A 115,343-nucleotide genomic window follows, 5' to 3' on the forward strand; every position below is an offset into this window, starting at 1 on the left:
GAGTTGTTCGGCATGCGCAACCGCTAATTTCAATAAAAACAACCGTTCGCTGCATTCCACAGCAAAACCCCGTCTTATACCCACTTACACACAAGGTTATCCACATCCTGACGGGTAAATGAATTTAGTCGAGCATCGCGCAAACGTTTTCGCTACAATGCCCCGCGACGTCAAGGATGCCCCTTTTGGGGCGTTACCTGAAGCAAGCTGCTTCTTCTATATAGAAGAGAAACGCTAAGCTTGATGTAACGCTCTTATTTACGCGAAACAAAGCCAAGGGATAAAACCACCATGCAACAACGTCGTCCTGTACGCCGCGCTCTGCTGAGTGTCTCAGACAAAGCCGGTATCCTCGAATTTGCTCAGGCACTCTCCAGCCGTGGTGTTGAGCTGCTCTCCACAGGTGGTACTGCTCGCCTGCTGGCAGATGCGGGCCTGCCGGTCACTGAAGTGTCTGACTACACCGGTTTTCCGGAAATGATGGATGGACGCGTCAAAACGCTGCACCCGAAAGTGCATGGCGGCATTCTCGGTCGTCGCGGCCAGGATGATGCCATCATGGCGCAGCACGCCATCAACCCCATCGACATGGTGGTCGTTAACCTCTACCCCTTTGCCCAGACGGTCGCAAAACCGGGTTGTACGCTGGAAGATGCGGTGGAAAACATCGATATCGGCGGCCCGACCATGGTGCGCTCTGCCGCGAAGAACCACAAAGACGTCGCCATTGTGGTGAAGAGCAGCGACTACAGCGCCATCATTGCGGAGCTGGATGCCAATGAAAACTCCCTGACGCTGGCAACCCGTTTCGATCTGGCGATCAAAGCCTTCGAACACACCGCCGCCTACGACAGCATGATTGCCAACTACTTCGGTAGCCTGGTACCGGCTTATCATGGCGAGAGCAAAGAACCAGCAGGCCGCTTCCCACGTACCCTAAACCTTAACTTCATTAAGAAACAGGATATGCGTTATGGCGAGAACAGCCATCAGGACGCAGCTTTCTATATAGAAGAAAACGTCGCAGAAGCCTCAGTGGCGACGGCACAGCAGGTACAGGGTAAAGCGCTCTCCTATAACAACATCGCCGATACTGATGCCGCGCTGGAATGTGTGAAAGAGTTCAGCGAAGCTGCCTGCGTGATTGTGAAACATGCCAACCCCTGTGGTGTAGCTGTAGGCGATTCCATTCTGGATGCCTACGAGCGTGCTTATAAAACCGATCCGACTTCTGCGTTTGGCGGCATCATTGCCTTCAACCGTGAGCTGGACGAAGCGACGGCTCAGGCCATCATCAGCCGCCAGTTTGTCGAAGTGATCATTGCCCCCTCAGCCACCGAATCCGCGCTGAAAGTGACCGCCAGCAAACAGAACGTTCGCGTGCTGGTGTGTGGTCAGTGGCAGAGCCGCGTTGCCGGGCTGGATTTCAAACGCGTTAACGGCGGTTTACTGGTGCAGGATCGCGATCTCGGCATGGTCGACGCCAGCCAGCTGCGCGTCGTAAGCAAACGTCAGCCAACCGAACAGGAACTGCGTGATGCGCTGTTCTGCTGGAAAGTGGCGAAGTTCGTTAAATCCAACGCCATCGTCTATGCGCGTGACAACATGACCATCGGGATAGGCGCGGGTCAGATGAGCCGCGTCTACTCGGCAAAAATCGCCGGGATCAAAGCCGGTGATGAAGGTCTGGAAGTGAAAGGGTCGGCGATGGCCTCTGACGCCTTCTTCCCGTTCCGCGATGGTATTGATGCTGCTGCTGCCGTCGGCGTCACCTGCGTAATCCAGCCGGGCGGTTCGATTCGCGATGATGAAGTGATTGCCGCCGCCGATGAGCACGGCATCGCCATGATCTTTACCGACATGCGTCATTTCCGCCATTAATCGTTTGGAGCGTTACAGATGAAAATTTTAGTGATTGGTAACGGCGGACGTGAACACGCCCTGGCGTGGAAGGCTGCGCAGTCTCCGCTGGTAGAGACCGTATTTGTGGCACCGGGCAATGCTGGCACCGCGCTGGAACCAGCATTGCAGAATGTGGCGATCAGTGCCACTGATGTCCCTGCGCTGCTGGCGTTTGCCCAGCAGGAAAACATCGACCTGACCATCGTCGGCCCGGAAGCGCCGCTGGTGATTGGGGTGGTGGATGCGTTCCGCGCGGCCGGTCTGAAAATTTTTGGCCCAACGCAGGCGGCAGCGCAGCTGGAAGGTTCTAAAGCCTTCACCAAAGATTTCCTTGCCCGCCAGCAGATTCCAACCGCTGAGTATCAGAACTTTACCGAGGTTGAGCCCGCGCTGGCGTACCTGCGCGAGAAAGGCGCACCGATCGTGATCAAAGCAGACGGTCTCGCTGCCGGTAAAGGCGTCATCGTGGCGATGACACTGAAAGAAGCCGAAGATGCCGTGCAGGATATGCTGGCAGGCAACGCTTTCGGCGACGCGGGCCATCGCATCGTGATCGAAGAGTTTCTGGATGGTGAAGAAGCCAGCTTTATCGTGATGGTGGATGGCAACAACGTACTGCCCATGGCCACCAGCCAGGACCATAAACGTGTCGGTGATGGCGATACTGGCCCGAATACCGGCGGTATGGGCGCTTACTCACCGGCTCCGGTGGTGACTGATGAGATCCACCAGCGCGTGATGGATCAGATCATCTGGCCAACCGTGAATGGCATGAAAGCCGAAGGCAACACTTACACCGGCTTCCTGTATGCCGGGCTGATGATCGACAAAGCCGGTCAGCCGAAAGTGATCGAATTCAACTGCCGCTTTGGCGATCCGGAAACCCAGCCGATCATGCTGCGTTTGCAGTCCGATCTGGTGGCGCTGTGCCTGGCGGCCTGTGACGGTAAACTGGATCAGCAGACCTCACAATGGGATCCACGTCCATCGCTGGGTGTGGTGCTGGCGGCTGGCGGTTATCCGGGTGACTACAACACCGGCGACCAGATTCATGGCCTGCCGCTGGAAGAAGTTGCAGATGGTAAGGTTTTCCACGCAGGTACCACCCTCAAAGATGATCTGGTGGTCACCAATGGCGGACGCGTACTGTGCGTCACCGCGCTGGGTGAAGATGTCGCTGCCGCGCAGCAGCGTGCTTATGCGCTGGCTAAGCCTATCTCGTGGGATGGCAGTTTCTGTCGCTACGATATCGGCTATCGCGCCATCAACCGCAAATAATCACAAGGGGCACTCAGTGCCCCTTCTTCATTCCCGTCAGAAATCGCTCTCTTTTGGTTGCCAGCTGCATTCATCCGTTGGGGTGATATGGAGCAACTGTACCCCTTCCGGCGCTTCCAGCCATGCCACCATCAATGACACCGAGGGATCGCGCTGCTGTTGCTGGGTCAGGGCTGCCACCATGCTGCTATCGAAAGGCGCATTAATGACTTTACCTTCACAGGTTCGTACCTGAATCCCGCCCAGCCAGTGCCCCTGGCTCAGCAACACACGTCCATCCAGCAACGCATTGCTCTGCTGTAGCATCCGCTGTGCATCGAAGCGGTACAGTTCCACGCTGTCGCTGCTGACGGCTTCACGTCGCCCGGCCAGTTGCCGCTGCATAAAATTGAGATTGCCTTGCTGATCGAAACGCAACGTGACGGTATCCGGTTGTTTGCCCGCGACCTGTCGTTCCACGTTGGTGAGATTGTTGTTCAGCCAGCTGTAATCGGTGGTCTCCATCGCATCACCATCAAAGGGAATGAAGACGGTACGCATATGAATTGACTGATGGTCGCTGTTTTTGCGCCAGATACGCACTACGCCACGGTCGGCAAGGTAGCCGCTGGCAGTAAAGGCAGGAAGATCAGGAGTGGAGCTGCACCCTACCAGAAGGGCACCACATAACAGAGCGCAGACGCGCTGATGTAAAAGGTTCAGCATGGCAGGCTCCGGCAACAAAAAGGGGCGATGCCGCCCCTCTTTTAAAGCTATACCGCGTCGCGGAAACTTATTTAACAGCGTCTTTCAGCGCTTTACCAGAGACGAACGCCGGTACGTTTGCCGCAGCGATTTTGATCTCTTTGCCAGTCTGCGGGTTGCGACCGGTACGCTCAGCGCGGTGGTTCACTTTAAAAGTACCAAAACCAACCAGTTGTACAGCATCACCATCTTTCAGAGACTCAGTGATCGCAGCCAGAGTAGATTCCAGTGCAGTTTTAGCCTGGGTTTTTGACAGGTCTGCTTTTTCCGCGATCACATCAATCAGTTGAGTCTTGTTCATAAGTTATCCTTAAAGTGTATTTATCGCTTGCTAAGCAACGAGTGCGAGGGAAAAGCCATATTCTGGCACTCTTCAGCCTGCACGCACCGATAGCCACAATTTTCAGCCCCCCAAATGTAGACCAGACAGGGGGCTGATGTGAAGCCTCCAGGCGCGCTAATTCGGGCCTGAAGTCACGTTTTCTCGCCTTATTGCTGAAAAATTATACCGATGTTACTGATTCCCGCTTCGCGCAGGTCAGAACGTAACCCTTTAATTAGTTCAAGGTCGCGCTCTTCGCACTCTGCCAGCAGGCGAAAAATCTCCCACTGCAGATCCCATTCGTCAATAATTGCCTGGTTTTCGCGCAGCTCTTCATCGCTCATTTCGCGCCCAGCCTGGGTCATTTCGAGAATCGCCACGGTAGTGATCGACGTCCGGCTGACCTCAATGGCATGCTCAAGGGTTTCCCCACTCAGCTGCGCATGCAGTACTTCGCTCAATGCCACACAGGCATCAATCGCCGGATGCACACCGTAGATGTCGAAATCATCACCATTAGGGATTGCCGCTTCCAGTTTCTCCAGCTGGCTGTCGAAATTGATTTTGGCGTCTTTGACCGTCAGGCTTTCCCAGACGAGATCGAGCATGCGGCGATAAAGCTGCGGATCTGCGAATTCGGTCTGCTGACAGAAGGCCCAGTAGTTGGGGAACATGCGTTCACACAGACAGGCCATAAAGGTGACGTGCTGCCAGCTTTCCAGCTTCGCCAGACGTAAATGGACGGGGTTCTGTAACATCAAACTTGCTCTCAATAATTTAGCTGGCGGCAGTGTACCGCAAAAGCCGCGCGCAAACAGCGTCAACACGCATTTTGCCTGCGCAGAAAGGCCGGACGACCGGAAGCAACCGCATCCGCCCAGCGCGTCGGCTCAGGTAAACGATAGCCTGCGGTACAGTTTTCCACCCATTGCAGGGCGCTATCGGTGCTGACGCGATGGCCGGTGGAGATAAACAGCGGATTGCAGCGCGCCTTGCTACGCCACACCCAGCCAATCTGCTCATCCTTATCCATCAATGGCTGACGGCTGCCTGGAGCCTCTTCCAGCGCCTCAACATGCCCGCATAAACGCCGCTTCGCCACGCCGATGGTGGGCACATCCACCAGCAAGCCGAAATGCGCGGCAACGCCGAGCCGACGCGGATGCGAGATACCGTGACCATCGACAAATAACAGATCGGGCTGATGAGTGAGTTGCTGCCAGGCCGCCAGCAGGGCGGGCACTTCGCGAAAGGAGAGAAAACCGGGGATATACGGCATGGTGGTACTGATGCGGGCAATCTGATGCTCCACCAGCTGTAACGAGGGGTACTCCAGAATCACCAGCGCGGCGCGTGTGACCTCACCGCCCTGTTCAAAGCCCACATCGGCACCGGCAATCCAGCGGGGCGGCAGCACCTCAAAATCGTCCTGCCGCACCACATCAGCCGCACGCTGTTGCTGTTCCCTGCGTAGCGCCGCTAAATCCATGGTTAACCCTGATGGTAAGGACGGGACAGACGATGCACCGCCTCAACAAAGGCACCGGCGTGCTCCGGTGGCACATCCTGATGGATACCGTGGCCCAGGTTGAAGACGTGGCCTTCCCCGGCACCAAATCCTTCAAGAATGCCCGCTACTTCCTGCTCAATTCGGGCCGGAGGCGCATACAGCATGGACGGATCCATATTGCCTTGCAACGCCACTTTATGACCAACGCGACGACGCGCATCAGCAATATCCGTGGTCCAGTCCAGCCCCAGCGCATCGCAACCGGTTTCTGCCATCGCTTCCAGCCACTGCCCGCCACCTTTGGTGAACAGGGTGATTGGCACGCGGCGGCCTTCGTTTTCATGAAGCACGCTATCGACAATCTTGTGCATGTAGTAAAGCGAGAATTCACGGTAGTCACGGCCGGTCAGCACGCCACCCCAGGTGTCGAATACCATGATCGACTGGGCACCCGCTTTGATCTGCGCGTTCAGATAGAGGATCACGCTGTCTGCCAGTTTATCCAGCAACATATGCAGCGTCTGCGGCTCGGCGTACATCATCTTTTTGATTTTGGTAAACGCCTTGCTGCTGCCGCCTTCGACCATATAGGTCGCCAGCGTCCACGGGCTACCGGAAAAGCCGATCAACGGGACTTCGCCTTTCAGGTTGTGGCGGATGGTACGCACAGCGTTCATCACGTAACCCAGCTCCTGCTCCGGATCGGGCACCGGCAGTTTATCGACATCCGCCCGGCAGGTAATGGGGTGAGAGAAACGCGGGCCTTCACCGGTTTCAAAATACAGGCCCAGCCCCATCGCATCGGGGATGGTGAGGATATCGCTGAAGAGGATGGCCGCATCCAGCGCGTAACGACGCAGCGGTTGCAACGTGACTTCGCACGCCAGCTCAGCATTTTTACACAGCGACATAAAATCACCGGCCTCAGCACGAGTGGCTTTATACTCCGGCAGATAACGCCCGGCTTGTCGCATCATCCATACCGGGGTGATATCCACCGGCTGACGTAACAGGGCACGCAGATAACGATCGTTCTTCAGTTCACTCATAATTGGCTCTCTCACTTGCAGGGCGCCAGTGTAGCATTTTCACATCGCGCTGGCGCGACACTGGGCAACGGTATCTTCAATCAAACGTCGCGCAACGGTGCCGGGCGGGGGTAATAATGGCAGGGCATCGTAGCGGAACCAGCCCGCATCCAGCAGCTCTTTGCCGTCATGTTGCAAATCACCGCCGTCATATTCCGCCATATACGCCATCATCAGCGAATGGGGGAACGGCCACGGTTGTGAGGTCACATAACGCACGTTTTTCACCCGTACATTACTTTCTTCCATCACTTCACGAGCCACCGCCTGTTCGAGGGTTTCACCCACTTCGACAAATCCGGCCAGCACGGTATAAACGTTGTTGCGATGCTTCGCATGGTTTGCCAGCAAAATCTCATCACCACGGCGGATGGCGACAATGATGCAGGGGGCGATTTGCGGGTAATAGCGCTCGCGACAATGGCCGCACAGGCAGGCGAATTCACGTTTGCTTAAATGCATCTCGTGGCCGCAATAGCCGCACCAGCGATGGGAACGATAGAACTCCGCCAGTTGTACGCCGCGCCCGGCAAGCTGGAACAGGCCAACGTCCTCATCAATCAGCTGGCGAACTGACCCCATGTTATCGGGTCGTGATTCACGCACCAGCCAGACATTTTCGCCCTGCCATTCGCCAATCACCATACCGCTGCTGCCCGCCAGGCCAAATTGTTGCGCCGTGCCATGCGGCAACTCCCCCTGCGGTAGCCAAAGTTTTTGTTCATGGCTGACAATCCACCAGCCAGCGTCTACGCTTGAGATCTCACGTTGCATTTAAATCGTCATCCTTAGCGTCTATTCGCAGAATGAACAACTATAACCCACATGGAGCCTCGTATGCTTACTCAGTTAGATGACCTGACCGAGCGTGTAGGCAGCGGTAACGAACTTGTCGATTCATGGTTACGCGCACGTCGTCAGCTGTTGGTTAACTATTATCAGTTGATTGGCATGAAGCCAAAAAAAGACGCGTTAAGCGCCCTCGATGAGCAGGCGCTGGATGCGTTTTGCCACAACCTGGTGGATTATCTTTCGGTTGGTCACTTCAGTATTTATGAGAGGATTATCAATGAGATGCATGGCGACAGCCCCCTGATTGCCGCCGCACAGATTTACCCGTTACTGGAGGCGAATACCGAACGAATGATGCAGCTGTATGATGGTCATCTGCAACAGGCCATCACTGACGACAACTGTGTCACTTTCCAGCAGGCGCTGTCTGAAGTAGGAGAAGTGCTGGAGTCGCGTTTCACGCTGGAAGACAAGCTGGTGCGTCTGGCGTGGGATAATCAGCTGGCACGCCCACGGGTAGCGAATGACAGCCCTGTCGCCCGCCCGGCTTAAATCGCCACTTGTAAAAAACTTGTTATTCGCAAAAAGCCCTTCTATGCTGAGTGGGCTTTTTTGTTTTGCGGTTTACCACACCAGCCGCAAATATTTTCTTGTCGGAGTGCCCATTGGGGCTGAGACCGTTAATTCGGGATCCGCGGAACCTGATCAGGTTAGTACCTGCGAAGGGAACAAGAGTAAACATCATCAGTACGATGCGTGCATCGTTTCTGTTACTCCTTCCGGACTCCGGACAAGCAACTTCCATCATTTACAGGAAAATTGCTATGTCTGTTGCAAAAACTTCTCGCCGTGAACAACGCGCCCAGGCGCAGGAATTTATCGATTCACTGCAAGGCACCGCTTTTCCCAACTCTCAACGTATCTGGATCACCGGCAACCGTGATGACATTCGTGTACCGATGCGCGAAATCCAGCTCAGCCCTACCCTGATCGGCGGCAGCAAAGATAACCCGCAGTATGAACCGAACGAACCGGTGCCGGTGTATGACACCGCCGGTGCCTATGGTGATCCATCGGCGACCATTGATGTACATCAGGGGCTGGCAAAACTGCGCGCGGGCTGGATTGCCGAGCGTGGTGACAGTGAAACCATCGAACAGCTGAGTTCCAGCTACACTCAACAACGGCTGGCGGATGAAGGGCTGGATCATCTGCGGTTTGAACATCTGCCACAACCACGTCGTGCCAAAGCCGGCCATTGCGTGACCCAGTTACACTACGCACGCCAGGGCATCATTACACCGGAAATGGAGTTTATTGCGTTACGCGAAAACATGGGACGGGAGCGTATCCGGGGTGAGGTATTGTTGCAACAGCATCCGGGGTACAGCTTTGGGGCGCATCTGCCTGCCAATATCACCGCTGAATTTGTGCGTCAGGAAGTCGCTGAAGGGCGAGCCATCATTCCCTCCAATATCAACCATCCCGAATCCGAACCGATGATCATTGGCCGTAACTTTCTGGTGAAGGTGAATGCGAACATCGGCAACTCGGCCGTCAGTTCCTCGATTGAAGAAGAGGTGGAGAAGCTGGTGTGGTCAACCCGCTGGGGTGCCGACACCGTGATGGATCTCTCCACTGGCCGTTATATTCATGAAACGCGTGAATGGATTCTGCGCAACAGCCCGGTGCCGATTGGCACTGTACCGATTTATCAGGCGCTGGAGAAAGTGAACGGCGTGGCGGAGGATCTGAACTGGGAAATTTTCCGCGATACGTTGCTGGAACAGGCTGAACAGGGCGTAGACTACTTCACCATCCACGCTGGCGTGCTGCTGCGTTATGTCCCGATGACGGCGAAGCGTCTGACCGGCATCGTTTCGCGTGGCGGTTCGATCATGGCGAAGTGGTGCCTGTCGCATCACCAGGAAAGCTTCCTGTATCTGCACTTCCGCGAGATTTGTGAAATCTGTGCCGCTTATGATGTTGCGCTGTCGCTGGGCGATGGCTTGCGTCCGGGTTCGATTCAGGATGCCAACGATGAAGCGCAATTCGCTGAGCTGCACACCCTGGGCGAGCTGACGAAAATCGCCTGGGAATATGACGTGCAGGTGATGATCGAAGGCCCGGGCCACGTGCCGATGCAAATGATTCGTCGCAATATGACCGAGCAGCTGGAACATTGCCACGAAGCCCCATTCTACACGCTCGGCCCACTGACCACCGATATCGCCCCCGGTTATGACCATTTCACCTCTGGTATTGGTGCTGCGATGATTGGCTGGTTTGGCTGCGCGATGCTGTGCTACGTGACCCCGAAAGAGCATCTGGGATTACCGAATAAAGAAGATGTAAAACAAGGGCTGATTACTTATAAGATCGCCGCCCATGCGGCCGATCTGGCCAAAGGCCATCCAGGTGCCCAGATCCGTGATAACGCCATGTCCAAAGCACGGTTCGAGTTCCGTTGGGAAGATCAGTTCAACCTGGCGCTGGATCCGCACACTGCCCGCGCTTATCACGATGAAACGCTGCCGCAGGAATCGGGCAAAGTGGCACATTTCTGTTCCATGTGTGGTCCAAAATTCTGTTCGATGAAAATCACTCAGGAAGTGCGTGATTTTGCCGCCCGTCAGCAGGCGGAAGCCCAGCCGATTGAAGTGGGTATGGCACAGATGTCAGACGCCTTCCGTAGCCGTGGCGGCGAGCTGTATCATGCTGCCGATGCTTTGAAAGAGGAAAAAGTATGACCACCCCATTTCCCAGTACCGCTCCGCGTTTAGGGCTTTATCCGGTTGTGGACAGTGTTGAGTGGATTGCCCGTTTACTGGAAGCGGGTGTACGCACCATTCAGCTACGAATTAAGGATTGCGAGGATCACGAAGTTGAGGACGCGGTGCGCGATGCCATCGCGCTCGGTAAACAATATCGCGCCCGGTTATTTATCAATGATTACTGGAGATTGGCGATTCGCTATAACGCCTATGGCGTGCATCTGGGTCAGGAGGACCTGGATGTGGCCGATCTGGATGCTATTCGCCAGGCGGGTTTACGACTTGGCTTATCCACCCATGACGATGCCGAGCTGGATCGGGCGCTGGCTGTACGTCCCTCTTATATCGCGCTGGGACATATCTTCCCAACGCAGACCAAAGAGATGCCGTCTGAGCCGCAAGGCATTACCGAGCTGAAACGTCATCTGGCGAGGCTGGAAGGCATTTCAACCGTGGCGATTGGCGGCATCTCGCTGGCACGCGCGCCTGAAGTGCTGGCTACGGGCGTGGGGAGCATCGCGGTCGTCAGTGCCATCACCCAGGCACAAGACTGGCGAGCCGCCACGCGTGAGTTGCTTGCTCTGGCGGGGGTCCAGCCCACAGAATGATTGAGGCTGTAGCGGCGCGATTTATCGCGCCGCTACGAAAAGGTGATGTCGTCAATCCGCCAGCATTTCGGCACTACAGGCCAGTATCGCATGTTCCACCGCGGCCCCCACCAGCGCGATCGCCTGCTCAGTCGCCTCATTGATTGGCAATGCATAATTCAGACGCAGGCAGTTGCGATACTTACCTGAGGCCGAAAACAATGAACCCACCGCCACCTGAATTTTTGACTCTCGAAGTTCAGCATTCAGGCGTACGGCATCAAAGGCTTCAGGTAGTTCGATCCACATCAGGAAACTCCCCTGGGGGCGCGATACGCAAATGCCACAGGGAAAATAGTGGCGGACCCAGCAGCTCAACGTCTCGTAATTGCGTTGATACACCTGACGCATGCGGCGCAGGTGCGGCAAGTAATGCCCCTGGCGAATAAACTCTGCCACCACATGCTGCGTCACGGTGGCCGATGAACCGGTACTGATATATTTCATATGCAGTACGCGTTCACGGTAGCGCCCTGGCGCAACCCAGCCGACACGCAGGCCTGGTGACAATGTTTTGGAAAATGAACTACATAACAGCACGCGCCCATCCATATCCAGCGATTTAATGCTGATGGGACGGGGATATTCCCACGCCAGCTCACCATACACATCGTCTTCAATAATTGCGGCATCAAAGCGTTGTGCCAGCGTCAGCAGCGCACGTTTACGCGCTTCCGGCATGATAAAACCCAGTGGGTTATTACAATTGGGCACCACCACTACGGCTTTGATCGGCCACTGTTCAAACGCCAGTTCCAGCGCTTCGAGGCTGATGCCGGTCACCGAGTCGGTAGGGATCTCAATCACGCGGATGCCAAAACCACGCAATGTCTGCATGGTGCCGTGGAAAGTCGGTGATTCCACCGCAATGATGTCACCAGGCTGGCAAACGGCACGGATAGATACCGACAACGCTTCATGGCAGCCGGTGGTGATCACGATATCGTCAGCGGTAAGCTGGCAGCCGCTATCGATCGTCAGACGGGCGACCTGCTCGCGCAGCGCTGCGATGCCCAACAGGGAGTCATAATTCAGCAGGTTAATATCCTGCTTCTGCGCCATGCGAGCATGAATCTTCCATAACGGTTTAAGGGTGGGCTGTGTCAGATCCGGGATACCGCTGCCTAACTGAATGACGTCGCCCTCAATGCGGCTACTGAGCAGTTCCAGTACCGATTCCCACTGGGTGATTTCTACCGGCCGCTGGGCGGGGCGCGTGATTGCAGGAACAGGCGGCGTGGCTTTGCGGGTAGCAACGAAATAACCGGAACGCGGCTGCGGCACAATCAACTGCTTCTCCTCCAGCACATGGTAGGCCTGCTGAACGGTACTGATGCTGACGCCGTGTTCAATGCTTAGCGTACGCACCGACGGCAGTCGCTCACCGCTACGATACAGCCCCTGCTCAATGCGGTCAGAAAGCAGGCAAGCCAGATGCTGGTAACGCGTCATCGTATGCCTCACATGATTTTAATCTGGAAGAAACCAGTACAGATGAGGATAATTTTTACCATTCAGATCCATCACAATGCAATCTGTATGTTGAATAAATGTGTTTTTTGAATCTGTATTGAAACGATCGAAAACCGGACAATGCTTCTCAGACATCATACCGAGGGCAGGATAATGGAATTCGATCAAAACCGTGCGGCAAGACCTTTCAATATAACGTTGCTGGATATGTTGCGTGCACTGCGGCAACTGGTGAAGTCCTGGCGTTTACGCCGGGAAACCCGACGCATACTGTCGCACCTGAGCGATACGCAGCTGCGCGATATCGGCTTAACGCGCGGTGACATAGACCGCCGGAACTGAGAATACAGACGAAAAAAAACCCTGCCGAGGCAGGGTTTTTTATTAGCGAATCGAGTGATTACTCGTCGTCGCTACCGCCGAGACCGGCGTTCAGCAGTTCAGCCAGGCTTGCAGAGGCTTCATCCGCAGTAACCTGCGGTGCAACCTGCACTTCGCCTACCTGACGGCGACGCATACGATCCTGATGGTATGCGTAACCGGTACCGGCCGGGATCAGACGACCCACGATAACGTTCTCTTTCAGGCCACGCAGTTCGTCGCGTTTGCCCGCTACCGCAGCTTCGGTCAGGACACGTGTGGTCTCCTGGAACGATGCAGCAGAGATGAACGACTCGGTTGCCAGAGACGCTTTGGTGATACCCAGCAGGTCACGCATGTAGGTGGCGCCCAGTTTGCCATTCGCTTCCAGATCACGGTTAGAGATCTTGATGCGAGACACTTCGGCCTGCTCACCTTCCAGGAAGTCGGTGCTTCCTGCGCTGACGATGGTCGCTTTACGCAGCATCTGACGCACGATGACTTCAATGTGCTTATCGTTAATCTTAACGCCTTGCAGACGGTAAACTTCCTGCACTTCGTTAGTGATGTAACGGGTCACAGCATGAACGCCACGCAGACGCAGAATGTCGTGCGGAGATTCCGGACCGTCCGAAACCACGTCACCACGTTCTACGCGCTCACCTTCAAACACGTTGAGCTGACGCCATTTCGGAATCATCTCTTCGTACGGATCGCTGCCATCAACCGGGGTAATTACCAGACGACGCTTACCTTTGGTCTCTTTACCGAAGGAGATGATACCGCTGATCTCCGCCAGGATTGCTGGCTCTTTCGGACGACGCGCTTCGAACAGATCCGCAACGCGTGGCAGACCACCGGTGATGTCCTTGGTACCGCCAGATTCCTGCGGTACACGCGACAGGGTGTCACCCGCGCTGATCTTCACGCCATCTTCCAGCTGAACAATCGCTTTACCCGGCAGGAAGTACTGAGCCGGCATGTCGGTGCCCGGGATCAGAACGTCGTCGCCATTGGCATCAACGATTTTCAGTGCCGGACGCAGGTCTTTACCACCCGCAGTACGCTCAGCAGAGTCCAGGATCACCAGCGAAGACAGACCGGTTAACTCGTCAGTCTGACGGGTAATGGTCTGGCCGTCGATCATGTCGGTGAAGCGGATGAAACCGTTCACTTCGGTGATAACCGGCATGGTATGCGGATCCCAGTTCGCCACGGTTTCGCCCGCGTTGACCTGCTCACCATCACCTTTCGCCATCACAGCACCGTAAGGTACTTTATAGCTTTCTTTGGTACGACCGAACTCGTCGATCATTTTCAGCTCAACGTTACGCGAAACGATGACCAGCTTACCAGTGGAGTTGGTAACGGTTTTCGCGTTGGTCAGCTTGATAGTACCTTTGTTCTTCACCTGAATGCTGGATTCAGCAGCCGCACGAGATGCCGCACCACCGATGTGGAACGTACGCATCGTCAGCTGAGTACCCGGCTCACCGATGGACTGTGCTGCGATAACGCCGATGGCCTCACCTTTGTTGATGATGTGACCACGTGCCAGATCGCGACCGTAGCAGTGTGCACACACACCGAAGTCGGTTTCACAGCTTACGACTGAACGCACTTTGATGGAGTCAACAGAGTTCTGTTCAACCACATCACACCAGTGCTCATCGAGCAGGGTGTTACGCGGGATCAGAATGTCTGCGGTGCCCGGCTTGAGCACGTCTTCTGCGGTCACACGACCCAGTACACGCTCACGCAGCGGCTCTTTAACATCACCACCCTCGATAACCGGCGTCATCATGATACCTTCGAAGGTACCACAATCGTCTTCGGTCACGACCAGGTCCTGCGCCACGTCAACCAGACGACGGGTCAGATAACCGGAGTTCGCGGTTTTCAGTGCGGTATCCGCCAGACCTTTACGCGCACCGTGCGTTGAAATGAAGTACTGGAGTACGTTCAGACCTTCACGGAAGTTCGCGGTGATCGGCGTTTCGATGATGGAGCCATCCGGCTTCGCCATCAGACCACGCATACCTGCCAACTGACGAATCTGTGCCGCAGAACCACGCGCACCGGAGTCGGCCATCATGTAGATGCTGTTAAAGGAAACCTGCTTCTCTTCTTCGCCGTGACGGTTGATCACGGTTTCGGTCTGCAGGTTGTCCATCATCGCTTTAGAGACGCGTTCGTTCGCTGCGGCCCAGATATCGATGACTTTGTTGTAACGTTCGCCAGCGGTTACCAGACCAGACTGGAACTGTTCCTGAATCTCAGCAACTTCAGCTTCCGCTTCTGCGATGATCTCAGCTTTCTTCGCCGGGATAACCATGTCGTCGATACCTACAGAAGCACCTGAACGGGCTGCATAGGCAAAACCGGTGTACATGGTCTGGTCAGCAAAGATAACGGTCGGCTTCAGGCCCAGAATGCGGTAACAGGTGTTCAGCATTTTGGAGATAGCTTTTTTACCCAGCGCCTGGTTGACGATGGAGTAAGGCAGACCTTTCGGCACGATCATCCACAGGATCGCACGACCAATGGTAGTGTCGATCAGGCTGGTTTTCGCAACGAATTCATCCTGTTCGTTTTTGCTGAACTCGGTGATACGCACTTTTACGCGGGCATGCAGCTCGGCCAGGCCAGCGCGGTAAACACGCTCAGCTTCTTTCGGGCCAGTCAGCACCATGCCTTCGCCTTTGGCGTTCACTTTGTCACGGGTCATGTAGTACAGACCCAGAACAACGTCCTGAGACGGAACGATGATTGGCTCGCCGTTCGCCGGTGACAGGATGTTGTTGGTAGACATCATCAGCGCACGCGCTTCCAGCTGGGCTTCCAGCGTCAGCGGTACGTGAACGGCCATCTGGTCACCATCGAAGTCGGCGTTATATGCCGCACAAACCAGCGGGTGCAGCTGGATCGCTTTACCTTCGATCAGAACCGGTTCAAACGCCTGAATACCCAGACGGTGCAGGGTTGGCGCACGGTTCAGCAGTACCGGGTGTTCACGAATAACTTCGTCCAGGATATCCCAAACGACGGCTTCTTCGCGCTCAACCATTTTCTTCGCGGCTTTGATGGTGGTGGCGAGGCCACGCAGTTCCAGCTTGCCGTAGATGAACGGTTTGAACAGCTCCAGTGCCATTTTCTTCGGCAGACCACACTGGTGCAGACGCAGGTATGGACCCACGGTGATAACCGAACGACCAGAGTAGTCGACACGTTTACCCAGCAGGTTCTGACGGAAACGACCCTGCTTACCTTTGATCATGTCGGCCAGTGATTTCAGCGGACGCTTGTTGGAGCCAGTGATGGCGCGACCACGACGGCCGTTATCCAGCAATGCATCAACCGCTTCCTGCAACATACGTTTTTCGTTACGTACGATGATATCTGGCGCAGCCAGATCCAGCAGACGTTTCAGACGGTTGTTACGGTTGATCACGCGACGATACAGATCGTTCAGATCCGAGGTAGCGAAACGACCACCATCCAACGGAACCAGCGGACGCAGATCCGGCGGCAGTACCGGCAGCACGGTCAGGATCATCCACTCCGGCTTGTTGCCAGACTGCACGAACGCTTCCAGCAGCTTGATACGCTTGGTCAGCTTCTTACGCTTGGTTTCGGAGTTGGTTTCGTTCAGCTCTTCACGCAGCTGTTCGCATTCCTGCTCCAGATCCATGTTTTTCAACAGAGCCTGAATTGCTTCCGCACCCATCTTCGCGTCGAATTCGTCACCGAATTCTTCCAGCGCGTCGAGGTACTGCTCTTCAGTCAGGATCTGACGTTTTTCGAGGTTGGTCATGCCACCTTCGACAACCACATAGGATTCGAAGTACAGCACGCGCTCGATGTCACGCAACGGCATATCCAGCAGCAAACCGATGCGGGACGGCAGTGATTTCAGGAACCAAATGTGGGCAGTCGGAGAAGCCAGTTCGATATGGCCCATACGCTCACGACGCACTTTGGTCTGTGTGACTTCAACGCCACACTTCTCACAAATCACGCCACGGTGTTTCAGGCGCTTGTACTTACCGCACAGGCACTCGTAATCTTTTACTGGTCCGAAAATACGGGCACAGAAAAGACCGTCACGCTCCGGCTTGAAGGTACGGTAGTTAATGGTTTCCGGCTTTTTCACTTCACCAAAAGACCAGGAACGGATCATGTCTGGCGAAGCCAGAGCAATTTTGATCGCATCAAACTCTTCGGTTTTAGTTTGCGCTTTCAGAAACTTAAGTAAGTCTTTCACGGATTAGCTCCCGTCGGAGTGAGACTCTCAGGGATGTTCGACATCAGCCGAACATCCCATAACCAGTACAAATGCGAGTGCTTACTCGTCTTCCAGCTCGATGTTGATACCCAGCGAGCGAATCTCTTTCAACAGGACGTTGAAGGATTCCGGCATGCCCGGTTCCATCTGATGGTTGCCATCGACGATGTTTTTATACATCTTCGTACGGCCATTCACGTCATCAGACTTAACGGTCAGCATTTCCTGCAGGGTATAAGCGGCACCGTATGCTTCCAGTGCCCACACTTCCATCTCACCGAAGCGCTGGCCACCGAACTGTGCTTTACCACCCAGCGGCTGCTGAGTCACCAGGCTGTAAGAACCGGTGGAACGGGCGTGCATCTTGTCGTCGACCAGGTGGTTCAGTTTCAGCATGTACATGTAGCCAACGGTAACCTGACGCTCGAACTGCTCGCCGGTACGGCCGTCAAACAGGGTAATCTGGCCGGAAGAAGGCAGACCGCCGAGCTGCAGCAGCTCTTTGATTTCGCTTTCTTTCGCGCCGTCAAACACTGGTGTTGCGATCGGCATACCTTTTTTCAGGTTCTCTGCCAGACGCAGCACTTCATCATCGCTGAAAGTGTTCAGGTCAACTTTCTGACGCACGTCAGTGCCCAGATCGTAAGCACGCTGGATAAACTCACGCAGTTTGGCAACTTCTTCCTGCTTCTTCAGCATGGCATTGATTTTCTCACCAATACCTTTCGCTGCCATACCCAGGTGGGTTTCCAGGATCTGACCGATGTTCATACGTGACGGTACGCCCAGCGGGTTCAGAACGATATCGACCGGCGTGCCGTTCTCATCGTAAGGCATATCTTCGATCGGGTTGATCTTGGAGATAACACCTTTGTTCCCGTGACGACCTGCCATCTTGTCACCAGGCTGGATTTGACGTTTAACCGCCAGATACACCTTAACGATTTTCAGCACGCCCGGTGCCAGGTCATCGCCCTGGGTGATCTTGCGACGCTTCGCTTCGAGTTTCTTCTCAAACTCGTGCTTCAGCTCGTCATACTGCTCAGCCAGCTGCTCCAGTGCGTTCTGTTTCTCTTCGTCGGTCAGGCCCAGTTCCAGCCAGCGCTCGCGCGGCAGCTTGTCCAGCTTCTCAGCCTCAACACCACCAGAGATCAGTACCGCCTGGATACGACCAAACAGGCCAGCTTCGAGGATCTGCAGTTCTTCAGACAGGTCTTTCTTCGCCTGCTTCAGCTGCATTTCTTCGATTTCCAGCGCGCGCTTGTCTTTTTCCACGCCATCGCGGGTGAAGACCTGCACGTCAATAACAGTACCGGAAACGCCGTTCGGCACGCGCAGTGACGAATCTTTCACATCAGAGGCTTTTTCACCGAAGATCGCACGCAGCAGTTTCTCTTCTGGCGTCAGCTGGGTTTCACCTTTCGGTGTAACTTTACCAACCAGAATGTCACCACCGGTCACTTCAGCACCGATGTAAACAATGCCGGATTCATCCAGTTTGGAGAGCGCAGCTTCACCCACGTTCGGGATGTCAGCAGTGATCTCTTCTGGCCCCAGTTTGGTGTCACGAGACACACAAGCCAGTTCCTGAATATGGATGGTAGTGAAACGGTCTTCCTGTACTACACGCTCAGAAACAAGGATGGAGTCTTCGAAGTTGTAACCGTTCCACGGCATGAACGCTACGCGCATGTTCTGGCCCAGCGCCAGTTCACCGAGGTCGGTAGACGGGCCATCTGCCAGCACGTCGCCGCGCTCAATCGGTTCGCCCAGAGAAACACACGGCATCTGGTTGATACAGGTGTTCTGGTTCGAACGGGTATATTTGGTCAGGTTGTAGATGTCGATGCCGGCTTCGCCCGGGTACATCTCATCTTCGTTAACCTTGATCACGATACGTGATGCATCAACGTACTGGATAGTACCGCCACGTTTGGCTACGGCGGTTACACCGGAGTCAACAGCAACAGCACGTTCCATACCGGTACCAACCAGCGGCTTATCAGCACGCAGAGTCGGAACCGCCTGACGTTGCATGTTTGCACCCATCAATGCACGGTTGGCGTCATCGTGTTCCAGGAACGGGATCAGTGACGCACCAACAGAAACCACCTGCTGGGTCGAAACGTCCATATAGTCAACCTGGTCGCGGCTGAACAGGCTCGATTCGCCTTTGCTACGGCAGGTAACCAGATCGTCAACGAATGAACCGTCGTCGTTCAGGTTGGTGTTCGCCTGAGCGATAACGAAGTTACCTTCTTCAATTGCAGAGAGGTAATGGATTTCGTCGCTCACTTTACCGTCAACAACGCGACGATAAGGCGTTTCCAGGAAGCCATACTCGTTGGTCTGTGCGTACACAGACAGCGAGTTGATCAGACCGATGTTCGGACCTTCCGGCGTTTCGATTGGACATACGCGACCGTAGTGAGTCGGGTGTACGTCACGTACTTCGAAGCCAGCACGTTCACGGGTCAGACCGCCTGGGCCGAGGGCAGAAATACGACGCTTATGCGTGATTTCAGACAGCGGATTGTTCTGGTCCATAAACTGAGACAGCTGGCTGGAACCAAAGAACTCTTTCACTGCCGCAGAAATCGGCTTGGCGTTGATCATATCCTGAGGCATCAGAGTGTCGAGATCGCCCAGGGAAAGACGCTCTTTCACCGCACGCTCTACACGCACCAGGCCAACACGGAACTGGTTTTCTGCCATTTCGCCGACGGAACGGATACGACGGTTGCCGAGGTGGTCGATATCGTCCACTTCGCCTTTACCGTTACGGATATCGATGAGCTTCTTCATCACTTCAATGATGTCGGACTTTGCTCAGGATACCGGAACCTTCGATCTCGTCACGCAGCAGAGAACGGTTGAACTTCATGCGGCCAACCGCAGACAGATCGTAACGATCTTCAGAGAAGAACAGGTTCTCGAACAGGTTTTCCGCAGCTTCACGCGTCGGCGGCTCGCCAGGACGCATCATGCGGTAGATCTCAACCAGCGCGCTCAGGCGATCGTTGGTTGGGTCAACACGCAGTGTTTCGGAAATATACGGACCATGATCCAGATCGTTGGTGAACAGGGTCTCAATGCGCTTATGACCGGACTGGCTCAGTTTCGCCAGCAGATCCAGAGACAGTTCCATGTTCGCTGCAACAATCAGCTCACCGGTGTTTTCGTCAATGTAGTCTTTTGCCACCACTTTACCGGCAATGTATTCAACCGGTACTTCGATGTGCTGGATATTGTCTTTTTCCAGCTGGCGGATGTGGCGGGCAGTGATACGACGAGCTTTCTCAACGTAGACCGTACCGTTGGCTTCGATATCGAAGGAGGCGGTTTCACCACGCAGGCGCTCAGGCACCAGTTCCATCTGCAGTTTGTTGTCGCGGATTTCGAACACCACTTTCTCAAAGAACAGATCAAGAATCTGCTCCGTGGTGTAATGCAGCGCGCGCAGAATGATACTGGCCGGCAGCTTACGGCGACGGTCAATACGGACGAACAGGTTGTCTTTCGGGTCAAACTCGAAGTCGAGCCATGAACCGCGGTAAGGGATGATACGTGCGTTATACAGCACTTTACCGGAAGAGTGCGTTTTACCCTTATCGCTGTCAAAGAAAACGCCAGGACTACGATGCAGCTGAGAAACGATAACACGCTCAGTACCGTTGATAACAAAAGTACCGTTTTCGGTCATGAGCGGAATTTCGCCCATGTAAACTTCTTGTTCTTTAATGTCTTTGACTGTGCCTTCCGGCGCTTCGCGCTCGTAGATCACCAGACGCAGTTTGACGCGCAGCGGTGCAGAAAACGTCACGCCACGGATCTGACATTCTTTTACGTCAAAGACAGGTTCACCCAGACGGTAGCTAACATACTGCAACTCGGAGTTGCCGCTGTAGCTCGCGATCGGGAATACGGAACGGAATGCTGCTTCCAGTCCGTACTGACCTTCTGGATCTTGCTCGATAAACTTCTGGAACGAGTCAAGCTGGATAGAAAGGAGATAAGGTATGTCCAGCACTTGCGGACGTTTACCAAAATCCTTACGAATACGTTTTTTCTCGGTATAGGAGTAAACCATAGGGTTCCTCAGCTAGCTGACAAGTCGACCCACGCTGTCCGTCCTGAAGGACAGTTCATGCAACACTATTTTGTTTCTCATGCGATGCGAGGCATCACATGCAATACATCTTTCTATCACTCTTAAATCATTTCATTGCTTCAGCATGGGCAGGGAACCCGCGCAGGAAAACAGTATATTAAGTCGTCGATAGAAAAAGATATTGAAGAGCACCAATGGACAAATAATGCGAAACCCCATTGAGGCTCTGTAGCGCAAAAAGGCTGGTGACCAAAAAGTCACCAGCCATCAGCCTGAAACTACTCAGACTGCAACCCGAAGGTTGTCTTACTTAACTTCAACTTCAGCGCCAGCTTCTTTCAGCAGTGCTTCGAGAGCAGCAGCGTCATCTTTGCTGATGCCTTCTTTGATCACGCCAGTAGCTTCAACCAGATCTTTGGCTTCTTTCAGGCCCAGACCAGTTGCGGTACGTACAGCTTTGATTACTGCAACTTTGTTCGCACCAGCAGCTTTCAGGTGAACGTCGAATTCAGTTTTCTCTTCAACAGCTTCAGCCGGGCCAGCAGCAACAGCTACAGCAGCAGCAGCAGAAACGCCGAATTTTTCTTCCATAGCAGAAACCAGCTCAACTACTTCCATTACGGACATAGCTGCAACAGCTTCCAGAATTTGGTCTTTAGTGATAGACATAACAATTGTTCCTAAGAATCAGTATAAGTTTATGCGTTAAAGTACGAAGGAAAAGAGCTGGCCTTAAGCCGCTTCTTTTGCATCGCGAACAGCAGCCAGAGTGCGGACCAGTTTGCCAGCAGCGGCTTCTTTCATGGTCGACATCAGACGTGCCAGTGCTTCTTCGTAAGTCGGCAGAGTTGCCAGACGGTCAATATTGGCCGCCGTGATCAGCTCACCTTCAAAGGCTGCAGCTTTGACCTCGAATTTTGCATTCGCTTTCGCGAACTCTTTGAACAGACGAGCAGCAGCGCCCGGGTGTTCCATAGAGTATGCAATCAGGGTCGGACCAACAAACGTGTCTTTCAGGCACTCGAAAGGAGTACCTTCAACGACGCGGCGCAGCAGGGTGTTACGAACAACACGCATGTAAACGCCAGCTTCACGACCTGCTTTACGCAGTTCGGTCATTTTATCAACGGTCACGCCGCGGGAATCCGCAACAACCGCTGACAGCGCGCCTTTGGCTACTTCGCTGACTTCAGCAACAATCGCTTGTTTGTCTTGAAGATTTAATGCCATTAGCTTTTGCTCCTGGATTTGACCAGGGAAGGATTTCCCTGGAACTCACTTCACCTATTTACCCGAAGGCAATAAGCGCTATTACACGGTGAGCAGAATCCAGTGAAGAAAAAAATTCTTTTTGGTTCTGTCACCGTCTACGCAGGGGATTAAGCGTTTCATCCGAAGATGTTGCGCTCCTGCGGTCTTGGACGGAGGCCAGGATAAGGCCTGGCTCCAACCTTAGTGACTGAATTACAAAGGGGTTAACCTTTACTCTCCATTCACTATGAATCTGGGTTCTGAATTGAACGATCAACCAGAACAACGGGCGTAAGATTCTAGATGAATTTTTCGCCCGTTACAAGCAGCAATTAGTTTGCTACTGCGTTCAGACCAGCCTGGTCGATGGCAACGCCAGCGCCCATGGTGGTGGACAGGCTAACTTTCTTGATGTACACGCCTTTCGCCTGAGCAGGTTTTGCTTTTTTCAGCGCAACCAGCAGAGATTCCAGGTTTTCTTTCAGTTTGTCAGTGTCGAAGTCCACTTTACCGATGGTGGTGTGAATGATGCCGTTTTTGTCGTTACGATAACGAACCTGACCCGCTTTAGCATTTTTAACCGCTTCAGCAACGTTCGGGGTTACAGTACCCACTTTCGGGTTTGGCATCAGACCACGCGGGCCCAGAACCTGGCCGAGTTGGCCAACAACGCGCATTGCATCCGGAGAAGCAATAACAACGTCAAAGTTCATTTCGCCTTTTTTGATCTGGTCAGCCAGATCTTCCATACCTACCAGCTCTGCGCCAGCTGCTTTAGCAGCTTCAGCGTTTGCGCCCTGGGTAAATACGGCAACGCGTACTGAACGACCAGTACCGTGCGGCAGTACAGTTGCACCACGTACGTTCTGATCAGATTTACGAGCATCGATGCCGAGGTTAACAGCAACGTCTACGCTCTCTACAAACTTAGCAGTAGCCAGTTCTTTCAGCAGAGCAACAGCTTCGTTGATGTCATACTGTTTTGTCACATCAACTTTGTCACGGATCACGCGCATGCGCTTGGTCAGCTTAGCCATTTCTTAGTCCTCCACTACCAGGCCCATGGAACGAGCAGTACCTTCGATAGAGCGAGTCATCGCTTCTACGTCAGCACCAGTCATGTCCGCAGCTTTGGTTTCTGCGATTTCACGTACCTGAGCACGGGTTACTTTACCGACTTTGTCTTTGTTCGGCTTACCAGAACCAGACTTGATGCCCGCTGCTTTTTTCAGCAGTACGGCAGCCGGAGGTGTTTTGGTAACGAAGGTGAAAGAACGGTCGCTGTATACGGTGATAACAACAGGAGTCGGCAGACCTTTTTCCAGAGATTCGGTCTTCGCGTTAAACGCTTTACAGAATTCCATGATGTTAACGCCCTGCTGACCCAGAGCTGGACCAACCGGTGGGCTCGGGTTAGCCATACCAGCTGCAACCTGCAGCTTGACATAGGCTTGTACTTTCTTAGCCATGATATTTCCTCAATTGGGTTATAGCGCCTGAAAAACAGGCTCCCCGTGATGACAATTCATACGCTGTCGCCAGCGCATAAAAACAAAAGGCGCGAAATTGTAGATAAATTCCGCGCCTGCTGCAACTATAAAAATGTATAAGGTGTTAGCCTTTTTCCACCTGGCTGAAGTCCAGCTCAACAGGTGTAGCACGACCGAAGATGGAAACAGAGACTTTCAGGCGGCTTTTCTCGTAATCCACCTCTTCCACCACGCCGTTGAAGTCGGCAAATGGGCCGTCGTTGACGCGTACCATCTCGCCTGGCTCGAACAGTGTTTTTGGACGCGGCTTATCACCCACCTGCTGCAGGCGGTTCATGATCGCATCCACTTCTTTATCGCTGATCGGTGCCGGACGGTCTGATGTACCACCAATGAAGCCCATAACACGCGGTACGCTACGCACCAGATGCCAGCTGGCATCGTTCATAACCATCTGAACCAGTACGTAACCCGGGAAGAATTTACGCTCGCTTTTGCGACGCTGGCCACCACGGATTTCTACGACTTCTTCAGTCGGCACCATGACTTCGCCAAACAACTCTTCCATATTGTGCAATTTGATGTGCTCACGCAGCGACTGGGCTACGCGGCCTTCGAAACCGGAAAACGCCTGCACGACGTACCAGCGTTTTTTTGGAGCTTCAGACATCTCAGAACCTCAGGCCAGTGATAAACGATACAAGGCGGACAAGAATACCATCCAGTCCCCACAAAATCAGTGACATCACGGCAGTTACCGCGGCAACGATTAACGTGGTGTGCAGCGTTTCCTGGCGAGTCGGCCAAATGACCTTACGCATCTCGGTTCTTGCTTCACGCGCAAACGCAACTGTCGCTTTGCCTTTCGTGGTCAGCAACGCTACGCCGCCTGCCACTGCAATCAGAACCACTACAGCCAGCGCACGCAACGGAAGTGTCACATCGCGGTAGTAGTAATTACCAACAATAGCGACAACCAGTAATACGGCAACAGCCAGCCATTTTACTGTTTCCAGGCCGCGTCCGCTCCCTTGAGCTTCGGTATTCGCACTCATAAACCAACCTGCCACTATAATTCAGAAACTGTTGTGCCCCGCATGGCGAGGCATCCAAACCGAATGAGCTTTTAGAGCGTAACTCGGTATCCTGCACCGCTTAACAGAGCCTGTCTCAGCAATGATTATGACCGAAAATCACTGATGAGCCAGGTTCTATACAACAGCGTGCAAAAAGGGCATCAAATGATGCCCTTTCCGTGTGCATTGCGTCAAATATTATCGAGATTAAGCGATAACTTTAGCAACAACGCCCGCACCAACGGTACGGCCGCCTTCGCGGATTGCGAAGCGCAGACCTTCGTCCATCGCGATCGGGTGAATCAGGGTGACAACCATTTTGATGTTGTCGCCCGGCATTACCATCTCTACGCCTTCCGGCAGTTCGATGGTGCCGGTCACGTCAGTTGTACGGAAGTAGAACTGCGGACGGTAGCCTTTGAAGAACGGAGTATGACGGCCGCCTTCGTCTTTGGACAGGATATACACTTCAGATTCGAATTTGGTGTGCGGCTTGATTGAACCCGGCTTCGCCAGTACCTGACCACGTTCGATTTCTTCACGTTTGATACCACGCAGCAGAACACCAACGTTCTCACCAGCACGGCCTTCGTCCAGCAGTTTGCGGAACATTTCAACGCCGGTACAGGTTGATTTCGCGGTAGGTTTGATACCGACGATTTCAACTTCTTCACCCACTTTAACCATACCGCGCTCTACACGACCGGTTACCACGGTACCACGGCCGGAGATGGAGAATACGTCTTCGATAGGCAGCAGGAACGGCTTGTCAATCGCACGTTCTGGTTCCGGGATGTAAGTATCCAGGTGACCAGCCAGTTCGATGATTTTTGCTTCCCACTCTGCGTCGCCTTCCAGCGCTTTCAGGGCGGAACCGCGGATTACCGGAGTGTCGTCGCCCGGGAAGTCGTACTGTGACAGCAGGTCACGAACTTCCATCTCAACCAGTTCCAGCAGCTCTTCGTCATCAACCATGTCACACTTGTTCAGGAACACGATGATGTAAGGAACGCCAACCTGACGACCCAGCAGGATGTGCTCACGGGTCTGCGGCATCGGGCCGTCAGTCGCAGCAACAACCAGGATTGCGCCATCCATCTGAGCAGCACCGGTGATCATGTTTTTCACGTAGTCGGCGTGGCCCGGGCAGTCAACGTGCGCGTAGTGGCGAGTCGGGGTTTCGTACTCAACGTGTGAAGTGTTGATGGTGATACCACGAGCCTTCTCTTCCGGCGCGTTGTCGATCTGGTCAAATGCACGAGCCTGGCCGCCGTAGGTTTTAGCCAGAACGGTGGTGATCGCAGCAGTCAGAGTGGTTTTACCGTGGTCAACGTGACCGATGGTGCCCACGTTTACGTGCAGTTTGTTACGTTGAAATTGCTCTTTAGCCATCGCTTGTCCCTCTAAGACACGGATATATCAAAGATATCGTCACATCAACCAGGCTATGCCTGACTGTTAGTTTTACAGAGAGAGAATCAGGAGAGAGATAAAGGAAGTGGTGCTGATACCCAGAGTCGAACTGGGGACCTCACCCTTACCAAGGGTGCGCTCTACCAACTGAGCCATATCAGCACATCTGGAGCGGGCAGCGGGAATCGAACCCGCATCATCAGCTTGGAAGGCTGAGGTAATAGCCATTATACGATGCCCGCATCCTGGAACTCGGCTACCTGTTCTTTCTGTAGCTTATGAATAATAAAAGAAGACCTTCTATTATTCGAGTCAGTCAGTGTTTCCGACTAACACTTTGACTGCGCCAATGCTCAGTCTGAATTCGAAGGTGAGAGAGTTTAACTCACCCATCAGACGGTGACTTCATCTGACGCTCAACCAAGAGGTTGAGATGGTGGTGGGAGAAGGATTCGAACCTTCGAAGTCTGTGACGGCAGATTTACAGTCTGCTCCCTTTGGCCGCTCGGGAATCCCACCTACTTGATGGTGCCGGCTACCGGAATCGAACTGGTGACCTACTGATTACAAGTCAGTTGCTCTACCAACTGAGCTAAGCCGGCATCAAGTGACGCGCATTCTAGGAAGAGCCGATGCAGGATGCAACAAAAAAATTGCCAAAATTGCACTATCGCTTACTATTTGTGCAAATCCTCGCAAATCAATCATAAAATGCAGAAATTTTGTCCAGTGGTGCTGTTTTTTTACCCACGCCTCGCCTCAACTTTTGCATGCCTCTTCTCATAATGGCTCGACAGTTCTGAGACGAGTGCCCTTCCATCATATTATTTTACTCAATGCCACCACCTTACTCCGTTAACACCTGGTGCTTAAACAAATTCATATGCCTGCCAGTCAGCTCCCCATAAACTGCTGTGACAACCTACTGAGCGACAAGAAAAATGCGGGCGCGATTACGAAAGCGTGCTTGCGTTTATCATTTTACTTCTTTTTAAAGTCACACTGGTGTTACCCTCCTGCCCATTGTTCTCGTTAAATTACCCCTGTGACGTGCAACTGAGTTCGACACATCGCTGTATGCCTGATGCTGCAAGGTGTAGATGAGCCAGAATTTGCGGTCAGATGCATGCTTATGAGTAAAAAAACGACGCCACTCACAACACCCTATTTGCAGTTCAACCGTCAGCAATGGGCAGCCTTGCGTGACTCTGTGCCAATGACGCTGGCTGAGGGTGAAATTGACCGATTGCGCGGCATTAACGAAGACCTTTCGCTGGAAGAGGTCGCCGAGATTTATTTGCCGCTGTCGCGCCTGTTGAATTTCTACATCAGTTCTAATCTGCGACGTCAGGCCGTACTCGAGCAATTTCTTGGGACTAATGCCCAAAAAATTCCTTACATCATCAGTATCGCGGGTAGTGTGGCAGTAGGAAAAAGTACCACTGCACGTGTACTGCAGGCGTTACTCAGCCGCTGGCCTGAGCATCGCAAAGTAGAGTTGATCACCACCGATGGCTTTCTGCATCCCAATGCGGTGTTAAAAGAACGTGGGTTGATGAAGAAGAAAGGCTTCCCGCAGTCCTATGACATGCACCGTCTGGTCAATTTTGTTTCCGACCTAAAATCCGGAGCCAGCCAGGTTACAGCACCGGTTTACTCACATCTGATTTATGATGTTATTCCGGATGGTGATAAAGTTGTGCAGCAACCTGATATCCTGATTCTCGAAGGTTTAAACGTGCTGCAAAGTGGTATGGATTATCCACACGACCCTCATCACGTCTTTGTTTCAGATTTTGTCGACTTTTCTATATATGTCGATGCGCCCGAAGACCTGCTTGAAAGCTGGTATATCAACCGCTTCCTGAAATTCAGAGAAGGGGCATTCAGCGATCCTGATTCTTATTTCCATCATTATTCGCAACTTCCAGAAGAAGAAGCTGTGAATATTGCGCGCGGGCTGTGGAAAGAAATCAACTGGCTGAATTTAAAAGAAAATATATTGCCGACACGTGAGCGTGCCAGCCTGATTATGACCAAGTCAGCCGATCATGCCGTGCAACATGTACGTTTAAGGAAATAAATAATAAACATTACTGCCCTGAATTTTTCAGGGCAGTAATATTGTAAATGAAAAAATCACAGCCATATATTAGTCTGGTGGTTAATTATCTGGTCGTAATGAAATTTCCCCACCAACCCATGCCTTAGTTTCACCATCCTGCTCCAGCAGCAAGCCGCCTTGCTTATCCACGCCACGCGCAATGCCATAAACTTCACGGTCACCAATTAACAATTTGACCGGACGATTAATGAAGTTATCGAGCATATCCCAACGTTCAATAAAGGGAGCCAGGCCGTCACGTTCAAACAATGGTAAAGCTTCGCGTAAACGATTAATCAATGTTGCGGCCAGCTGATTACGATCGATGTCGATCCCCGCTTCCTGCAAATTAATCCAACCCTGGTTAATTTGTGACGCGCCTTCGGAACGCATCGCGAGGTTAATTCCTGCGCCAATTACAATCTGGGCTGCATCGCCGGTTTTACCAGTAAGTTCAACCAGGATACCAGCCAGCTTTCGATCGTGCAGATAGAGATCGTTAGGCCATTTAACCCGTACATCTTTCGCGCCAAGGGACTGAATAACTTCCGCCATCACGATACCGATGACCAGGCTCAACCCCATTGCAGCGGCTGGTCCCTGCTCCAGACGCCAGTACATCGACATATACAGGTTGGCACCAAAGGGTGAAAACCATTGTCTGCCACGACGCCCACGTCCTGCCTGTTGATACTCCGCAATACAAGCATCACCCGATACCAACTGATCCATACGCTCAAGCAGATATTGGTTCGTCGAATCAATTACAGGGATCACAGACAAATTAGGTTGATTCAGCCGCGATACAATTTCTTCTTCATTCAGCAACTGAATGGGGGCTGGCAGGCTGTATCCTTTACCCGTAACGGTATAAACATCCAGTCCCCAGCTCTTCAACGTTTGAACATGTTTGTTGATTGCGGCCCGGCTCATACCCAGGACTTCGCCCAGTTGCTCCCCCGAATGAAATTCTCCATCTGCGAGTAAAGCGACTAATTTTAGCGGTACACTATGGTCTTTCATGAAATCACCTCTACGGCGTTACGTTCGCCCTGCGCATCGATAAAGCGAACTTCCGGCTCCAGCCAGACATTGAATTTCTCACCGACGTGGTTTCTCACCTCGCGTGCCAACTGAACAATATCCTGAGGTGTTGCCTGATTTTCATTAATCAGCACCAGTGCCTGCTGGCGATGCACTGCAGCACCGCCCACCTGATGCCCCTTCAGCTGACATTGATCGATCAGCCAACCGGCAGCAAGTTTCACTTCACCTTCAGGTTGGGGATAGAGCGGGATCGTTGGCCATTGAGTACACAATGCTGCGGCCTGAGTGGCGGTGATCAGTGGATTTTTAAAGAAACTGCCCACATTTCCTGTTATCCGGGGATCAGGAAGCTTGCTCTGACGCATCTGACAGACAGCATTAAATACATCCCACGCGCTGGCTGTTGCCGGATTAAGCCGTGCCAAATCACCATAACTCAGCACTGGCTGCCATTGCTTAGGCAGACGTAATCCTACTGCGACGATGACATAGTCATTCTTCATCGCATGTTTGAAAATACTGTCACGATAGCCAAACTCGCACTCTTCGCGATACAGCCGAACCGTCTGGCGGGTGGGTAGATGTATAGCTTCAACATAGTGGCAGATATCTTTAAATTCGATACCGTACGCACCAATATTTTGAATTGGAGCCGAGCCAGCCATACCCGGTATCAAGGCGAGATTCTCCAGACCAGGAATGCCTTTCTTTAAAGTTTGCTCAACCAGTTCATGCCAGTTTTCTCCCGCTCCAACATGCAGTTGCCATGCTTCGGGATGTTCTTCTATGGCTATGCCTTTGATTGTATTGATCACCACAGTACCGTTGAAGTCTTCGAGAAACAGTACATTGCTGCCGCCACCAAGTATCATAAAAGGCTGTTTCTGAGCGGTACTGCCTTGCCAGGCGTCAATGATGGCTTCTGCAGTATTGGCAATAACGATATTTCTCGCACTGACCTCAAGGCCAAGTGTATTGAAAGCTTTAAGAGAAGTGTTGGGGCTGGACATTTCACGGCCTTAACTGATTAATCTGGCCGTAGTTTACCTGATCAGATTGTTACGAGTGGGATGTTTTCGTGTTTTTCACTGCTCAGAGGCTGATCTGCGGACGTAAAAAAGCCCTGAACTTTCGTTCAGGGCTTCTTCACTTGATTGATGCCTGGCAGTTCCCTACTCTCGCATGGGGAGACCCCACACTACCATCGGCGCTACGGCGTTTCACTTCTGAGTTCGGCATGGGGTCAGGTGGGACCACCGCGCTAGTGCCGCCAGGCAAATTCTGTCTATCCGCACCGCCCTCTCAGGCCGCACGAATCTATCCGGATGAATCAAGCTGAAAATCTTCTCTGGTCTCTCAACCAAAACGCCTCTGGCGTTGTAAGGTTAAGCCTCACGGGTCATTAGTACCGGTTAGCTCAATGCATCGCTGCGCTTACACACCCGGCCTATCAACGTCATCGTCTTTAACGTCCCTTCAGGTGACTCAAGGTCACAGGGAAGACTCATCTCGAGGCAAGTTTCCCGCTTAGATGCTTTCAGCGGTTATCTCTTCCGCACGTAGCTACCGGGCAATGCCATTGGCATGACAACCCGAACACCAGTGGTGCGTCCACTCCGGTCCTCTCGTACTAGGAGCAACCCCCTCAATCTTCCAACGCCCACGGCAGATAGGGACCGAACTGTCTCACGACGTTCTAAACCCAGCTCGCGTACCACTTTAAACGGCGAACAGCCGTACCCTTGGGACCTACTTCAGCCCCAGGATGTGATGAGCCGACATCGAGGTGCCAAACACCGCCGTCGATATGAACTCTTGGGCGGTATCAGCCTGTTATCCCCGGAGTACCTTTTATCCGTTGAGCGATGGCCCTTCCATTCAGAACCACCGGATCACTATGACCTGCTTTCGCACCTGCTCGAGCCGTCACTCTCGCAGTCAAGCTGGCTTATGCCTTTGCACTAACCTCACGATGTCCGACCGTGATTAGCTAACCTTCGTGCTCCTCCGTTACTCTTTAGGAGGAGACCGCCCCAGTCAAACTACCCACCAGACACTGTCCTCGACCCCGATTAGGGGCCGGAGTTAGAACATCAAACATTAAAGGGTGGTATTTCAAGGTTGGCTCCATGCGGACTGGCGTCCACACTTCAAAGCCTCCCACCTATCCTACACATCAAGGCTCAATGTTCAGTGTCAAGCTATAGTAAAGGTTCACGGGGTCTTTCCGTCTTGCCGCGGGTACACTGCATCTTCACAGCGAGTTCAATTTCACTGAGTCTCGGGTGGAGACAGCCTGGCCATCATTACGCCATTCGTGCAGGTCGGAACTTACCCGACAAGGAATTTCGCTACCTTAGGACCGTTATAGTTACGGCCGCCGTTTACCGGGGCTTCGATCAAGAGCTTCTCCTTACGGATAACCCCATCAATTAACCTTCCGGCACCGGGCAGGCGTCACACCGTATACGTCCACTTTCGTGTTTGCACAGTGCTGTGTTTTTAATAAACAGTTGCAGCCAGCTGGTATCTGCGACTGGCTTCGGCTCGGGAAGCAAGTCCCTCCACCTAACGCCAGCGTGCCTTCTCCCGAAGTTACGGCACCATTTTGCCTAGTTCCTTCACCCGAGTTCTCTCAAGCGCCTCGGTATTCTCTACCTGACCACCTGTGTCGGTTTGGGGTACGATTCGATGTGACCTGGTGCTTAGAGGCTTTTCCTGGAAGCGTAGCATCAACCCCTTCACCACCGTAGTGGCTCGTCATCACGCCTCAGTGTTATAAGAGAACGGATTTTCCTGTCCTCTCCACCTGCACGCTTGAACCGGGACAACCGTCGCCCGGCCGGTCTAGCTTTCTCCGTCCCCCCTTCGCAGTCACACCCAGTACAGGAATATTAACCTGTTTCCCATCGACTACGCCTTTCGGCCTCGCCTTAGGGGTCGACTCACCCTGCTCCGATTAACGTTGAACAGGAACCCTTGGTCTTCCGGCGAGCGGGCTTTTCACCCGCTTTATCGTTACTTATGTCAGCATTCGCACTTCTGATACCTCCAGCAACCCTCACAGGCCACCTTCTCAGGCTTACAGAACGCTCCCCTACCCAACGGACATATCCTTAAAATACTTGTGTCGCTGCCGCGGCTTCGGTGCATGGTTTAGCCCCGTTACATCTTCCGCGCAGGCCGACTCGACCAGTGAGCTATTACGCTTTCTTTAAATGATGGCTGCTTCTAAGCCAACATCCTGGCTGTCTGTGCCTTCCCACATCGTTTCCCACTTAACCATGACTTTGGGACCTTAGCTGGCGGTCTGGGTTGTTTCCCTCTTCACGACGGACGTTAGCACCCGCCGTGTGTCTCCCGTGATAACATTCTTCGGTATTCGCAGTTTGCATCGGGTTGGTAATCCGGGGTGGACCCCTAGCCGAAACAGTGCTCTACCCCCGAAGATGAATTCACGAGGCGCTACCTAAATAGCTTTCGGGGAGAACCAGCTATCTCCCGGTTTGATTGGCCTTTCACCCCCAGCCACAAGTCATCCGCTAATTTTTCAACATTAGTCGGTTCGGTCCTCCAGTTAGTGTTACCCAACCTTCAACCTGCCCATGGCTAGATCACCGGGTTTCGGGTCTATACCCTGCAACTAACGCCCAGTTAAGACTCGGTTTCCCTACGGCTCCCCTATTCGGTTAACCTTGCTACAGAATATAAGTCGCTGACCCATTATACAAAAGGTACGCAGTCACCCTGATTTCTCAAGGGGCTCCCACTGCTTGTACGTACACGGTTTCAGGTTCTGTTTCACTCCCCTCGCCGGGGTTCTTTTCGCCTTTCCCTCACGGTACTGGTTCACTATCGGTCAGTCAGGAGTATTTAGCCTTGGAGGATGGTCCCCCCATCTTCAGACAGGATATCACGTGTCCCGCCCTACTCATCGAACCCACAACTCTGCACCTTCGGATACGGGGCTATCACCCTCTGTCGCCGGACTTTCCAGACCGTTCTCCTGATGCAAAAGCTGATGGTGGTTCTGGGCTGTTCCCCGTTCGCTCGCCGCTACTGGGGGAATCTCGGTTGATTTCTTTTCCTCGGGGTACTGAGATGTTTCAGTTCCCCCGGTTCGCCTCGTTACGCTATGGATTCACGTAACGATAGTGCAACGAATTGCACTGGGTTTCCCCATTCGGACATCGCCGGCTGATAACGCTTCATATCAGCTTACCGGCGCTTTTCGCAGATTAGCACGCCCTTCATCGCCTCTGACTGCCTAGGCATCCACCGTGTACGCTTAGTCACTTAACCTCACAACCCTAAGGTGTTTTGCAACGGCTGCACGAATCGCAAGCTTTTGCTCCGAGACTCATGGACACACCGTCCACTCCGGTTTCTCCGTGCCGGGCGCCTTGCCCTGCCGCCGTTCGCTCAGTATTCTTCAGCTATGTCAACATCATGGGGGATTGTTATCGACATAACAGCTACTTAGGTTTGCTTACTTTGAGAGACTCGCATACTGATTTTGCTCAGCATGTTATTTCAAATTTTCAGCTTGTTCCGGATTGTTAAAGAGCAGTATTTCGCAGCGCACTCTTTCAAATGCGCTCTGAAATTATCAGACAATATGGTTATTTGGCGTCCCCTAGGGGGTTCGAACCCCTGTTACCGCCGTGAAAGGGCAGTGTCCTAGGCCACTAGACGAAGGGGACAAAAATACGTTTGCGAAGCGCTGCTTCAGCGGAATCTGGTAAGCCTGAGTGCACTATGAACCACCGACCTCACCCTTATCAGGGGTGCGCTCTAACCACCTGAGCTACAAGCCTATAGAAGGTTTTTCTTGCTCATTACAGTTATCAGACAATCTGTGTGGACACGTCACAATACGTATCTTTCGGTAAGGAGGTGATCCAACCGCAGGTTCCCCTACGGTTACCTTGTTACGACTTCACCCCAGTCATGAATCACAAAGTGGTAAGCGCCCTCCCGAAGGTTAAGCTACCTACTTCTTTTGCAACCCACTCCCATGGTGTGACGGGCGGTGTGTACAAGGCCCGGGAACGTATTCACCGTGGCATTCTGATCCACGATTACTAGCGATTCCGACTTCATGGAGTCGAGTTGCAGACTCCAATCCGGACTACGACGCACTTTGTGAGGTCCGCTTGCTCTCGCGAGGTCGCTTCTCTTTGTATGCGCCATTGTAGCACGTGTGTAGCCCTACTCGTAAGGGCCATGATGACTTGACGTCATCCCCACCTTCCTCCGGTTTGTCACCGGCAGTCTCCTTTGAGTTCCCACCATTACGTGCTGGCAACAAAGGATAAGGGTTGCGCTCGTTGCGGGACTTAACCCAACATTTCACAACACGAGCTGACGACAGCCATGCAGCACCTGTCTCAGAGTTCCCGAAGGCACAACTCCATCTCTGGAAGTCTTCTCTGGATGTCAAGAGTAGGTAAGGTTCTTCGCGTTGCATCGAATTAAACCACATGCTCCACCGCTTGTGCGGGCCCCCGTCAATTCATTTGAGTTTTAACCTTGCGGCCGTACTCCCCAGGCGGTCGATTTAACGCGTTAGCTCCGAAAGCCACGGCTCAAGGCCACAACCTTCAAATCGACATCGTTTACAGCGTGGACTACCAGGGTATCTAATCCTGTTTGCTCCCCACGCTTTCGTACCTGAGCGTCAGTCTTCGTCCAGGGGGCCGCCTTCGCCACCGGTATTCCTCCAGATCTCTACGCATTTCACCGCTACACCTGGAATTCTACCCCCCTCTACGAGACTCTAGCCTGCCAGTTTCAAATGCAGTTCCCGGGTTAAGCCCGGGGATTTCACATCTGACTTAACAAACCGCCTGCGTACGCTTTACGCCCAGTAATTCCGATTAACGCTCGCACCCTCCGTATTACCGCGGCTGCTGGCACGGAGTTAGCCGGTGCTTCTTCTGCGGGTAACGTCAATGAACGATGCTATTAACATCACCCCTTCCTCCCCGCTGAAAGTGCTTTACAACCCGAAGGCCTTCTTCACACACGCGGCATGGCTGCATCAGGCTTGCGCCCATTGTGCAATATTCCCCACTGCTGCCTCCCGTAGGAGTCTGGACCGTGTCTCAGTTCCAGTGTGGCTGGTCATCCTCTCAGACCAGCTAGGGATCGTCGCCTAGGTGAGCCGTTACCCCACCTACTAGCTAATCCCATCTGGGTTCATCCGATGGTGTGAGGCCCTAAGGTCCCCCACTTTGGTCTTGCGACGTTATGCGGTATTAGCTACCGTTTCCAGTAGTTATCCCCCTCCATCGGGCAGATCCCCAGACATTACTCACCCGTCCGCCGCTCGCCGGCAAAGTAGCAAGCTACTTCCCGCTGCCGCTCGACTTGCATGTGTTAGGCCTGCCGCCAGCGTTCAATCTGAGCCATGATCAAACTCTTCAATTAAAAGCTTGATGCTCAAAGATTGTCATACTGTTAATCTTATGAATTAACTGTTTGTCACTCTTCAAGACTTGGTATTTTTGTGTTTCGATACGGTCTTGTGAGTGCCCACACAGATTGTCTGATAAATTGTTAAAGAGCAGTGGCCGGGGAGGACTAAAATCTCACCTGGCGCGGGTTGCGTATATTACGTTTTCCCGCTGAAGAGTCAAGCTTTTATTTGCTTTTACGAAGCGCTTTTCCCTTCCCGACCCGGTCCGTCGCAGCGGTTAATCCCGGTCAGTGGAGGCGCATTATAGGGACTAATTCTGAGTGACAAGCGTTTATTGCAAAAAAATTATCGTTCGGCCTAAATTTCACCAAAACGCTTTATTTCACAACGTTTTGCATGGTAATTGCGCAAAATCCCGGGCAAAAAGAGCGACTTTCTGCCAGTCGGTATACTCCACTTCTTTCGATGTATCGGTTTCACCACCCGTCATACGCATAATCAACTGAATCATCACGCGATCGAACCAGCGATAGTGCGGATAACGTAGTGCCCCGGCAAACACCGCACAGCAATCGGGTTGCCAGGGTGACTGTGTCAGAAACTTGTAGGTATAGACATTGGTTTCCGGCGTGCATTTATCCGCTTTACGCGCCGTCAGGTTCACACTGAAGAAACCACTGGCACGCTGTTGCAGCTGCGTCAGATGCGTCGTGACAAATTTCATTAAAGCAGGATGGAAATGACCATAGCGGATTGATGCACCGATCAGCACGCGATCATACTGCGCCCAGTCGAGGGAAGTGCTCTGCTGCACATCAATCACATCACACAGCTGCTGGGGGGCCAGGGTTTGCGCAATGCGTCCGGCAATTTTTTGGGTTTGCCCGTCACGGCTGGAGTAAACAATCAACGCTTTCATCACACAATCCTGCTTTATCATTCGCGCCAGAAGGTTGGGGTAAAGAGAACCAATAAGGTAAACACCTCAAGACGACCAAATAACATCGTCGAAATCAAAATCCACTTCGCCACATCATTCATAGAAGCAAAGTTATCGGCCACCACGCCAAGGCCCGGTCCGAGGTTGTTGAGGGTTGCGGCGACAGCAGCAAAGGCGGAAAAGTCATCCACGCCGGTTGCTATAATCGCCAGCATGCTGACAAGGAACACCAGCGCATAAGCGGAGAAGAATCCCCATACGGCTTCCAGAATACGTTCCGGCAGAGCACGGTTACCTAGCTTAATAGTGTAAACCGCATTCGGATGGACGAGGCGCTTCAGCTCACGCGAACCTTGTTTACATAACAGAAGAATACGAATGACCTTCAGACCGCCGCCGGTAGAACCCGCGCAGCCACCAATAAAGGCGGAACACAGCAGCAGTACCGGCAGGAATAACGGCCAGCGGGCAATGCTATCGGTAGTAAACCCGGCAGTGGTCGCCATGGAGACCACCTGGAAAAAGGCCTGATTCAGCGTTTGTAGGCCACTGGAATAGACATCATGGAACCACAATACCACCGTGCAGATCACCACCAGCGTCAGTTGCACGCCGATAAACATCCGGAACTCCGGATCACGCCAGTACACTTTCAGGCTACGCCCGCTCAGTAAAGAGAAGTGCAAGCCATAGTTACAGCCGGAGATCAGCAGGAATACTGCGATGATGGTATTAATGGTCGGGCTATTGAAGTAACCGATGCTGGCATCATGGGTAGAGAAGCCCCCGATAGCGATGGTGGAAAAACTATGGCCGATGGCATCAAACACCGGCATTCCCGCCAGCCACAACGCGACGGCACAGGCTACAGTGAGTAACACATAGATCAGCCACAATGTTTTGGCCGTTTCCGCGATGCGTGGGCGCATTTTATTATCTTTCAGCGGTCCCGGCATTTCAGCGCGGTACAGCTGCATCCCCCCTACCCCAAGAATTGGCAGGATCGCCACCGCCAGCACGATAATCCCCATCCCCCCGAGCCATTGCAGCATCTGACGATAGAAAAGAATCGCTTTAGGCAGTGAATCCAATCCCACCAGCGTTGTCGCTCCGGTGGTGGTTAATCCTGAAAAGGATTCGAAGAAGGCATCGGTCACCGACAAATGCGGCTGCTCGGCAAACATAAACGGCATCGCCCCCACGCTGCCCAGCACGGTCCAGAACAGCACCACGATCAGAAACCCTTCGCGTGGCTTCAGTTCCGTTTTCTGCTTGCGATTGGGCCACCACAACAATGAGCCAATCACCAGCGCCATCATAAAGGTCTGACTGAACGCCCGTCCGGCACCGTCACGATAAATCAGGGCCACCAGACCGGGCACGATCATGGTCACTGAGAACAGAATCACCAGCAGGCCCACAATGCGGGTAATGGCACGAAAATGCATTCAGCCGTTTCCTTTCAAAGAGATATTCTTAGTTTTCCAGCGGGATGAGCGTCAGCACGCCCCGACTGTAGTCAGAGAGGTTTTGCCGAAAGCCTTCGATCTGGCTATGCGGTAATGCCAGTTGCAGTGTAATGCGATCCAGATAATGGCTCGCTTCCACTCTGCCGTCAAAGCGCTGCAGCAGACGTTCAATATCACTGAACTGTGCATATTCGCATTGCAGAGTAAAAGATTGCATCGGTACTTTACGGCAACGTGTCAGCTGCTTTAACCCCTGCTGGACACCGCCGCCATAGGCTTTCACCAGCCCACCCGTACCAAGCATAATGCCGCCATAGTAACGCACCACAACAGCGGTAATTTCACCGACACCGCTCCCCATCAGCTGCGCCAGCATCGGTTTTCCCGCCGTACCCGAGGGTTCACCATCATCAGAAAAGCCAAGCTGCTGTGAATCATCCGGCGCACCGGCTACCCATGCCCAGCAGTGATGGCGGGCCGTGGGATGTTCAGCTTTAATATGCTGCACAAAAGCACGCGCCGCTTCTACGCCGTCGGTATGCGCCAGCAGCGTAATAAAGCGGCTTTTCTTGATGGTTTCCTCGCTGAGACTCACAGCCTCAGCGGGAATGTCATAAGCATTCATCAGGCCAGATGCAGATCGCGCGTCATGTTTTCAATCCGATTGGCATGGATCACCACATTATCCTCAATGCGAATCCCGCCATAAGGTTTCAACGCATCAATCGCCTGCCAGTCAAAGTGCTGGCTATATTTGCCGCTGCGCAGCGACGACAGCAGGGAATCGATAATGTAGAAACCCGGTTCGATGGTCATCACCATGCCCGGCTCCAGTACTCTGGTGCAACGCAGATACGGATATTGCGCCGGAGCAGCCAGATGCGTGCCGTTATCATCCTGCATAAAGCCAGCAACGTCGTGTACCTGCAGACCGAGCGGGTGACCCAGACCATGCGGCATGAACGGACCGGTTAAATCTTCCGCCACCAGCGTTTCTTCACTCAGCCCTTTCACCAGGTCAAACCTCAGCAGCATGCGCGCAATGCGCTGATGCATCTGCAGATGGTAATCGGTATAGCGTACGCCAGCCTTGAGGGTCGCGATCAGCGCCAGTTCCTCTTTATTCATTGCCTCAACCATTTCGGCATAGCGCGATTTCGCCTGTGCGGCATAGCTGCGGGTCAAATCGGCCGCATAGCCCAGATATTCCGCTCCGGCATCGATCAAAAAGCTATAACGTTTCGCCGGTGGTTGATGATCCAGTTTGGTGTAATGCAACACAGCGGCATGTTCATTCAGCGCGATGATGTTGCCGTAAGGCACGTCGATATCGCGATGTCCGGTGGCGCTCAGGTAGGCAATGTTGATATCAAACTCGCTCATGCCAGAGAAAAAGGCTTCTTTGGCGGCGCGATGCCCGGCCACTGCCAGCTTTTGTGCTTCACGCATGCAGGCCAGTTCATAATCGGTTTTGATGCTGCGGTGGTAATGCAGGAAATCGATCACCCCTTTGGGGTTGATGCTGTCGGCTTTGATACCCAGCTGCGTGGCACGCGCTGGCACCGGCCCGATGTAAGCCACATTATCGCGCTGAGCTGGCAGCAGTTGCCCTATCTCATCGGCGTTTTTCAGGCCGATAACGTCAACGTCCCCGGTCCAGAAGCTATTGGGCAGCAGCTCCACGTTGTGCCAGTAATCCACCGGCGAATAAAACCACAGCTTCGGTTTATTCACGCCGTCGATCCATAACCAGCAGTTCGGCACCTGCGTGACCGGCACCCAGGCTTTGAATTGCGGATTCACTTTGAACGGATAGTCATGATCGTCGAGAAACACGGTCAGCAACTCGCCAGAATGAATCAGCATGGCATCAAGTTTAAAACGCGCCAGCACCTGCTGCGCACGCTGTTGCAGCGTGTTGATATGCGCGTGATACAGGGTCTTCAGTGAATCCATGGACTTGTCTCCGATATCGCGAAAATGGCCGCAGTGTAGCATAGCCGTGTCCTTGTTGCCGTGCCCCCACACGCTGTGATCGCTGTATCAAATAAGCAAACTCTCGTTTGCAAAAAATTAACATGACACCCACACTCACCATCATCTGGTATGACCAGATCAACTTTCGCGGTTTCAGGAGACGGATATGCTCTACCAAGGCGATACCCTTTCTGTTCGCTGGCTTGACGATGGCATCGCCGAGCTGGTTTTTGACGCACCCGGTTCGGTGAATAAACTCGATACCAAAACCGTTGCCTCCCTGGGTGAGGCACTGGGTGTACTGGAACAACAGCCTGCACTGCGCGGCCTGCTGCTCTCTTCGGCGAAACCAGCGTTTATCGTTGGTGCCGACATCACCGAATTTCTTTCCCTGTTCGATGCCCCGGTTGAAAAGCTGAGCCAGTGGCTGGCCTTTGCCAACAGCATCTTTAATCGTCTGGAAGATCTGCCGGTACCCACCGTTGCCGCGATCGACGGCTATGCACTGGGCGGTGGCTGCGAGTGCGTACTCGCCACCGACTTCCGTATCGCCACCGCACAAACCCGCATTGGTCTGCCGGAAACTAAACTGGGCATCATGCCCGGTTTTGGCGGCAGCGTCCGCCTGCCGCGTTTGCTCGGTGCCGACAGCGCACTGGAGATTATCGCCGCTGGCAAAGATGTCGATGGCATCAGCGCGCTGAAACTGGGCCTGGTCGATGCGGTCGTGAGTAGCGATAAACTGCGCAGCGCCGCATTAATCGTACTCCAGGACGCCATCATCCAGGGCAGCTGGCAGGCACGTCGCACACCGAAGCTGGCACCGCTGAAACTCAGCCCGATCGAAGCCGCCATGAGCTTCACCATCGCCAAAAGCATGGTGCTGCAAACCGCAGGCAAACATTATCCAGCCCCCATCACGGCGGTAAAAACCATTGAAGCCGCCGCTGGCCTCGGCCGTGATGACGCATTAAAACTGGAAACCGCTGCCTTTGTGCCACTGGCGCAAAGTGACGTAGCACGCGCGCTGGTCGGCATCTTCCTTAACGATCAATACGTCAAAGGATTAGCCAAAAAGCGGGGGAATGCCACCAGCACCCCGGCGCAGGCGGCGGTGCTCGGTGCGGGCATTATGGGAGGCGGGATTGCGTATCAGTCAGCATGGAAAGGCGTGCCGGTGCAGATGAAAGATATCAATCCACAGGCACTGGCGCTCGGTATGAAAGAGGCCAGCAAACTGCTGAATAAGCAGCTGGAGCGCGGCAAAATTGATGGTGCGAAACTCGCCAGCGTACTGACCACTATCCAGCCCACACTGGACTACGCCGGATTTGAACGCGCCGATGTGGTAGTTGAAGCGGTGGTGGAAAACCCGCAAATCAAAGCCAAAGTGCTGGCCGAGACCGAGCAGCATCTGCGTGATGACGCCATTCTGGCGTCGAACACCTCGACGATTCCGATTAGCCAGCTGGCGCAGGCGCTGCAACGACCTGAAAACTTCTGCGGCATGCATTTCTTCAATCCAGTGCCGCGCATGCCGCTGGTTGAAGTGATTCGTGGGGAAAAAACCTCTGAGGAGACACTTGGTAAAGTCGTCGCCTGGGCCAGCAAAATGGGCAAGACGCCCATCGTGGTCAATGACTGTCCCGGCTTCTTTGTTAACCGCGTGCTATTCCCGTACTTTGCCGCCTTCAGTCTGCTGCTGCGCGACGGTGCCGATTTCCGTCAGATCGACAAAGTGATGGAAAAACAGTTTGGCTGGCCGATGGGCCCGGCGTGGCTGCTGGATGTGGTCGGCATTGATACTGCCCATCACGCCCAGCAGGTGATGGCACAGGGCTTCCCGTCACGGATGCAGAAAGATTATCGCGACGCCATCGACGTACTTTACGAGGCCGGGCGCTACGGTCAGAAAAACGGTCTGGGTTTCTGGCGCTGGACAGAGGACAAAAAGGGCAAGGCACAGAAACAAGCCGATGCCGAGGTCGATACCCTGTTGCAGCACGTGTGCCAGCCGAAACGCGTCTTCAGCGATGAAGAGATTACCAACCGCATGATGTTGCCGATGCTGCATGAAGTAGTGCGCTGCCTGGAAGAGAAGATTATCGCCTCTCCCGCCGAAGCAGACATGGCGCTGGTCTATGGTCTCGGCTTCCCGCCGTTCCGCGGTGGTGCCTTCCGTTATATGGATACGCTGGGGAACAGCACAGTGGTGGATCAGGCGAAACGTTATACCGCACTCGGCCCGCTGTATGCGCTGCCGGAGTTACTGGTACATATGGCCCATCAGCATCAAAGCTGGTATCCCGCAGCTCTTCCGATTGATGAAGCCGCGCTGCAAACTGCCTGAGGATTTTACAATGGAAAATGTCGTTATTATCGATGCCGCCCGCACACCGATGGGCCGTTCCAAAGGCGGTGCGTTTCGTCAGGTACGCGCAGAGGATCTCTCAGCACATCTGATGCGTGAATTACTCAGCCGCAACCCAGCGCTCGACCCCGCCACGCTGGATGACATCATCTGGGGCTGCGTACAGCAAACGCTGGAGCAGGGTTTTAACATTGCCCGTAATGCGGCGCTGCTGGCAGAGATCCCGCATCGCGTACCCGCCAGCACCGTGAACCGCTTATGTGGGTCGTCGATGCAGGCACTGCACGATGCGGCGCGCGCCATTATGGTAGGCGATGCGCAAAGTTGCCTGATTGGCGGTGTCGAACATATGGGCCACGTGCCGATGAGCCACGGTGTAGATTTCCACCCTGGCCTGAGCCGTACGGTGGCGAAAGCCGCAGGGATGATGGGGCTGACTGCCGAAATGCTGGCGCGTATGCATCATATCAGCCGCGAACAACAGGATGCCTTTGCGTTGCGCTCACATCAGCGTGCCTGGCAGGCCACCCAGCGCGGCGATTTTAAGCGTGAAATTATCCCGACCTATGGTCATGATGTTGATGGCGTACTGAAACGCTATGACGCCGATGAAGTAATCCGCGAAGATGCCAGCCTGGAAGGATTAGCCGCGCTGAAACCGGCATTTGACCCGGTCAACGGTACCGTCACTGCCGGTACTTCCTCGGCCCTTTCCGACGGTGCGGCCGCAATGTTGATTATGGGCGAAAGCCGGGCGCGCGAACTGGGCCTGACACCCCGCGCACGCATTCGCAGCATGGCGGTGGTCGGCTGCGATCCTTCCATTATGGGCTATGGCCCGGTGCCAGCCAGTAAGCTGGCGCTGAAGCGCGCCGGTCTGACAGTGCAGGATATTGGCCTGTTCGAACTCAACGAGGCCTTCGCCGCCCAGACACTACCCTGCCTGAAGGATTTAGGCCTGCTGGAACAGATAGATGAGAAGGTGAATCTGAATGGCGGCGCAATTGCACTCGGTCATCCGCTGGGATGTTCCGGTGCGCGTATCAGCACCACATTGCTGCATCTGATGGAAAAACGCGATGTGCAGTTTGGTCTGGCGACCATGTGTATTGGGTTAGGTCAGGGCATCGCAACCGTATTCGAACGTCTGTAATACGTTGACCACTGCATGATTTCCCGCCCTCTCGGGCGGGCTTTTTACCCGATCAGATAAACGCAAAAGCATCGCCGAACATCTGTGCTTCCAGCGCACCACGTTCCGCACAAAAGCGTTCACGCGCAATCTTCGCCATTTCGAACCGGCCAGCAATATAAATATCGTGCCCGCCTAATGAAGCGTAGTCCTGCATCACCGCCGTCAGTACCGTACCGGTACGTCCCTGCCAGCTCGCTTCCGGCTGTTCAACCACCGGGATCACCTGCAAATTGGGATGCTTAACCGCCAGCGCATTCAGTTCATCGAGATCGTAGAGATGGGTCAGTTCACGACCGCCCCAGTAAATCGCGATATCACGATCGGGCTGCTGTGCCAGTGCGGTCAGCAGAATGGAACGGGCGTAGGAAAATCCGGTTCCTCCCGCAATCAGGATGATGGGACGATCACTATCTTCACGCAGCCAGGCATCACCATGCGGCATGTCTACGGTGATTTCACGCTGATTCTGGATACGTTCCATCACCGCCATGGCATAGAGATTGAGCTCCGATGCGCCGATATGCAGCTCGATGATGTCTTTTTCCATCGGCGTGGACGCCAGGGAGAATGGGCGTTTATCCCGTTCGTCCATGACCACCATCAGGTACTGTCCGGCACGAAAGCTAAAATTCGCTTCCGGAATTAAACGGACGCGGTAGACGGTATCAGTAATCGCTTCAACCGAAGTCACTTTACAGCTTAACGTTGTCATGCGTTCCCTCTGTCGGGTCGTTTTTATGGTTATTCACCGCCGTCAGCGCTGCGGCGGCTCGGCAAAGATACCTAGCTCATCCCAGATGGCGTCAATGCGCGCCGTCACCGCCGGATCTTTGACAATCGGGGTTCCCCACTCACGCGTCGTTTCACCTGGCCATTTATTGGTGGCATCGAGTCCCATCTTCGACCCCAGCCCGGAGACCGGCGAGGCAAAATCGAGGTAGTCGATTGGCGTGTTCTCAACCATCACCGTGTCGCGCGCCGGGTCCATACGCGTAGTAATCGCCCAAATCACATCATTCCAGTCACGCGCGTTGACGTCATCGTCACACACAATAACAAATTTGGTGTACATGAACTGCCGCAGGAACGACCAGACGCCAAACATCACGCGCTTCGCATGACCGGCATACTGTTTTTTCATCGTCACTACTGCCAGACGATACGAACAGCCTTCCGGTGGCAGATAGAAATCAACAATTTCCGGGAACTGTTTGATCAGAATCGGCACCAGCACTTCATTTAACGCAACGCCCAGCACCGCCGGTTCATCCGGTGGACGGCCGGTATAGGTTGAGTGATAAATCGGGTTACGACGTTGCGTTATATGCGTCACGGTAAACACCGGGAAGTTATCTACTTCATTGTAGTAGCCAGTGTGATCGCCGTACGGACCTTCTGGCGCCATATCGCCCGGCTCGATGTAACCTTCCAGCACGATTTCAGCGCTGGCGGGGACTTCGAGGTCGTTAGACAGACACTTCACCACTTCAGTTTTATTGCCACGCAGCAGGCCCGCGAAGGCGTATTCCGATAAGGTATCCGGTACCGGAGTCACCGCACCCAGAATGGTTGCCGGATCAGCACCGAGGGCGACAGAAACCGGAAAACGCTCGCCGGGGTGAGCTTTACACCACTCCTGGAAATCGAGCGCGCCGCCGCGATGCGATAGCCAGCGCATAATAAGACGATTTTTGCCAATCACCTGCTGGCGATAAATCCCGAGATTCTGGCGCTCTTTATGCGGTCCGCGCGTCACCGTCAGGCCCCAGGTGATCAGCGGTGCGGCATCATCCGGCCAGCATTTCATCACCGGAATGCGCGATAAATCGACCTCATCACCGCTGAATACTTCTTCCTGACAAGGCGCATTACGCAGCCGTTTGGTCGGCATGTTCAGCACCTGCTTAAACTGCGGCATCTTGTCAAACAGGTCGCGAAAGCCCTTTGGCGGCTCAGGTTCTTTCAGGAATGCCAGCAGTTTGCCCACTTCGCGCAGCGCACTGACCTCTTCCTGCCCCATGCCCATCGCCACGCGTTTCGGCGTACCAAACAGGTTGCACAGCACCGGCATGTTGTAGCCTTTCGGGTTTTCGAACAGCAACGCCGGACCGCCCGCACGCAGGGTACGGTCAGCAATTTCGGTCATCTCCAGTTCGGGATCGATCGCCTGAGTGATGCGTTTTAACTCGCCCCGCTGCTCCAGCAGCGCAAGGAAATCACGTAAATCCTGATATTTCATGTAGGGTTAGCTTTCCGGCCTGAGATAATCGGCCATTATAGGGCCGATTCCGCAGGCTTGTTGAGGTTTCTGCGTCAGGCGGGCTGACAGGAGAATGGCACCAGCGATTGCAACGCCAGGACATCGTGGTACGCAGCAATGGGTTCACCATGGCGGAAAACTTTAAAATCTTCACCACGCGCGCTGTAGTAACGCAGACGATCTTCGCTGACATGCAGGAAACTGCCTTCGCGCAGCGCAATCACCGATTCGCTCGGGTTGACCGCACAGAACTCTGCCAGACGCTCATCCCGGGTTTCCCCCATGTGGCCGCTGACGTGTGCATCGAGGTAATGCGGATTGATCTGTACCGGGAACAGCCCCAGCGCAGGCAACACCACGCTGCTGCGCACCGGCATATCATTGGTGGTACGGATGGAAGGTGTCGCCACGTTGCAACCGGCGCTCCAGCCAACGTAAGGCACGTGACGTTCACGCACCGCCCGCTGGATCGCCACAATCAAACCCTGTTCATGCAGCATCTGGTTCAGCAGCCAGGTGTTGCCGCCGCTCACCAGAATCAGTTCTGCCTGTTCAATCGCTTCGACCGGAGTAGCGAACTCATGCACGGTGCGCACCTGAATACCGAGTGAATCGCTCAGATCCTGCGCGCGCTGGGCATGATCACCACGAATAATAGCGTAGGGTACCAGCACCGCAGAAGTAATACCGCGTTGTGCAATCATCGCATGAAGCTGTGGGTGGGCATAACTCAGCAACGGAGCATCGTCGGCCAGCTTGCCGTTGCTTAACAGGAACAGTTCCATCAGACGGTCCTTTCATTCATAAGATGGTGAAGGAGTCTGATACAGAAGATTGCCAGACGTCAATTTTCTTACAGAAAACGATCAAAAAGGTCTCAGACTCAGAAAAATCGTAGTGAAATTTGTTTTACAGCTGCGTTTACCCCGGCCGATGCGCTATAACTCTGAAAGCAGGTTTGCTATTCTTAGCGTCCATTCTTTGGGAGCAGTTATGGAATCCTGGTACTTACTTTATTGCAAACGTGGACAGCTATTGCGCGCGAAAGAGCATCTTGAGCGGCAGGAGGTAAATTGCCTCAGCCCGATGATTGCTCTGGAAAAAATCGTTCGTGGCAAACGCACCACCGTAAGTGAACCGCTGTTCCCCAACTATCTGTTTATTGAATTCGATCCGGAAGCGATTCATACCACCACCATCAGCAGCACGCGTGGTGTCAGCCATTTCGTGCGCTTCGGGGCGATGCCGGCGACGGTGCCGTATGAAGTGATCGAAGCACTGCAAAGTGACGCGCCACAGATCCTGCTGGACCCGGAAACGCCACAGGTCGGTGATGAAGTGATCATCACCGATGGCACCTTCGAAGGTCTGCGTGCCATTTTTGCCGAGCCGGATGGCGAGACCCGTTCCATCTTGCTGCTGAACCTGCTGAATAAGCAGGTTATGCGCAGCGTCGATAACAAACAGTTCCGCAAAGCCTAAACCAATCTGAACAGCTGGCGCGCGTTGTAATCCACCTGTGCGCCCAGCGTTGCTGCATCCTCATTACGCCATAACGCCACTTGCTGCACGATGTGCGGCAGAAAACACGGTTCATTACGACGCGACGTCGGACGCGGATGCATATCACGCGGCAGCAAATAAGGCGCATCGGTTTCCAGCAGCAGGCGGTCAGCCGGAATCAATGGCAACAGTTCACGCAGCCCCATGCCACGGCGTTCGTCGCATACCCAACCGGTAATTCCCACTGACAGCCCCAGCGCCAGGCAGGCCTCCAGTTCTTCGCGCGTGCCGGTAAAACAATGCGCCACCGCACCCACCAGTTTTGGCAGCCAGGGTTGCAGAATCGCAGCAAAACGCGCGTGCGCTTCGCGGCAATGCAGAAATACCGGCAGCTGTAATTCAGCCGCCAGCTGCAGTTGCGCATCGAAGGCGTATTCCTGCTGGTCATGGGCGGAGAAGTTGCGGTTAAAGTCCAGTCCGCATTCACCAATCGCCACCACCTGCTCACTTTCTGCCAGGCGGCGCAGGGTGTTGGCAGTTTCTGCCGACCATTCGCTGGCATGGTGCGGATGCACACCTGCGGTTGACCAGCAGTAGCCAGAATGCAATGCAGCCAGCCGCTGTGCCTGTTGGCTTTCCAGCGCGTTGGTGCCCGTGATTAACAGGCCGGTGACGCCTGCGTCGCGCGCACGCGTCACCACCTGTTCGCGATCTTTGGCGAATTGCGTGCTGGTCAGGTTTACACCGATATCAAACATGTTTTTTCCCAAATAAAAACCGCCCAACAAGCGGGCGGTTCAGATTCATCATCATCCCGCTCGCACGCGGGATACTCAGCCTGGATATCAGGATTCGGTGTGATGCTCCTCGTCAACCGATTCTGAATCCGACTCCGACTTTCGTCCTTTCCCCACATAGTAGCGGGAGAAGAATACGCCGACTTCAAACAGGCAGTACATCGGAATAGCGAGCAAAGTTTGTGAGAAAACATCCGGTGGTGTGAGCAACATCCCAACAACGAACGCACCAACCAGAATGTAGGGACGTTTCTTTTTCAGATCTTCCGGCGTGGTGATCCCGGTCCAGCACAGCAGCACAATCACCACCGGCACCTCAAACGCCACCCCAAATGCCAGGAACAGGGTCATGACGAAGTCGAGATAGTGGGTGATATCCGTGGCGATCTGCACGCCCTGCGGCGCGGTTTTGGCAAAGAAGCCAAACGCCAGCGGGAACACGATGAAGTAAGCAAAAGCCACACCGACGTAAAATAACAGCGTGCTGGAGAACAGCAGCGGCATCACCAGCTTGCGCTCATGGCGATACAGCGCAGGCGCAATGAACGCCCATACCTGATACAGAATCACCGGTACGGCCAGAAACACCGAAACAATGATGGTGAGCTTTATCGGGGTAAAGAACGGCGATGCGACTTCGGTCGCAATCATGGTAGCACCGGCTGGCATCTGCCTGATCAACGGCTCTGCCACAATATGGTAGATATCATTGGCGAAGTAGATCAGCGCCAGAAAGATGACAAATACCGCGATGATGCAGTTTAACAGACGCTTGCGCAGCTCAATCAGATGGCTGATGAGCGGTTGTGTATCTTCAACGGCCATGTTTATCGTTCATCATTTGCAGAAGGAGTTGGCGCTGTGCTGCGAGGCGCACTGGCGGTGTCGGGTTTGTCCACGGCAGATGGAGCAGCGTGCGGTGCCTGCGCTGGCGCGCTGGCCTGATGTTCTGCTGTTGCGGGCGTTACTGCTGTCGCAGGCGTTACCGGTGGCACAGAAGCAGCAGGTGGCGGCGTATGAATGGTATTCGCTTCATCTTCCGCTTTCTCTATATCGATGCTCTGCTGATAAGAACGTTTCATGGAATCGGCGGTTTTACGCAACTCTTCCATCGATTCTTTCAGTTCCGGTGACAGCGTGCCACGGCCCGCTTCTTCCACCTTCTTCAGGCTATCCTGCAGCTCCTGCAGTTTCAGTTCCTGCGCCAGTTCATTCTGCACGTTAGCCGCCAGCGAGCGAATTGCACGAATCCAGCCCACTACGGTTTTTACCGCAACCGGTAATCGTTGCGGACCGAGAACAATCAGCCCGATAACGAACACCAATACCAGTTCACTAAAACCAATGTCGAACACAGTTATACCTGCTTGTCGTTCCTGGCGTCGTCTTTACTAGCCGAGGTTTGCTGTTTATCTGCCAGGGTTTTGGCGTTGAAGTCAGCGTCCTGCTCTTTCGGTTGATCCTTTTTCTCGTCTTCGTCACCCATCGCTTTTTTGAAGCCACGGATGGAAGACCCTAAATCCGAACCCAGATTGCGTAGCTTATTGGTACCGAACAGAAGTACAACAATGACGGCAATGATTAACAATTGCCAAATACTGATACCGCCCATGAGATATGCCTCTAATATTCTGTGAAAAACTGTTGAATGTAACACACAGAAAGCCCATATGATTTCGGGCCTTAGCATGCGACATTACGCGTTTTAGATCTGGCTGACAATCAGTTTGTCTTGCGCCAGCCTATCAGCCAGGTAACGATGCCTGCGGCCATTAAAATCGCGGGAAACAAATCCCACTCAGGCCGACTCAGTAGCACTGCGGTGCCACTTAATAACAGTGTAGCCCCTACTCCGAACAGATAACGCGCCTTGTTATGACGGGTGCGTTGCGCATTCATATCGGTGACCAGTTTATCGACGCTGTGCTGTAGCAATTTGTGCTGGCGCATGCTGTCGTAAAACAGTTCCGGCAGCTCCGGCAGTTTTTCTGCCCAGAAGGGAGCCTTGTCTTTCACCGCGCGCCAGATGGCCGGAATACCAATCTGATCTTTAATCCAGTCTTCGAGGAACGGTTTAGCGGTTTTCCACAAATCGAGCTGCGGATAGAGCTGACGGCCAATCCCCTCGATATACAGCAGGGTTTTCTGCAACAGCACCAGCTGTGGCTGCACTTCCATGTTGAAGCGACGTGCGGTGTTGAACAGGTTGAGCAACACATGGCCAAAGGAGATCTCTGCCAGCGGCTTCTCAAAAATCGGTTCACACACGGTACGAATCGCAAACTCAAAATCTTCGACGTTGGTATCCGGCGGCACCCAGCCGGAATCAACATGCAGCTCCGCCACCTTGCGGTAATCGCGGTTAAAGAACGCGATAAAGTTTTCCGCCAGGTAACGTTTATCCTCTTTGTTCAGCGAACCGACGATACCGCAGTCGATGCCGATATATTGCGGATCTTCCGGATGGTCGTAGCTGACGAAGATGTTGCCGGGATGCATATCGGCATGGAAGAAACTGTCACGGAACACCTGGGTGAAGAACACCTGCACACCACGCTCGGCCAGCAGCTTCATATTGACGCCATGCTGCTCCAGCGTGGCGACGTCAGAGATCGGAATGCCGTAGATACGTTCCATTACCAGCATCGATTCACTGCAATAATCGGAGAAGATTTCCGGCACATACAGCATGCGGCTCTGGTCAAAGTTACGACGCAGTTGAATCGCGTTGGCAGCTTCACGCAGCAGATTGAGTTCATCAATCAAGGTTTTTTCGTAGTCGCGCACCACTTCCTGCGGACGCAGACGACGCCCATCCGGCAGCAAACGCGGCACCCAACGCGCCAGGCGGTAGATCAGCTTCATATCCGCTTTGATCACCGGCAGGATATCCGGGCGGATCACTTTGATCACCACTTCACGACCATTCTCTTTCAGGGTCGCGGTATGGACCTGAGCAATAGACGCCGAGGCCAGTGGCGTGATCTCGAAATCGTCAAACCAGGTTTCCACCGGCCCGCCGATCGCTTTCTCGATTTGCGCTTTGGCTTTAACGCCATCAAACGGTGCAACGCGGTCCTGCAGGATCGCCAGCTCATCAGCGATCGCCGGGGGAAACAGATCGCGCCGTGTCGAGAGCATCTGACCGAACTTGATCCACACCGGCCCCAGTTGCTCCATCGCCAGACGTATCCGCACGCCCATCGATTCGTTTTTGTGTTTGTTGGGGATCCAGAAAATGCAGCGCCGCCATAAACGCAGGGGCAGCGTGATACGCATGTGGGGAATCAGTTCATCAAGGCCATAGCTGAGAAAGACCTTTACGATAAAATATAAGCGCCGAATTTCTCCCAGCGTCATTTCGCCTCCAGCTGTGCTAAACGCGCCTCTAACGCATTGAGCGAACGTTCCATCGCTTCCACTTCCTCGCAAAACCAGGCGAGTTCCAGCGCACCCGGCGCCAGTCGCCACTCTTCAGTGAGGGTCTGACCCAGGTAATCCTGGCGACGCGTCACCTCGTGTTGCACAAACTTCAGCGCGCGCTGTGCGGCCTGGCTGATACCCTGCGCGGCGATATCACCAATCCACGGCGCGAGATATTCCGCCGGATCCAGCTCTGCCAGATCCATCAACGCCGAGAATTGCTGCACCACCTGCAAATCCCCCTCCACTTCCAGCTCGCCGCTGCGAATCAGGCCGGTGAGTTGCTGGCGGTCACGCAATTTCGGCAGGGTGCTAAGGCGCAGGCTGACGGTGCAATCGCTGCTGTCCTGCCAGTCGCCAAGCACATCCAGCTGATTTTCGCTGAACACCAGCACCAGCGGGAATGAGAGTTCCTGCAACCGTAACATCAGCACTTTGCCCGCCAGACGTTGGCGTGCCGCTTTCAGGCTGCGATCGCGATACAAAACACGATTGAGGGCGGTCTCAAGACCGCCGGTAATCAAAGGAGTGAAAGTCATGGCCATGATTTGTCAGAACTTAAAGCCGCGATGCAACGCGACGATGCCGCCAGTCATGTTGAAGTAGGTGGTATTCTCAAAACCCGCGTCATTCATCATCGCCTTCAGGGTTTCCTGATCGGGATGCATACGGATCGATTCCGCCAGATAGCGATAGCTTTCGGCATCCTGCGCCACCAGTTGACCAATACGCGGCAGAATGTGGAACGAGTAAGCATCATAGGCTTTGCTCAGCGGTTCGATCAGCGGTTTGGAGAATTCCAGCACCAGCAGGCGTCCGCCTGGCTTCAATACGCGGAACATGGAAGCCAGCGCTTTCTCTTTTTCCGTCACGTTACGCAGACCAAAAGAGATGGTGATGCAATCGAAATAGTTATCCGGGAAAGGCAATGCTTCGGCGTTGGCCTGCACATAGCTGACGTTGCCAGCAATGCCGAGATTACGCAGTTTTTCACGGCCCATCTTCAGCATTGAGCTATTGATGTCCGCCAGCACCACCTGGCCGGTTTCGCCTACCAGACGCGAGAATTTCGCCGTCAGGTCGCCGGTACCACCGGCCAAATCCAGCACGCGCTGACCACGGCGCACGCCGCTGCTGTCGATGGTGAAACGCTTCCAGACACGATGGATGCCGAAGGACATCAGATCGTTCATCAGGTCATATTTTGCCGCTACGGAGTGAAACACGTCGGCGACTTTATCTGCCTTTTCGCTTTTCGCGACGGTCTGAAAGCCAAAGTGGGTAGTTTCCTGCTGTGATTCATCTGCCATGGGTTTTACCTGTTCCACAAACAATTCTTCCCGAAGTGTATCAGAGTTGCGCTGGCCGGGCACGCGACCGGCGTGCTATTCGTTGATGCGGCGCAGGGAAGCGGCGGCAGAATCTTCTGCTTTTTCATCAGGCTCGTCGTCATCGGCCCAATCCTCTTCCGTCTCTGACGGTTGCGCCTGCGCCACCAGCTGCGGATTGATGGGGCGTTTGATCTCGACGCCCAGCGAACGGAACGCTTCACTTTGCGCAATAAGATTGCCGCGCCCTTCCGCCAGTTTTTTCATCGCCAGCTGGTAACTTTGCTGCGCTTTATCCAGGTTGTGACCAATGCCGCTCATGTCGTCGACAAACAGCCGCATTTTGTCATACAGCCGTGCAGCACGATCGGCAATGCGCTGTGCGTTGCGGCTCTGATGCTCATAACGCCACAGATTGTTGATGGTGCGTAGCGCCACCAGCAGCGTGGTGGGGCTGACCAGCATGATATTCTGCTGCAACGCCTCGCTGATCAGCTCTGGCTGCCGATCGATCGCCAGCAGGAAAGCCGGTTCAACCGGGATAAACATCAACACATAATCCAGGGAGCGTAAACCGGGCAATTGTTGATAATCTTTTCGTCCCAGCAGGCGAATATGGCCGCGCACCGCGTTGACGTGATCCTGAATCGCCTGCTCGCGGGTGGCCTCATCTTCGGCATTGAAATAGCGTTCATAGGCGATCAGCGTCATTTTGGCGTCAATCACCACATCCTTGCCCTGCGGCAGACGCACAATCACATCCGGTTGCATCCTGCCCTGCGACTCCAGCTGAATGTTGACCTGGGTTTCATACTCATGACCTTCGCGCAGGCCCGATGCCTCCAGCACCCGGCTGAGAACCACTTCGCCCCAGTTACCCTGGATTTTGTTGTCGCCTTTCAGCGCCTTGGTGAGGTTAATCGCTTCCTGCGCCATCTGCGCATTTAACTGTTGCAGCTGACGGATTTCATGGGCCAGCGTATGGCGTTCACGCGCTTCCTGACCAAAGCTGTCATTTACCTGACGACGAAAACCGTCCAGCTGCTCGCGCAGCGGGCTGATCAGGTTATTCAGACTCTGGCGGTTTTGTTCATCAACACGACGACCGCTGTTTTCGAAGATGCGATTGGCAAGATTTTCGAACTGCGCGCTCAGACGCTGTTCGCTGTTGGTGAGCAGACGCTGTTTCTCCTCAGCGGCGAAACGCGTCTCTTCCAGGCGGATGGTGACTTCGCGTAGCTCGGCTTCCTGCGCGCTGTTCACTTCCAGCTGGTTACGCAGTTCACGGCTCAGCTGTTCGCTTTCGCCACGCCAGTAGTCAAGTTGTTGCAGGCGCTCCTGCGCACCACTCAGCGCACCATGCAGCTGACGCAGCTCCTGTTCACGCTGCTGTACCTGCTGTTGCGTCAGCTCCAGTTGCTGCTGCTGGCGCTGCTGTGCATCTTCCAGCAAGCGGCGTTCGGTTAAAAAGCTGGCGTGCTGATGGCCCGCGCGCAGCTGCGCCACTATCCAGCCCAGGCCGAACCCGGCCAGCGCCAGTACGCCGCTGATAATGATAAGTTGCTGATCCATAATTCCCCCGTGGATCCTCTCGCTGAGGGAAAAGGTAGAGGCGCACTGTATAAATGTCCAGACAATTTTGCCAGATGGCAGGCTTATAGCGCCTGCACCGTAAGTTCACCCGCTTTCCATGCATCAATCAGGAAAAAAGGCATCGGTAACGCCCATTCACCGCCACGCACTTTTGCCGGATAACACCAGCGCTGGTCGCCATAAGTCAGTTCAACCTGCTGCATCGCCGCATCGGCATGGCTGGCTTTACCTGCCATGCTGGAGAATCCCGCGTTGCTGCCGACATGAAAACGGTCAGTCTGCCAGCGAATGGGATCATGAGCGGGCCAGGCTTCAGCCTGGTGAAAATGGAAAATATCGTCGTGACTGAGCAGGCTGTCGCGTACCGTTGGCCACAACGCCAGTTTGAGGAAATACTGATCGGTAAAACGTTCGCTACCCTGGTAGCGGGTAATAAAATCACGCATCTGCTGTTCGATGTTGCTGAATACGCCGTTACACCCGCCCCACATTCCCGCCAGCAGCAATTCGGTGTGGGTAAAGTAGTCACGCATATGGTGGAACCAATAGGGTGATTGCAGCCAGGCCTCCACTGCGGCCAGTTCGCGCTCGGAAAGCAGCGAATCCGCATCCCGCACGATAAAACGTTTGACGCGGGCATCATCCATCACCAGGAAGCGCCACAGGGTGGGAAACAGCGTTTTCTCGTGCGACATATCCACCAGCTGTACATTAGGTTGCGCCAGACGCTGCCAGACATGTTGCGGTACGCTGTCATCCAGCCAGATACGGCAGGTCCACGCCGGGTAAAGCTCGCGTGCCACCTCGACATTTTTTATCAGGGTTTCGCAATAGCGTGGCTGGTCGCCATACAGGCTGAAGGCAATGATATTTTCCTGTGGGCGAGACGCCGCAAAGGCTGGTGGTGCTTCGGCTGGCAAAGGGTGCTTTTGCCCGGCGCTGAATTTCCGGTCGGATTGCTGCAACGATTCCAGCCCGTAACGCGCCACCTCATCCGGCTTGTTAAGCCAGCCACAGACTTCGGTGAGACCGTCAAGCCAGGTTTCCGCCGCCTGCGCCCGCTTATCCGCCGTAGCCTGATAGATTTTCTGGTAGGTTTTCCAGGATTTCTGGTATTCGCCAACACGCATCAACGCCAGCGCATAATCACTTAGCACCTGCATGTTGTGCGGCATAACACGCAACACTTCTTCACAGCACTGACGCGCGACAGGGAAATCAGCCGCCGCCATCGCATGGCGGAAACGCGCTGCCGCATCTTCGACACGCGCCTGAGGGCTGACCATAAAGGCAGGACGTTGAACAGGAACCGTTTTGCGCATAGAAATTTCTCAGTTATCCGCTGAATTTACGCGCATCCGTTTCAGGTAACCGACGAAATCTGAAAATCGCCGGTTACCGGGCGCGCTAGATCAACCGACGCGCCGCTTCGACTACAATTTTCACCGCGTCGCTTTCAGTCTGTTTCATGGTCGCCGCGTCCGGGATCTCCTTCTGCGTACGATTCACGATGACGCCCGCCACCATACCGGCTCGCAGCCCCTGGCTGGCGCACATGGTTAACAGTGTAGCGGATTCCATCTCATAGTTGAGGACGCCCATTTGCTGCCACTCTTTCATCGAGCCCTGGAAGCGGCTGACCACACGGCCTGAGAAGGTGTCGTAACGTTCCTGGCCGGGATAGAAGGTGTCAGAGGAGGCGGTGATGCCAATGTGGGTCTTCGCACCACAGGCTTCTGCCGCTGCGACCAGCGCCGTGGTACAGGTGAAGTCAGCGACCGCCGGGAATTCCATCGGCGCGAAATGCAGGCTGGCACCGTCCAGACGAACCGAAGCCGTGGTGACCAGCACATCACCCACATTGATATTCGGCTGGATGGCACCGGTGGTGCCGACGCGCAGGAAGGTACGCACACCGAGCTGGGCCAGTTCTTCCACTGCGATGGAGGTTGACGGGCCACCAATGCCGGTGGAGCAAACCACTACCGGTTTGCCGTCCACCTCGGCCAGATAAGTGGTGAATTCACGATGCGACGCCAGGTGCTGCGGGTTGTCCATCAGCGCAGCGATTTTCTTTACGCGCTCAGGATCGCCGGGAACGATGGCCAGCGTGGCTCCTTTCAGGTCGGCTTTGGTGATGCCAAGGTGGAAAACGTCAGACTGGGCCATAACAGACTCCTGGTAGATAAGGGATATGCGCGCCACTTTACGTCAGCAGGCGGGATAAATATGTGACTAATTTCACTATCGATAATGAAAGTTACATTATCAGAAAAAAATAACGTGATAGGAATCACACATTGATCGTCTGCCATTCTGAATTGCTACAAGCTGTGCTGTGTAAGTTTAAACGGCAATGTTAATAGAAGAGGAAGAACTCATGCGTAACCCCTCTGCTCCCTACACCCGCCCGGCCACAGCGGCCAGGCTATAGTTACGTGATTGCGCGATTGTTAGCACGGAGAGAACAATGAAAACCGAAGACAATATGGCACAAAAATCTGCAACTGGCGGCTTTGCCCCCGCCGTACAACCGACTGCGAGCACCACCATTCTTACCCACAGCGAGGCGATCCATAGCGGAGAAACCTCGGTCCCCAGCCAGGGGGAAAACCTGCCAGCGTATTATGCCCGGCCAAAAGAGTATGAAGGCACACTGCCAGTGGTGTTAGTGGTGCAGGAGATTTTTGGCGTACATGAGCATATTCGTGATGTCTGCCGTCGGCTGGCGCTGGAGGGTTATCTGGCGGTGGCACCAGAACTGTATTTCCGTGAAGGCGATCCCAGTGAATACCACGATATCCCGACCCTGTTTAAAGAGCTGGTGAGTAAAGTGCCGGATTCACAGGTGCTGTCGGACCTCGACCACGTCGCCAACTGGGCCGCACGTAACGGCGGTGATATCCGTCGTATGGGCATTACCGGCTTCTGCTGGGGTGGACGCATTAGCTGGCTGTTCGCGGCGCACAACCCGCAGGTGCGCGCAGCGGTTGCCTGGTATGGTCGCCTGATTGGCGACAAGACGCTGAAGCAGCAAAAGCATCCGATTGATATCGCCGTCGATTTAAATGCGCCGGTGCTGGGCCTGTACGGCGGTCAGGATGAAGGGATTCCGCTGGAGAGCGTTGAGCTGATGCGCCAGGCGCTGCGTGCCGCCAATGCCAAAGCGGAGATCGTGGTCTATCCGGATGCGGGCCATGCCTTCCACGCTGATTATCGTCCGAGCTATCACGCGGAATCGGCGCAGGATGGCTGGGTGCGAATGCTTGCCTGGTTTAAGCAGTATGGCGTTGCACCAGACGCGTAATAAAAAAAGGGGGCGCTTGCGCGCCCCAACGTATCAACACAACATTTTATCCAACGATTACGCGGTTTCACCGCGCAGTTTTTTCGCCGCTTCGACCATATTGGCCAGAGCCTGACGGGTTTCCGTCCAGCCACGGGTTTTCAGGCCGCAGTCCGGGTTCACCCACAGACGCTCTTCCGGAATACTCAGCGCCGCTTTACGCAACAGGTCTTCCATCCACGCCACACTGGGTACGTTCGGTGAGTGGATGTCATACACCCCTGGGCCGATTTCGTTCGGGTATGAGAATTCTTTAAACGCATCCAGCAGGTCCATATCGGAACGTGAGGTTTCGATGGTGATCACGTCTGCATCCAGCGCGGCGATGGAGTCCATGATGTCGTTGAACTCGCAATAACACATATGGGTGTGGATCTGGGTGTCATCCTGCGCCACCGCCGCGTTGAGGCGGAACGCATCGACCGCCCAGGTGAGGTAGGCAGCCCAGTCGGACTGATGCAGCGGCAGACCTTCACGCAGCGCCGGTTCGTCAATCTGGATGATGCCGATACCGGCTTTTTCCAGGTCAGCCACTTCATCGCGCAGCGCCAGTGCAATTTGTTTGGCGATGGTTTCTCGGCTAACGTCTTCACGCGGAAACGACCAGCACAGGATAGTGACCGGACCGGTGAGCATGCCTTTAACCGGTTTGTCGGTCAGCGACTGGGCATATTTCGCCCACTCTACGGTGATGGCTGCCGGGCGGCTGACGTCTCCGATAATCACCGGCGGTTTTACGCAGCGTGAACCGTAGCTCTGTACCCAGCCGTTCTGAGTGAACACGAAACCGTCGAGGTTTTCGCCGAAATATTCAACCATGTCGTTACGCTCGGCTTCACCGTGTACCAGCACGTCAAGCCCCAGACGTTCCTGTTCCACAATCGCCTGTTTGATGTGCTCAGCGATACCGGTGCGATAGTGACCGCCATCAATGTTGCCTTTTTTGAAGTCGAGACGCAGGCCACGGATTTCAGTGGTCTGCGGGAATGAACCAATGGTGGTGGTTGGCCATGCTGGCAGATGGAAGCGGTTGCGCTGCGCCTGAGCACGCTCGGTGTAGGCGCTGTTACGCTCGGTATCTTTGGCCTGGATTTTTGCCAGACGCGCCGCCACAGCGGCGTTATGCACACGGCTGGAGTGGGCACGGGCACGGATTGGCGCACTCCAGGCTTCGAGGGATTTTGCATCGTTGCTGTTCAGCGCGTTACTCAGCAGGGACAACTCAGCACATTTTTGCAGGGCAAAAGCAAACCAGCTTTTCACTTCGTCATCGAGACGGGTTTCCACGCTCAGGTCGATCGGGCTGTGCAGCAGGGAGCAGGAAGAGCCGATCCACAGTTGTTTGCGTTGTCCCACCAGCGGTTGCAGGCGTTCGAACCAACTGCTGAGGTCGGCACGCCAGACGTTACGACCGTTGATCACCCCAACAGACAGCAGCCATTCTGCTGGCAGTTGCTGGTTGATGTGCTGGATATCATCTCTGCCATGCACCAGGTCAACATGCAGCCCCTGCACTGGCAGCGCTTTGATCACATTAAGGTTCTGGCCGATGCTGTCGAAGTAGGTGGTCAGCAGCAGTTTGGTTTTGCCCTGCAACGCGTCGTAAGCCGGTTTGAACGCGGCACGCCATTCCTGCGGCAGTTCCAGCGCCAGCGCTGGCTCATCAATCTGCACCCATTCGATATCGCGTTGTTTCAGTTCAGCCAGCACCTGTTGATAAACCGGCAGGATGTCTTTCAGCAGCGAAAGGCGATCAAACTGTTCGCCTTTGACTTTACCCAACCACAGGTAAGTGACCGGGCCGAGTAGCACGGGTTTAACTTTATGCCCGAGCGCCAGCGCTTCGTCCACTTCGTCCAGCAGCTGGGTCCAGGTCAGTCTGAACTGCTGACCCTGGGTGAATTCTGGCACCATGTAGTGATAGTTGGTGTTGAACCATTTGGTCATTTCGGCGGCGGCTGCTGGTGCGCCGGTCGGTGCACGACCACGGCCGAGGCGGAACAGGGTATCGAGGTCAACGGAGCCGTCTTTATTCTGGTGGCGGGCCGGTACGTTGCCCAACAGCAGGCTGGTAGTGAGTACGTGATCGTACCAGGCGAAGTCGCCCACCGGTAGCAGGTTCACGCCCGCTTCTTTCTGTTGTTGCCAGTGACGTGCACGCAGCTCACGCCCCACGGCCAGCAAATCTTCCTGTGAGCTGTTACCTGCCCAATAACTTTCCTGGGCTTTTTTCAATTCACGACGCAGACCGATGCGAGGAAAACCGAGTGTATGGTTCAGAATGGTCATTTGATGTCCTCCAGGTATTCTTTATTGAGCAGCTTAGGTTACAATCAGATGTTTAGCCGTCCAGATGTTTACACCGCTATATTCTGCGGGTACTGTATGTTCCTCAAGCGCAAATTGTTCAATCTCGATGTGAAGGATTCTCATGATCGAACTCAAACACCTGCGGACGCTGCAAGCGTTACGGCATACCGGCTCTCTGGCCGCCGCCGCCGCTCAGCTTCATCAAACGCAATCGGCGTTATCTCATCAGTTCAGCGACCTGGAGCAGCGGCTGGGCTTTCGCCTGTTTGTGCGCAAGAGCCAGCCGCTACGTTTTACACCACAGGGGGAGATCCTGTTGCAGCTGGCTGAGCAGATACTGCCGCAGATTCAGCAGGCGTTGCAGGCTTGCCATGAGCCGCATCAGACGACGTTGCGCATCGCCATTGAGTGCCATAGCTGTATTCAGTGGCTGACGCCAGCGCTGAATAATTTCCGTCAGAGCTGGCCGCAGGTGGTGATGGATTTTAAATCCGGCGTGACATTCGACCCGCAACCCGCGTTGCAGCAGGGCGAGCTGGATGTGGTGTTGACCTCCGATATTTTGCCACGCAGCGGGTTGTTCTATTCCCCGATGTTTGATTACGAAGTACGGCTGGTGCTGGCACCGGATCATCCGCTGGCGCAGCGCGAACATATTTCGCCGGAAGATTTAGCGGATGAAGTCCTGCTGATTTATCCGGTACAGCGTCAGCGGCTGGATATCTGGCGGCATTTTTTGCAGCCGGCAGGGGTAAGCCCGGCGCTGAAGAGTGTCGATAATACGTTGCTGATGATCCAGATGGTGTCAGCGCGCATGGGGATTGCGGCGCTGCCCCACTGGGTCGTGGAGAGTTTTGAACATCAGGGATTGGTGGTGACCAAAACGCTGGGTGAAGGGTTGTGGAGCCGTTTGTACGCGGCAATGCGTGACGGTGAGCAGCGTCAGCCGGTGCTGGAGGCGTTCGCGCGTTTTGCCCGCCAGCATGCCTGTGATCATCTGCCTTTTGTGCGCGATGCATCGCGCCCCGGTTCGTTACAACCGCTGTCTTCCTGAAACGGCCTACTCTATAATGCGCCGCCTCAACCCGTGACCAGGAGATTTTCACCATGACCAATAACGATGTGCTGCGCAGCGTGCGCTATATGCTGGATTTAAGCGACAGCAAAGTGGTGGAGATTTTCGCCCTGGCGAGTTGCGATGTGCCACTGGAAGATGTGCAGGCGTGGCTGAAGAAAGATGATGACGCGGCGTATCGTCCCTGCCCGGATGTGCTGATGGGTTATTTCCTCAACGGTTTGATTTTCCATCGTCGTGGTAAGAGCGAAGATGCGCCTGCGCCATCGATTGAGCGCCGCATGAACAACAATATCTTCCTGAAGAAGTTACGTATCGCGTTTGCCCTGAAAACCACGGACATTCCCGAGATCTTGCTGAAGGCAAACTTTAAGGTTTCTCAGGCGGAGATCGGCGCAATTTTCCGTAATCCGGATCATAAGAATTACCGCGAATGCGGTGACCAGATTCTGCGTAACTTTTTGAAAGGGCTGACGCTGGTGCAGCGCCCGGCCCCTGTCAAAAAGGCTTAATGGCTGGTCGCGGTTTTTCCCAGTACCCAGCGTTTATGCACATAAAGTGAAGCGAAGATCACAATGGCCCCGGCGATAAAGCTCGGCCAGTGTGGTTTTTCCTGCCAGATCGCCAGGTTTACCAGCAATCCTGCCGGCACATGCATATTGTTCATGATACCCAGTGTGCCTGCATCCACCTGGGTAGCGCCATAGTTCCACATAAAGTAGCCCAACCCGGACGCGGCCACGCCCAGCCACACCAGAATGCCCCATTGCAGCGAGGTGGTCGGTAGCTTGTTGGGGTTGCCCCACAGGCACCAGGCAATCACCGCAATGATCACTGCGCCAAGGTAGAACCAGGAAAACGCGGTGTGCTGCGGCATCGGGCGCGTCTCCTGCAAACGCTTGTAACCCACCATGCCGATGGCAAAACAGATATTCGCCGCCTGCACCAGCAACAGACCAAACCAGAAGTGGTCGCTGACTTTGTCATAACGAATAATCGCTGCGCCGACCACCGCCAGCAAGGCACTGAAGGCGTAGCCAATACGCAACGGGCGTCGGCTGAGCAGATCGTATATCAGGGTGACATACAGCGGCGTCATGACGGTAAATAACAGGAATTCCGTCACGCTGAGATAGAGGTAGGCTTCAAAGCTGAGCAGGTACATGATGCCCAATTGCAGCATCCCCACCAGCATATACAGCAGGATGGTCGAGGCGCGATAACCACGCCAGCGCAGGAAGGGCAGAAAGACAATGGCTGCCAGCGCCAGACGCATCAGCACCGAGAACCAGGAATCCACCTGACCCGCCAGATATTCCCCGATAAAACTAAAGGAAAAAGCCCACAGAATGGTGGTAACGATCAATAACGGCACAATAACGACCCCAAAATGAACAGTGCCGCTAGTGTAAACAAACTGTCGCTGTCTGGTTGAATTATCTGGTTTACAAGCGACCTTAAAATAACCATTTGTTAATCGGTCGCCATAAATGGCGACCGTATCAATTAATGATTACGCCAGGAACAGCTTACGCAGCGTATGTGGCACCGCGTCTTCGGCGTTGCTGCCAATCACTTCCAGCGCTGGCAAGGTGTCTTTCAGGCGCTGATGCGCATTGCGCATGATGCAGCCCTTGCCCGCCATGCTGAGCATCTCCACATCGTTCATACCGTCACCAAAGGCGATACACTCTTTCAGTGAATAGCCGAGCTGCTTCGCCACGGCTTCCAACGCGTGCCCCTTGGAAACGCCACCCGCCATCACTTCCAGACAAGTCGGCAGCGAGAAACTGACGTTAACCCGATCGCCCCAGCGCGCTTCAATCGCCTGTTCCATCGGGATCAGATGCTCCGGTTCGTCGCAGGTAAAGAACACTTTGCTGATGCCATCCGTCGGCAACATGCCGGGCTGATACACCTGGTAGTTAAACACCGACTCGCGGAAGTAATCCTGCTCGGCCGGGCGATGGCGGCTAATAAACCATTCGTCATCACGGTAAACGTGGGTCAGCACCTGCTCATCATGATATTTCAGGCCATACAAATCCTGCGCGATATCGGCATCCAGATTGTGGCTGAAAATCAGTTCGCCGTCGGCGTTATGCACACGCGCACCGTTGGAGGTGATCATATAAGCCGGGATGCCGAGACTGTCGCGCATTTGTCCCACATCGATATAGTGACGACCGGTGGCAAAGACGAAATGAACATCGCGTGCCACCAGCTCCTGCAAGGTACTGCGAGCAAAAGGTGTCAGGCGATGGTCCGGAGAAAGCAGCGTGCCATCCAGGTCGGATGCGACGATGTGGTACATGTAAACCTCGGTTGTAGGTATCAATAATCAATTAAACGTGGCGTGCAAAAAAATCGACCACGGCGTTTAGCGCCTGGGCGCGCATCGCGTCTGTTTCAAACAGGATCTCATGTCGCGCACCCTCAATCACATAGGGCGTGACGCCTTCGCAGGGATGCCCTGCCGCCGCCATCGCCTCACAAAACAAAGCCTGCGAGCGGTTATCCACCACCCGATCTTCGCTGGCCTGCATCAGCAGCATTGGCGTGGTGATGTTATTCACCTGGCTGATGATGTTACGTCCGGCCTGCACCCCTTCCCTCACCCAATGGTAGGTTGGGCCGCCGACGCGAATCGCCGGATCATCGGCATAAAAACGTAAATTGCGGCGATAGCGTTCCCGGCTGTGTGTCAGTTGGTTGATACCGAACGGATGGGCACGCCAGCGCCCGGTCCCCAGGGCGTAACCGTCACGCAGGGCAGGCATTTTCTCTGCCCAGTCGAGGATACGGTGCGCCAGAAACGGTGGCAGCGGCAGGGTGATGCCGAACATCGGTGCTGACAACGCCACCGCATGAAACGCCCGTGGCTGACGCGCCAGAAACAGCGCGAGGATCGCCCCACCCATCGAGTGCGCCAGCGCATAGCGTTGCCGGTAATGACCACTGACGATCTCTTTCAGGTACAGCGTTTCCAAATCATCGACATAATCGGTGAACTCCACCACATGGCCACGGTGAGAGTCCTCCAGCAGACGGTCTGAACGTCCCTGGCCGCGATGGTCGATGATCACCACATCAAAGCCGCAATGGAACAGATCGTAGGCCAGCTCCGGGTATTTGATATAGCTCTCGATGCGTCCGGGAACGATCAGAATGACACGGCGATGTTGCGGAGAAGTGAAGCGCACATAGCGAATGATGAGATTGCCCACGCCGGTAAATTCACGCTCTTCGCGACGGTGCCAGAAGTCGAGCAGCGGACCGGTGGCAAAGGAAGCAAACGCCTTTTCACGCCTGAGCCAACTCTGTTTTATCTGCTGCATCCGCCCCCCGGAAAAAAACGTCAACGCCGCACATCCACTCCATAGCGTGCCGCGATTTTCTGGCGTATTGTGTCACACTTCGCTAACTTCAGGGAATGTCACACATGACCATTGAATGGTGGTTAACCTACCTGTTAACCACAACCATCCTGAGCCTGTCACCCGGCTCTGGCGCAATTAATACCATGAGTACCGGTATCAGCCACGGCTATCGCGGCGCAGTCGCGTCGATCTCCGGCCTGCAACTTGGCCTTTCCGTGCATATCGTGCTGGTGGGCGCGGGTCTTGGTGCGCTGTTTTCCCAGTCGGTGCTGGCGTTCGAAATCCTGAAATGGGCGGGTGCGGCCTATCTGGTCTGGCTGGGCATTCAGCAGTGGCGCTCGGGTGGCGCGCTGGATCTCAATGCCGTCGCCAAAGCGATGCCACGTCGCCGTTTGTTTAAGCGCGCGGTGCTGGTTAACCTCACCAACCCCAAAAGCATCGTGTTTCTTGCTGCGTTGTTCCCGCAATTTATTCAGCCGCATAAGCCGCAGTTGATGCAATATCTGGTGCTCGGCGTCACCACCGTCGTCGTCGATATTATCGTGATGATTGGTTACGCCACGCTGGCAACCCGCATTGCTGGCTGGATTAAAGGCCCGAAACAGATGAAGGCGATGAACCGCACCTTCGGCGGATTATTTATGGCGGTAGGCGCGCTGCTAGCCAGCGCACGCCGTATTGCGTAATCGCAGGGTCGCCATTCATGGCGACCCTTTCGCTTAACGCGAAATGATCAGGTGGATGCCGAAACCGGCAAACAATACACCTGCCATGCCATCCACCCACTTCGCCATGCGCTGATATTTATCGCGCATCCACGGCAGGGCAAAAATCGCCGCCACCACGGTAAACCAGGCAAAGGTTTCCACCAGAATCAGCAGGAATAATCCCCAACGCTCCAGTGCCCCCACATCATTGCCAACAAACAGCGAGAACACGCTGCCAAAATAGATAATCGCTTTGGGATTGGAGAGGTTGGTCAACAAACCTTTCAGGAAACTCATGCCCCTTTTTGGCAACTCAACCACCGGTGCATCAACCTGGGGTTGTTTATGACGCTGGCGCGCCGATCGCATCAGCTGCCAGCCCATCCACAGCAGGTAGAGACCACCGCCGACCATAATGATCTGATGCAGCCACGCCATTTTTTCCATGATCAGATGCAGGCCCATCAACGCCACACCGGCCCACACCATCACACCCAGCGTAATACCCAGCACACCCATCATCGCTTCTTTACGCGAACGGCTGGCGGCCGTTTGCGAAACAAAGAAAAAGTCCGGGCCGGGACTCATCAACGCCACCAGGTGCACCAGCGCGACGGTAGCGAATAACATCAACATGCTTTTTTTCCTTTACTCTTCATCAAGATGTTCTTTGATCATCACCAGGAACGGCTTACCAAAGCGCTCCAGCTTGCGATGACCGACACCGTTCACGCTCAGCATTTCTGACGCGCTCACCGGCATTTGTTCTGCCATTTCAATCAGCGTGGCATCGTTAAATACCACGTAAGGCGGGATATTCTCTTCGTCGGCTATCGCTTTGCGCAACTTGCGCAGCTTGGCAAACAGTTTGCGATCGTAATTGCCACCGTACACCTTCGGTGAGCTGCTGCGGGTTTTCACCGTCACAATTCGCGGCACCGCCAGCATCAGCGGCACTTCGGCACGTAATACCGGGCGCGCCGCTTCGGTGAGTTGTAAGGCGGAGTGCATGGCGATATTCTGCGTCACCATACCGAGGTGAATCAGCTGACGCAGCACACTGACCCAATGTTCGGTGCTTTGATCGCGACCAATACCGTACACCGGCAGTTTATCGTGACCATTGTCGCGAATACGCTGGTTACTGGCACCGCGCAAAACTTCAACAATATAGCCCATACCAAAACGCTGCCCTGTGCGATAAATGCCGGAAAGCGCTTTCTGCGCTTCCACCAGGCCATCGTAGCGGCGTGGCGGATCGAGGCAGATATCGCAGTTGTCGCATTGCTGCTGACGCCCTTCACCAAAGTAGTTAAGCAACACCAGACGGCGACAGGTTTGTGCTTCGGCAAACGCCCCCATCGCATTGAGTTTATGCCGCTCAATATCCTGCAACGGACCCGGTGCTTTCTCTTCCAGACATTTACGCAGCCACGCCATATCCGCCGGGTCATACAGCATCATCGCTTCTGCCGGCAAACCATCACGCCCGGCACGACCGGTTTCCTGATAGTAGGATTCGATATTGCGCGGGATATCAAAGTGCACCACAAAACGCACGTTGGGTTTGTTGATCCCCATCCCAAACGCAACGGTGGCCACCACGATTTGCAGATCATCGCGCTGAAACGCTTCCTGTACCCGCGCACGCTGGGCGCTGTCGATACCGGCATGATAGGCCCCTACGCTCAGGCCGCGACTTTGCAACCGTGCCGCCGTGTCTTCCACTTTGGCGCGGCTGTTGCAGTAAATGATGCCGCTTTTACCACGCTGATCCTGTACGTAACGCAGCAGCTGCTCGGTAGGCTTAAACTTCTCCACCAGCGTGTAGCGGATGTTGGGGCGGTCGAAGCTGCTGATTTGAATCAGCGGATCGTCCATCTGCAACAAATGCGCGATGTCATTACGCGTGGTTTCGTCGGCGGTGGCCGTCAGTGCCATCACCGGCAGATCCGGGAAACGCTGGCGCAGCTGGCCCAGCGCACCATATTCCGGACGGAAATCGTGACCCCATTGAGAGATGCAGTGCGCTTCATCCACCGCCAGCATCACCGGATTCCAGTGGTGCAGGCTGTCGAGGAAGTTATCCATCATCAGGCGTTCAGGCGCGATGTAGAGCAGTTTCAAACGGCCGGTGCGACAGTCGGCAAACACCTGCTGCTGCTGCTCACGCGTCTGCGTCGAGTTAAGACAGGCAGCCGCCACGCCGTTCGCCAGCAGTTGATCCACCTGATCTTTCATCAACGAGATCAGTGGCGATACCACCAGGGTTAACCCTTCGCGCACCAATGCCGGGATTTGATAACACAGCGATTTGCCACCGCCGGTGGGCATAACCACCAGGCAATCGCGCCCTGCCAGCGCCGTTTCAATAATGGTTTGCTGGCCGGGACGAAATTGCTGGTAGCCGAAGGTATCCTGTAATACCTGCTGCGCCAGCGTTTCCTGATTGAGCACTGCCGATGTTGCCACGGTAATCCTGTTTTTTGCTTATCAGAACAGATCGTTGAGCGTCACGCCCACACCCACGCGCGTCTGGCGGTGGTTGTAGTCGATGAGCGATTCACCGTAGCCGCTAAACAGCTGGGTGTAAAAACGCACATGCTCGCTGATCGGGTAACTCCAGGCGAAGGTTGCACCGCCGTAGCCACTGTTCCAGTTGTAATTGCCTTCCACGCTAAAGATGCTGTCGCCAAGCATGTAGCCCAGCTTCGCGCGGTAGTAGCCCATATATTTGGTGATGTCCGGATTGTCGTCATTGCTGGCGCTTTCCGGGATACGATACCAGGGTTTGATCTCCGCGAGGAAATTGCCATTCTCCGCCATCAGGCGCGCATACACACGGTTCCAGCTGCGTGAAGTCGGATCGCTGCGACCATTCGACTCATGGTTCAGACCCATTTCCACATCACGTAATGTCCAGCCACCCAGAGTGTAGTCCGTGGCCCAGCCGAGGAAAATCTGCGGCTCATAGTTGGTTTCACGGAACGGTGATGATGCACCACGGTTTGACAGCTGCCACCAGGAACGTTGCGTATAGGAGGCCGCCAGTACCGAATTGTCGCCCAGAATACCGCGCCACAGCGGAAAGGCCAGACTGAGCTGGAATTTTACTTCATCTTTTTTCGCTTTGTCTGCCCAGTCGTACGAGGATATCGCCTCTTTATTCATGCTACTGGTGTAGGTGTAAAGCAGATAGTTGTTTTCGTAAGGATAAAGCACGAATGGGTTATCGTGTTTCTCCAGCAGGTTGGCAATAATACTGCCCTTAACCGCCGGGGCATCATGAACTTCTTTGATCGTGGCTTCATCAGCCTGCGCCAGGGCAGGAAGTAACAGGGCCGCTGCCAGCAAGGCGCGATGCTTACGCATAAAATTCTCCAGTGGGCACTGCCTAACAAAATCGTTGAATAACGGTTTAAAAAAGCAGGTCATTCTACACACAAACTTACGCTCTGATGAGTGACGATTTCTGAAACTGGAAAGCAGCCCAAACGCGGCATAATATACACAACTCATTAACATCTATCGCCCCACGCGGGGACATTTGAAGGCCATCACCATGTCATCACCCATGCTGACACCGCAGGAAGCACGCCGTCTGATTGGCGAAATTTTTGTTTATCATATGCCGTTTAATCAGGCCCTCGGGCTGGAGCTGGATCGGCTGGAACCTGAATACGCTGAACTGGGTTTTGCCAATAAAACCATGCTGGTCGGCAATGCGGCACAACGTATTTTGCACGGTGGCGTGATCGCCTCAGTGCTGGATGTTGCTGCCGGGCTGGTGTGTGTCAGCCATTCGCTGACGCGTCAGGAAAGTATCAGCGAAGAGGAGCTGCGTCAGCGGCTGTCTCGTATGGGAACTATCGATATGCGCGTGGATTATCTGCGCCCGGGGCGCGGTGAGCGCTTCATCGCCACCAGCAGCCTGCTACGCGCAGGTAACAAGGTGGCAGTGGCGCGTGTAGAACTGCACAACCAGCAGGGCGATTATATCGCCACGGCTACTGCAACTTACCTGATTGGTTAATCACCCACGACGTGCGAGAATCGCCGCTTTTCTGGAATAAATGATGGATACGCAACAAACGCGCCAGGGCATTGGCTATGCGCTCGGTGCCTACTTTCTCTGGGGTATCGCTCCCGCCTACTTTAAGCTGGTCAAAGTGGTCCCCCAGCTGGAAATCATGACGCACCGCGTTATCTGGTCAGCGTTGTTTATGCTGCTGCTGATTACCCTGAGCCGCAACTGGAATCAGGTGTGCAGCGTGTTACGCCAGCCGAAGAAGGTGCTGTTGCTGGCATTAACCGCCGTGACCATCGGTGGCAACTGGCTGCTGTATATCTGGGCAGTGAATAATCAGCATATCCTTGAAGCCAGCCTGGGTTACTTTATTAGCCCGCTGATTAACGTGGTGCTGGGGATGTTATTTATGCGCGAGCGTTTCCGCCGTCTGCAATGGCTGGCGGTGTTTCTCGCTACCACCGGTGTACTGGTGCAGCTGTGGCAATTTGGCTCGGTGCCGGTTATCGCGCTGGGGCTGGCGTTGAGCTTTGCGTTCTACGGCCTGATGCGCAAGAAGATTCAGGTTGATGCCCAGAGCGGCATGTTGATTGAGACGCTGTGGCTGTTCCCGCTGGCGGCAATCTACCTGTTTGGTTTTGCCGACAGCGCCACCAGCCATCTGAGCGCTAACCCCCTGAGCCTCAATCTCAAACTGGTGGCCGCCGGTGTCGTCACTACCGTCCCGCTGATGCTGTTTGCCGCTGCCTGTACGCGCCTGCGTTTATCGACCATCGGCTTTTTCCAGTACCTCGGTCCGACGCTGATGTTCCTGCTAGCTGTGGTGTTTTATGGCGAGACCGTCACGCCCGATAAAATGGTGACCTTTGGTTTTATCTGGCTGGCACTCGCCATATTTATCCTTGATGCGGTTGTTGTTTCAGCTCGCACGCGCGTGCGCATAGCGTGAAATAAAACGCGCCAGGGCCGGGCCAGTGAGCAGAATGGTGAACAGGCGTAAGGTCTGCAACGCCATGACAAAGGCAATATCGACCTGGCTCCCCGCCGCAATAATCGCTACGGTATCCAGCCCGCCAGGGCTGGTTGCCAGGTAAGCGGTCATCAGATCCACATGCAGCACGCGTGTCAGCATCCAGGCCAGCCCGCCACACAACAGCATCAGGCCGATTATCGATACCACCATTTGCGGCAAGGTACGCAGCGCCAGCAGGAAAATCGGACGGGTAAAGCGCAGCCCCACGCTCCAGCCAATCAGCGCATAAGCCAGCGCCAGTAACCATTCCGGCACCTGTAAGGTCGCCACCCCCGTTCCCTGCAAGGTCGCGCCGATCAACGCCGGTAATAACAATGCACCGGACGGAATCCGCAGCTTTTGTCCCAGCCAGGCTCCGACCACCATCACCACCAGCGTCAGGGCAAAGCTGCTGTGCAGTGCCGGGAACCACACCAGGTCGGCGCTGCCACCGCCATTACCCAGACCGATACGCGCCACGACTGCCGCTGCCGTCGCCACAAACAGCACGCGCAGGTACTGCATAAAAGCCACCAGTCGCACGTCTGCGCCAAAATCTCCGGCCATCGCCACCATTGCCGACGCACCGCCGGGCGACGATCCCCAGGCCCCGGTAGGGCCAGGCAGATTGCTGAAGCGGACCAGTAGAAAGCCTGACAGCCCACTGGCGGCTAGCGTCAGTGCCAGCACCGCCATCACCACCGGCCAGTCTTGCAACAGTGGCGGCAAAATGGCGGGCGATAAGGTTTGCCCAATCATGCAGCCCAGTACCGCCTGAGCCAGCACAAAGAAGCGTTTATCGATGCGTACCGCAGCACCCGATAATCCCATCACGGTTCCAACAATCATTGGACCGAGCAACAATGCCGCAGGCAGGTGAAACAGCTGGAAGATAATGCCCAGAATCAGAGAAGCAATCAGCAGAATGGTCCATTGCTGTCGCAAAGAGAGATGCGCCATAGGGTGGAAGGGTAAATGTTAATAAAAATGAGGGTACAGATTACGCAGAAATGTGATGTATAGCCAGAAAATCGGGCCGTATAGACGGCCCCGGAATTGTTACATATTGCATGCGTAGCGGCGCGATTTATCGCGCAATGTTACAACCAGTTTTTACGTTTGAAGTAGAGATAGGGTGCCAGACCCGCGAGGATCATCAGTCCAATTGCTGCCGGGTAGCCGAAGCTCCATTTCAGTTCCGGCATAAACTCGAAGTTCATCCCGTAGCTGGAAGCGACCAGCGTTGGCGGCAGGAAGACCACCGACACCACCGAGAAGATCTTAATGATGCGGTTCTGCTCGATGTTGATAAAACCCATCGCTGCCTGCATCAGGAAGTTAACCTTCTGGAACAGCGATTCATTGTGCGGCAGGAGAGATTCGATATCGCGCAGGATTTCGCGTGCCTGCTCCAGCTGGTTCGCAGGCAAGCGGGCTTTACGTACCAGGAAGTTAAGTGCACGCTGGGTATCCATCAGACACAAACGCACCTTCCAGCCGATATCTTCCAGTTCCGCGAGACGTGACAGCGCCAGGTCATACTCTTCGCCCTGCTGCCCCTCCATAATCACGCGACTGAGTTTTTCCAGCGCGCTATAAATGTTCTCAATCTCATCCGCCAGCTGTTCGATTTTGGTCTCAAACAGGTCGAGCAACAGCTCGAAGGCGTTACCGTCGATCAGCGTCTGGTTACGTGCGCGCATGCGATACAGGCGAAACGCTGGCAACTCACGCTCACGCAGGGTGTACAGGCGATCTTCACGGATGGTAAACGCCACCGTCGAGTTACCGGCATGGTCTTCCGCGTCTTCATAGAAGAAAAATGAGTGAATGTGTAGGCCATCTTCATCTTCAAAAAAACGCGCCGAGGCTTCGATGTCTTCCAGTTCTGGCCGTGTCGCCAGGCTCTGGCCCAACTCGCTTTGCACCAGATCACGCTCACCTTCATCCGGCTCGATCAGATCGACCCACACTGACGTGTTGAGCTTTTCGTTTTGGTCATCCAGTTCGAGGCGCGTCAGGCGGCTGCGATCCAGTTTAAATGCGCTCAGCATAGCAATATCCCCATTGCAGACTTTATGGGACAAGGCGGTGAACCGATTCGCTTACGCAAAACGGGCACGGCAAAGCCTGAACACCGAAACTTTCGCTTCAGGGGTACATCAGTGCTGACTCATGCGACGGAAAAAGCGGGAGGTCGCTGATAACCGCTAAGGCTACCAGCTAATAAGAGGTAGCCTTAGATGTTATTCCTGTGAACCAGGTAATTGAGCCAGCATCGACTGGGCGTGTCCAAGGCGTTGTCCTCTCATGATAATAGTGCGCGCATGTTACGCTGAGACGAAAAAGTCGTCAAGGCAGCGCAACCGCGCTACACCGTTTCCAGGCGGGCATAGGCGGCCACCAGCCACTTGATGCCCTGTCCCTGAAAAGCGACCTGCAGACGGCTGTGTTCACCGCTGCCTTCGAGGTTAATAATGGTGCCTTCGCCAAATTTGGCATGGCGTACACGCTGGCCGAGCGCGAAGCCACTGTCGTTTTTCGCCACCGGCGTTCCCATCCGCTGATGGCTGACCGGACGACTGACGCTGGCGCGCAAACGCACCTCTTCCACGCAATCCTCCGGCAGCTCGCCAATGAAACGCGAGGGGCGGTGATACACTTCCTTACCATAAAGACGACGGGTTTCGGCATAGGTCAGCGTCAGTTTTTCCATCGCACGCGTGACGCCAACGTAGGCCAGACGACGCTCCTCTTCGAGGCGGCCACCTTCGTCCAGCGACATCTGGCTGGGGAACATGCCCTCTTCCATGCCGACGATAAAGACCTGGCTGAACTCCAGCCCTTTTGCGGAGTGCAGCGTCATCAGTTGCACCGCGTCCTGCCATTTGTCTGCCTGGCCTTCCCCCGCCTCCAGCGCGGCATGGGAGAGAAACGCCTGCAGCGGCATCAAATCTTCGTCTTCATCCTGATAGCTGAACTGGCGCGTTGCCGTCACCAGTTCCTCAAGGTTTTCGATGCGTGCCTGACCTTTTTCGCCCTTCTCCTGCTCGTACATCAGCCACAAACCGGAATCTTTGATCACCCGGTCAGTCTGCACATGCAGCGGCAGTTCGGCGGTTTCACTCGCCAGTGAGTCCACCAGTTCGCAGAAACGTTGCAGCGCCGCCGCGGCACGGCCAGCCAGCACCTTGTTTTGCAGCAGTTCACGCGTCGCCTGCCATAGGGTCAGTTGCTGCTCGCGCGCCGTCTGACGCACCACATCGAGGGTACGATCACCGACGCCACGCACCGGCGTATTCACCACGCGCTCAAACGCCGCATCGTCGTTGCGGTTAGCCATCAGCCGCAGATAAGCCAGCGCGTCTTTAATTTCCTGACGCTCGAAGAAGCGCATGCCGCCGTATATACGGTACGGCATGCTGCCCTGCAACAGCGCCTCTTCCAGCACACGCGACTGGGCGTTGCTGCGATAGAGAATGGCGCAGTCGTTCAGGGCGTTGCCGTTCTCATGCCAGGCTTTGATGCGATTGACGACGAAGCGGGCTTCGTCCAGCTCGTTAAAGGCACAATAAAGTGAAATCGGTTCGCCATCACTGCCGTCGGTCCACAACTCTTTGCCGAGTCGTCCGTTGTTATTGGCAATCAGGGCGTTAGCCGCTTTCAGGATATTATTGGTGGAGCGATAGTTCTGCTCCAGACGGATGGTTTCCGCACCGGGGAAATCCTGCAAAAAGCGCTGGATGTTTTCCACCTGGGCACCGCGCCAGCCGTAAATCGACTGGTCATCATCACCGACGATAATCACCCGGCCAGTGTCACCCGCCAGCATACGAATCCACGCGTACTGGATGTTGTTGGTATCCTGGAATTCGTCCACCAACACGTTGCTAAAACGCTCGCGATAATGGTTGAGGATATGCGGCTTGTTAAGCCATAGCTCATGCGCGCGCAGCAGCAGCTCGGCAAAATCCACCAACCCAGCACGATCGCAGGCTTCCTGATAAGCCTGATAAATCCGCAGCCAGGTTTGCTCGACCGGATTACCGTAGCTTTCGATATGTTTTGGACGCAGACCTTCATCTTTTTTGCCGTTGATGTACCACATGCCCTGACGCGCAGGCCATTGTTTCTCATCAAGGTTCATCGCTTTGATCAGGCGCTTCAGCAAACGCAGCTGATCTTCGCTATCGAGGATCTGGAAATCCTGCGGCAGCCCCGCATCAAGATGGTGGGCGCGCAGTAAACGGTGCGCCAGGCCGTGGAAAGTGCCGATCCACATGCCGCCCTGGCTGGTGCCGATCAGTTGATCGATACGATGACGCATCTCCGCAGCCGCTTTGTTGGTAAAGGTGACCGCCATAATTGAGTAAGGCGAGCAGTTCTCCACCGACAACAGCCAGGCAATGCGATGCACCAGTACACGGGTTTTGCCACTGCCTGCTCCGGCCAGCACCAGCAGGTTGCTGCGCGGCGCGGCGACCGCCTCGCGCTGTTTGTCATTTAAGCCGTTAAGCAGATCAGAAACGTCCATAAGCACCGTTTTAAAAAGAGAACATCCAGATACTGGATGGATTTACAGATGTTTATTATAGCAGCGAGGTCAGTGATGCCAACTGCGAAATTTCAACGTGTGGCAGCAGTCGCGCATCGTCAATCTGCATCAGGTTGCCGTCACGCAGGTTAATCCAGCATGCCTGCATCCCGGCGCGCAGTGAACCGGCCACATCGGTGGTGAGATCATCACCGACATGCAGAATATGTTCCGGCGCAATGCCTAAACGCTCTGAGGCGAGATGATACATATCCTGCCACGGCTTAGCGCGACCATGCGGCCCGGCGCGCAGCGCAAACTCAAAATAGCAGGAGAGGCCGAGTTTTTCCGGATTGGCATTGCCGTTGGTGATCGCCACCAGCGGGATTTTGTTGCCCAGTGCGGTCAGCGTCGCATGCGTCTCTTCCGGCATCTCCACCTCGCTCCGCCAGCGGTGAAACACGCTCATCACTTCACTGGCACCGACGGTGGCTTCAGCAGCAGAAAGGCCGACATTGATCAGCGCCAGCTCTACCGAGCGACGGCGCCATTCGGACACATCGTGATAAATCTCCGGCTCGCGTACCAGCAATTCATCACGCAGCGCCTGGTAATCCGCCGGGGTGAAATCACCCAATGCCGGGTGATAAGCCTGCAACGCGGCATGGGATTCTGCGGTGGTTTTGCGGATCACCGGATGGTTGTCATATAAGGTGTCGTCGAGATCAAAAGTGATCGCTTTGATCTGACGCAGCGGACGATAAAACTTCATTACGACTTTCCTCGTTTGGCACGCGGATGGGCTGAATCGTACACCGTTGCCAGATGCTGGAAATCAAGATGGGTATAGATTTGCGTGGTCGAGAGATTGGCATGGCCGAGCAGCTCCTGCACCGCGCGTAAATCGCCGCTCGATTCCAGCAAATGGGTGGCAAAGGAGTGGCGCAGTTTATGCGGGTGGATATGGCTGGCAACGCCCTGTTTAATCCCCCACTCGGCGAAGCGTTTCTGCACGTTACGCGCGGAAATACGGCTGCCGCGATTGGAGACAAACACCGCATCATCCTGCGGCGCAAAGCTGTCGCGCAACGGCAGCCAGTGCTGCAGCCAGGTCACGGCAGTGCCACCAATCGGTACCTGGCGCTCTTTACTGCCTTTACCCACCACCCGGACCTCACCGCTGTCGAGATCGAGATGGCGCAGATCCATATTCACCAGCTCCGACAGACGTAATCCCCCGCCGTACATGGTTTCCAGCATGGCGCGATCGCGCACCGCCAGCGGATCGTTGAGGTCAATTTCCAGCAGCTGGTTAACCTCATCGACATCCATATTTTTCGGCAGATGGCGCGCATTGCGCGGAGTAGAGATCCCTTTTGCCGGATTGCCGCTCAACTGGCCTTGTCTGACCTGCCAGTCAAGAAAACTGCGCAGCGCCGACATGCGTAACGCCAGGCTGCTCGGGCCTAAACCCGCGCGACGGCTGCGGGCGGCAATATTCCGCACCTGCGCCGGTTCCAGCTGACTCCAGGCGGTGATTTTCATCTCATCGGCCTGGCTGATAATCACCTTAAGCTGGCGCGCATAATTTTCCTGCGTCAACGGGCTGAGCTGGCGCTCCACTTTCAGGTAACGCAGAAAGCCCTCAACGGCAGGTAGCAGCGGACTGTCACTACTCATGCACGCTCTACCCAGCGTGACAACAATTCCGGCAGCATCAGCGCCAGATGCTGCAGCAGCAGCGTTCCCATTCCGGCCTGATAATGCTGGTTGTCACGGCTGCTGAAGATTAATACGCCCAGCTCACCATGATCGCCCATCAGCGACATCGCTACCGAGCCGATGGCTTTCGCCTGCGGCAACAGCAGCAACAGTTCCGGGCCATTCAGGTGGCCGAGATAATGCTGTTCATTACCGAAGCGCTGAATCCGTAACGGTTCAAACGCCTGGCGTGACAGGCCCAGTTGGGTGAAATCGGACGGCGCGCCAATGTGCCATTTATCGCTGAACAGCCGCACATTCGCACCCGCCAGACCCAGCTCGCGCGCCCAGCGATGCAGACGAGTCAGCATATCCTGCAAACTATCGGCAGTGGCCAGAGTGGCCCTGCAACGACAGCAGACGATCAAACAGCTGATGGTTGGCGGTCGCCTGTTCCATCAACAGGGTGATCTCCTCTTCCAGCTGCTGGATATGGTTGCGTTGCCGCGCCATATGCCACTCAACCAGCGACACGCTGCCGCGTACCGGATGCGGCACCATCATCTGTTCGACCTGGCGCGCATTGCGAATAAAGAAATCGGGGTTCTGACGCAGATACGTGCTGACCGCCTGATCGTCCAGCAGCACCGCGCTGTCGGTCTGCTCTTCGACATTTTTCATAGATGAATAAACCCATCGTAGACGTGTGTGGCTGGCCCGGTCATAAACAGCGGCTGACCGGCCCCTTTCCAGGCAATATGCAGCGTTCCACCGGGCAGATCGACACGGACTTTTTCCGCCAGAATGCCCTGCTGAATACCGCAGGCGACAGCAGCACAAGCGCCACTGCCGCATGCCTGAGTTTCACCCGCGCCGCGTTCATAAACGCGCAGACGAATGTGTTCCCGATTGACCACTTCCATAAAGCCGACGTTCACGCGTTCCGGGAAACGCTCATGGCTTTCCAGAATCGGACCCAGCGTTTCCACCGGCGCGGTTTTCACGCTCTCGACCTGGATCACGCAGTGCGGGTTACCCATCGAGACAGCACCGAACATCACCGTCTGATCCGCAACGCGCAGCAGATACAGGTTCTCGGCTTTGTTGGCCCGGAAGGGCACCTGCTGCGGGTCGAAGTTGGGCTCACCCATGTTAACGCGCACCAGTTCATCATTGGTGACGCTTAACACCATGCGCCCCGTTTGCGTACTGACGCGAATGTCGCTTTTGTTGGTCAAACCTTTCAGCCGGACAAAACGAGCAAAGCAGCGCGCGCCGTTGCCGCACTGCGCCACTTCACTGCCGTCGGCGTTGAAAATACGATAGTGGAAATCGAGGTCCGGATCGTAGGGTGGCTCGACGATCAGCAGCTGATCGAAACCGATCCCCAGGTGGCGATCCGCCAGACGGCGAATCAGCTCCGGCGAAAAAAAGACGTTTTGCGTCACGGCGTCCACAACCATGAAATCGTTGCCGAGACCGTGCATTTTCGAGAACTGCATTTTCTGCTCCGCCGGATTACTCATAGGAGATTAGTTCGCCTGCATACCTGATTTTTGGGTGACCAAACCATTCACATCCGCAGCTGAAGCCGCTTTCTGCTGCTGCTCAGTCACCTGTGTGTTGGTCTTTTGCGGCTGATCTTTGGGCGGGAAATACAGCGGTCCTTTCAGGCCACAGCCTGACAGGCTGACCAGTGCCAGCACCATACCCAGCTGACTTATCAATTGTCTCATTCTGTCTGCTCTTTCTGTCCTTACCTGGATGCTTATCATCGCAGTTGACGTTGTAAAAGCAACAGGAAATACCCGCAATCGCGTTACAGGTCTGACACCTGCCACGCGTGGGCGGGCAGGATCAGTGCATTTGGTAGCGGGGCTGGAAATCGCCGTTGTCGTTGTCAGGCTGTGTGGCACAAAGCTGCGTCAGGGTCTGGCTGCGGAACGGGATCACCTGAAAGCGATCGCCGGTATTCACAATTTGATAAAACTGCGGCAGGTTGAAATTGATAAAACTGGAGCCGTAAGTGAAGCGGTCATGTGATGACGAATAAAAACGGCTGACGTCACGCACCAGTTCCTCTTTGCTGCCTTCGCAATGGTGATACACCTCAACGCGATTGCTTTCATCAAGGATATAAATGTTGAAGCCACGGTCATCATTGGTGTCTTCGAAGAAGAACTGAATAATGCCCTCGCTGGCATAGCCATTCACCACTGGCGGCAGCGGCGTCTGATTCGACTCCACCTTAATCGACAGGCCGTGCAGCTTGTTGTTAGAAATCGCGCCATAGAATTCGACCGCGTTTTCCAGTTTCTGCACCGACACACTCATGCGTTCAAAGAACAGTCCCCAGGTTTGTCCCGCCATACGCAACGCTTTGAAACGGCCCGGCTCCTGACGCGTACTGGAGAGACGCAGTTCGATGCATTCCGACACCAGTTGCTGGACACGGGTACGAATCAGGCCACGCAGATGCTGACTGTAGCAGAACACTTCGACCGTGTCCGGCGGGGCCGCATCCTGATGCATTTTACCGAGAATGGTTTTCAGGGCTTCGATCATCGCCTGCTCACCGCTGAAATGCAGGGTACGCACTTCATTCCATGAGTTACGGTACAGCAGATCGATACTGCCAATCAGGCATTGCTGCTGCTGACCGAAACTGAACACATCCAGCTTACGGAAATCAAAATGCACCACCTGATTGCGGAATGCCGAGGTGGGATCGTGTTCAAGGTTGACGATAATCGCCAGGTGACGAATTTCACACGGGCTGTAGAGCGCTTTCGGCGTCGGTGCCGGTACGCGCAACGGGAAATGATGCGAAACATCATTTACCAGCTCCTGCAAACGCGGCAGGTCACAGAACTCGTTGCCTTTGATATGCAGACGGGTTTTGCTGGTCAGCAGCCCATTGAACCACGCCCACGCCACCAGTTTGTTCAGGTAGCGGTTATATTCCAGCGGCTGATGGCTGATGATGGAACTCATATCCGGCGACTGGTTATACAGATACCAACCCGCACGATTGGCCCGGCCTGCCGGGACATGAATAAAGGTCAGATTGGGTTCTGACAGGTCCGGGGAGATCTGCGGGTTAACCAGCGTCACTTTACCCGGCAGCGCTTCAAACGCGGCATACAGTTTACGCGTCAGCACACCAATATCCTGCGGGCTGGCGCTGACACTTAAATTGTTACGACGGGCAAAGCGGATCAGGTTGCGATAGCTTTGCATCATCGCATCCAGCAATTCATTGTGTGCTTCACGCACGCGTTCGATTTTCCACTGCGCGCGGTTATCCAGCACCGCCAGCTTCTCATCATCCCAGCCCCACTCGCGCACCAGCTGCGATAAAATTTCACGCCGCCAGCCCGAGCGATGATGGTTTTCTTCGCTGGAGAGTTTTTCACAGACTTTGAGATAGAAGCAGCGACGTACCAGGTCGAGACGCGCCAAATCGTCAATGCTGGTAAGGTAGCGCGTCACGCGCTCCAGCATCATGCAGTAAGGATCAAGACCGAAGCAGACGATTTCGCCATCATGCAGGCGTTGCTTGATATCCATCGCCAGCAGTTGAGTGTTGGGATATTCCCAGCTATAGGCTTCCAGCAGCAAGGTTTTCAGCACTGCTTTGTAGGGGGAGTCGATGCTTTTATACAACTGCCACAGGCTGGCACCGAAGTATTCTTCCGCCGACAAGGTGCCGAGACCACCGAGATCGAGCCATTCGTTCGGCGTCAAAACGCCCTGCGCGTAAAGCGACATGACGTAATCATCATAATGATGCTCTTCTTCACCGGGCACCATGTTCCACAGAATGCGTTTACCCGCCATACGCACGGCGGTACGGTAAAACTCATCCAGCAGCAAAATATGTTGGGTCGAGCCGCAATCTTCCGCACCGAGACTGCCGCTTTCGTTATGACGGAAACGGTTCTCATCAATCAGGAAGAAGCTGACTTCCACGCCCATCGAGACACACCACTTCTGCAACAGCGTACATTTACGTTGCAGGTTGAGGCGTTCTTCATTATCCAGCCAGGATTGGTGGCACACCCAGATATCGAGATCGGACACGCTGTTCTGACCGACCGAAGAAGTGCTGCCCATGGAATAGATGCCGGTGATCGGCATTTCGCCTTTGGCATCGGTGCTGAGATTCAGCGGCTGACGACCCGCCAGCTCCTGCAACAGCTGCTGCTGGTTTTCATCAGGCGTGTAAAAGCTGATGCCATGTGGAACGTTACCCTCAAGGTAACCCGGCATCAGCGGATGATGATAATGCAATAATGTTGGCAGCAGACTGTAGACGTGCTGGAAAGCAGGTCCCATCGCAGCCAGCGCACGGTCAACGCGCAGCTGGTTGATAGCATCCAGTCTCTGTTTCAGTGTCTCAATGTAGAGGTACAAGACGTTTCGCCTGATTGTCCCAGTGTTAAGCACCCTGTTTCCGAAATCTGCCACTTAATAATAAAGATGTCGGGCAAATTATTGCTGGAAACGTGATCAATCTAACACCTGGCAGATTGACCGTAAAGAAAGTTGCGCTACTTAACAGTTTAGCACGTTCCGAACTCTACCCTGTGTTTTCGGACTAAGACCACAGAATGTTTCCCGGACATCACGGTGAAATCTGACAGCATTCCCCCATCGATGATAGGATATTCGGTGAACGATCAAAACGGTTAACAGCATGTTAGACAAAATTTTCAGAATTGCTACAAGACAAAGCCCTCTGGCACTTTGGCAGGCACAATATGTCCAGCAGCGCCTGATGGCAGCCCACCCGGGCCTGCGCGTGGAACTGGTTCCGATGGTCACCAAAGGTGATGTCATCCTTGATACGCCGCTGGCTAAAGTGGGCGGGAAAGGGCTTTTCGTCAAGGAACTGGAACTGGCGATGTTGGAAAACCGCGCCGACCTCGCCGTGCATTCTATGAAGGATGTGCCGGTGGATTTCCCTGAAGGACTCGGGCTGGTCACCATCTGCGAGCGCGAAGATCCGCGCGATGCCTTCGTCTCTAATCATTACGACTCCATCGATGCCCTGCCGCAGGGTGCGGTGGTGGGTACTTCCAGCTTGCGTCGTCAATGCCAGCTCAGCGCTCGCCGTCCCGACCTGGTGATTCGCTCACTGCGCGGCAACGTGGGTACCCGCCTCGGCAAACTGGATGCCGGTGAATATGATGCGATTATCCTCGCCGCTGCCGGGCTAAAACGCCTCGGGCTGGAAGATCGTATCCGCCTGGCTTTACCAGCGGAACTGTCGTTACCCGCCGTGGGCCAGGGCGCAGTCGGCATTGAATGCCGTCTCGACGATGCCGAACTGATTACCCTGCTGCAGGCGCTGAATGACGGCGATACCGCCGTTTGCGTACGCGCCGAACGTGCGATGAATACTCGTCTCGAAGGCGGTTGCCAGGTACCGATTGGCAGCTTTGCCGTGCTGGAAGAAGGCGATCAGTTGTGGCTGCGTGGTCTGGTCGGTTCACCTGATGGCAGCCAGATGATCACCGGTGAACGCCGTGGTCCACGCGATCAGGCCGAAAAGATGGGCATTTCACTGGCGGAAGAACTGCTGGAAAATGGCGCGCGCGACATTCTGCGTGAGGTATATCAGGGACAGCCGCCCGCATGACCATCCTCGTGACCCGTCCCGAGCCTGCTGCCAGCGAACTGGTCGCGCGATTGCGAACCCAGGGGAAACTGGCGTGGAGCCTGCCGCTGATTGAGTTCACGCCGGGTCGCGATGTCGATGATTTGCCACAACAACTTTCTGACCTGCAACCGGACGACCTGGTGTTTTTGCTGTCACAGCAGGTGGTGACCTTTGCCCACCCCGCATTGCAGCGCCAGGGGTTTGCCTGGCCCACACAGCTCGATTATTACGCCATCGGTCGCAGCACGGCGCTGGCACTGCACACCGTCAGTAACCTGAAAGTAGACTATCCTCATGCGCGGGAAACCAGTGAAGAACTGGTGCGCCTGAACCGTCTGCAAAAAGTCAGTGGCAAGCGCGCCTTAATTCTGCGCGGCAGTCCAGGCCGCGAATTGCTGGCGGATACCCTGACGGAACGCGGTGTCGATGTCCGTTATTGTGAATGTTATCAGCGCTGTGAAAAGTATTATGACGGCGCGGTTGAAGGTCGTCGCTGGCGCGATCGCGGGATTACGACGCTGGTAGTGACCAGCGGCGAAATGTTACAACAACTGTTTGGGCTGTTTCCGCCAATCGATCGGCGGGAATGGTTATTACACTGTCGGCTGCTGGTCGTCAGTGAACGTTTGGCTACCCTGGCAGCCAGCATGGGCTGGCAGGATATTGAGGTAGCCGATGGTGCCGATAACGATGCGCTGCTGCGTGCGTTACGCTGAACTTAACATTGGGATGAGCCGCAATGACGGAACAAAAAGCCTCCTCCGCCATGGTTGATGAAACTACCCCAGCGGGTAACAACGCTACACCTCCGGCCGGTAAACCGCCTCGCAATAAAAAAAACGATGGCAAGGTACTGGGTGCAGTAGCGATTGTGATTGCGTTGGCGATTGGCGCGGGACTTTACCTGAATGGGAAACACCAGGCCGACTTACAGGCTCAGACTAACCAGGATCTGAACGAGCAGCTGAGTGCGCTGCAACAGCAACTGGGCAGCGATAAACAACAGCTGACGCAGCAACTGGAGAGCGCCAACAGCGCTTTACAGGAGGCGCGTAATCAACAGGACGCCAGCGCGAAGGAGCTTGAAGCGCTGCGGCAAAAAGTCGCCACTATTTCGGGTAACGATACCCGCACCTGGCTGCTGGCACAGGCTGACTATCTGGTCAAACTGGCGGGTCGTAAGCTGTGGAGCGATCAGGATGTCACCACCGCCGCCGCCCTGCTGAAAAGCGCTGACACCAGCCTTGCCGAGATGAACGACCCCAGCGTGATGAATGTGCGTCGCGCCCTGACCCAGGATATCAGTTCCCTATCGGCGGTCAGTCAGGTCGATTACGACGGTATCATTCTCAAACTGAATCAATTGTCGAACGGTGTCGATAATCTGCGTCTGGCCGATAACGACAGCGATGATTCGCCGATGGATGCCGATGGCGGCGAGCTTTCCGGCTCCCTGCATGAGTGGCGACAAAACCTGGCGAAAAGCTGGCACAACTTTATGGATGACTTCATCACCATCCGCCGTCGCGACAACACCGCCCAGCCATTACTGGCACCCAATCAGGATGTGTATCTGCGTGAAAACATTCGTTCACGTCTGCTGATTGCCGCGCAGGCGGTGCCACGTCATCAGGACGAAATCTATAAACAGTCGATTGATGCGGTGTCCACCTGGGTACGCGCCTGGTACGACACTAACGATGCCGCCACCAAAGCCTTCCTTGAGCAACTGGATGAGCTGAGCCAGCAGAGCATATCGATGGATGTGCCCGACACGCTGGAGAGCCAGCCACTGCTGGAGAAACTGATGCAGACCCGCGTGCGTAATTTGCTGGCACAGCCAGCGGTTGCGGCTGACCAGCAGGGAGGCTAAGTATGCTGAAAGTATTGATCCTTTTTCTGCTGCTGATTGCCGGAGTAGTACTTGGCCCGATGATTGCCGGTCACCAGGGTTATGTGCTGATTCAGACGGACAACTGGAATATTGAAACCAGCGTCACTGGTCTGTGCATCATCCTGATCCTCAGCCTGCTGGTGATTTTGTTTGTGGAGTGGGTATTGCGCCGTCTGTTCCGTACAGGCGTCCGCACCCGCGGCTGGTTTACCGGTCGTAAGCGCCGCCGTGCCCAGCGTCAGACGCAAACCGCGCTGATGAAGCTGGCGGAAGGTGATTACAAGCAGGCTGAGAAGCTGCTGTCGAAAGATGCCGACCACGCCGATCAACCGGTTGCTAACTACCTGCTGGCTGCTGAAGCCGCTCAGCAACGCGGTGACGAAATTCGTGCCAACCAACATCTGGAACGTGCAGCGGAACTGGCGCAAAACGATACCATTCCGGTGGAAATCACCCGCGTTCGTCTGCAACTGGCGCGCAATGAGGACCACGCGGCCCGTCATGGCATCGATCGCTTGCTGGAAGTGGCCCCGCGTCACCCGGAAGTGTTGCGCCTGGCTGAACAGGCCTACATCCGTACCGGTGCCTGGGGTGCGTTGCTGGATATCCTGCCATCGATGCAGAAAGTGCAGATTAATAATGACACGCAGCGCGCAGCGTTGCAGCAGCAGGCATGGCTGGGGCTGATGAATCAGGCGATGGCCGACCAGGGCAGCGATGGTCTGAAGCGCTGGTGGCAAAATCAGAGCCGTAAAACCCGCCAGGAAACCGCGTTGCAGGTTGCCATGGCGGAGCATCTGATTGAGTGTGATGATCCGGATACCGCACAATCCATCGTGCTGGATGGCCTGAAACGTCAGTATGACGACCGTCTGGTGCTGCTGATGCCGCGTATCAAAAGTGGCGATCCACAATCGCTGGAAAAAGCCCTGCGCAATCAGATCAAACAACACGGCGCCACACCTCTGCTGCATAGCACGCTGGGCCAGATGCTGATGCGCCACGGTGAATGGCAGCAGGCGGCAGAAGCCTTCCAGGCGGCGCTGGCACAGCGCCCGGATGCCTTTGATTATGCATGGTTGGCCGATGTTTACGATCGCCTGCATCGCCCGGAAGAAGCGGCTAAGATGCGCCGCGAAGGCCTGCTCCTGACGCTGAAGAACAATCCCAGCGCCTGATTTTTTTATGGTTGTATTTTTGTGCACGCCGGGTTCGCCCGGCTTTTTTTTGCGCCGAAATTGAGACCACCGCAGGATTTAGCATTTTGCAGATAAAAAAACACCTGCCAGAAGCAGGTGTAAGATCAGGTCGGTAAGACAACTGATGGTACCCGACTCAACGTAATGTCCTTCTAACTGCAGTAAGGCTTACGCGATACTGCCAGGCTGGACAACGGGTACCGTAAGGGGCTCTGCATCATTCCCAGGTTTATGCAGCATCAGCAGACATAAGAGGTGGAATGAGCATCTACAATTTCATTATTGCATAAGTCGTGCCAGGTTGGCAGATAATGAATTTATTCGTTTTATATCAATGAATTAAAAATAGAAGGGTTTTGGGGTTATCGCATCATGTCGGGAAACCGCGACATGCCGGGATAAAGCTGTCTCTGTCGGGCGACAGGCAATGCAAGGATCTGTAAAAGCATTATAAATCATAAAATTACATGTCGCCATCAGGAGACAACCGACAAAATCACTGATCTATAGACGAAAAAAAACCTGCTCTTAGCAGGTTGTTTTTCATATTAAGATGGTCGGCGAGAGAGGATTCGAACCTCCGACCCACTGGTCCCAAACCAGTTGCGCTACCAAGCTGCGCTACTCGCCGATTTTTATCTATCTTAATATTTTGCCTGGTGCGAAGAGAGGGACTTGAACCCTCACGTCCGTAAGAACACTAACACCTGAAGCTAGCGCGTCTACCAATTCCGCCACCTTCGCATGTCCCAGCAAAATCTGGGGTGGCTAATGGGACTCGAACCCACGACAACTGGAATCACAATCCAGGGCTCTACCAACTGAGCTATAGCCACCATAAATCTTTTTACTACTTAACGCGGTATTTAAAACCACCGAAGCTCTTGCGCACAAACTTAATGGCGCGCCCGACAGGATTCGAACCTGAGACCTCTGCCTCCGGAGGGCAGCGCTCTATCCAGCTGAGCTACGGGCGCGTAGCGCCGTTGCGGATGGGCATACTACGGACTTGGTACCAGACTGTCCAGTGCTTTTTTAATAAAAAAACGCGTTTGATTACGCTTTGTGCATTCCGTCGATAAATGCGGCACTTTCCCCTTCCTGCAACCATGAATTGCTGCATTTATCAGCAATATCAGAGATCGCCGCGCCAGTGATAACCTAAATATTTAAGTAATTTTATCTGGCGACGCCAGCGCGATGGCTGACGAATCAAACGATACAGCCACTCCAGCCCCATTTTTTGCCAGTAGCGAGGTGCACGCGCCACCCGGCCGGTGAAAACATCGTAGGTGCCTCCCACGCCCATATACAGCGCATTGGGGTAATGGGCGCGACAATCGCGCATCAGCAGCTCCTGCCGCGGCGATCCCAGCGCCACCGTCACAATCTGTGCTTTGCTTGCCGCCACACGCGCAAACAGCGTCTCGCGTTGATCCGGGGAGAAATAGCCATCCTGGCTGCCAACGATATTCACATTCCATTGCTGACGCAGCTTATCGCAGGTTTCCTGCAACACCTGCTGATGACCACCAATCAAAAATACCGGAATGCCGCTGCGTCCGGCACGTTCCATCAGGGCTTCCCATAAGTCGGCACCGGCAATACGGTTCACCTTGAGTTGCGGGTATTTCTTCCGTAACGAGCGAACGATGCTGATGCCATCGGCATACTTGAATTCGGCCTGTTCAATCAACTGGCGGACTTCAGCGTCGCTTTCCAGCGTCAGCATTTTCTCTGCGTTGATCGCCACCAGCGTACCGCTGCGCGGTTTATCGTCTGGCAGCAGAAAGTGCAGGAAGGAGGCCATATCCCCGAAAGCGCAGAGATCGACACCACGCACGGGGTAACGCAACGCCTCTTTATTCATCTTATTCAACGTCAGATATCTTCCTGTTACGCCCCGAGTTAAGAGGGGCTGGGTAAAACCGGCTCACCACGCTGACGAATCAGTCCGGCACGATCCAGCAGCCAGTAAAGCAGCTTCGCCACCAGCAAACAGGCAGCAAAAATAATGCAGAAAAACACCACGCGTGAGCCGAACGCATCCAGTCCTTCACGTGCCAGTACAATCATGTTGAACACCGCGCCAAAACAGAAGCTTTGCAGAATGGCTCCGCTATAGCGGTTGGTTTCATTACGGCCACGCGCATACAGGTTATCGAAGCCTTTCATCAGCATCCCCACGGCTATGGCACCCAGCGGTATAAACCCTACGCCGCCCATCACCAGCAGCGACCCCAGCAGCGTCGGCGATATCGCCAGGCCGGAATGGTTATTCAGCACTTCCCAGGTAAAGTAGTTAGCACTGTTCAACACCATCGAAGGACGACCTGGCCACAGCCAGCTGGGAATAAACACATAAAAGTCACGCCACATCGGTGCCAGGCCCTGGAACTCGATCTTGTGATAATGCTGCAATAACAGTGCCAGATTCTCCCACGGCGAGAAGGTATCACGCGTCAGATAGAGGAAGGTGTAAAACGCCTCTTCACCCATCACATCGAGGTTGTAACGACGCAGCGCCAGCCAGAACATACCGCCAACCGCCATCACACCCGCCCCCGCCAGCATCCATAAGGTAATCCAGCCGCGGGTAATACCAATAAACAGGAACAGCGCAAAGGCGATGATGATGTTGGCACGCGTACCGCCGACCAGCGCATAAGTCAGCAAACCAAAAGCTACCGACACCAGCAAAAACAGTAACCATTGGCGTTGTGTGGGATTGAGGAAGTAACGGATCAGCATTGCCGGAATGAAAAAATAGAAGAAGCGCTTGAGCGCAACACCGGACACTTCACTGGAGAAAATCTGGTTGTACGCCGTCAGCCGGAACAGCAACAGGCCGTTGTGCATAAAGAACACCGTGACCGTACCAATCGCCACCAACGCCAGCAGCAGGCAAGTCAGGTTCGTTTCCACCCGATTCATCTGTAGCCAGGGTTTCGGCGGTGCGGCAGTGGCCGGACGTAAGCGTACTTTGTAGCTGACGTAATAAATCGCATAGAAACTGGTAGCGGCCAGCAGCGCTTGCAACAGATACTCCGGCGGCACCACCGCCATATTAAAGCGGAACACCAGAATGCTGGTGAGCGGAAAGCCGAAATAAAAGGTCAGTAAAAACAATAAGGTGAAAAACAGGTGGAAATTAAAACGCACCCGTTTAAATTCCCGCCAGGTTAGGGTCAGAATGAACCCCAGCGAGAACAGATACACCACCAGCAGACCGCTAAACTGCATGAGGGTCATAATGTCTCCGTTTCACTCAGAGTGAGCGCCTCGCGCCACCCTGTCAGATAGCCAGGGGCAAAGAAGGCGATGGCAGAGGGATCGCATTGCGCTAACTGGCGCTGTGCCTCCGCGACCCGCGCCTCATCAAGCGCATCGTCGCTGAACAATACCGGCACCCCCTGCTCGCTGAGATCGCGCCAGAAGGGGTTTTTGCGGTTGAGCACAAACGGAATGCCAGCCTGAATCAACAGACAGATGGTACCAATCCCCTGCTGGCGTTCAAACATAAAATAACCCAGCTGGCAGCGGCTCAGCAGTGCCAGATAAGCATCAAAATCGATCTTATCGCGTAGTAAAGTCACCTGCCCCTGTGGGAACAGCTGCGCGGCAGCTGCGGCAATTTCCACAATATACACATCGTTATCAGCAGGATAGCCCAGCGGCACCACCACCTTCACCCGTTCGCCAAATTGTGCTCTGATCGCCTGTAAACCGGCAATATGGCGATTGCTGCGATCGCCCGAATTGCCCAACAGGATGGTCAGTTCATTATGTTCAGCTGCGACCGGCACCGCACATTCCGGCATCCGCGTCGGGAAATACAGCAGCGACCCCGGCACATGCGGATGACGCTGCTGATAATGGTGCAAATCGCCGCGCGTCGCGAATACGCGCGCCATACGTCCCTGTGCGAGGCGGCGCAGCAGATAGAACAGCCGATACTTCAGGCCACTGCCCTCTTCGTACAAATCGGCACCCCACACGTGCCAGAACGCCTGCCGCCGCCGTAGCTTACCGCTCAGCAATGCCAGCCAGATAGTCGGGTTAAACTGACCGTGGAAAAAGAAGCGTTGCTGGCGATCGGCAGCACGTTGCATCACCGCCTGCGCCAGCGCGCGTTTGTTCGGGAAGGTTTCAATCTGCAGTGACTGATACGCCTGCAATGCTTGCGGGGTTTGCGTCACCACCATAAACCGACGCGGCGTGTTCACCGGCAGCAGGCGGGTGATCACTTCATCAAAGAAGCGCAGCACCGTGTGATTATGATGGGGGATGTCCGATCCCAGCACATGAGTTAACGTCATTTTTTCCGGCAATAAATCGTGAAAGCGCCACAACACAGGGCGAAGTAGCAGATATAGGTCGCCATATAGGCTTGCGCGGCACCTGTTGTGCCATGTAACGGAATCAGCCAGTGGGAAAAGGCCAGCAGCAAGATGAACTGGCTGACTTCAGTCAAAATATAGAAGCGCAGCGAGCCTTTGGCGATCACCAGGTAGCCGAAAACATACGCGCCGACTTTAAACACGTCGCCACACAGCTGCCAGACGAACAGATCGCGCATCGCGGCAAACTTTGTGGAAAACAGCAACCAGATAGCCACGTCACGCAGCAGCCATACGCAAAAGCTGGCGGCCGCCACAGCAGGCAGGACAAAGCGCAGCGCACGCAGAATTTCGCGGGTGATCTGTGGCTTATGCTCCAGCCGTGCCAGAGTTGGCAGCAGCCAGACGCTAAACGTGGCGGTGATAAATTGCAGGTAGGCATCAGAGATACTGGTCACCCCCTGCCACAACCCCACCTGCGCCCAGCCTTGCTGCTGCGCCAGCAGGTTACGCATCATCACCCAGGCCACCGGTAACGTTACCGAAGTGATCAGCGCCATCAGGGTATACTTCGCCAGATTACGTGCCAGTTCCGGCTGCCACACCGGCTGTAACCAGCGCAGCGGCAAGACCTGATGATGACGGCGCAGCATCACCAGCGCCGGAAAAACGATCAGCGCGGGCACCAGCGCCAGGCCAACCAGCGCACCGGCATAACCGCCAACCCACCAGCACAGCACATAGGCCAGCACACCAATCAGGCTGCCCGCCATCAACGCCAGCGCATTACCACGCGCATCGCGAAAGCCTTTCAGCAGCGCCAGCGTCAGGTTGGCCCAGGCGATGCCGAGCTGCAAAAATGCGACGATCCTGACCACGCCCTGATAATGGTCATGGCCGAACAAGGCCCGACTGATGGGAGCCGCCGCCAGCAGGAACACCAGCGCCAGCAGCGTGGAGAAACCCAGCACCAGCGCTGACGCGGTACCGGTGACGGCACGCAACGACTCAGGCTGCTGCTGAAATTGCGCCACATAGGTGGTGACGCCGTTGAAGATACCCGCCCCCGCCAGTACGCCAAGCACGGTTATCATCTGACGAAAGTTACCGGCCTGGCCAACACCTTCCGGCCCGAAACTGACAGCCAGCAGTTTAACCACCAGCAAACCCGCAACAATTTTGACCAGCGTGGACGAGGCGGTCCACACCGAGGCTTTAGCCAACGACATCAGGCAAAAAAGCTCAGCAGAGAGTTAATGACCGTGCGCTGATTGTTGTCCGACAGATTGTAGAACAGCGGCAGACGCAGCACGCGCTCACTCTCAGCCGTGGTAAACACGTCATCACCATGGAAGCGACCAAAGCGCTCCCCTGCCGGTGATGAATGCAGCGGGATATAGTGAAACACGGTGAGAATTTCCGCTTCTTTCATCCAGTTGATCAGTGCCTGCCGATCATGGCTGTCGCGCAGCTTGATGTAAAACATATGCGCGTTGTGGCGACAGCTGTCCGGTACCACCGGCAACGCAATGCGCCCGGTTTCTGCCAGCGGCTGGAGTGCCGCAAAGTAGTTGTTCCACAGGCGTAAACGCTGCTGGTTGATGCGTTCGGCTGCTTCCAGCTGCGCCCACAGATAGGCCGCCTGCAAGTCCGCCATCAGATAACTGGAACCGATATCGCGCCAGGTATATTTATCCACCTGACCCCGGAAGAACTGGCTACGGTTGGTGCCTTTTTCGCGGATGATCTCCGCACGTTCTACCAGCTTTGCCTCATTAATCAGCGTCGCACCGCCTTCACCACCCGCAGTGTAGTTTTTGGTTTCATGGAAGCTGAAGCAACCAATATGGCCGATGGTGCCCAGCGCACGGCCTTTGTATTGCGACATCACGCCCTGCGCAGCGTCTTCAATCACATACAATTTATGCTTCGCCGCCAGCGCCATGATGGTGTCCATTTCGCAGGCCACCCCGGCGTAGTGCACCGGCACGATGGCGCGGGTTTTGCTGGTGATCGCCGCTTCAATCAGGGTTTCATCGATGTTGAGGGTATCGGGGCGCACGTCAACGAAGACGATGGTCGCACCGCGCAACACAAAGGCATTGGCCGTAGAAACAAAGGTGTAGCTCGGCATAATCACTTCATCACCGGGCTGGATATCGATCAGCAGCGCGGCCATCTCCAGCGAGGCGGTGCAGGAGGGGGTCAGCAGAACTTTTTTGCTGCCGAAGTGTTGTTCCATCCACTGCTGACAGCGCCGGGTAAAGCCGCCATCGCCGCACAATTTGCCGCTGGCCATCGCCGACTGCATATATTCAATTTCGCTGCCCACCACCGGCGGGGCATTAAATGGGATCATGTGCGTTCCTGTAAAACCAGTAGGCGGTGCTTTCGAGCCGCGCACCGCTGCGTAAATAGAGGCGCATCGCTGCCAGGTTACTGAGCTGGGTGGCAACACGCAGGCGATTGAGCTGGCGTACCCGCCCCCAGTCCGCTGCCGCCAGCAGTAGCCGCTGACCAATCCCCTTGCCCTGCGCTTCAGGCAACACCGCCAGCAGGCCGATGCGCGCATCGTCGTTCTGTTCGCGTATCGAGACAAATCCCTGTAACACGCCCTGTTCATCGCAGGCGATCAGGCATTGGTTATCAAAGGTGCCGCGCACGGCGTTTTCAATCCATTGCGCATAGAAGCGGCTGCTGTCATCGGCGTGAAACCAGGGCGCACGAAAGCGGCTCAGGCGGAACGCCGTCGCGGCGGCAGCGCGCAGCTGCGGGATCTGCGCTTCACGCGCGATACGCACACCGGTTTGTCGTTCGGTACGCTTAATGTTGATGGCAAGGTCAGCTTCTCCTTCCACCAGCTGGAAACCGTGCAGACTGATGGCATCAATCACATCGTTACGTTCAGCGGCCACCTTCATTTGCCAAAGCGCACAGGGCTGTTGCAGCGCCAGCGTCAGCGGCGTATCGCCATCAGGATCCAGCCGAGCCGTCTGCACGGCGAAGAAACCGCTTTCCCACGGCAGGGGATTAATACTGACGCTGACGGACATAGCGGGTAACCCAAAATTGTTTCATCGCCAGACTCCTTTGGTATCGACAATCCACGACTGCGTCACCTGTGCTGCATCAATGGCGCGAAATGCGGCGTGATCGACCAGCATCACCAGGATATCGGCGTGTTGCAGTGCCGCCGTGGTGGTCATCAGCGTGGCTTCACGGCTGAGGCGTGCAGGGATCTCGCTGATATGCGGTTCCACCACCCAGGTGGTACCGCTGTGCCATTCGGCAATCAGGTGCGCTACCGTCATCGCCGGACTTTCGCGCAGATCGTCAATATTGGGTTTAAACGCCAGACCGAAGCAGGCGATGGTGATATCACTGGCGCGCTTACCGCTGGCCGTCAGACATTCCGCCAGCTGCTGTTTTACCTGATCCAGCACCCAGCGCGGTTTGGCATCGTTAACTTCCCGCGCGGTGCGGATCAGTCGCGCCTGCTGCGGATTTTGCGCCACGATAAACCAGGGATCGACCGCAATGCAGTGGCCGCCAACGCCCGGGCCAGGTTGCAGGATATTGACGCGCGGATGGCGATTCGCCAACGCAATCAATTCCCAGACGTTAATCCCCTGTTCGGCGCAAATCAGCGATAGTTCATTGGCAAAGGCGATATTGACGTCACGGAAGCTATTTTCCGTCAATTTGCACATCTCAGCAGTACGCGCGTTGGTTTCCACGCACTCACCGCGCAGGAAAATCCGGTATAGCTCACTGGCTCGCGCGGAACAGGCGGGCGTCATGCCACCAATAACCCGATCGTTATCAATTAACTCCACCATCACTTTGCCTGGCAGCACGCGCTCCGGACAATAGGCGATGGCGACATCCACCGCCTCACCGTGTTGCGGGAAGCGCAGGTCCGGACGCGCCGCCGCCAGCCATTCAGCCAGTTGCTCGGTGGTACCGACCGGTGACGTGGACTCGAGGATAACCAGGTCCCCGGCTTTTAACACCGATGCAATGGCGTCAGCCGCTGCATGGACAAAACTGAGATCCGGTTGATGATCGCCGATAAAAGGCGTCGGTACCGCAATCAGAAACGCATCGGCCGCTTCGGCCTGCATGGTCGCACGCAGATGGCCGCTGTGGACGGCATCACGTACCACGTCACCCAGTTCCGGTTCCACGATGTGGATTTCACCACGATTAATAGTGTCGACCGCGCGGGCGTTGATATCGACGCCCACCACGTTTATTCCCCGGGAAGCAAAAACGGCTGCCGTCGGCAGCCCAATATAGCCCAGTCCAATAACGGAAATGGTTTGAAAACTCATGGTTATGCTCTGTGATTTTTGAGGGCCTGCAAAATGCGTGCGCAGGCCTGGCCGTCGCCATAAGGGTTGTGCGCATGGCTCATCGCCAGCCAGGCGTCTTCGTTGTCCAGCAGCTGGCTGACTTCAGCGACAATTTTGTCAACATCGGTGCCAACCAGTCTGACCGTACCGGCAGCCACCGCTTCCGGACGCTCGGTGGTGTCACGCATCACCAGCACCGGCTTGCCTAGTGAGGGGGCTTCTTCCTGAATACCACCCGAATCGGTGAGGATCAGCCAGGCCCGGTTCATCAGCCAGACAAAAGGCAGGTACTCCTGCGGCTCAATCAACACGATATTTTCGATGCCGCTCAGAATGCGGTTCACCGGTTCGCTGACATTAGGGTTGAGGTGCACCGGATAAACGATTTGCACCTGCGGATGCTGGCGGGCAATGTGCGCCAGCGCACTGCAAATACGTTCGAAACCGCCGCCAAAACTCTCACGCCGATGGCCGGTGACCAGCACCAGCTTTTTATCCGGGTTGAGGAACGGATAACGCGCCGCCAGCCTGGCATTGAGGTCGGCATCATCCAGCACGCGATCGCGCACCCACAGCAACGCATCAATGACGGTGTTCCCCGTGACGAAAATGCGCTGATCCGGCAGATTTTCATGCAGCAGGTTTTGGCGCGAGTTTTCGGTGGGCGTGAAGTGATAACTTGCCAGATGGCCGGTCAGGGTGCGGTTCGCTTCCTCCGGCCACGGTGACATCAGGTTACCGGTACGCAGACCCGCTTCCACATGCCCCACCGGAATTTGGTGATAGAACGCCGCCAGGCTGGCGGCCAGCGTGGTGGTGGTGTCGCCATGCACCAGGACGACATCGGGCCTGAAGTCAGCCAGCACGGTTTTCATGCCCTGCAAAATACGGCAGGTGATCTCTGTCAGGCCCTGCTCCGGGCGCATGATATTGAGATCGTAATCGGGTTGCAGGTTGAACAGACGCAGCACCTGATCGAGCATTTCCCGATGCTGCGCCGTGACGCACAGGCGTGACTCAAACGCAGCATCCTGCGCCAGCGCCTGCACCAGAGGTGCCATTTTGATCGCCTCAGGACGAGTGCCAAATACGGTCAGAACTTTCACGCGGCTTCTCTTAATGACTCGTTGGTAACATCGGGCGCGGACGGCGCACCAATGCAACCCCCGCACCCACCAGCGCGCCGATGACGCCCCACATGATCATCATAAACGCCCGACGTGGACTACTACGTGTCACCGGTTCCTCCGGTGTACGCAGGTAACGATAAGTCTGGAACTGCTTATCCAGCTGGGGCCCGGCCTGCAACGTCGCCAGCATCACCCTGTTTTGATCATAGCTTAAATCGTAGGCAGGTCCGCTTGCCTGCAGAGTATCAAGCTGGGCCTGCAGCATTTGCTGCCCTAGCAGGAAGCGGTCACTGTCCGGCAGGTTCCCGCTATTCGCAACCGCGCGGTTTTCTTTGATACCCTGCTCGCTGGCGATTTTCAACGCCTGCCCGATACGCTGACGCTGACGTTCGAATACCGCCTGCGCCACATCTTCCTGACGTTTCACCTGCGCCTTTAACTGCTCGCTACGCGCCTGCCAGGCTCCCTGCAACTCCTCATCAAGATGGCGTGCTGCCCGTTCGCTGGCGTAAGCAATGTACTGACGCAGCAGATTATTGGCATCGCTGGCGCTTTCGGCATTCAGTTTAATGTTATCCAGAGTGTTATGCGCCGGGTCAGCTGGCGTGAACTGGATATTGGTGATCATCTCGTCAAGCAACGCCGCATCGTTGCGGGTATTGCCACTTTTGCGGCTTTTATAGTAGTCAGTCTGTAACCAGAACTCGCGACGCGTATCCCATGAAGCCAGTTGCATGGTGAACTCCTGATACACTTCGTCCATCACCGTGGGTGCGGGGGTGTTCAGGTTCAGCGTAGTGTTACGCGCATCAAGGTTATTGATAAATTGCTGCTGGACGAAATAATCGCCCAGCATGTTGACCGTGGGTCGATCGGTCATCGCCGTGGTGCTCCATACCTGTTTCATCAGCATGGAAGCCAGCCATGCCAGCAGTGCAAACAGCAGCGCCAGACCCATAATCCAGCGTTTGCCGCGCCACAGTGCACAGCACAGGCCGCGAATATCCAGTTCGTTCTCCGCAACGACAGAGGTCATAACAAGGAATCCTTATTCGGGTTCTTAGTAATTATTTTTTAACTTCGCTCGCGCTCTGCCAGCGGCGTTTGATACGGCGAACTTTACGCGCGACGCGCCAGGCGTGTTTCAGGCAATAGCCGTAGAAACAAAACGCCACCAGAAATAGCAACAACATCACCCACTCCGGGATGAAGGCCAGATACTCACCCAATACCCCGATACCCGCAAGGATCGCCGCCGCAGTGGTAATCAACAGGAATGCCTGCCGCGAAGTAAAGCCCGCGCGCATAATCAGATGATGGATGTGCTGGCGGTCGGCAGAAAACGGACTCATCCCCTTACGCAGACGGCGATACATGATGGCAACCATATCCATCAGCGGGATGGCAATCAGCCATAGCGCCGTCACGGGCGTAATCGGGTGACTCAGACCCTGCGTGGTTTCCAGTAAGATCCAGATGATGGTGAAACCGATCATGGTGCTACCGGCATCACCCATAAACACTTTGTAGCGCCGTCCGAGGAAACCGAGGTTAAGCAGAATATAGGGGATGGTGGCGGCAATCATGGCGAAGCACCACATCGCCAGGCTGCTCTGACCGTCAAAGTATAGAATGATGCCCATCGCACCAAAGGTGACGCAGGATAAGCCCCCCAGCAAACCATCGATACCATCAACCATATTGAAGGCGTTGATCGCCGCCCAGACGGCAAACAGCGTCAGCACGTAGCCAAACGGGCCAACAATCAACTCGAACGGTCCAATGATAAAACCGAGACTGAGTAAATAGAGTTTGGCCCCCACCATCATCACGACGGCAATGGCAGCCTGCACCCCGGCACGAATCTTCACGCTGATGTCGAAGCGATCATCCAGTGCCCCCACAAACACCAACACACCGGCGCAGCTGAGATACAGCAAAGCATGGGGAAGATAGTAGTTGGAAATGATAAAAGCGAAGCAGATCCCCGCGTAGACGGAGATACCCCCGACAAGCGGAATGGCACCATGGTGACGTTTTCTGGAGTTGGGTGTGTCAACCAGCCCAATCTTTTTAGCCGCTTTACGAGCAAAAAACAGGAACGCTAAGGAAAACAGAAAAACTATACCAAGTTCAGTACTCATAGTGAGTAAATTCACATTAACGCTCTCAGCTAAAATCGTGGACAACAATAAGCAATTTTTTCGCCTTTGCCGTTCATCCCGAGTCCTAATTCCGCCTCAGAAGTGTGCGTTTGATTAAAAAATAATCACTTCTGCCACAGTCATTATAAATACTCCCGACAGGCCTAATCCTAATGCCCGAAAATGAAAAACGCCACGTTAAGACGTGGCGTTAGTGATAAATCCTGGCAAATTGTGCGGAAAGAACGGCTGAGGCGCTCTCCGCACCCAACGCGTCAGGAACGCTTCATCATATCGAAGAATTCGTCGTTGGTTTTGGTCATCGCCAGTTTGTTGATGAGGAACTCCATCGCATCGATTTCACCCATCGGATGGATGATTTTGCGCAGGATCCACATCTTCTGCAGTTCTTCAGAAGAAGTCAGCAGCTCTTCTTTACGCGTACCGGAGCGGTTGTAGTCAATCGCCGGGAACACACGTTTTTCCGCAATCTTACGGGAAAGGTGCAGTTCCATGTTACCCGTACCTTTAAATTCTTCGTAGATGACTTCGTCCATCTTCGAACCGGTATCAACCAGCGCAGTCGCGATGATGGTCAGGCTGCCGCCCTCTTCCACGTTACGTGCCGCACCGAAGAAACGCTTCGGACGATGCAGGGCGTTGGCATCCACACCACCGGTCAACACTTTACCGGAGGCCGGAACAACGGTGTTGTAGGCACGCGCCAGACGGGTGATGGAGTCGAGCAGGATGATCACGTCTTTTTTGTGCTCAACCAGGCGCTTGGCCTTCTCAATCACCATTTCCGCAACCTGCACGTGACGGGAAGCCGGTTCGTCAAAGGTCGATGCGATAACTTCGCCTTTCACCAGACGCTGCATCTCGGTCACTTCTTCCGGACGTTCGTCAATCAGCAGCACCATCAGCACGCAATCCGGGTGATTGTAAGCGATGCTCTGTGCGATGTTCTGCAGCAGCATGGTTTTACCGGCTTTCGGCGGTGCAACGATCAGACCACGCTGGCCACGGCCAATCGGTGAAGCCAGATCCAGCACACGTGCGGTCAGGTCTTCAGTTGAGCCATTACCCCGCTCCATACGCAGACGGCTGTTTGCGTGCAGCGGCGTGAGGTTTTCGAACAGAATCTTACTACGGGCGTTTTCCGGCTTATCGTAGTTAACTTCATTAACCTTCAGCAGGGCAAAATAACGCTCACCTTCTTTCGGCGGACGGATTTTACCGGAGATGGTGTCACCTGTGCGGAGGTTGAAGCGGCGGATTTGGCTGGGAGAAACGTAGATATCGTCGGGACCGGCGAGGTAGGAGCTGTCTGCAGAGCGGAGGAAACCAAATCCATCCTGCAGTATCTCCAGCACACCATCACCGAAGATGTCTTCACCACTCTTGGCGTGCTGCTTCAGAATGGCGAAAATAATATCCTGCTTGCGCATACGCGCCAGGTTTTCCAGCCCCATATTTTCGCCGAGAGTAATCAGCTCAGAAACCGGCGTATTCTTTAATTCGGTAAGATTCATATGATGGGTTCTTAAACTCGGGGTAATTCTCGAAATGTTTGTCGTGAATGGTATGGCGAATATTCCATGCCTGTTTAATGGCTCTTTATTCGACTCTGCTCGACGGATATCGTCAGGGATGGCGATAAGGGAGCGAGGAGACGGTCGATAATGTTGCCAGGGGTACTAGCCGTCAGATTGCCAAACCACGAAAACGTTCAATGCGAATAGGGTCTGACAAAGGAAATCTTTAGATGCAAACTACAAGGTAAGTGCGTAATGCAGTATTGACAACTTATCACGCTAAAACGGAGACGTCCAGCAGTGGAGAAAAAATTCACCACTGCGGACGAAACACCGCGCTGGGCTTAGCCCAGGTTAGCGTTCAGGAACTCTTTCAGCTGGCCTTTTGACAGTGCGCCAACTTTGGTAGCCGCCACCTCGCCGTTCTTAAACAGCAGCAGGGTCGGAATGCCGCGAATGCCATACTTCGGCGCGGTGCCCGGGTTGTCGTCAATGTTCAACTTGGCGATGGTGAGCTTACCGTCGTACTCTTCTGCGACTTCATCAAGGATCGGCGCGATCATTTTGCAAGGACCACACCATTCAGCCCAGAAATCTACCAGTGTCACACCGTCTGCTTTCAGCACGTCAGTGTCGAAACTGTCATCGGTCAGGTGAACGATTTTATCGCTGCTCATGTTTTACTCCACAAGATTATGCCTGGCGAATTGGCGTAAAATTTACCAACGTAGGTTGACTTTATTTCATCGGATACGCTTTCGTAAAGCGATAGTAAGCTGATATTCTACCACACTATGAGCAAAACACACTTAACAGAACAGAAGTTTTCCGACTTCGCCCTGCACCCAAAGGTAGTGGAAGCCCTTGATAAAAAAGGCTTTCATAACTGCACGCCCATTCAGGCGCTCGCGTTGCCTCTTACGCTTTCAGGGCGTGACGTCGCGGGTCAGGCGCAAACCGGTACCGGCAAAACGATGGCGTTTCTGACGTCAACGTTTCATCATCTTCTTACTCATCCTGCCGCTGAAGGCCGCCAGGTTAATCAGCCGCGCGCGTTGATCATGGCGCCGACGCGTGAACTCGCAGTGCAGATCCATGCTGATGCAGAACCGCTGGCAGCAGCCACCGGCCTGAAGCTGGGTCTTGCCTATGGTGGCGACGGTTACGATAAACAGCTGAAAGTGCTGGAACAGGGCGTGGATATTCTGGTGGGAACCACCGGACGCCTGATTGATTACGCCAAACAGAACCACATCAATCTGGGCGCGATTCAGGTGGTGGTACTGGATGAAGCCGACCGTATGTTCGATCTCGGTTTTATCAAAGACATCCGCTGGGTGTTCCGCCGTATTCCTCCTGCGACACAGCGTCTGAGCATGCTGTTCTCCGCCACGTTGTCGTACCGTGTGCGCGAACTGGCGTTCGAACATATGAACAACGCTGAATACGTGGAAGTGGAACCGGAGCAGAAAACCGGCCATCGCATCAAAGAAGAGCTTTTCTATCCTTCTAACGAAGAGAAAATGCGTCTGCTGCAGACCCTGCTGGAAGAAGAGTGGCCAGATCGCGCCATCGTCTTCGCCAACACCAAGCATCGTTGTGAAGACATCTGGGGCCACCTGGCTGCCGATGGTCATCGCGTCGGTTTGCTGACCGGTGATGTGGCACAGAAAAAACGTCTGCGCATTCTCGACGATTTCACCAAAGGTGACGTTGATATCCTGGTGGCAACCGATGTCGCCGCGCGTGGTCTGCATATTCCTGCGGTTACCCACGTGTTTAACTACGATTTGCCCGACGATCGTGAAGATTACGTGCACCGCATTGGCCGTACTGGCCGCGCGGGTGCCAGCGGTCACTCCATCAGCCTGGCGTGTGAAGAGTATGCACTGAACCTGCCAGCCATTGAGGAGTATATCGGTCACGGTATTCCGGTGAGCAAATACAACAGCGAAGCACTGCTGAGTGACCTGCCGCCGCCGAAACGTTTGACCCGTAACCGCTCTGGCAATGGCCCGCGTCGTGGTGGCAACAATGCCAACCGTCGCAGTGGCGCACCGCGTAATAACAACCGTAAACGTTCGGGTTAAGCACACCATGCTAAGCGCATCGTCACTTTATGCTGCGATTGATCTGGGTTCCAACAGCTTTCATATGTTGGTGGTGCGCGAAGTCTCAGGCAGCATTCAGACGGTCGCGCGTATTAAACGCAAAGTGCGTCTGGCTGCCGGTCTGGACAAAGAGAGCCAGCTCTCAGCAGAAGCGATGCAGCGCGGCTGGCAGTGCCTGAAACTTTTCTCCGAACAGCTGCAGGATATTCCTGCTGAGCAGATCCGCGTGGTCGCGACTGCCACGCTGCGTCTTGCCGCGAACGCGCAGGATTTTCTTGCCACCGCAGAGCAGATTCTTGGTTGCCCGGTCAATGTGATCAGCGGCGAAGAAGAAGCCCGACTGATTTATCAGGGCGTGGCGCATACCACCGGCGGTTCCGATCAACGTCTGGTGGTGGACATTGGCGGCGGCAGTACCGAACTGGTCACCGGTGAGGGCTCCCATGCCACCACGCTGTTTAGTCTGTCGATGGGTTGCGTAACCTGGCTGGAGCGCTACTTCAGCGATCGTCATCTGGCAAAGGAGAATTTCGCCCAGGCCGAGCAGGCTGCACGCGAAATGATTCGTCCGGTGGTGGCGTCTCTGCGGGAAAAAGGCTGGCAGATTTGTGTGGGTGCCTCGGGCACCGTGCAGGCGTTACAGGAAATTATGGTGGCGCAGGGGATGGATGAACGTATCACCCTGAGCAAACTGCAACAGCTGAAACAGCGCGCCATTCAGTGCGGCAAGCTGGAAGAGCTGGAAATTGAGGGACTGACGCTGGAACGCGCGTTGGTTTTCCCCAGCGGCCTGTCGATCCTGATTGCTATCTTTCAGGAACTCGGTATCGAAAGCATGACACTGGCCGGTGGCGCACTGCGCGAGGGCCTGGTCTATGGCATGCTTCATTTGCCGATTGATCGCGATATCCGCAGCCGTACCCTGCAAAACGTGCAGCGTCGTTTTGCCATCGATGTTGATCAGGCCGAACGTGTCCGGCAATTAGCGGAAAGTTTTATTCGCCAGGTAAGTACCAGCTGGAAACTGGATCATCGATGTCGCGATCTCCTTCTCAGTGCCTGTTCTATCCATGAAATTGGCCTGAGCGTCGATTTCCGCCAGGCTTCACAGCACGCCGCTTACCTGATTCGCCACCTCGATCTTCCCGGTTTTACCCCCGCCCAGAAAAAACTACTGGCCTGCCTGTTACAGAACCAGAGCGGCAGCATTGATCTCGCGCTACTGACGCAGCAAAATGCTGTGCCACCGCGCCTGGCTGAGCGTCTGTGCCGTTTGTTACGTCTGGCGATTATCTTCTCCAGCCGTCGTCGCGATGACACCTTACCGGCGGTACGCTTGCAGGCGGATGATGATGCGTTGCACCTGACGCTGCCAGCAGGCTGGCTGCAGGCGCATCCGTTAAGGGCGGAGTTGCTGGAGCAGGAGAGTCATTATCAGTCGTATGTACATTGGTTATTAACCCTGTCCTGATCTACCCGTAGCGACGCGATTTATCGCGTCGCGGCATTATGACCCCTTCTTCGCGTTCTCCAGCATCGCCCGTAACCCGGCGACACGCGTCTGCCCGGTTTTCATCCGTTCCTCGGCGCTGACCACTTTTTTCTCGCGTTCCCACACCACATCATCCTGCGGCAATTCCAGCAGAAAACGGCTCGGCTCCGGGCGTACCAGCTCGCCATACTGACGTCGCTCGCGGCACAACGTGAAGGTCAGCTCCTTCTGCGCACGGGTAATCCCCACGTACGCCAGACGACGCTCCTCCTCGATATTGTTTTCATCGATGCTGCTCTGGTGCGGCAACAAACCTTCCTCCATCCCCACCAGATAGACATAAGGGAACTCCAGCCCTTTCGAGGCATGCAGCGTCATCAGCTGTACCTGATCGACATCCTCGTCGCTCTCCCCACGTTCCATCATGTCGCGCAGGGTAAAGCGTGTGACCACCTGCGCCAGCGTCATTGGCTCATCCAGCTCGCTTCCTTCCAGCATTTCCGTCATCCACTGGAACAGCATATTGACGTTTTTCATGCGCATTTCAGCCGCCTTCGGGCTGGGTGAGGTTTCAAACAGCCAGCTTTCGTAGTCGATGCCGCGAATCAGGTCACGAACCGCATTCACCGGCTCGCGCTCCGTTAGTTGAATCACCTCATTCAGCCAGCCGGTAAAACGTTGCAGATGCTCCAGACCGCGCCCGCTCAGGGTTTGCCCCAACCCCATATCGAAGCTGGCATTGAACATACTCTTATTACGCAGCGTGGCCCACTCGCCGAGTTTTTGCAGGGTAGCCGGTCCGATCTCGCGGCGCGGCGTATTCACAATTCGCTGAAAGGCACTGTCATCTTCGGGGTTGGTCAGTACACGCAGGTAGGCCAGCAGATCTTTAATCTCCGGTCGCGAGAAGAACGAGGTGCCGCCCGAAATTCGATAGGGAATACGGTTCTGCATCAGCTGCTTCTCGAAAACCCGCGACTGATGGTTGCCGCGGTAGAGAATGGCGTAATCCTTGTATTGCGTCTTATTGATAAAGTGATGCGCAATCAACTCTCCTGCGACGCGCTCCGCCTCATGATCTTCATGATTGGCCATCAACACTTTCAGCTCGCTACCGACACCCAGCTCGGAGAACAGGCGCTTCTCAAACACATGTGGATTGTTGGCAATCAGGATATTGGCGGCTTTGAGGATGCGCTGTGAGGAACGGTAATTCTGCTCCAGCTTCACCACCTCCAGTGCCGGAAAATCTTCTTTCAGCAGCACCAGGTTTTGCGGACGCGCACCACGCCAGGAATAGATCGACTGATCATCATCGCCCACCACGGTAAAACGCGCCCGTGCGCCCACCAGCAGTTTGACCAATTCGTACTGGCTGGTGTTGGTGTCCTGATATTCATCCACCAGCAGGTAACGAATGCGCTGCTGCCAGCGCTCGCGGACTTCCTGATTACGTTTCAGCAGCAGCGTCGGCAGCAGGATTAAATCGTCAAAATCCAGCACGTTACAGGCTTTCAGGTGTTGATCGTACAGCTGGTAGCAGTGGGCAAAAATCTGGTCACGTTGTGACTTCGCCAGCCCCACCGCGCCCTGTGGATCCACCAGGTCATTTTTCCAGTTGGAAATGGTGGAAATCAGTTGCTGCAACAGCGTCTTGTCTTCTTCCAGCCATTGTTTGGTCAGGTCTTTCAGCAGCGCCAGCTGATCCTGATCGTCAAACAACGAAAAGGTGGATTTCATGCCCAGCGCGGCATATTCGCGCTTAATGATTTCCAGCCCCAGGGTATGGAAGGTGGAGATCATCAGGCCGCGCGCCTCTTTGCGCCCCAGCGTCTGTGCCACACGTTCCTTCATCTCGCGCGAGGCCTTGTTGGTAAAGGTCACGGCGGCGATGTGACGCGCCTGGTAGCCGCACTCGCGGATCAGATGGGCAATTTTATTGGTGATTACACGGGTTTTACCCGAGCCAGCACCGGCCAGCACCAGGCAGGGACCGGTGACAAATTCGACAGCACGTTGTTGGCCGGGGTTTAAACGCATAGCGGAATTTCACTCAGTTAAATCAGAAGGAGGCGGGTATAATGCGCGACGATTATACACAACTGAGACCGAATCATGGCGAAAACTGCGGCGGCTTTACACATCCTGGTGAAGGATGAAGCACAGGCAAAAGCGCTGCTGGCCCAGCTGGAAAAAGGCGCGAATTTCCAGCAGCTGGCAAAAAAACACTCCACCTGCCCCTCCGGGCGTAACGGCGGCGATTTGGGCGAGTTCCGCAAAGGCCAGATGGTGCCAGCCTTTGATAAGGCGGTGTTCAGCTGCCCGTTACTGCAACCTTACGGACCGGTGAAAACCGCCTTTGGTTACCACATCATCAAGGTACTGTGGCGTAACTGATCATTTCTTCTGCTTCATCTGCTGCAACACCTTGCTGCATTGATTACTATCAGTGTCGCTCGGCGAAACCAGTGCCAGCAGTGCCGCAGCCGGTGCCAGCACGGTACCCAGCGCCACGGCAGCGGCACCACGGGCAATCAACGGCCCGGCTTTCACCCCGGCGTCGGGGCTTTTAAAGGTGCCGCGCACGTAAAGCGGTGAACGCAGCGTAATGATGCGCACGCCTTTACTTTCGGGGTCGATGGTTAAATCAAGACGTTCATTGGCGAAGTTGGCGCTGCCCGACACATTAATCACCGCGTTCTCAGTATCAAACACAAACAGCTGTGGCGTCGCCAGCCCATTGCGGATGTTGAGATTAGTGGCGGCGCAGTTGATACGCACCTCATCATCGCCAAAAATCTTACCAACCACATAGTTGCCGACATTCAGCCCGGCGATCTCCATCAGGCTACGGCTGATCAGCCCGTCGTTCATCAGCAGCTTCAGCTCACCGTTGCTGGTTGCCAGCAAATCCGCCACCGAATTACCGGTGCCGCTCAGCGTCGCGTCACCATTTAGCTGACCCAGGCTTTTCTGCATCGCCTGCACGCCAGGAAATAGCTGACGCAGCATCAGTTTGCGTACATGCAAATCCGCACGACCGCGCATCGGCGTGCGATCACCCTCCAGATGGATGGTGGCGTTGAGCGTCCCTCCCGCCATACCAAAACGCAGCGGATCGAGACGTAAATCGCCGTTATTCAGCTGTAAATGGGTATAAAGATCGCTTAACGGCAGCGAATTGCTGTGTTCGATACGTTTGCCGCTGAATTTCACATCGGCATCCATCGCGTTCCAGCTTTTGGTCGCAAACTTATCGTGCGGCAGCACGCGATCGGCGGGTTGCGTAGAGGCTTCGCCACGCTGCGCTTTCGCCTGTTGCGTTTTCTCGCTGCCCTTACCGGAGTCGACGCCAATCAGCGGCCCCAGGTCAGCCATGCGCAGCTGATTTGAGGACAGTTCGCCGGTCAGCATCGGACGCGGTTTTTGCTGGCGATAAACCAGCGATCCATGAATATCGCTGTCACCGATATGGCCGTTAAAGTTTTCATAGCGGAATGATGGCCCTTTGTCCTCGTTGAAGCGCGCGATCAGGTGCCCATCGGTTTCATACGGCGGCGTATCCGGCAACAACACGCCGGTTAAACCATACAAATTCGCCAGCGTGTCGCCCGCGAAGCGCAGGCGCACATCCAGCCCGCCGAGATTGAGCGGGTCCTGCAAAGTGCCATCAACGCGCACCCGCGTGGTGCCATTACGCACATCAACCTGCAACGGGAAAGGCGTGGTCTGGCTGCGCAGCGACAACATGCCACCGATTTTGCCTTCACCATCGAGGCGTTGATTGTTGTAAGTGCCGCTGGCTTTCCAGCCAAACACAAAGTCACCCGCGCCCTGCTGCTTATCATTGCCGCCCGCCACCTGCGCGTAAGGCACCGGTTTGCCCAGCGGATTGATGGTGACGCTGACATCGGCTTTGTTAATGGCATCGAGATAGCGGATCTGCCCCTGATCAAACAGAATATTATCGAGGCGGAACGACCACGCTGAAGGCGCAGCACTGGCATCGCTGGTTTGGCTGCTGGCGAGGTTGAAAGTCCAGTTGTTTTGTTTGTCGGCGGTTTGTACCAGGCGGGCATCGGGTTGTTGCAGCTTGATCCACGGCAGATAAACCTGCTTATGCAGCAACGCCAGCGGCGCTAAGGTCGCTTCGGCCCGCTGTAAATGCACCATGGTGACATCCGCAATCGCCGGGGGATTGCCCAGCATAATGTCATCGGCATGGACCTGCGGCCATGGCACCCAGCTGCGCCAGCCTGGTTCTGCGCGATTGCGCACCCAGCTGACACCTAAATCGCCGCGAATGGCGAAAGGTCGATTCAGTTCTGCCGAGACTTTCTGGTTGATGGTTGGCTTCAGGCGGTTCCAGTCAAAGGTTGCAATCACAACCACGACCACCACAACCAGCAACAAAAAAATCCCGATAACCCAGCTCAGGACTTTTCCTGTTCGAGACATGCTGCTTCCTCCTTGCCCTTCCACGTCTCATTTAAAGATAGTCGAGACGTTAAAGAACGGCATCAGGGAAGCGCTAAGGCCATGTTTTCCAGTTCGCTAAACGGAACCGGGCGGGAGAAGAAATAACCTTGTGCTGCCAGCGCTGGAGAGCTGCGCACCTGCTGCCACTCTTCCTCGGTTTCCACACCCTCGACGATGACGCCGTTGCAATAACGATTGATCAGCGCCAGCAACATGGAAAACAGCGTGCGCCCTTCTTCGGTGGAACGCAGCAGAATAAACAGCTCACGCGATAGCTTGATATAGTCGTAACGCAGTTCAGTCAGTGCTGAAAAGTTCGCCATGCCGGAGCCGAAATCATCCAGCCACAGCGGGCCAAGTTCTGGCATCTGCGCGATCATCTCTTCCTGTGGCAACACATGGTGTTCGGTGAGTTCAAAACGTACCCATGGCAGTTGGGCAATCAGGCTGCGAATCTGCGGATGTTGCTGAATCGCCAGCAGCGTCGGGCCATCAATATTGACCGATGCCACCAGCTGACGTTGACAAAACAGCACCGACCACTGCATCAGCAGCTCAAGCTGTTCCTGTACCACATCGAGACGCTGCGCAATATCCAGCGCGTCAAAATAAATTTCCGGCGAAAGCCTTTTTTCTGGTGCGGATGGGTGCGTCACCGCAGTCAGTAATTCAATAGCCAGCAAGCGGCCTGAGACCTGGTAGATCGGCTGGAAAGTATAGAATCGTTGGCACTGCTGCCAGAAGAGACGCGTTTCCTGTTGTTGCTCCAGTTCAATTGAAGAAGGCAGCCGATGACTTAATTTCTTCATCACCATGGTTTTTTCCTGGTAGGTGGTGAGTGCCTGCAAATAGCATCTCAGCGGCAATTATCGGCTATCACCTGGATAACTTTATCAACCGAGCAGCCACACGAGCTCTTGAGTGTAACAGCGCATGTCGCGCTTAATCGGTAAAACAAACCACGGTTTGACCGCTAAATCACCGCTGAAGCACCACTTTTCTGCCTTAAGTGGAATTAAAACACCGTTTTGAAAAACATTGACGACTGCCATACCAGACGCGAGACTAGAGGCAGAATTCACTACAGGCCGAAGACCATGACGCAGAAGAAAATCGCCATCATTGGCGAATGCATGATTGAGCTGTCCGAAAAAGGTGAGAACATCAAACGCGGTTTTGGCGGCGATACGCTGAACACCGCGGTATATCTGGCGCGCCAGTCTGCCTCAGAGCAGCTGCGCGTGGATTACGTTACCGCACTCGGCACCGACAGCTTCAGTGACCAGATGATTGCCGCCTGGCAACAGGAACAGGTGCAGACCGATTTAATCCAGCGGCTCGACAATAAAATGCCCGGCCTGTACTTCATCGAAACCGATGAACACGGCGAGCGTACCTTCTGGTACTGGCGCAGCGATGCCGCCGCACGCTACTGGCTCGATAGCCCGCAATCTGAAGCGATTTGCCAGCAGCTGGCACATTACGATTATCTCTATCTGAGCGGCATCAGTCTGGCGATTTTACCCGCTGCCAGCCGCGAGAAGTTAATGGCACTGCTTAGTGCCTGTCGCCGCAACGGCGGCAAAGTCATTTTCGATAATAACTATCGTCCGCGCCTGTGGGCAGATAAGGCCAACGCGCAGCAGGCCTATGCCGCCATGCTGCAAAACACCGATATCGCCTTCCTGACACTGGATGATGAGCATCTGCTGTGGGGCGAGCAGCCGCTGGAAACAGTGATTGCCCGCACACGTACGGCGGGTGTCGCGGAAATTATCATCAAACGCGGAGCGGAATCCTGCCTGGTGGCGGTGGGTGATGCGCCGCTGGTCGATGTGCCCGCCATTAAACTGGCGAAAGAAAAAGTGATCGATACCACTGCCGCCGGGGATTCATTCAGCGCAGGGTATCTGGCGCTGCGCCTGCAGGGTGCCGATCCAGATGCCGCTGCTGCACGCGGTCACCTTACCGCCAGCACGGTGATTCAGCATCGTGGCGCAATTATCCCACTGAGTGCCATGCCGCAGTAACAGGACCACGCCCTGCCAGTCAGGGCGTTTTTTCGCCAGCCAATCATCATTCCGGCTAACAACACCGGCCTGAAAATTTCCCTTAAATCCACATTTATCACGGTAAATTTTGCTTATTACCTGATGCAATCCAAAACCCCTCCAGAACGGGTAACAGCACTTTAGCCACACTTAAGATATAATTTTAAATTCAATGAGTTATGGCAACAAAAATGTGCGCCAGGTATTGTCCGAATCTCTGCTAATCGCCGGTTTTCGGCTGGACGATCGCCGCAAAAAAGACCATGTTTTAATCAACAGCAGGAGGCTGTTGATCCGGCCGCGACAACAAGAAAGACAACATAACTCGCTCAGGACTGATTTATGCACACAGAAATTATTAATATCTGGCCGCACGGTGATGCCCCGGGTGCCAGCGACTCACGCGCACAGCCGCAAATTGTCGATCTCGCCAAAGAATATGAACCCTACGATCGCGCCGCCACGGGTGTACGCTGCCCGGAAATGGCGATCTGGCATCCACAGGACTCCAACGGCATCACGCTGCTGGTCGCCCCGGGTGGTGGTTATCAGCGGGTACTCATCGATCGGGAAGGCAGCGCACTGGCAACCTTCTTCACCTCGATGGGATATACGCTGGCGGTGATGACCTACCGTTTACCCTATGACGGCCATCATGAAGGCCCGGACGCCCCACTGGCAGATGCGCAACGGGCGGTACGAGTATTGCGCGAACGCGCGCAGCGTGGGATGAACGGCAAATATATTGTGATGATGGGCTTCTCCGCAGGCGGACATGTCGCCGCCAGCCTCGGCACGCGGTTCGCCGAGAAAATCTATCCAGTGCAGGATCAGGCGGATAGCTTTTCCCCTCGGCCCGACGCGATGGTGCTGATTTACCCAGTGATCAGCATGCGTGATGGTCTGGCACACGAAAGTTCGCGCACCCGCCTGCTGGGCGCCTGGCCGGATCAGAAAACCATTGAGGCTTATTCGCTGGAAACCCGGGTGCATAACCAGACGCCACCGACGTTACTGATCCACGCGGCGGACGATGAGACAGTATCGGTCAATAACAGCATGGTGTTCTTTAGCGCGCTGCGCGAAAACCAGGTTCCGGCAGAAATTCATTTCTATCAGAAAGGCGGCCACGGATTTGGCATCCGTGGCGTCGCCGATTTGCCGTTAGCCAGCTGGCCGATGCTGGTGACCGAGTGGCTGCGGGCCAAAACCTGACGCTTAAGACGACGGCGGAGCCAGCTCGCTACCGCTGGCATTGCCGTCGTTTTTGCCATCATCCGGCGTGGCTGGCGTCACAGGGGTCGCTGGCGGGGCCATCACTTTATCCCAGCCTTCCTGCAACATCTTCACATTGGTCTCCGCTTCACCTTCCGGCTGAATCAGCACCATGGTCAGCTCCTGCGACAGTTGCTGACGCAATTCCTGATTGAGCTGGTCACGGGTTAAACCGCCGAGAAATGCCTGGCGCAGCTTCTGATACTGCTCTGGCGCGATATCTACCACCGCATTTTGCTGCGAGCGCAGACGCTGTCCCATCAGAATATCCGTGTCGGTGCGTGCATAGGTAGCGAACAGCTTGTTTAGCTCCAGCAGTTTCTGCGCCATCAGCGCATCAAACTCATCCTGCGGTAAGCCTTTATCACGTACCGCCGCCAGCTCTTTCGCCACCAGATTCATATTCTGTTGCAGCGAGGCGTTAGGGCTATCCATGTTGATGGCGCACTGTGCACGCTGATACAGCACACGGCAATCAAAGCCGACCTGCACGCTTTGCGCTTTGCTATCGCCCAGCGCACGCTGCACATGCCAGAACAACGCCTCACGCGCCAGGTCGCTCTGCCAGTAATGTTCCAGGTTTTGCGAATCCCGAATTGGCTGCCACGCGGTGTCCCACACCAGCGATAAGCGATCCTGACTCATCCCACCGTTCACCAGGTTCACCGGCTGATGCGGCAACGGCGACAGCGTCGGCATCGCCGCCGGTGACAGCCGTTTGCCCTGCAGGGACGAGAACGCTTTATTAATCTGCTCCGCCAGGCCGCGGCTATCGACATTACCGACCACGTACAGCGTCATAGCATCGGGCGTGTACCACTGTTGATAAAACGTTTTCAGCTGCGCAATATCCACCGGCGCACGCGGCTGCTGGCCGGGGTCGTGCGCCAACAGCGCGGAGCCTTTCAGACGATAGCGCCACCAGACATCCTGGGTATTGGGTGGCCAGGTGGCGATGGGATCGGACGCGCTCAGAGCGCTTGCCACCACTTGTTCATTCAGCGTCATTTTGCCTGCGGTTGCCGACAGCCAGCTTAGCGCTTCTTTCAGCAGTTCCGGCCGGTTATTGGGCAGGCTCAGATTATATTGGGTGAAATCATACGACGAAATCGCCGGTGGCAATGGACGATGGGGATCCATCGCCTGCTGCCACAGCGCGCGTTGCTGATTGGTGTCGAGCGCGGTGTTATGTACCAACGCCAGACGTGGTAACAAATGGCTGAAACCGGTTTGCTGTGCACTCTCCACCAGCGAACCGGTATTAACGATCAGGCGTAGCTCAATACGGTCACTGGGGCGCTGCGGCGTAGTCAGCAGCTGCCAGCTAAAACCATTGTCCAGTTTGCCTTCCTGCCAGGCGGGATCAGGCTGGAGCGTTTCGGCGTGTACGCTGAAACCGGATGCCGCCAGCAGCCATCCGCCAACCAAAAGCCGAATTCTGGTGCCCTGCATGTGAACCCCTATCAAACAGATCAACACTCGTTATCACGGCACGTTCGGTCGCACTTAACAGCGACCGGTGCGGCAATTTGCCGCCACGTTTATTCTTCAACTGACTCTTTGACCACAAGATGGCCAGGAAGTCGCGCAACGAGGTGAAAAACCGGGAAAAAAATCAATGGGGTTTATTATGCAAATGCCCGCTGTGAGGGCAAGTCACAGCGGGCATTTCCCGGCAAATTAACGCAATTGCTGCTTTACAGTGAAGATTCTGGTGCGTTTTTTACCTTTTTCGCTGAAGAAAGCGTCTCCTGCAATTGCTGCTCATCCAGCTGACCGACCCACTTCGCCACCACCACCGTCGCCACACCATTACCGACGAGGTTAGTTAATGCACGCGCTTCGGACATAAAACGGTCAATGCCAAGAATCAACGCCAGACCAGCCACCGGCAGATGTCCCACCGCCGACAAGGTGGCGGCCAGCACGATAAAGCCACTACCGGTCACACCCGCTGCCCCTTTCGATGACAGTAGCAGCACCACCAGCAGGGTGATCTGATGAAAGACGTCCATATGCGCGTTGGTCGCCTGGGCGATAAACACTGCGGCCATCGTCAGATAAATCGAGGTGCCATCGAGGTTAAACGAGTAACCCGTTGGGATCACCAGCCCCACCACCGACTTCTTACAACCGAGGCGCTCCATCTTATCCAGCATACGCGGCAGCGCGGATTCTGAAGAGGAGGTGCCCAGCACGATCAGCAACTCTTCTTTGATGTAAGCCACGAATTTAAAGATGTTGAAACCGGCAACGCGGGCAATCAGCCCCAGCACCACCACCACGAACAAAATACAGGTGATATAGAAGCAAATAATCAGCTGGCCGAGCTGCACCAGTGAGCCGACACCGTATTTACCGATGGTGAACGCCATGGCACCAAAAGCACCAATCGGAGCCAGACGCATAATCATATTGATGATGCCGAAGATGGTTTTAGAGAAGCTTTCGATCACGTTAAAAATCAGCGTGCCTTTATCACCGAGGCGATGCAGGGCAAAACCGAATAAAATCGCGAACAACAGCACCTGCAGGATGTTGCCGCTGGCAAAGGCACCGATCACGCTGTTCGGGATCACATCCAGCAGGAAGGCAACCACACCCTGCTGTTCCGCCTGCTGGGCATAAACGGCAACCGCTTTAGCGTCCAGCGTGGCAGGGTCAATGTTCATTCCCGCGCCCGGCTGAATCACGTTGACCACAATCAGGCCGATAATCAGTGCGATGGTACTGACAATTTCAAAATAGAGCAGCGCAACCGCGCCAGTCCGCCCAACTGCTTTCATGCTCTCCATGCCGGCAATACCGGTCACCACCGTACAGAAAATCACGGGGGCGATGATCATCTTGATCAACTTAACAAAGCCATCTCCGAGCGGCTTCATCTGCGCGCCTAACTCAGGATAAAAATGGCCTAACAGAACGCCGATGCCAATGGCAACCAGCACCTGAAAATAGAGGCTTTTAAACAGCGAGGTTTTCATAACAGGTGTCCAGTGAAGACGGATTTCACCGTCATTTATTTAATAATTTGATGAGGTCGTTGCGGGATCCGGGAAGACCCTGCCGACCTCAGGGAAAATAACATCCGGTTAACAGGATTAATATAGGGTTACATTCCTTACAAAAGTTACAAAACTCTAACTATGAACTGAAACGCTTCAGCAAGCGAGTATTGTGCAATTTCGCAAGGAAAATCAATAAATCAGGTGATTATTCGGTGGGTGATAGCTTGTCAAGCCAGCGTTGATTGAAGACATTGAGTGGCAGTGCCTCGGCATAGAGATAGCCCTGACCAATGGTGATACCACGTGCCAGCAGCCAGTCACGTTGTTCGGCGGTTTCCACCCCTTCGGCAATAACATCCAGATGGATAATGTCCGCGATGGCGGCCACGATACGCACCATGGTGTCATCATCCGGCAGGACGGCGACAAAGCTGCGATCCATCTTTAACTTATTGACCGGCAAAGCCTTAAACTGGTGCAGATAGTTGAGGTTGGAGTAGCCCATCCCGAAATCATCCAGTGCCACAGCCACCCCGGTCTGCTGCAGCATGCGCAGCAACGCCATCGCCTGTTCAGCATCGCCAATCTGCGCGGTTTCGGTAATTTCCAGCACAAAGTTGCCCGGCGTAATACGATGACGCGCCAGCAACCCCTGCAAATGACTGACCACGCTGGGATCGCGCAGTTGCACCGCCGAGATATTGACGCTGAGCGGGATATTAATGCCCTGCTTCTGCCACGCGGCGATAATGCGACAGGATTCTTCAAACACCCAGCGACCAATGGACGCAATCACACCAATCTCCTCGGCGCTGGCGATAAACTCTTCCGACAACCCCCAGCTGCCATCTGGCTGACGCATGCGCAACAGCGCTTCCGCTCCGGCCAGTTCCCCGGTCGCCATATTGATTTGCGGCTGCAGATACAGCGCAAATTCTTCATCCTGTAACCCCTGCAAAATGTCATGCTCCTGGGTTAAGCGTTTCTGCGCCCGCTCAGTCAGCGCCGGGTCGAAGAACAGGATCTGGTTTTTACCCTGATGGCGCGCCGACATCATCGCGGAAGTGGCACGATCAAGTTGTTCACTGGCGGTAATGGGCGTGTCGTCATGCAACGCGAGACCGATGCTGGCATTAGGCCGCAGCTGCAATTGTTGCAGATTGACCGGCTGGTTGATGCGCAACATCAGATTGCGCGCCAGTCGCATCGATCGGAAGGGATTGTGCGCGCGCTTCATCAGCAGCGCGAAGTCGCTGGGTCCGGTTTGTGCCAGCAGCGTATGATCATCGATAGTGCTGCGGATTTTCTCCACCAGCGTCAGCATCAGGATGTCGCGCTGCTCATCGCTCAACACTCCGTTCGCATCCTGCAAGGTTTCGATGCGGATCACCATCACCCCCCAGGGGTTATGACGATGAGGATGGCTGAGGTGCTGATCGAGCAGGGCCAGAAACAGCGCGCGATTCGGCAAATCAGTGACGGCAAAGTGCGTCGTCAGTCGGCTCATTTCATCGTGAATCGACTCCAGTACTTGCTGGTTGCGATTATAACTGCGAATCAACATACCAATTTCGTCGTCGCGATGGTTGTTGGGCAGCGGCAACTTATGCGTCAGGATTGACTGCG

The 115,343-nt window shown here is 54.8% G+C and carries 93 protein-coding genes, 10 tRNA genes, 3 rRNA genes, 2 pseudogenes and 1 riboswitch (1 of these 109 running past the window's edge); of the genes and pseudogenes, 25 read left to right on the plus strand and 83 right to left on the minus strand.

The genetic code is table 11. The features are described 5' to 3' along the window. Window positions 1-291 precede the first annotated feature (291 nt). The gene (gene purH, locus PW844_RS19075) at window positions 292-1,881 is read left to right on the plus strand and encodes a bifunctional phosphoribosylaminoimidazolecarboxamide formyltransferase/IMP cyclohydrolase (RefSeq protein ID WP_299455281.1); all 1,590 of its coding nucleotides are present in this window, start codon (window positions 292-294) and stop codon (window positions 1,879-1,881) included. A gap of 18 nt (window positions 1,882-1,899) precedes the next feature. After that, window positions 1,900-3,180 (plus strand): phosphoribosylamine--glycine ligase, encoded by a 1,281-nt coding sequence (gene purD / locus PW844_RS19080; RefSeq protein WP_299455284.1) that lies wholly within the window; start codon window positions 1,900-1,902, stop codon window positions 3,178-3,180. 36 nt (window positions 3,181-3,216) lie between these two features. Here the strand turns inward: purD and PW844_RS19085 are convergent, their stop codons facing one another. The 6 genes from PW844_RS19085 to nudC form a co-directional block, all read right to left on the minus strand. Further along, on the minus strand, window positions 3,217-3,885 hold the full coding sequence (locus PW844_RS19085) for a DUF1481 domain-containing protein (RefSeq protein ID WP_299455287.1): 669 nt from the start codon (window positions 3,883-3,885) through the stop codon (window positions 3,217-3,219). Window positions 3,886-3,952: 67 nt separating this feature from the next. Beyond that, a complete protein-coding gene (hupA, locus tag PW844_RS19090) occupies window positions 3,953-4,225 on the minus strand; it encodes a nucleoid-associated protein HU-alpha (RefSeq protein ID WP_013507416.1) in 273 nt (90 codons plus the stop codon). 188 nt (window positions 4,226-4,413) lie between these two features. Next, window positions 4,414-5,004, minus strand: coding sequence for a YjaG family protein (locus tag PW844_RS19095; protein ID WP_299455291.1), 591 nt, complete (start codon window positions 5,002-5,004; stop codon window positions 4,414-4,416). A gap of 62 nt (window positions 5,005-5,066) precedes the next feature. Continuing rightward, window positions 5,067-5,735 (minus strand): deoxyribonuclease V, encoded by a 669-nt coding sequence (gene nfi, locus PW844_RS19100; protein WP_299455294.1) that lies wholly within the window; start codon window positions 5,733-5,735, stop codon window positions 5,067-5,069. Between the two features lie 2 nt (window positions 5,736-5,737). Then, window positions 5,738-6,805 (minus strand): uroporphyrinogen decarboxylase, encoded by a 1,068-nt coding sequence (hemE, locus tag PW844_RS19105; protein ID WP_084871763.1) that lies wholly within the window; start codon window positions 6,803-6,805, stop codon window positions 5,738-5,740. Between the two features lie 39 nt (window positions 6,806-6,844). Beyond that, window positions 6,845-7,618 (minus strand): NAD(+) diphosphatase, encoded by a 774-nt coding sequence (nudC, locus tag PW844_RS19110; protein ID WP_299455299.1) that lies wholly within the window; start codon window positions 7,616-7,618, stop codon window positions 6,845-6,847. A gap of 63 nt (window positions 7,619-7,681) precedes the next feature. Here nudC and rsd point away from each other — a divergent pair, with 63 nt between their 5' ends. The 3 genes from rsd (at window position 7,682) to thiE (ending at window position 11,018) form a co-directional block, all read left to right on the plus strand. After that, complete coding sequence (gene rsd, locus PW844_RS19115) at window positions 7,682-8,188, plus strand: sigma D regulator (protein ID WP_299455302.1); 507 nt, start codon at window positions 7,682-7,684, stop codon at window positions 8,186-8,188. A gap of 92 nt (window positions 8,189-8,280) precedes the next feature. Further along, window positions 8,281-8,381, plus strand: a riboswitch (TPP riboswitch). A 79-nt stretch (window positions 8,382-8,460) separates the two neighbouring features. After that, entirely contained in the window at window positions 8,461-10,386 is a 1,926-nt protein-coding gene (thiC, locus tag PW844_RS19120; RefSeq protein ID WP_299455305.1) for a phosphomethylpyrimidine synthase ThiC, read from the plus strand. Next, window positions 10,383-11,018, plus strand: a complete 636-nt coding sequence (gene thiE, locus PW844_RS19125) for a thiamine phosphate synthase (protein ID WP_299455308.1) — start codon at window positions 10,383-10,385, stop codon at window positions 11,016-11,018. Before thiC ends, thiE begins: the two co-directional genes overlap by 4 nt. 51 nt (window positions 11,019-11,069) lie before the next feature. Here the strand turns inward: thiE and PW844_RS19130 are convergent, their stop codons facing one another. Then, window positions 11,070-12,509 carry a PLP-dependent aminotransferase family protein gene (locus PW844_RS19130; RefSeq protein WP_299455310.1) on the minus strand — a complete coding sequence of 480 codons (1,440 nt, stop codon included), beginning with the start codon at window positions 12,507-12,509 and terminating at the stop codon, window positions 11,070-11,072. A gap of 174 nt (window positions 12,510-12,683) precedes the next feature. Between PW844_RS19130 and PW844_RS19135 the strand changes: the two genes are divergently transcribed. After that, window positions 12,684-12,872, plus strand: coding sequence for a DUF1127 domain-containing protein (locus PW844_RS19135; RefSeq protein WP_084871757.1), 189 nt, complete (start codon window positions 12,684-12,686; stop codon window positions 12,870-12,872). Window positions 12,873-12,930: 58 nt separating this feature from the next. Here PW844_RS19135 and rpoC read toward each other — a convergent pair whose 3' ends face one another. The 13 genes and pseudogenes from rpoC to PW844_RS19200 form a co-directional block, all read right to left on the minus strand. Continuing rightward, window positions 12,931-17,154, minus strand: a complete 4,224-nt coding sequence (gene rpoC, locus PW844_RS19140; protein WP_208713622.1) for a DNA-directed RNA polymerase subunit beta' — start codon at window positions 17,152-17,154, stop codon at window positions 12,931-12,933. Window positions 17,155-17,235: 81 nt separating this feature from the next. Beyond that, window positions 17,236-21,265 (minus strand): annotated as a pseudogene (rpoB, locus tag PW844_RS19145) (DNA-directed RNA polymerase subunit beta). Between the two features lie 327 nt (window positions 21,266-21,592). Then, complete coding sequence (gene rplL / locus PW844_RS19150) at window positions 21,593-21,955, minus strand: 50S ribosomal protein L7/L12 (RefSeq protein ID WP_299455316.1); 363 nt, start codon at window positions 21,953-21,955, stop codon at window positions 21,593-21,595. Between the two features lie 63 nt (window positions 21,956-22,018). Continuing rightward, on the minus strand, window positions 22,019-22,516 hold the full coding sequence (gene rplJ / locus PW844_RS19155) for a 50S ribosomal protein L10 (RefSeq protein ID WP_084871753.1): 498 nt from the start codon (window positions 22,514-22,516) through the stop codon (window positions 22,019-22,021). Window positions 22,517-22,869: 353 nt separating this feature from the next. Continuing rightward, on the minus strand, window positions 22,870-23,574 hold the full coding sequence (gene rplA, locus PW844_RS19160) for a 50S ribosomal protein L1 (protein ID WP_084871752.1): 705 nt from the start codon (window positions 23,572-23,574) through the stop codon (window positions 22,870-22,872). Between the two features lie 3 nt (window positions 23,575-23,577). Then, window positions 23,578-24,006 (minus strand): 50S ribosomal protein L11, encoded by a 429-nt coding sequence (gene rplK, locus PW844_RS19165; protein ID WP_013507401.1) that lies wholly within the window; start codon window positions 24,004-24,006, stop codon window positions 23,578-23,580. A 145-nt stretch (window positions 24,007-24,151) separates the two neighbouring features. Then, entirely contained in the window at window positions 24,152-24,697 is a 546-nt protein-coding gene (gene nusG, locus PW844_RS19170; RefSeq protein ID WP_013507400.1) for a transcription termination/antitermination protein NusG, read from the minus strand. A gap of 1 nt (window position 24,698) precedes the next feature. Further along, window positions 24,699-25,082: a preprotein translocase subunit SecE gene (gene secE, locus PW844_RS19175; protein ID WP_208713618.1), complete on the minus strand. Its 384-nt coding sequence runs from the start codon at window positions 25,080-25,082 to the stop codon at window positions 24,699-24,701. Window positions 25,083-25,310: 228 nt separating this feature from the next. Beyond that, window positions 25,311-26,495 (minus strand): elongation factor Tu, encoded by a 1,185-nt coding sequence (gene tuf, locus PW844_RS19180; protein WP_299455322.1) that lies wholly within the window; start codon window positions 26,493-26,495, stop codon window positions 25,311-25,313. 107 nt (window positions 26,496-26,602) lie between these two features. After that, window positions 26,603-26,678: transfer RNA gene (locus PW844_RS19185), tRNA-Thr, on the minus strand. A gap of 5 nt (window positions 26,679-26,683) precedes the next feature. Beyond that, window positions 26,684-26,758 (minus strand) — tRNA-Gly (locus PW844_RS19190). 192 nt (window positions 26,759-26,950) lie between these two features. Then, a tRNA-Tyr gene (locus PW844_RS19195) sits at window positions 26,951-27,035 on the minus strand. Between the two features lie 7 nt (window positions 27,036-27,042). Next, window positions 27,043-27,118: transfer RNA gene (locus tag PW844_RS19200), tRNA-Thr, on the minus strand. A 530-nt stretch (window positions 27,119-27,648) separates the two neighbouring features. Here PW844_RS19200 and coaA point away from each other — a divergent pair. Continuing rightward, window positions 27,649-28,599: a type I pantothenate kinase gene (coaA, locus tag PW844_RS19205; protein WP_299455324.1), complete on the plus strand. Its 951-nt coding sequence runs from the start codon at window positions 27,649-27,651 to the stop codon at window positions 28,597-28,599. Window positions 28,600-28,680: 81 nt separating this feature from the next. On the opposite strand, the gene birA is transcribed toward coaA, so the two are convergent. The 11 genes from birA to pepQ all read right to left on the minus strand — a co-directional run bounded on the left by birA (window position 28,681) and on the right by pepQ (window position 40,453). Beyond that, complete coding sequence (gene birA, locus PW844_RS19210) at window positions 28,681-29,643, minus strand: bifunctional biotin--[acetyl-CoA-carboxylase] ligase/biotin operon repressor BirA (RefSeq protein WP_299455326.1); 963 nt, start codon at window positions 29,641-29,643, stop codon at window positions 28,681-28,683. After that, window positions 29,640-30,677, minus strand: a complete 1,038-nt coding sequence (murB, locus tag PW844_RS19215; protein ID WP_299455328.1) for a UDP-N-acetylmuramate dehydrogenase — start codon at window positions 30,675-30,677, stop codon at window positions 29,640-29,642. Before murB ends, birA begins: the two co-directional genes overlap by 4 nt. Before the next feature lie 149 nt (window positions 30,678-30,826). Continuing rightward, window positions 30,827-30,942 (minus strand): 5S ribosomal RNA (gene rrf, locus PW844_RS19220). Window positions 30,943-31,048: 106 nt separating this feature from the next. Beyond that, window positions 31,049-33,969: ribosomal RNA gene (locus tag PW844_RS19225) — 23S ribosomal RNA — on the minus strand. A gap of 325 nt (window positions 33,970-34,294) precedes the next feature. Beyond that, window positions 34,295-34,370: transfer RNA gene (locus tag PW844_RS19230), tRNA-Glu, on the minus strand. Between the two features lie 36 nt (window positions 34,371-34,406). Beyond that, window positions 34,407-34,484, minus strand: a tRNA-Ile gene (locus tag PW844_RS19235). A 72-nt stretch (window positions 34,485-34,556) separates the two neighbouring features. Continuing rightward, window positions 34,557-36,099, minus strand: a 16S ribosomal RNA gene (locus tag PW844_RS19240). The 16S, 23S and 5S rRNA genes sit together here with 2 tRNA genes alongside, the layout of an rRNA operon. Window positions 36,100-36,470: 371 nt before the next feature. After that, window positions 36,471-37,007, minus strand: a complete 537-nt coding sequence (gene hemG, locus PW844_RS19245; RefSeq protein WP_299455330.1) for a menaquinone-dependent protoporphyrinogen IX dehydrogenase — start codon at window positions 37,005-37,007, stop codon at window positions 36,471-36,473. 17 nt (window positions 37,008-37,024) lie between these two features. Further along, window positions 37,025-38,476, minus strand: a complete 1,452-nt coding sequence (gene trkH / locus PW844_RS19250) for a Trk system potassium transporter TrkH (RefSeq protein ID WP_084871748.1) — start codon at window positions 38,474-38,476, stop codon at window positions 37,025-37,027. 28 nt (window positions 38,477-38,504) lie between these two features. Continuing rightward, window positions 38,505-39,122 carry an IMPACT family protein gene (locus PW844_RS19255; protein WP_299455336.1) on the minus strand — a complete coding sequence of 206 codons (618 nt, stop codon included), beginning with the start codon at window positions 39,120-39,122 and terminating at the stop codon, window positions 38,505-38,507. Then, window positions 39,122-40,453 carry a Xaa-Pro dipeptidase gene (pepQ, locus tag PW844_RS19260; RefSeq protein ID WP_299455338.1) on the minus strand — a complete coding sequence of 444 codons (1,332 nt, stop codon included), beginning with the start codon at window positions 40,451-40,453 and terminating at the stop codon, window positions 39,122-39,124. Before pepQ ends, PW844_RS19255 begins: the two co-directional genes overlap by 1 nt. Before the next feature lie 187 nt (window positions 40,454-40,640). Here pepQ and fadB point away from each other — a divergent pair, with 187 nt between their 5' ends. Both fadB and fadA read left to right on the plus strand, forming a co-directional pair. Next, the gene (gene fadB, locus PW844_RS19265; protein WP_299455340.1) at window positions 40,641-42,824 is read left to right on the plus strand and encodes a fatty acid oxidation complex subunit alpha FadB; all 2,184 of its coding nucleotides are present in this window, start codon (window positions 40,641-40,643) and stop codon (window positions 42,822-42,824) included. 10 nt (window positions 42,825-42,834) lie between these two features. After that, window positions 42,835-43,998, plus strand: a complete 1,164-nt coding sequence (gene fadA / locus PW844_RS19270; protein WP_299455342.1) for an acetyl-CoA C-acyltransferase FadA — start codon at window positions 42,835-42,837, stop codon at window positions 43,996-43,998. Between the two features lie 52 nt (window positions 43,999-44,050). Here the strand turns inward: fadA and fre are convergent, their stop codons facing one another. The 3 genes from fre to pepE form a co-directional block, all read right to left on the minus strand. Further along, the gene (gene fre, locus PW844_RS19275; protein WP_299455344.1) at window positions 44,051-44,752 is read right to left on the minus strand and encodes an NAD(P)H-flavin reductase; all 702 of its coding nucleotides are present in this window, start codon (window positions 44,750-44,752) and stop codon (window positions 44,051-44,053) included. A gap of 42 nt (window positions 44,753-44,794) precedes the next feature. After that, window positions 44,795-46,279: a 4-hydroxy-3-polyprenylbenzoate decarboxylase gene (gene ubiD / locus PW844_RS19280; RefSeq protein WP_299455346.1), complete on the minus strand. Its 1,485-nt coding sequence runs from the start codon at window positions 46,277-46,279 to the stop codon at window positions 44,795-44,797. A 74-nt stretch (window positions 46,280-46,353) separates the two neighbouring features. Then, window positions 46,354-47,085 (minus strand): dipeptidase PepE, encoded by a 732-nt coding sequence (gene pepE, locus PW844_RS19285; protein WP_299455348.1) that lies wholly within the window; start codon window positions 47,083-47,085, stop codon window positions 46,354-46,356. A gap of 208 nt (window positions 47,086-47,293) precedes the next feature. On the opposite strand from pepE, the gene rfaH reads away from it, so the two are divergent. Continuing rightward, window positions 47,294-47,782 carry a transcription/translation regulatory transformer protein RfaH gene (rfaH, locus tag PW844_RS19290; RefSeq protein ID WP_208713605.1) on the plus strand — a complete coding sequence of 163 codons (489 nt, stop codon included), beginning with the start codon at window positions 47,294-47,296 and terminating at the stop codon, window positions 47,780-47,782. Here the strand turns inward: rfaH and tatD are convergent. From tatD to udp, 10 genes are all read right to left on the minus strand, one after another. Continuing rightward, window positions 47,779-48,561: a 3'-5' ssDNA/RNA exonuclease TatD gene (tatD, locus tag PW844_RS19295; protein WP_299455351.1), complete on the minus strand. Its 783-nt coding sequence runs from the start codon at window positions 48,559-48,561 to the stop codon at window positions 47,779-47,781. The two genes, rfaH and tatD, sit on opposite strands and share 4 nt — an antisense overlap. An 87-nt stretch (window positions 48,562-48,648) precedes the next feature. Further along, complete coding sequence (tatC, locus tag PW844_RS19300) at window positions 48,649-49,425, minus strand: Sec-independent protein translocase subunit TatC (protein ID WP_299455353.1); 777 nt, start codon at window positions 49,423-49,425, stop codon at window positions 48,649-48,651. A gap of 2 nt (window positions 49,426-49,427) precedes the next feature. Further along, entirely contained in the window at window positions 49,428-49,955 is a 528-nt protein-coding gene (tatB, locus tag PW844_RS19305; RefSeq protein WP_299455355.1) for a Sec-independent protein translocase protein TatB, read from the minus strand. Between the two features lie 2 nt (window positions 49,956-49,957). After that, window positions 49,958-50,212 carry a Sec-independent protein translocase subunit TatA gene (tatA, locus tag PW844_RS19310; RefSeq protein WP_084871739.1) on the minus strand — a complete coding sequence of 85 codons (255 nt, stop codon included), beginning with the start codon at window positions 50,210-50,212 and terminating at the stop codon, window positions 49,958-49,960. Between the two features lie 110 nt (window positions 50,213-50,322). Continuing rightward, the gene (gene ubiB / locus PW844_RS19315; RefSeq protein WP_299455358.1) at window positions 50,323-51,960 is read right to left on the minus strand and encodes a ubiquinone biosynthesis regulatory protein kinase UbiB; all 1,638 of its coding nucleotides are present in this window, start codon (window positions 51,958-51,960) and stop codon (window positions 50,323-50,325) included. Beyond that, entirely contained in the window at window positions 51,957-52,562 is a 606-nt protein-coding gene (locus PW844_RS19320) for an SCP2 domain-containing protein (protein ID WP_299455360.1), read from the minus strand. The genes ubiB and PW844_RS19320 overlap by 4 nt, the downstream gene beginning before the upstream one ends. A 12-nt stretch (window positions 52,563-52,574) precedes the next feature. After that, entirely contained in the window at window positions 52,575-53,333 is a 759-nt protein-coding gene (gene ubiE, locus PW844_RS19325; RefSeq protein WP_299455362.1) for a bifunctional demethylmenaquinone methyltransferase/2-methoxy-6-polyprenyl-1,4-benzoquinol methylase UbiE, read from the minus strand. 75 nt (window positions 53,334-53,408) lie between these two features. Further along, complete coding sequence (gene rmuC, locus PW844_RS19330) at window positions 53,409-54,923, minus strand: DNA recombination protein RmuC (protein ID WP_299455364.1); 1,515 nt, start codon at window positions 54,921-54,923, stop codon at window positions 53,409-53,411. 83 nt (window positions 54,924-55,006) lie between these two features. Next, window positions 55,007-56,266 carry a tetratricopeptide repeat protein gene (locus PW844_RS19335; RefSeq protein ID WP_299455365.1) on the minus strand — a complete coding sequence of 420 codons (1,260 nt, stop codon included), beginning with the start codon at window positions 56,264-56,266 and terminating at the stop codon, window positions 55,007-55,009. Window positions 56,267-56,351: 85 nt separating this feature from the next. Further along, entirely contained in the window at window positions 56,352-57,113 is a 762-nt protein-coding gene (gene udp, locus PW844_RS19340; RefSeq protein WP_084871734.1) for a uridine phosphorylase, read from the minus strand. A gap of 301 nt (window positions 57,114-57,414) precedes the next feature. Between udp and PW844_RS19345 the strand changes: the two genes are divergently transcribed. Beyond that, on the plus strand, window positions 57,415-58,251 hold the full coding sequence (locus tag PW844_RS19345) for a dienelactone hydrolase family protein (protein ID WP_299455369.1): 837 nt from the start codon (window positions 57,415-57,417) through the stop codon (window positions 58,249-58,251). A 57-nt stretch (window positions 58,252-58,308) separates the two neighbouring features. Here the strand turns inward: PW844_RS19345 and metE are convergent, their stop codons facing one another. Next, window positions 58,309-60,579, minus strand: a complete 2,271-nt coding sequence (gene metE, locus PW844_RS19350; protein WP_299455371.1) for a 5-methyltetrahydropteroyltriglutamate--homocysteine S-methyltransferase — start codon at window positions 60,577-60,579, stop codon at window positions 58,309-58,311. Window positions 60,580-60,721: 142 nt separating this feature from the next. On the opposite strand from metE, the gene metR reads away from it, so the two are divergent. Then, entirely contained in the window at window positions 60,722-61,654 is a 933-nt protein-coding gene (gene metR, locus PW844_RS19355) for an HTH-type transcriptional regulator MetR (protein WP_299455373.1), read from the plus strand. Between the two features lie 53 nt (window positions 61,655-61,707). Then, window positions 61,708-62,187, plus strand: coding sequence for a DUF1456 family protein (locus PW844_RS19360; RefSeq protein WP_299455375.1), 480 nt, complete (start codon window positions 61,708-61,710; stop codon window positions 62,185-62,187). On the opposite strand, the gene PW844_RS19365 is transcribed toward PW844_RS19360, so the two are convergent. The 3 genes from PW844_RS19365 to pldB all read right to left on the minus strand — a co-directional run bounded on the left by PW844_RS19365 (window position 62,184) and on the right by pldB (window position 65,013). Continuing rightward, a complete protein-coding gene (locus PW844_RS19365) occupies window positions 62,184-63,050 on the minus strand; it encodes a carboxylate/amino acid/amine transporter (RefSeq protein WP_299455377.1) in 867 nt (288 codons plus the stop codon). The two genes, PW844_RS19360 and PW844_RS19365, sit on opposite strands and share 4 nt — an antisense overlap. 138 nt (window positions 63,051-63,188) lie before the next feature. Beyond that, entirely contained in the window at window positions 63,189-63,989 is an 801-nt protein-coding gene (gene yigL, locus PW844_RS19370; RefSeq protein WP_084871728.1) for a sugar/pyridoxal phosphate phosphatase YigL, read from the minus strand. Window positions 63,990-64,020: 31 nt separating this feature from the next. Beyond that, a complete protein-coding gene (pldB, locus tag PW844_RS19375) occupies window positions 64,021-65,013 on the minus strand; it encodes a lysophospholipase L2 (protein WP_299455380.1) in 993 nt (330 codons plus the stop codon). Window positions 65,014-65,117: 104 nt separating this feature from the next. Here pldB and rhtB point away from each other — a divergent pair, with 104 nt between their 5' ends. Further along, window positions 65,118-65,741, plus strand: coding sequence for a homoserine/homoserine lactone efflux protein (gene rhtB, locus PW844_RS19380; protein ID WP_299455382.1), 624 nt, complete (start codon window positions 65,118-65,120; stop codon window positions 65,739-65,741). A 33-nt stretch (window positions 65,742-65,774) separates the two neighbouring features. Here rhtB and rhtC read toward each other — a convergent pair whose 3' ends face one another. Genes rhtC through pldA form a run of 3 tightly spaced genes read right to left on the minus strand, consistent with a single transcriptional unit; the run spans window position 65,775 to window position 69,134 of the window. Beyond that, window positions 65,775-66,398 (minus strand): threonine export protein RhtC, encoded by a 624-nt coding sequence (rhtC, locus tag PW844_RS19385; RefSeq protein WP_084871725.1) that lies wholly within the window; start codon window positions 66,396-66,398, stop codon window positions 65,775-65,777. A gap of 12 nt (window positions 66,399-66,410) precedes the next feature. Next, window positions 66,411-68,234 (minus strand): ATP-dependent DNA helicase RecQ, encoded by a 1,824-nt coding sequence (recQ, locus tag PW844_RS19390; protein ID WP_299455386.1) that lies wholly within the window; start codon window positions 68,232-68,234, stop codon window positions 66,411-66,413. Between the two features lie 21 nt (window positions 68,235-68,255). After that, window positions 68,256-69,134, minus strand: a complete 879-nt coding sequence (pldA, locus tag PW844_RS19395; RefSeq protein ID WP_299455389.1) for a phospholipase A — start codon at window positions 69,132-69,134, stop codon at window positions 68,256-68,258. 190 nt (window positions 69,135-69,324) lie between these two features. Here pldA and PW844_RS19400 point away from each other — a divergent pair, with 190 nt between their 5' ends. Both PW844_RS19400 and rarD read left to right on the plus strand, forming a co-directional pair. Beyond that, window positions 69,325-69,795: a thioesterase family protein gene (locus PW844_RS19400; protein WP_299455391.1), complete on the plus strand. Its 471-nt coding sequence runs from the start codon at window positions 69,325-69,327 to the stop codon at window positions 69,793-69,795. Window positions 69,796-69,838: 43 nt separating this feature from the next. Then, a complete protein-coding gene (rarD, locus tag PW844_RS19405; RefSeq protein ID WP_299455791.1) occupies window positions 69,839-70,738 on the plus strand; it encodes an EamA family transporter RarD in 900 nt (299 codons plus the stop codon). Here the strand turns inward: rarD and PW844_RS19410 are convergent. The 10 genes and pseudogenes from PW844_RS19410 to PW844_RS19450 all read right to left on the minus strand — a co-directional run bounded on the left by PW844_RS19410 (window position 70,709) and on the right by PW844_RS19450 (window position 81,452). After that, window positions 70,709-71,761 carry an AbrB family transcriptional regulator gene (locus tag PW844_RS19410; RefSeq protein WP_299455393.1) on the minus strand — a complete coding sequence of 351 codons (1,053 nt, stop codon included), beginning with the start codon at window positions 71,759-71,761 and terminating at the stop codon, window positions 70,709-70,711. The genes rarD and PW844_RS19410 overlap by 30 nt on opposite strands. Window positions 71,762-71,901: 140 nt before the next feature. Continuing rightward, a complete protein-coding gene (corA, locus tag PW844_RS19415) occupies window positions 71,902-72,855 on the minus strand; it encodes a magnesium/cobalt transporter CorA (RefSeq protein ID WP_299455395.1) in 954 nt (317 codons plus the stop codon). A gap of 185 nt (window positions 72,856-73,040) precedes the next feature. Beyond that, entirely contained in the window at window positions 73,041-73,097 is a 57-nt protein-coding gene (ysgD, locus tag PW844_RS29485; protein ID WP_367187768.1) for a YsgD/CorL family protein, read from the minus strand. A 75-nt stretch (window positions 73,098-73,172) separates the two neighbouring features. Further along, window positions 73,173-75,335: a DNA helicase II gene (uvrD, locus tag PW844_RS19420; RefSeq protein ID WP_084871719.1), complete on the minus strand. Its 2,163-nt coding sequence runs from the start codon at window positions 75,333-75,335 to the stop codon at window positions 73,173-73,175. A 55-nt stretch (window positions 75,336-75,390) separates the two neighbouring features. After that, entirely contained in the window at window positions 75,391-76,107 is a 717-nt protein-coding gene (gene yigB, locus PW844_RS19425) for a 5-amino-6-(5-phospho-D-ribitylamino)uracil phosphatase YigB (protein WP_299455398.1), read from the minus strand. Further along, window positions 76,107-77,015 (minus strand): tyrosine recombinase XerC, encoded by a 909-nt coding sequence (xerC, locus tag PW844_RS19430; protein WP_084871717.1) that lies wholly within the window; start codon window positions 77,013-77,015, stop codon window positions 76,107-76,109. The genes yigB and xerC overlap by 1 nt, the downstream gene beginning before the upstream one ends. After that, a pseudogene (locus PW844_RS19435) lies at window positions 77,012-77,717 on the minus strand (DUF484 domain-containing protein). The gene xerC and the pseudogene PW844_RS19435 overlap by 4 nt, the downstream one beginning before the upstream one ends. Next, window positions 77,714-78,538 (minus strand): diaminopimelate epimerase, encoded by an 825-nt coding sequence (dapF, locus tag PW844_RS19440; RefSeq protein ID WP_084878255.1) that lies wholly within the window; start codon window positions 78,536-78,538, stop codon window positions 77,714-77,716. The pseudogene PW844_RS19435 and the gene dapF overlap by 4 nt, the downstream one beginning before the upstream one ends. 30 nt (window positions 78,539-78,568) lie before the next feature. Then, window positions 78,569-78,772, minus strand: coding sequence for a lipoprotein (locus tag PW844_RS19445; RefSeq protein WP_299455406.1), 204 nt, complete (start codon window positions 78,770-78,772; stop codon window positions 78,569-78,571). Between the two features lie 121 nt (window positions 78,773-78,893). Next, window positions 78,894-81,452, minus strand: a complete 2,559-nt coding sequence (locus PW844_RS19450; RefSeq protein WP_299455408.1) for a class I adenylate cyclase — start codon at window positions 81,450-81,452, stop codon at window positions 78,894-78,896. A 283-nt stretch (window positions 81,453-81,735) separates the two neighbouring features. On the opposite strand from PW844_RS19450, the gene hemC reads away from it, so the two are divergent. The 4 genes from hemC to hemY are packed head-to-tail and all read left to right on the plus strand — an operon-like array spanning window position 81,736 to window position 85,773. Next, on the plus strand, window positions 81,736-82,680 hold the full coding sequence (hemC, locus tag PW844_RS19455) for a hydroxymethylbilane synthase (protein ID WP_299455410.1): 945 nt from the start codon (window positions 81,736-81,738) through the stop codon (window positions 82,678-82,680). Further along, window positions 82,677-83,417 (plus strand): uroporphyrinogen-III synthase, encoded by a 741-nt coding sequence (hemD, locus tag PW844_RS19460; protein ID WP_084871712.1) that lies wholly within the window; start codon window positions 82,677-82,679, stop codon window positions 83,415-83,417. The genes hemC and hemD overlap by 4 nt, the downstream gene beginning before the upstream one ends. A 23-nt stretch (window positions 83,418-83,440) precedes the next feature. Continuing rightward, on the plus strand, window positions 83,441-84,574 hold the full coding sequence (gene hemX, locus PW844_RS19465; protein WP_299455413.1) for a uroporphyrinogen-III C-methyltransferase: 1,134 nt from the start codon (window positions 83,441-83,443) through the stop codon (window positions 84,572-84,574). A gap of 2 nt (window positions 84,575-84,576) precedes the next feature. Next, window positions 84,577-85,773 (plus strand): protoheme IX biogenesis protein HemY, encoded by a 1,197-nt coding sequence (hemY, locus tag PW844_RS19470; protein WP_299455415.1) that lies wholly within the window; start codon window positions 84,577-84,579, stop codon window positions 85,771-85,773. Between the two features lie 575 nt (window positions 85,774-86,348). Here hemY and PW844_RS19475 read toward each other — a convergent pair. The 16 genes from PW844_RS19475 to trxA form a co-directional block, all read right to left on the minus strand. Then, a tRNA-Pro gene (locus PW844_RS19475) sits at window positions 86,349-86,425 on the minus strand. Window positions 86,426-86,451: 26 nt separating this feature from the next. After that, window positions 86,452-86,538: transfer RNA gene (locus PW844_RS19480), tRNA-Leu, on the minus strand. Window positions 86,539-86,554: 16 nt separating this feature from the next. Further along, window positions 86,555-86,630: transfer RNA gene (locus PW844_RS19485), tRNA-His, on the minus strand. Window positions 86,631-86,694: 64 nt separating this feature from the next. Beyond that, window positions 86,695-86,771: transfer RNA gene (locus PW844_RS19490), tRNA-Arg, on the minus strand. A 158-nt stretch (window positions 86,772-86,929) separates the two neighbouring features. Beyond that, window positions 86,930-87,664, minus strand: coding sequence for a lipopolysaccharide N-acetylmannosaminouronosyltransferase (wecG, locus tag PW844_RS19495; protein ID WP_299455793.1), 735 nt, complete (start codon window positions 87,662-87,664; stop codon window positions 86,930-86,932). 38 nt (window positions 87,665-87,702) lie between these two features. Then, window positions 87,703-89,046, minus strand: a complete 1,344-nt coding sequence (gene wzyE, locus PW844_RS19500) for an ECA oligosaccharide polymerase (RefSeq protein WP_299455416.1) — start codon at window positions 89,044-89,046, stop codon at window positions 87,703-87,705. Next, entirely contained in the window at window positions 89,043-90,113 is a 1,071-nt protein-coding gene (locus PW844_RS19505; RefSeq protein WP_299455417.1) for a TDP-N-acetylfucosamine:lipid II N-acetylfucosaminyltransferase, read from the minus strand. Before PW844_RS19505 ends, wzyE begins: the two co-directional genes overlap by 4 nt. Beyond that, a complete protein-coding gene (gene wzxE / locus PW844_RS19510) occupies window positions 90,110-91,363 on the minus strand; it encodes a lipid III flippase WzxE (protein WP_299455418.1) in 1,254 nt (417 codons plus the stop codon). The genes PW844_RS19505 and wzxE overlap by 4 nt, the downstream gene beginning before the upstream one ends. Beyond that, window positions 91,363-92,493 carry a dTDP-4-amino-4,6-dideoxygalactose transaminase gene (rffA, locus tag PW844_RS19515; RefSeq protein WP_299455419.1) on the minus strand — a complete coding sequence of 377 codons (1,131 nt, stop codon included), beginning with the start codon at window positions 92,491-92,493 and terminating at the stop codon, window positions 91,363-91,365. The genes wzxE and rffA overlap by 1 nt, the downstream gene beginning before the upstream one ends. Further along, complete coding sequence (gene rffC / locus PW844_RS19520; protein ID WP_299455421.1) at window positions 92,480-93,187, minus strand: dTDP-4-amino-4,6-dideoxy-D-galactose acyltransferase; 708 nt, start codon at window positions 93,185-93,187, stop codon at window positions 92,480-92,482. The genes rffA and rffC overlap by 14 nt, the downstream gene beginning before the upstream one ends. 21 nt (window positions 93,188-93,208) lie before the next feature. Then, entirely contained in the window at window positions 93,209-94,468 is a 1,260-nt protein-coding gene (wecC, locus tag PW844_RS19525) for a UDP-N-acetyl-D-mannosamine dehydrogenase (protein ID WP_299455423.1), read from the minus strand. 2 nt (window positions 94,469-94,470) lie between these two features. Continuing rightward, entirely contained in the window at window positions 94,471-95,595 is a 1,125-nt protein-coding gene (wecB, locus tag PW844_RS19530) for a non-hydrolyzing UDP-N-acetylglucosamine 2-epimerase (RefSeq protein WP_299455425.1), read from the minus strand. Window positions 95,596-95,605: 10 nt separating this feature from the next. Beyond that, window positions 95,606-96,655, minus strand: coding sequence for an ECA polysaccharide chain length modulation protein (wzzE, locus tag PW844_RS19535; RefSeq protein ID WP_299455427.1), 1,050 nt, complete (start codon window positions 96,653-96,655; stop codon window positions 95,606-95,608). A 31-nt stretch (window positions 96,656-96,686) separates the two neighbouring features. Beyond that, window positions 96,687-97,763, minus strand: a complete 1,077-nt coding sequence (wecA, locus tag PW844_RS19540; RefSeq protein WP_299455429.1) for a UDP-N-acetylglucosamine--undecaprenyl-phosphate N-acetylglucosaminephosphotransferase — start codon at window positions 97,761-97,763, stop codon at window positions 96,687-96,689. A gap of 275 nt (window positions 97,764-98,038) precedes the next feature. After that, a complete protein-coding gene (gene rho, locus PW844_RS19545) occupies window positions 98,039-99,298 on the minus strand; it encodes a transcription termination factor Rho (protein WP_013507337.1) in 1,260 nt (419 codons plus the stop codon). Window positions 99,299-99,645: 347 nt separating this feature from the next. Beyond that, window positions 99,646-99,978 (minus strand): thioredoxin TrxA, encoded by a 333-nt coding sequence (gene trxA, locus PW844_RS19550; RefSeq protein ID WP_021183775.1) that lies wholly within the window; start codon window positions 99,976-99,978, stop codon window positions 99,646-99,648. Between the two features lie 117 nt (window positions 99,979-100,095). On the opposite strand from trxA, the gene rhlB reads away from it, so the two are divergent. Both rhlB and ppx read left to right on the plus strand, forming a co-directional pair. Then, window positions 100,096-101,391 carry an ATP-dependent RNA helicase RhlB gene (gene rhlB, locus PW844_RS19555; protein ID WP_084871699.1) on the plus strand — a complete coding sequence of 432 codons (1,296 nt, stop codon included), beginning with the start codon at window positions 100,096-100,098 and terminating at the stop codon, window positions 101,389-101,391. A 7-nt stretch (window positions 101,392-101,398) separates the two neighbouring features. After that, window positions 101,399-102,883 (plus strand): exopolyphosphatase, encoded by a 1,485-nt coding sequence (ppx, locus tag PW844_RS19560; RefSeq protein WP_299455795.1) that lies wholly within the window; start codon window positions 101,399-101,401, stop codon window positions 102,881-102,883. 36 nt (window positions 102,884-102,919) lie between these two features. On the opposite strand, the gene rep is transcribed toward ppx, so the two are convergent. Continuing rightward, window positions 102,920-104,944 carry a DNA helicase Rep gene (gene rep, locus PW844_RS19565; RefSeq protein ID WP_299455439.1) on the minus strand — a complete coding sequence of 675 codons (2,025 nt, stop codon included), beginning with the start codon at window positions 104,942-104,944 and terminating at the stop codon, window positions 102,920-102,922. 75 nt (window positions 104,945-105,019) lie between these two features. On the opposite strand from rep, the gene ppiC reads away from it, so the two are divergent. Further along, entirely contained in the window at window positions 105,020-105,301 is a 282-nt protein-coding gene (ppiC, locus tag PW844_RS19570; protein ID WP_084871696.1) for a peptidylprolyl isomerase PpiC, read from the plus strand. Here the strand turns inward: ppiC and PW844_RS19575 are convergent, their stop codons facing one another. Together PW844_RS19575 and pdeH are read right to left on the minus strand one after the other, a co-directional pair. Next, window positions 105,302-107,362 (minus strand): AsmA family protein, encoded by a 2,061-nt coding sequence (locus PW844_RS19575; RefSeq protein ID WP_299455441.1) that lies wholly within the window; start codon window positions 107,360-107,362, stop codon window positions 105,302-105,304. A 62-nt stretch (window positions 107,363-107,424) separates the two neighbouring features. Then, window positions 107,425-108,198, minus strand: coding sequence for a cyclic-guanylate-specific phosphodiesterase (pdeH, locus tag PW844_RS19580; RefSeq protein ID WP_299455443.1), 774 nt, complete (start codon window positions 108,196-108,198; stop codon window positions 107,425-107,427). Window positions 108,199-108,480: 282 nt separating this feature from the next. On the opposite strand from pdeH, the gene PW844_RS19585 reads away from it, so the two are divergent. Both PW844_RS19585 and PW844_RS19590 read left to right on the plus strand, forming a co-directional pair. Continuing rightward, window positions 108,481-109,413, plus strand: a complete 933-nt coding sequence (locus PW844_RS19585) for a sugar kinase (RefSeq protein WP_299455445.1) — start codon at window positions 108,481-108,483, stop codon at window positions 109,411-109,413. A gap of 363 nt (window positions 109,414-109,776) precedes the next feature. After that, complete coding sequence (locus PW844_RS19590) at window positions 109,777-110,649, plus strand: alpha/beta hydrolase (RefSeq protein WP_299455447.1); 873 nt, start codon at window positions 109,777-109,779, stop codon at window positions 110,647-110,649. Window positions 110,650-110,652: 3 nt separating this feature from the next. On the opposite strand, the gene PW844_RS19595 is transcribed toward PW844_RS19590, so the two are convergent. The 3 genes from PW844_RS19595 to hmsP all read right to left on the minus strand — a co-directional run. Further along, a complete protein-coding gene (locus tag PW844_RS19595) occupies window positions 110,653-112,161 on the minus strand; it encodes a pitrilysin family protein (protein WP_299455449.1) in 1,509 nt (502 codons plus the stop codon). Window positions 112,162-112,406: 245 nt separating this feature from the next. Further along, window positions 112,407-113,693 carry a dicarboxylate/amino acid:cation symporter gene (locus PW844_RS19600; protein WP_299455451.1) on the minus strand — a complete coding sequence of 429 codons (1,287 nt, stop codon included), beginning with the start codon at window positions 113,691-113,693 and terminating at the stop codon, window positions 112,407-112,409. Between the two features lie 229 nt (window positions 113,694-113,922). Next, on the minus strand, window positions 113,923-115,343 hold the 3' portion of the coding sequence (hmsP, locus tag PW844_RS19605; protein ID WP_299455797.1) for a biofilm formation regulator HmsP. Its footprint extends 592 nt past the window's final position; only the last 1,421 of its 2,013 coding nucleotides appear in the window; its start codon lies off the right edge, out of view; it ends in the stop codon at window positions 113,923-113,925.

Source organism: Pantoea sp., assembly GCF_028283705.1.
GTDB lineage: Bacteria > Pseudomonadota > Gammaproteobacteria > Enterobacterales > Enterobacteriaceae > Pantoea.

Bases quoted from the DNA above. Each gene is read 5' to 3' on its own strand.
- purH (WP_299455281.1), top strand. From the start codon at position 292: ATGCAACAACGTCGTCCTGTACGCCGCGCTCTGCTGAGTGTCTCAGAC.
- purD (WP_299455284.1), top strand. From the start codon at position 1,900: ATGAAAATTTTAGTGATTGGTAACGGCGGACGTGAACACGCCCTGGCG.
- PW844_RS19085 (WP_299455287.1), bottom strand. From the start codon at position 3,885: ATGCTGAACCTTTTACATCAGCGCGTCTGCGCTCTGTTATGTGGTGCC.
- hupA (WP_013507416.1), bottom strand. From the start codon at position 4,225: ATGAACAAGACTCAACTGATTGATGTGATCGCGGAAAAAGCAGACCTG.
- PW844_RS19095 (WP_299455291.1), bottom strand. From the start codon at position 5,004: ATGTTACAGAACCCCGTCCATTTACGTCTGGCGAAGCTGGAAAGCTGG.
- nfi (WP_299455294.1), bottom strand. From the start codon at position 5,735: ATGGATTTAGCGGCGCTACGCAGGGAACAGCAACAGCGTGCGGCTGAT.
- hemE (WP_084871763.1), bottom strand. From the start codon at position 6,805: ATGAGTGAACTGAAGAACGATCGTTATCTGCGTGCCCTGTTACGTCAG.
- nudC (WP_299455299.1), bottom strand. From the start codon at position 7,618: ATGCAACGTGAGATCTCAAGCGTAGACGCTGGCTGGTGGATTGTCAGC.
- rsd (WP_299455302.1), top strand. From the start codon at position 7,682: ATGCTTACTCAGTTAGATGACCTGACCGAGCGTGTAGGCAGCGGTAAC.
- thiC (WP_299455305.1), top strand. From the start codon at position 8,461: ATGTCTGTTGCAAAAACTTCTCGCCGTGAACAACGCGCCCAGGCGCAG.
- thiE (WP_299455308.1), top strand. From the start codon at position 10,383: ATGACCACCCCATTTCCCAGTACCGCTCCGCGTTTAGGGCTTTATCCG.
- PW844_RS19130 (WP_299455310.1), bottom strand. From the start codon at position 12,509: ATGACGCGTTACCAGCATCTGGCTTGCCTGCTTTCTGACCGCATTGAG.
- PW844_RS19135 (WP_084871757.1), top strand. From the start codon at position 12,684: ATGGAATTCGATCAAAACCGTGCGGCAAGACCTTTCAATATAACGTTG.
- rplL (WP_299455316.1), bottom strand. From the start codon at position 21,955: ATGTCTATCACTAAAGACCAAATTCTGGAAGCTGTTGCAGCTATGTCC.
- rplJ (WP_084871753.1), bottom strand. From the start codon at position 22,516: ATGGCATTAAATCTTCAAGACAAACAAGCGATTGTTGCTGAAGTCAGC.
- rplA (WP_084871752.1), bottom strand. From the start codon at position 23,574: ATGGCTAAGCTGACCAAGCGCATGCGCGTGATCCGTGACAAAGTTGAT.
- rplK (WP_013507401.1), bottom strand. From the start codon at position 24,006: ATGGCTAAGAAAGTACAAGCCTATGTCAAGCTGCAGGTTGCAGCTGGT.
- nusG (WP_013507400.1), bottom strand. From the start codon at position 24,697: ATGTCTGAAGCTCCAAAAAAACGCTGGTACGTCGTGCAGGCGTTTTCC.
- secE (WP_208713618.1), bottom strand. From the start codon at position 25,082: ATGAGTGCGAATACCGAAGCTCAAGGGAGCGGACGCGGCCTGGAAACA.
- tuf (WP_299455322.1), bottom strand. From the start codon at position 26,495: ATGGCTAAAGAGCAATTTCAACGTAACAAACTGCACGTAAACGTGGGC.
- coaA (WP_299455324.1), top strand. From the start codon at position 27,649: ATGAGTAAAAAAACGACGCCACTCACAACACCCTATTTGCAGTTCAAC.
- birA (WP_299455326.1), bottom strand. From the start codon at position 29,643: ATGAAAGACCATAGTGTACCGCTAAAATTAGTCGCTTTACTCGCAGAT.
- murB (WP_299455328.1), bottom strand. From the start codon at position 30,677: ATGTCCAGCCCCAACACTTCTCTTAAAGCTTTCAATACACTTGGCCTT.
- hemG (WP_299455330.1), bottom strand. From the start codon at position 37,007: ATGAAAGCGTTGATTGTTTACTCCAGCCGTGACGGGCAAACCCAAAAA.
- trkH (WP_084871748.1), bottom strand. From the start codon at position 38,476: ATGCATTTTCGTGCCATTACCCGCATTGTGGGCCTGCTGGTGATTCTG.
- PW844_RS19255 (WP_299455336.1), bottom strand. From the start codon at position 39,122: ATGAATGCTTATGACATTCCCGCTGAGGCTGTGAGTCTCAGCGAGGAA.
- pepQ (WP_299455338.1), bottom strand. From the start codon at position 40,453: ATGGATTCACTGAAGACCCTGTATCACGCGCATATCAACACGCTGCAA.
- fadB (WP_299455340.1), top strand. From the start codon at position 40,641: ATGCTCTACCAAGGCGATACCCTTTCTGTTCGCTGGCTTGACGATGGC.
- fadA (WP_299455342.1), top strand. From the start codon at position 42,835: ATGGAAAATGTCGTTATTATCGATGCCGCCCGCACACCGATGGGCCGT.
- fre (WP_299455344.1), bottom strand. From the start codon at position 44,752: ATGACAACGTTAAGCTGTAAAGTGACTTCGGTTGAAGCGATTACTGAT.
- ubiD (WP_299455346.1), bottom strand. From the start codon at position 46,279: ATGAAATATCAGGATTTACGTGATTTCCTTGCGCTGCTGGAGCAGCGG.
- pepE (WP_299455348.1), bottom strand. From the start codon at position 47,085: ATGGAACTGTTCCTGTTAAGCAACGGCAAGCTGGCCGACGATGCTCCG.
- rfaH (WP_208713605.1), top strand. From the start codon at position 47,294: ATGGAATCCTGGTACTTACTTTATTGCAAACGTGGACAGCTATTGCGC.
- tatD (WP_299455351.1), bottom strand. From the start codon at position 48,561: ATGTTTGATATCGGTGTAAACCTGACCAGCACGCAATTCGCCAAAGAT.
- tatC (WP_299455353.1), bottom strand. From the start codon at position 49,425: ATGGCCGTTGAAGATACACAACCGCTCATCAGCCATCTGATTGAGCTG.
- tatA (WP_084871739.1), bottom strand. From the start codon at position 50,212: ATGGGCGGTATCAGTATTTGGCAATTGTTAATCATTGCCGTCATTGTT.
- ubiB (WP_299455358.1), bottom strand. From the start codon at position 51,960: ATGACGCTGGGAGAAATTCGGCGCTTATATTTTATCGTAAAGGTCTTT.
- PW844_RS19320 (WP_299455360.1), bottom strand. From the start codon at position 52,562: ATGACTTTCACTCCTTTGATTACCGGCGGTCTTGAGACCGCCCTCAAT.
- ubiE (WP_299455362.1), bottom strand. From the start codon at position 53,333: ATGGCAGATGAATCACAGCAGGAAACTACCCACTTTGGCTTTCAGACC.
- rmuC (WP_299455364.1), bottom strand. From the start codon at position 54,923: ATGGATCAGCAACTTATCATTATCAGCGGCGTACTGGCGCTGGCCGGG.
- PW844_RS19335 (WP_299455365.1), bottom strand. From the start codon at position 56,266: ATGCGCAAAACGGTTCCTGTTCAACGTCCTGCCTTTATGGTCAGCCCT.
- udp (WP_084871734.1), bottom strand. From the start codon at position 57,113: ATGGCCCAGTCTGACGTTTTCCACCTTGGCATCACCAAAGCCGACCTG.
- PW844_RS19345 (WP_299455369.1), top strand. From the start codon at position 57,415: ATGAAAACCGAAGACAATATGGCACAAAAATCTGCAACTGGCGGCTTT.
- metE (WP_299455371.1), bottom strand. From the start codon at position 60,579: ATGACCATTCTGAACCATACACTCGGTTTTCCTCGCATCGGTCTGCGT.
- metR (WP_299455373.1), top strand. From the start codon at position 60,722: ATGATCGAACTCAAACACCTGCGGACGCTGCAAGCGTTACGGCATACC.
- PW844_RS19360 (WP_299455375.1), top strand. From the start codon at position 61,708: ATGACCAATAACGATGTGCTGCGCAGCGTGCGCTATATGCTGGATTTA.
- yigL (WP_084871728.1), bottom strand. From the start codon at position 63,989: ATGTACCACATCGTCGCATCCGACCTGGATGGCACGCTGCTTTCTCCG.
- pldB (WP_299455380.1), bottom strand. From the start codon at position 65,013: ATGCAGCAGATAAAACAGAGTTGGCTCAGGCGTGAAAAGGCGTTTGCT.
- rhtB (WP_299455382.1), top strand. From the start codon at position 65,118: ATGACCATTGAATGGTGGTTAACCTACCTGTTAACCACAACCATCCTG.
- rhtC (WP_084871725.1), bottom strand. From the start codon at position 66,398: ATGTTGATGTTATTCGCTACCGTCGCGCTGGTGCACCTGGTGGCGTTG.
- pldA (WP_299455389.1), bottom strand. From the start codon at position 69,134: ATGCGTAAGCATCGCGCCTTGCTGGCAGCGGCCCTGTTACTTCCTGCC.
- PW844_RS19400 (WP_299455391.1), top strand. From the start codon at position 69,325: ATGTCATCACCCATGCTGACACCGCAGGAAGCACGCCGTCTGATTGGC.
- rarD (WP_299455791.1), top strand. From the start codon at position 69,839: ATGGATACGCAACAAACGCGCCAGGGCATTGGCTATGCGCTCGGTGCC.
- PW844_RS19410 (WP_299455393.1), bottom strand. From the start codon at position 71,761: ATGGCGCATCTCTCTTTGCGACAGCAATGGACCATTCTGCTGATTGCT.
- corA (WP_299455395.1), bottom strand. From the start codon at position 72,855: ATGCTGAGCGCATTTAAACTGGATCGCAGCCGCCTGACGCGCCTCGAA.
- uvrD (WP_084871719.1), bottom strand. From the start codon at position 75,335: ATGGACGTTTCTGATCTGCTTAACGGCTTAAATGACAAACAGCGCGAG.
- yigB (WP_299455398.1), bottom strand. From the start codon at position 76,107: ATGAAGTTTTATCGTCCGCTGCGTCAGATCAAAGCGATCACTTTTGAT.
- xerC (WP_084871717.1), bottom strand. From the start codon at position 77,015: ATGAGTAGTGACAGTCCGCTGCTACCTGCCGTTGAGGGCTTTCTGCGT.
- dapF (WP_084878255.1), bottom strand. From the start codon at position 78,538: ATGCAGTTCTCGAAAATGCACGGTCTCGGCAACGATTTCATGGTTGTG.
- PW844_RS19445 (WP_299455406.1), bottom strand. From the start codon at position 78,772: ATGAGACAATTGATAAGTCAGCTGGGTATGGTGCTGGCACTGGTCAGC.
- hemC (WP_299455410.1), top strand. From the start codon at position 81,736: ATGTTAGACAAAATTTTCAGAATTGCTACAAGACAAAGCCCTCTGGCA.
- hemD (WP_084871712.1), top strand. From the start codon at position 82,677: ATGACCATCCTCGTGACCCGTCCCGAGCCTGCTGCCAGCGAACTGGTC.
- hemX (WP_299455413.1), top strand. From the start codon at position 83,441: ATGACGGAACAAAAAGCCTCCTCCGCCATGGTTGATGAAACTACCCCA.
- hemY (WP_299455415.1), top strand. From the start codon at position 84,577: ATGCTGAAAGTATTGATCCTTTTTCTGCTGCTGATTGCCGGAGTAGTA.
- wecG (WP_299455793.1), bottom strand. From the start codon at position 87,664: ATGAATAAAGAGGCGTTGCGTTACCCCGTGCGTGGTGTCGATCTCTGC.
- wzyE (WP_299455416.1), bottom strand. From the start codon at position 89,046: ATGACCCTCATGCAGTTTAGCGGTCTGCTGGTGGTGTATCTGTTCTCG.
- PW844_RS19505 (WP_299455417.1), bottom strand. From the start codon at position 90,113: ATGACGTTAACTCATGTGCTGGGATCGGACATCCCCCATCATAATCAC.
- wzxE (WP_299455418.1), bottom strand. From the start codon at position 91,363: ATGTCGTTGGCTAAAGCCTCGGTGTGGACCGCCTCGTCCACGCTGGTC.
- rffA (WP_299455419.1), bottom strand. From the start codon at position 92,493: ATGATCCCATTTAATGCCCCGCCGGTGGTGGGCAGCGAAATTGAATAT.
- rffC (WP_299455421.1), bottom strand. From the start codon at position 93,187: ATGTCCGTCAGCGTCAGTATTAATCCCCTGCCGTGGGAAAGCGGTTTC.
- wecC (WP_299455423.1), bottom strand. From the start codon at position 94,468: ATGAGTTTTCAAACCATTTCCGTTATTGGACTGGGCTATATTGGGCTG.
- wzzE (WP_299455427.1), bottom strand. From the start codon at position 96,655: ATGACCTCTGTCGTTGCGGAGAACGAACTGGATATTCGCGGCCTGTGC.
- wecA (WP_299455429.1), bottom strand. From the start codon at position 97,763: ATGAGTACTGAACTTGGTATAGTTTTTCTGTTTTCCTTAGCGTTCCTG.
- rho (WP_013507337.1), bottom strand. From the start codon at position 99,298: ATGAATCTTACCGAATTAAAGAATACGCCGGTTTCTGAGCTGATTACT.
- trxA (WP_021183775.1), bottom strand. From the start codon at position 99,978: ATGAGCAGCGATAAAATCGTTCACCTGACCGATGACAGTTTCGACACT.
- rhlB (WP_084871699.1), top strand. From the start codon at position 100,096: ATGAGCAAAACACACTTAACAGAACAGAAGTTTTCCGACTTCGCCCTG.
- ppx (WP_299455795.1), top strand. From the start codon at position 101,399: ATGCTAAGCGCATCGTCACTTTATGCTGCGATTGATCTGGGTTCCAAC.
- rep (WP_299455439.1), bottom strand. From the start codon at position 104,944: ATGCGTTTAAACCCCGGCCAACAACGTGCTGTCGAATTTGTCACCGGT.
- ppiC (WP_084871696.1), top strand. From the start codon at position 105,020: ATGGCGAAAACTGCGGCGGCTTTACACATCCTGGTGAAGGATGAAGCA.
- PW844_RS19575 (WP_299455441.1), bottom strand. From the start codon at position 107,362: ATGTCTCGAACAGGAAAAGTCCTGAGCTGGGTTATCGGGATTTTTTTG.
- pdeH (WP_299455443.1), bottom strand. From the start codon at position 108,198: ATGGTGATGAAGAAATTAAGTCATCGGCTGCCTTCTTCAATTGAACTG.
- PW844_RS19585 (WP_299455445.1), top strand. From the start codon at position 108,481: ATGACGCAGAAGAAAATCGCCATCATTGGCGAATGCATGATTGAGCTG.
- PW844_RS19590 (WP_299455447.1), top strand. From the start codon at position 109,777: ATGCACACAGAAATTATTAATATCTGGCCGCACGGTGATGCCCCGGGT.
- PW844_RS19595 (WP_299455449.1), bottom strand. From the start codon at position 112,161: ATGCAGGGCACCAGAATTCGGCTTTTGGTTGGCGGATGGCTGCTGGCG.
- PW844_RS19600 (WP_299455451.1), bottom strand. From the start codon at position 113,693: ATGAAAACCTCGCTGTTTAAAAGCCTCTATTTTCAGGTGCTGGTTGCC.